Below are 91444 nucleotides of genomic sequence, written 5' to 3' on the forward strand. Positions count from 1 at the left end.
GTCGCGCCCGCTTCGGCCACCAGCTTCGCGCCCCCGTCGACCCGCTCCACCGAGTCGGCGATCAGCCCCTTGATCTCCTTGGCCGCCTGCGCGCTCCTCTGCGCAAGGTTCCTCACCTCGCTCGCGACCACCGCGAAGCCGCGACCCTGCTCGCCCGCACGTGCCGCTTCCACCGCCGCGTTCAGCGCCAGAATGTTCGTCTGGAACGCGATCGAGTCGATCACTCCGATGATGTCCGCGATCTTCCTGCTCGAATCCTGGATGTCGCTCATCGTGCTCACCACACGCTTGACCGTCTCCGCGCCGCGCATCACCGCCTCGTTGCTCTGACGTCCCAGCTCGTTCGCCTTCAGCGCACTTTCCGCGTTCTGCTTCACCGTCGCGTTCAGCTCTTCCATCGAACTGGCCGTCTCCTCCAGCGAACTCGCCTGCTCTTCGGTGCGCGCGCTCAGATCGCTGTTGCCGGCCGATATCTCCCGCGCCGCCGTGTTGATCGCCTCCGTCGAATCCTTGATCCGACCCACTACCTCGCGCAGCTTGTCCACCGTCGTATTCGTGTCTTCCTTCAGCCGACCGAACGTCCCCGCGTAATCGCGCTCGATCTTTTCGGTCAGCACTCCGCGCGAAATGGCGTTCAGCACGCGAGCGGTATCTTCGAGGCCGCCGGCCACGACCGCGACGAGTTCATTCATGCTGACGGCCAGCGACTTGAAGAAGCCCTGCTTGCCCTGGACATCGATGCGGTGGGTGAAGTCGCCGCTGACGGCTGCCGCGATCATGTCTTCCACCTCGCGCTCGACGACCAGTTCCTGCGTGCGTTCGGTCCATTCCGCGACCAGCCCGATGCGCTGTCCGGCATCGTTCAGAATGGGCGTGGTGACGACGTCGAAGGTGCGCGAACCGATGACCAGTTCGCTGTGCTGCACAGTGCCGACTTGTTCGGACTTGCGGACGAATGCGGGGTTGTTGCACAACGAGGCGACATTGCTACCGATGATGCGGTCCACCGAAAACGACGGAACGCTCAGCCTGACGTCATTCTCGATCTCGCGCAGTGTCTTCATCATGGTGCGGTTGGCGTAGATCACGTTGCCGTCCGCATCGGCGATGCGCACGTTGCGGCTCACAAAATCGAGTGCCGTACGCACGCGCAGGTTCTCGGCGGACACTGCATGATCACGATCGATACGCAGTTTCAGGTCTGCCCGCATCTTGTCGAGCGCCTTAAGCAGATGGCCGATCTCGTCCAGCGCGCCGGCGTCGATCGACCGGTCCAGCATGCCGCTCGAAATCGCGTCGGCATGGCGTCCGGCGTCACGCAAGCGCGAAGCGATGCTGCGCCCGAGCCGAATGCTCGGCACGCCGATCGCCAGTGCAACGACCATCACACCGAGGATCACCCACAAGGCCTGATCGAGAATCAGTGCATCGACCTCATCCACATAGATGCCTGAGCCGACGATCCAGCCCCACGGCGCAAAAGCGCGGACATATGAAACCTTGGCCACCGGGTCCGTCGAACCGGGCCGCGGCCACATGTAATCGACGAAGCCGGCTCCATCGGCTTTGGCGACCGCCACCATCTCAAGAAACAGGGCTTTGCCGTTCGGGTCTTTCGATCCGCCCAGATCCTTGCCTTCAAGTTCCGGCTTGGTCGGATGCATTACCATGCGCGGACCGAAGTCATTGATCCAGAAATAATCCTCGCCGTTGTAGCGCAGTGTGCGCAGCGTAGCGATGGCCTGCCGACGCGCCTCGTCCTGCGTGAGCTCGCCGGACACGGCGCGCTTTTCGAAGGATTCGATCACACCCCATGCGGACTCGACCGCAAAACGCGCGGCACTCTTGCGGTCATCCAGCATGTTGTCGCGCATCGCGAACAGCAGCACCGCGGCCAGCGCGACGAAAGCCGCAAGCGACACGGTAACCATCATCATGAGCCGGCGCTGCACGGTCAGGTTGCCGGAGCCAGACGAGACAGTAAATGTCTTTGACATGTTTTGTATTCAGTGCAGGGGGTTTTCGACAAGCGCCATGTCGGACGAAAGCATCAGCCTTTCGATATCGACCACGATGAGCATGCGGTCATCGATCGAGCCGAGTGACTGGATGTAGCGGGTATCGAGGCTGGAGGCGAACTCGGGCGGCTCGCACAGTTGCGCAGGATCGATCGACAGTACGTCGGACACGGCATCGACCACGATGCCGACGACCCGCCCCCCGACATTCAGGATGATCGTGACGGTAAAGGGTGTGTACTCGACGACACCGACACCGAACTTGATCCTCAGATCGACGATCGGAACAATGATGCCGCGCAGATTGATGACACCCTTGATGAAAGGCGGGGAGTGGGCAATGCCCGTCACCGCATCGTAGCCGCGGATCTCCTGCACCTTGAGAATGTCGATGGCGTATTCTTCACCACCGAGCGTGAAGGTCAGGAACTCCTGGGCGTAGCCGCCATCGACGGTACCGCTTTGTTTCGGGTGCGCTGATCGCGCCAGTTGGGTCATTGCATGCTCCGCAGCGTCTATCACTTTGGCTATATCGGCCGGAACCTCGCCTGCCTTGAGGACTTGCAGCGCCCGAAAGCAAACTTATTTGCAAACTAACGATCTGCATCAGACGCCGATGCGACGGGACTGCTCCGCACCGGAGGCAGCCGGACAGCAAGGGACGGGGCCGCGATCGGCGACGCCGGAAACGGAGACTGTGCAACGACTGCCTACGCAGCCACCGCCATGCCGACGCGGGCCGTTTCGACCAGCGCCTGCACGTCAAGGATCAGGCCGACGTGCCCGTCGCCCATGATGGTTGCACCGGAGATGCCCACCACCTTGCGGTAATTGGCTTCCAGGCTCTTGATGACGACCTGGTGCTGTCCGACCAGGGCGTCGACGAACAATGCGATCTTGTCGCCGTCGGATTCCAGCACCACGAGGATGCCGCGCTCCAGATCGGTCGTGCCGCCGGCCAGGCCGAAGGCATCGCGCAGCGTCAGGATGTTCAGGAATTCATTGCGCACCTGCACCAGGCGGGGCACGCCCCCGATGCTCTTGATCATGTCGGCAGCCGGCTGCAGCGACTCGACCACGTAGTTCAGAGGAATGATGTAGGTTTCATCGCCGACCGCGACCGACATACCATCGAGGATGGCGAGCGTCAGCGGCAGTCTTACCGTCATGCGCGTACCGACGCCGGTCATCGAATCAATTTCGACGCGCCCACCCATCGCCGAGATATTGCGCTTGACGACATCCATGCCGACACCGCGCCCCGACACTTCGGTCACCTGATCGGCGGTCGAGAAGCCCGGTTCGAAGATCAGTGCCCACACGTCCTGATCGGTCATCGAATCACTCACCGCCAGCCCGCGCTCGCGCGCTTTGGACAGGATTCGGTCACGACTGAGGCCGGCGCCGTCGTCACCGACTTCGATGACAATATTGCCGCCCTGATGGGAGGCCTTCAGCGTGATCGTGCCTTCTTCCGGCTTGCCGCGCGCAACCCGTACCTCGGGCGTCTCGACACCATGGTCGAGACTGTTTCGCACGAGATGGGTCAGTGGGTCAGCGATGCGTTCGATCAGTCCCTTGTCGAGCTCGGTCGATTCACCCGCCAGCACGAGCCTGACCTTCTTGCCCAGCTTCTGCGACAGGTCGCGCACGACGCGCGGAAAGCGCGAGAACACGGTGGACATCGGCAGCATGCGGATCGACATCACCGACTCCTGCAGGTCGCGCGTGTTGCGTTCGAGTTGCTGCACGCCGCTCATCAGGCGTTCGAACTCGACCGGGTCGAGTTTCGACGCAGCCGACATCAGCATGGCCTGCGTGATCACCAGTTCGCCGACCAGATTGATGATCTGGTCGACCTTGTCCACGCCGACGCGTATCGACGTCTCGGCTGCGGCGGCAGGCTTAACACTGCGCGGCGCAACGGCCTTGGGGGAGTCGCTCGATACCTCGACTGGTGCAATGACCGCGGACTCCGCCAACGTTGCGGCGACCGGCGACACGATCGACAATCCGGCAGCGGCGTCCGGCGTGTCCATGGCAGCCTGCGCGGCAGGCGGCGAATCGAAGAAGCCGTAGGAGGGATCGCCTGCCTCGTCGTTGTCGGCTGTCGGTGCAACGGGATCGGCGTCGAATAATCCGTAACTGTCATCGACCGCGTTTGCCGCGGCTGGCGCAGCCTCGTCGAACAGACCCCACGCGGCATCACCATCGACCGATGATTCGGGCAAGGCGTCGAACAGGCCATACGCATCGTCGGCATCGGTGGCCGGTACGGTCATCGCGAAGCTGTCGGATACGGCGACGAACTCGACCAGCTCGCGCAATGCCTCAGCGTCGACGCGCCCTTCGAATACGCCGTGCCAGCGCCCGTCCGCGCCCAGGGAAAGGTCGAGCAGGCGGCCACCAAGTGCGCCTGCCTCGCGAGCAAGGTTCTCGATCACGCCAGCCACGTCGGCCCGGTCGGAAGAGAGCAGAAAGCTGAAGCGGAAATTCGATTCTTCGGGCGGCGGCGTTGCCGCATCGGGTGCGTCTGCCGGCTCAACTGCATCGGAATACAAGGTCTTCAGCGCAGCGCACACCTGCGCCACCCGCTGCAGATCGGCTTCGCCGATGCCACGGTGTGCCGCCACCAGATCGCGCAGCAGATCGCCGGCTTCAAGAGACGCATTGACCATGTCGGGCGTCATGACGACTTCGTGCTTGCGCACGCGATCGAGCAGGGTTTCGAGCTCGTGGGTGACCTGCGCGAGGTCGTGGAAGCCGAAGGTGCCGGCGCTGCCCTTGATCGAGTGGGCGGCACGGAAGATCGCATTCATCTCCTCGTCATCGATGCTGCCGAGATCGATGTCCAGCAGCATCTGTTCCATGTTCGACAGGTGCTCGGCGGCCTCTTCGAAGAACACCTGGTAGAACTGGCTCAGGTCCATGGTCATGAACGGTCTCCCGATTGCGGATATCGACGCACGTCGCGTGCGCTCAGCCGATCACTTTCTTCACCACCTCGACCAGCTTCTGCGGGTCGAAGGGCTTGACCAGCCAGCCGGTCGCGCCGGCGGCACGACCCTGTGCCTTCATCGCATCGGACGATTCGGTGGTCAGCATCAGGATCGGCGTCGCCTTGTACTGCGCCAGGCTGCGCAGATTGCGGATCAGCGTCAGTCCGTCCATGCGCGGCATGTTCTGGTCGGTCAGCACGAGGTTGACCGATTTCGACTTTGCCTTGTCCAGGCCGTCCTGTCCGTCCACCGCCTCGATCACGTCGTAGCCGGAGCTTTTCAGGGTGAACGCCACCATCTGGCGGATCGACGCCGAATCGTCAATTGCGAGCACAGTCTTTGCCATTACCTATCTCCTTCAGAACAGTTCAATTTCGCCTTCCCGGAAGGCTTGCTGCGCCACCGGGTTCTTGCTGTCGGCAGCTCGAAGCTGTTCCAGCACCTCATCAACCCGTTGGGCATGACTCTCTGTCGCACGCCCCTGCGCCGCAGCCTCACTCAACTCGGATGCCGCCTTCATGACCTCGTCGACATTGCCGATGCGCAACTGAACGTGTCCGATCAGCTGCGACGTCATGTCCTGGAACTGCAGGGATGTCACCGCAGTCGCCACGGCGCTATCGACACGTTCAACCGATTCACCCAGCGTTTCGATCGAGCGCTGACGTCGCTGGTGCAGCGTTTCCAGCCCGCGCACCACGCTTTCGACACGCTGCTTCGAATCGAGCGCAAACGTCATGTCCTGCCCGGCCAGAGCGGCCAGCGCGTGCTCCGTCAATTTCACGTTGGCCTGTACGCGATCGACCAGCGTGACGATTTGCTGGCTGAATTCACTGGTCCGCGACGACAGCGTGCGCACCTCGTCGGCGACCACTGCAAAGCCTCGCCCGGCCTCGCCTGCCCGCGCAGCTTCGATGGCGGCATTCAGGGCCAGCAGATTGGTCTGTTTGGAAATGCCGCCTATTTCGCCGAGCAGCGAACGCACACTTTCGGTTTCGCGCGCAATGCCTTCGGTCAGTTCGACCAGTTCCATGCCCAGCTTGCTGTTCTGCACGACACTGTCGACGACGCGCTGCATCGTGCCCGACGTTTCCTCGACAAAGCTTTCGAAATCGAACTGCCCATCGCCATCGCCGCTGGTCAGTGCGAGCGCGGTTGTGCGTTGACCGGTGGTTTCCGCCTGCATGCTTTGAAAGCTGTCAGTCAGGCCATTGATCGCTTCGTGCAGAAGGGTCTGAACCCGGGACAACTCCTCGGCCATATGGTCGCACTGCGACCTGACCTGAAGCGCACTGCCGGACAGCACGGCGTGGCCCGAATCAGCGTCATGCATGCGCGCGGCCTGAGGCGTGTCGGCAGACGAGGGTTTCACCCGGCTACGCAGCAAGACGATGGACGTGATCGTCCAGATTGTCGCCACGAACAGCCCCAGCGAAAGCACCGGCGCAAGCGCATCGGGTCGAAGTACGACAGCCGGCACCGCACCGAGAACCGTGAGGCTCCATGCGGCGACAAGTGGTATCGAAATGCGGGTCATGGCTTCGAGCATTCGGATTCAGGGTAGGAAGTTGAACGGAGTAACGGCGGACGCGATGAAAACTTGACCCATTCCTTCTTCACGAATCGATGCGGATCAGGGAGCTGCCGGCTCCGCTTCGCCACCGACGAGATTTTCAACGTCGACCGACCTTCCATCGGCGAGGAACAGCTCTTCGGTCTGCTTGTTGAGCACGATGATGCTGATGCGACGGTTGATCGGGTTGTATGGGTCCTCCTTGTCGAATGACACGATGGAGCCCATGCCGACCACGCGCAGTACCTTGTCCGGATCCATGCCGCCGGCGATCAGCTCCCGCCGCGAGGCGTTGGCGCGGTTGGCCGACAGTTCCCAGTTCGAGAAGCCGCCGATGCCGCCGGCGAATGGCGTCGCGTCGGTGTGACCGGACAGGAAGATTCGATTCTCCACCTGGTTCAGGATCAGCCCGATTTCGCGCAGAATGACGGAGGTATAGGGTTGCAGGCGTTCGCTTGCCGAAGCGAACATCGGCCGGTTCTGTTCATCGACGATCTGGATGCGCAGGCCTTCCGAGGTCACATCGAGCACCAGTTGATTACGGAACGGCCGCAGGTCTGGATTGGCTTCGACGCGCGCTTCGATCTGGTTCTTCAGTTCGATCAGCTTGGCGCGTTCGATGCCTTCCGCCCTGGCTTTTGCGTCGTTCTCGGAATCCTTGCTGGCGGTGAGATTGAACGAACGCTTCTTTGCCTCGACCGTGCCGTACTTGACCTGGCCGGTCTGCCGCGTGAGGTCGCGACCGCCGCCCTGGATGATGCTGGAACTGTCACCCGAGCCCGACCCACCCTGCTGGGCGACCTTGAGCGGATTCTCGAAGTATTCGGCGATGCCTTCGAGGTCGCCCTGCGCTGTCGAACCGAGCAGCCACATGAGAAGGAAGAAGGCCATCATCGCCGTCACGAAGTCGGCGTAGGCGATCTTCCACGCGCCGCCGTGCGCGCCGCCGCCGCCTTTCTTGATCTTCTTGACGATGATGGGCTGCTGGGTATCGTCGGACATGGTTCAGTAATCCGGAACGGGTTTCAGGGCGGCGTTGCGCAGTCGTGACAGGGGAGACGCAAGCGGAACGGGGTCGGGCCTATTTGCCCTTGCGGTTCTTCACTTCGTCTTCCAGTTCCTTGAAGCTCGGGCGGTCCGGCGAATAGAGCACCTTGCGGCCGAACTCGATCGCCACCTGCGGCGCATAACCGTTCATGCTGGCGAGCAGAACCACCTTCATGCACTGATAGATCTTGCCGCCCTCTTCCATCTTCTGTTCGAGCTGCGCGGCGATCGGCGCAACGAAGCCGTAGGAAAGCAGAATGCCGAGGAAGGTACCGACCAGTGCGCCGCCGATCATCTTGCCGAGCACCGCCGGCGGCTGGCCGACGGAACCCATCACGTTCACCACGCCCATCACCGCGACGACGATGCCGAAGGCCGGTACGCTGTCGGCGACCTTGGAGACGCAGTGCACGGCCACGTGCTGCTCCGAGTGGTGGGTATCGATCTCGGCATCCATCAGGCTTTCGATCTCGAATGCATTCAGGTTGCCGCCCACCATCATGCGCAGGTAGTCGGTCAGGAAATCGACCGCATGGTGATCGGCGAGGAATTTGGGGTACTTCGAAAAGATCGGGCTGGCTTCGGGGTTCTCGACATCGGCCTCGATGGACATCAGGCCTTCCTTGCGCACCTTGGCAAGGATTTCGTACAGCATCGCCAGCACGTCCACATAGAAGGCCTTGTTGTACGACGATCCCTTGAACACCGACGGCAGGGCCCCCAGCGTGGCCTTGATTGCCGGCATGCCGTTGCCCGCCACGAAGCCGCCGATCATCAGACCGAAAATGGCCACGTATTCGGCCGGCACCCACAGTGCGGCCAGACTGCCATGAAGGGCGTACGTGCCGATCGAGGCGGCAAGAACGATGACGTAGCCAATGATCAGAAACATGGACTTTCCCTGTGTATGACGGATGTTCGGGGCATCAGGTACCCGGTGCCTGTTGGTGTAACGGCACCGCATTGCGAAACTTGATTGTGATTCCCCGACCACCGGCAACCACCGGAAACCCGCACCTGTGGCGACTGCACAAAAAAAAGCCGCCACGGGTTGCCCCGCGGCGGCGAGCCCCTTGCTTTCGCAAGGAGGAGGTCAGACAGGAGAGTAGAACGGGTTGTCAGGCGGCGATCAGGGCCTCGCGCGCGCGCCGCGTCTTGCCGGCGCGTGCCGGGATGTGGCACAAGCCGCAGACGTAGCTTGATTTCGGATCGTAGGCGTGCGCCACGAAATGACCGCCGCAGCAGGTGCAGGGCGTGCGCTGAAGCAGCTTGGCGTCGAAGAAGCGCACCAGTGTCCAGGCGCGGGTCAGGCTCAGCACCTCTTCCATGTCGTGCGTCTGCACATGTTCCTGATACAGGCGGAACGCCTTCACGATGCAGTCGAGCTGCGATCGCTCGGTGTTCTGCTTGAAGAAGGAGAAGAAGGACATGAACAGCGAGGCGTGAATGTTCGGTTGCCAGGTCATGAACCAGTCGGTCGAGAAGGGCAGCATGCCCTTGGGCGGCGAAACACCCTTCACTTCCTTGTACAGCTTGAGCAGACGCTCGCGCGACAGGTGGGTTTCGGCCTCCAGCAACTGCAGGCGTGCGCCGAGCTTGATCAGGTCTGCCGCCAGGGCAATTTCACGACCTTCCGAAACGATGCTTTTGTTCTTCATGACCTTGAACCCCTTGAATCAGGAAACTGCTTCGACCGGCTGGGCGCAGGCCAGAATCGTGGCATGCAGATGGGAGGTCGCTGCATCGCGACCGTGGCTCGACAGCAGGCCCAGCAGGACGCGATCGTCGAAGCGCAGGCGGCACAGCATCATGTTGGCGCTGGCCATCTTCAGGACCTGGGCCGGCGACAGCGACTCGATCATGTCGGCCACTTCTTCGCTGACACCGAGGCGGAACATGGCTGCGTCGCGATCTTCGCGGATCATCTGTTGAGCGAGCATGAGGTAGGCAAGATTCAGTTCCCTGATCTCGTTGAGCAAACCGGTTGTCTTCATCATGCATTCCCTTCAGTCGGCAGGCACCGTGTGTTTCAGCGCATGGGATGCATTCTGCCCAGCAGGGGGCCATTGCCCAATCAGGACAAGACGTAAGTTTATGTACGTGAAGACGAGCGGAATCCTGTAGGAAGTTTTCCTACATCGAGGGACCGGGGTCGGGTTGTCGCGCCGGCCGACGGGCGCGCTGAGCAGGAAATCCGGCTAGATCAAGAGGGTTCCATCCATGATCCGCTTGCTGAGCAGGTCGGCTTCCACCGGCCGCGAGAAGAAATAGCCCTGAAACCGGTCGCACTGCTCGCGCCGCAGGAAACCCAGTTGTTCGGGTGTTTCAACGCCCTCCGCCACCGTCGTGAGACGCAGGCTGCGCGCCAATGAGATGATGACGCGGATGATGGCGGCATCGTCTTCATCATCGTTGATGTCGCGCACGAAGGACTTGTCGATCTTGACGATGTCAATCGGAAAGCGCTTCAGGTATGACAGCGACGAATAGCCGGTACCGAAGTCGTCCATCGAAATGCGCACGCCCATGTTCTTGAGCGCCTTGAGCATGCCGATGGTGGTTTCCGCGTCCTTCATGAGTACCGATTCGGTGATTTCGAGCACCAGCTTCTCGGCCGGGAACCCGGTGTCTTCCAGCGTCGTGCGCACCGTTTCCAGCAGACGCGGCTGGGCGAACTGGACAGCCGACACATTGACCGACATCGACAGGTCCTGCATGCCCTGTTCATGCCACTTCCTGCCCTGCAGGCAGGCTTCGCGCATGACCCAGGCACCGATTTCTACGATCAGACCCGATTCATCGGCCAGCGGAATGAAGCGGTCCGGAGGAATGATGCCGCGCTGTGGGTGACGCCAGCGCAGCAGGGCCTCGACGCCGGACGTACGGCCGGTTACGCCATTGAGTATCGGCTGGTAATTCAGGAACAGCTCGCCGCGCTGCACGGAGTGGCGCAGATGCGTCTCGAGCACCAGCTTCTCGGCCGAACTTGCGCTCATTTCGTGGGCGTAGAAGCTCAGGCCATTGCCGCCGGCACGCTTGGCGCTCGACATCGCCGCCTCGGCATTCATGATCAGCGACTGCGCCTCGCTGCCGTCCTCGGGTGTCATCGCCACGCCAAGCGATGCGGTCAGGAACAATTCCAGTCCGTCCTTGATGACCGGTGAAGCGAACGCTTCCAGCAGCCGGTGCGCGAAGACGCGCGCGTCGTCGCGCGTGGTGCAGGACGGCGCAAATACGCAGAAGCGGTCACCACTCAGACGCGCGATCATCGCGCCCTGGCCCGCACGCTCGATCAGGCGCGACACGACTTCACGCAAGACGACATTGCCGGCGTCATATCCGAAGCTGGTGTTGATGCGAAGGAAGCGGTCGATGTCGATCACCATCAGCGTCGCATGACGCGCTTCGGTGCTGCGACGCGCGGTATCGAGCCAGTCGTCGATCTGGGCGCGCAGCAAGGTCTGGTTAGGCAGCGCCGAAAGCGTGTCGAAGAAGGCCAGCGCATGAATGCGTGCATCGGCCGTCTGCACTGCCCGGCGCGTTTCGACGCCGCGCAGCTCACGTTCGATGACCGGCACCAGACGCGCGATATTGCCCTTCTGGACGTAGTCGGCGACGCCGTTGCGCATGGCCGAAAACGCCATGTGGTCGGAAATCTTTCCGGAGTAGATGATGAACGGAATGTCGCGACCGCTGCGCCGCAGGACTTCCAGCGCGGACGCGGAATCGAAGCCCGGCATCGCATGATCGGAAATCACCAGATCCCACTCGCGCTCCTCGAGGGCGCGTGCGAGCTCGTGCGCACTGTCCACGCGCTCGGAATAGGTTTCGAGACCGCGTGCGCTCAGTTGCGCATTCAGCAGGAAGACGTCGTCTTCATTGTCCTCGACCATCAACACCTTGATGGTTCTGAACCCTCCCATCCTGTCCGAGTGGCGATCCATCAACTTCATTCCAGGTCGTGTGCACGATCAACGAACCTTAACGACGGCAGGAAAGGAGGGAACTTGAGTACCTCGAAACGCGCGGACGGTAAAAATGCCGCTTTTGCCCGGAAATCAGACTCCACTCAACCAGCTGCGCGCACCCGTCCGCGACCGGTGCTTTTGGCGCCAATGAGCGCCTGGTCAGCCAGCGCGAGCAGCGCGTCGGCGTCCGGCATCGGCGAAAGTCGTTCGGCCACGCCGATACTGATCGAGCTTTTCAGGCGCAGCTGGCCGGCCTGCAGCGGCACGGCCGCCACCCCGGCGCAGACACGCTGGGCGCACGCCATGGCCTGTTCCAGCGTGGTATCCGGGCAGATGATCAGAAATTCATCGCCGCCAGTGCGGCACACCACGTCCTGCGCGCGCATGCATTCGCGGATGGCACGTGCCGTCTGTTCCAGCACCTGATCGGCCACGTCGTGCCCATAGGTTTCGTTGATCTGCCGGAAGTAGTCGACGTCGATCAGCATGCACGACAGCGGTCGTTCGCTGCGCAGCGCGATCGCCCATTCCTGACCGATGCGCGCCATCGCGTAGCGCCGGTTCGGGAATCCGGTCAGCGCGTCGGTCAGCGCGACCTCCTGCAGGCGCCGGTTGCTGACGCCCAGTTCGGCCGCGTAGCGGCGGATTTCCTCACGCTCGGCCTCCAGATCCTTCTGCAGCCGGATCAGCCGCTGGCCCGCACGCAGCCGGGCTTCGAGTACGCGCGGCTTGAGCGGCTTCACCATGTAGTCGTCGACACCCGCTTCGAAGGCCTCGACCAGGCGTTCCTCGTCTTCGTGACTGGTCAGCACGATGATGTAGATATTGCGGCCCATGCGGGTCTGACGCAGCGTGCGCGTCAGCTCCAGGCCGTTCATCTCCGGCATCACCCAGTCGACCACCATGATCTGGGGCTGGAATTCGAGCGCGCGTTCCATGCCCACCACGCCGTTCTCGGCACACGTGACCTGATAGCCACCGCGCAGCAGCAGTGCCTGCAGCGTCATGCGGGTGGCGGCATCGTCATCGACCACCAGTGCACGCAGCGCGCCGGGGTCAGGTGCGTCGTTCGCGGCCTCCACCTCGATCGACGCGGGCGCCGGAATGGCCGGTTCGGGCAGTGCGACGTCGTTCAGGTTGGGCAATGCATAGGCATCGACCGGCAGTATCTGCGACCAGTCCTTCCATTCGCGCGCGACCTCATCGCACAGGGTGCTGACCTGATCGGGCAGCCACGACATGCGCGCCGCCAGCGCGCGGGCGATGCCCATGTGCAGCGTGCGCTCCGCCTCGTCGCACAGGCAGGCGGCCTCGACTGCGCGCGCCAGGCCGAGGGCCAGCGTCAGGCTGTATTCGCGCGATTCGGGCTCGCCCTGCACCGACAACGCCGATTCATGACCGAGCACCGCAGCGACGAAAAAGCGCGGCATGCCCCAGTCGGCAAGCATGGCGGCGCTCAATTCGACGTGGGTCATCGCGAACGCCTGCCGCTCGACATCGAGCAGCATTTCCGGCTCGCCGCCACGCACCTCGTCGAGTACGCGCGAATACTGCGCCGGAAACACGCTGGCCAGGCCGAGGGCGCCGATGCCTGACAGCAGACCGACGCTGAAGCTCTCTTCCAGTCCGGCCGAGCGCATCACGGTCATGATCTTCTGCGTGGCGATGGCGCGGATGACCGATCCGGTCCAGAAGCGCGAATACGGAAAACTTCGGCACAAGCCCTTGCCGTTGCTGGAAATCAGCGAAAAGCCCAGGGCCAGATTGCGTACCGCCGCCATGCCGAGCACGGACAGCGCGTCGCGCAGCGCCACGATGGGGCGCATGCCGGGCGCCAGCGTGCCATTGGCCGCACACACAAGGCGGCCGACCAGCGCCGGATCGCCCTGTACGAGGCGAGCCAGCTCGGCCAGCGAGGCGTCACCCCGTTGCGTCATACGCGCAATCGCCAGCGCAATGCCGCGCGGAGAAGGCAATTCGCCGGCCGCCTTGATTTCCTCGAACCGGCTTGTATCAATCAGGTCATTCATCTTTTTGCCATCGTCCAGGCCCGAACGGCGCGCCGTGCGTCCGTTGCAGAATATGCCTCATGGCATCAGCTTACGGCGCGGGAGACACGGTTCTTGAGGGCAAGTGCGCAGGCGACAGGCGGGGCGCTACACTCCGGACTCCTCATTCCGAACAGCCGGTGAACCCATGAAATTCTGCGCTGACTGCGGCAGCAAGGTTGAACAGCGCGTGCCGGCGGGCGACAACCGGCTGCGCCACGTCTGCCCGGCGTGCGGCACCATCCACTACCAGAATCCGCGCATGGTGGTGGGCACACTGCCCGTCTGGGAGGGGCAGGTGCTTCTGTGCAGGCGCGCCATCGAGCCGCGCCTGGGTTACTGGACGCTGCCCGCCGGATTTCTCGAAAACGGCGAAAGCGCAGCCGACGGTGCATTGCGCGAAACGCTTGAGGAGGCCTGCGCGCGGGTCGCATTGATTGCGCCCTACACAATGGTCAGCGTGCCGCAGATCGACCAGATGCACATCCTGTTCCGGGCCGAACTGATCGACACCGATTTTTCGCCCGGCAGCGAATCGCTCGACGTCCGGCTGTTCGACGAGGCGGACATTCCATGGAACGAACTGGCCTTTCGCAGCGTGTCACTGACCCTGCGCACCTTTTTCGACGAGCGGCGCAAGGGCGGTTTCGGCGTGCACCACTTCAGTCTGGACGTACCGGGCCGAAGCTGAAGCTGAAGGTTGCGCCCTGGCCGACCACGCCCTCGGCCGACACATGGCCGCCATGCAGACGGATCACCCGCTGCACGATCGCCAGACCGATGCCGCTGCCGTCGAATTCACGATTGTTGTGCAGGCGCTGGAAAGGCGCGAAAAGTCGACCTACATAGGCCATATCGAAGCCGACACCGTTGTCGCGCACGTAGTACGCCGCCTGGCCCTGCAGCTCTGTTTGCCCGATCTCGATGCGCGGCTGCGCCTGCAGCCGGGTGAATTTCCACGCGTTGCGCAGCAGGTTCTCGAACACGACGCGGGCCAGTCCGGAATCGGTGTCGGCCCACAGACCTTCCGGAATGACCCAGTGGACGTAGCGATCGGGTGCTTCGGCGGTCAGTTCGCGCACCACGTCGCGCGCGATGTCGGACAGATTGGTCAGTGAGCGGTGCACCTCGGCACGCGACACACGCGACAGTTCCAGCAGGTCATCGATCAGTTCGCCCATGCGCTGGCTGTTGCGGCGGATGCGCGACAGATACTCGCGCCCCTGTTCGTCAAGCAGATCGCCGTAATCCTCCACCAGCAGGCGCGAGAAGCCGTCGAGCGCGCGCAGAGGCGCCCTCAGGTCGTGCGACACCGAATAGCTGAACGCCTCCAGTTCGCGGATCGCCGCTTCAAGCGCTGCAGTGCGCGCGCCGACACGTCGCTCCAGCTCGTCGTTGAGTGACTGCACACCCTGTACATGCTCGGCCTGGATGCGCTCGGCGTCGCGTTGTGCGGTCATGTCGCGCCGCACCGAGACGATTCCGTTGAACTGGCCGTCATCGTCGGTCAGCGGAATGACGCTGACTTCGAACACCCGTTCCTCGCCGTCCGGCATGACGAGGCGCTGCTCTTCCCGGTGTGGCTTGCAGGACAGCGCCACCGCTTCGGCGATCTTGTGGTCCTGCTTCAGCACGTCGGCCATCGACGGCAGGTGCGCGGCCAGTTCCTCGCTGGTGGCGCCCAGCCAGGCCATCTTCTTCAGCCAGCGCGTATCGAGCAGCGAGCGGTTGGCCAGCCGCCAGCGCAGGTGCTTGTCCTGCAGCACGATCAGTTCCGGCAGCGCATCGACCAGCGCACGCAGTCTGAATTCCTCCTCGCGCAATGCTTCGCGTGCCTGCATCTCGGCCGTGATGTCCCGACTGACGCCGCGGTAGCCCGAAAAGACGCCCAGCGCGTCGAATACCGGCTCGCCGGATGAGGCCAGATAGCGCCAGCGCGAACCATCGCGGCGACGCGACAGGAAGTCACGGAAGGCGTCGTGGCGCTCCAGCGTCTGGCGCAGCAGGCCCCATGGCAGGGTGAGCGCCTCTTCGCCGACAATCTCCCAGGGTGCGCAACCGTCCAGCTCGGCATCGCCAAAATGCACGCCCGTCAATTGGTCGGGCAGGCGGTGGTAGCGCAGATCTGCGTCGAGTTCCCAGTGCCAGTCGGCCGACAGCAGCGTCAGCGCGCGAAAGTGCGATTCGCGTTCGCGCAGGGCGCGTCGAGCGGCCTGCTTTTCGAACATCGCGGCGCCGATGAACAGCGCGGTCGCGGCCGTCAGCGTGATCAGCCCGTGCAACACGAGAATCTGCACGCCCATCGCGTGTTCGTTCAGCAGCGAGGTACCCCGTGCGGTACCGGCCAGCGCGGTCAGCGATGCGATCAGGAACACCGTCCAGCCGACACGGGGCGGAAAGCGCAACGCGATCCAGATGACCAGCGGCAGCGAGGCATACAGCTGAAGGATCGGTTCCGCGAGCAGGGTGATGCCGAAGAAGGTTGCCGCCAGCATGCCAAGCAGCGTCAGGATGACCAGCACCTGTTCAATCAGCCGACGCGGCGACTGCACCGGCGAGCGATCGGTTGTCCAGGCCAGAAGCGGCAGCATGGACACGACGACGCCCAGCGCGTCGCCGAGCCAGATCGACGCACCAGTATCAAGCCAGCGGGCCGCGGGCAGATCATGCGCCAGCGCCATGCCTAGGGTAGTGGCTGCGGCACTGATGATGGCCACCGCATAGGCCACAGCCAGCAGCTTGAAGGCACCGTCGGTGCGTTCCAGCAGATGCGCCGGTTCGCTGATCAGATGCCGCAGCATGCGCGCCCCCGCCCAGGGCGCGAGTAGCTGTCCGGCCGCGTGCAGCAGGGCCATCGGTACGGGCAGTTGCGCCAGCGCGGTTCCGGCGATGACACCGATCAGGACGCCTGGCAGCGCACGGTTGCCGAAGTGCAGCAGGACGAACAGCGCGAGGCCGATCGGCGCCCACATCGGCGTGATGCCCGATGTGTCGCGCAACTGCAGGTTGGCCGCCACGAGCACGCAGTAACCGATTGCGATCAGGGCATTCAGCGGAAACGGGCCGAGCAGCGGCTGCAGCGAACCGGGCGGCACGACTTCGGCCGCTGGCGTGCTCGCCTGCGTATCCTGTTCGTGCATTGCGTCAACCGGCCGGTTCATGTGATGCACACACCCGCTTGACTATCGCAACAACTGTTTCTAGGTTTCAACGACCGCAGCACAAACTGTCCCTGTGGAGCATGAAAATGGAAAGACGCCACTTCATCGCGACCTGCGGCGCTGCGTGCGGCATGCTAGGGCTGAACCAGCCTGCGCATGCCCGCATCGTGCGAAGCTTTCCTCGCAGCATACTGACCGACAGTGACGGGCAACCGCTGCGTGCAGGCTCGCTTGAGCCGGGCGTCAATTATGTTTTCCAGTGGCCCTACCCGGCCACGCCGTGCTTCCTGCTCGATCTCGGTCAAAAGGTTGCGGGCCGGAAAGACATCCGCACTGCGGATGGCCGCCGCTATGACTGGCCGGGCGGCGTCGGCCGGCGCCAATCGGTTGTCGCCTACTCGGCCATATGCTCGCACAAGCTCACCCATCCCACACGCGACATCAGTTTCATCGCCTATCGCGCTGACGCGACGCCGCACAATGCTCGCACCCGGGTCATCCACTGCTGTTCCGAGCACAGCCAGTTCGATCCGGCTGCCGGCGCGCAGGTGCTCGAAGGCCCTGCCCCGCAACCGCTGGCCGCGATTGTATTGGAGTACTCCGCCGAGCGCGACGAACTGGCTGCGGTCGCCACCCTGGGCGCCGACGTATTCGATCGCTTCTTCAGCACTTTCGGCTTCCGGCTTGCACTGGAACACGGTGGCGACCGCGCCATGCAGCCGGTCGGCGACCGCACGCGCGTAGTTCCGATGGCGGAGTTCTGTCGCCAGCAGGTGCGCTGCTGAACAATCGTCCAGCGCTTCAGCCGGGTGTGCTCGATCGTTCATCCTGTGCGGGGTCGTCCGGTTCGCCGTCAAGTTCCAGTTCCACCGCGAAGCCGTGCGGCGGCAGCTCAACCGACATGATGGCGGTACTCGCCGCTGTCCTGAACGCAGCCAGCACCCGTGCATCCACCGCGTCGTGTCCGCTGCCGCGCACGAGCGAGACCGCGACGACACGACGCGCATGCAGACGCAGCGCGATGGACATGCGCACCCCCGTTGCCTGCAGCAGCGCGCTGTCGCGGGCAACGGAGCGCGCAATCGCATAGCGAAAGGCACGCAGCGAGGATTCCGCAACGACGGGTGACAGCGCGGCGCGGTCCGGCCCGGGTGGTGCTGAGCGGCCGGCAGGGGCGGACAAGGGTGGCGGACGATCGATCGACAGACGGGATTCCGGAGCGACCGACAGGTCTTGCGCAACGGTGACCGTCGCCGCTGCGGGCGCCGCCCGAACGAGCCGCAGTGCGCCGACCAGAGGAGCCGGTCTGTCGGGTATCGAACGCGGCAGTGGAAGCGGCCAGATCAGCAGTCCGTGCAGTACCAGCGAAAGCCCCGATGCGGCCAGCAGCTTCGATGATGGAACACGCCGGCGACGCGGTTGCAAATTCATCTTCCTTTGCTAGAGTACGTGCGCGCTGCGAGCGGAAGGCCGTTAAACTCATCCGGCAAACGATCGCCCGCGCGCAAGTCTGCGTTTCCGCGTTTCCTGCCTGTCAAGCTGGACACCATGGAGGTTGCCAAGGCCGTGTTCCCGTCGATGGAAGAGCACCCACTGCTGAGCTTAGCGCGGGAACACCGCCGGCCGGCACATCCGTGGATACTGACGCTGGATGCCAACGGCGTGCCGCATCGCTGGGTGAGCTGGCAGCACGCCGTGTTCTATCATTCGAAGGATCTGGTGGCCTGGGTCGCCGGCAGCCACGAATTCGAAATCCGCGGCGGCATCAACCGGATGACCGGCGAACAATCCTTCATCCGCACCAACAGCATCATCGCGATCAAGGGTCGCAGCCATGCGCACAAGCTGCAGATGGCCGTGCCGCCGCTGAACAATCGCGAGCTTTTCCACCGCGATCGCTCGATCTGTGCATACTGCGGCGGCGATTTTTCGGCCCAGAAGCTCACGCGCGACCACATCCTGCCGGTGTCGCAGGGCGGCCGGGACCTGTGGATGAATGTGGTCACCTGCTGCCGTCCGTGCAATCAGCGCAAGAGCGGTCGCACGCCCGAACAGGCGCACATGCAGTTGCTCTATGCGCCCTATGTGCCCAACAAGGCCGAGTACCTGATCCTGAGCAACCGCAACATTCTGGTCGACCAGATGGATTTCCTCTCCCAGCACGTGAATGCCAACAGTCGCTGGAAGGCGGCCTAGGGTCTGTACACATCTCATCCGTGCGTCACGCGTGCAGCCAGCGCGTCTCAGGGCGAGGTGAACAGCCCTCAGACCTGCTCGGCGGCCGGCGCACGTCGGCGCGTCTGGCGCGGCAGCAGCAACTGGAATACCGTGCCCTGACCGATCGCGCTCTTGCATGACAGCGAGCCACCGAGCGCCCGGATCTGCGCCAGCGCATGTGCCAGCGTCGGGCGCGCCTGACCTTCGCCGGCAGTCGAAGCGAACAGCGCGGCCACCCGTGCAGCGTCCATGCCGCGGCCGAAATCGCGGATGCGGATTTCCGCGTGCAGCACACCGTTCCAGTTAACCCCGTCCGCACTGCTGACGGCGATGCGCCCGCCGCTGCCGATCTGCTCGGCACTGACCGTGAGCAGCGCGGCCACGATGTCACGCATCGCCGACAGCGGCAGGTGCAGCGGCGGCAGCGCCGAATCAAGGTGAAGTTCGCTCGTGATCGAACGCGCGCGGAACGTCCGCTCGTCGGTCTCGGCCATGATCTGTTCGATCAGCTGGTTGATGTCGGTCCATTGCGCCGCCGCGGTGATGTCCGGCGGGCGGCTTTCGAACTGGTGCAGTACAGTGTCGATGCGGATCACCTGATCGTTGAACACCGAAAGCTCCGATTCCAGCATCGAATCGGCGCCCATCTTCAGGCGCATCGACTTCACCTGGTGCTTCAGCAGACCGAGCGGCGTGTTCAGGTCGGCGCGCAACTGCCGCGAGTGCGCGGCGTACTGCTCGACCATGCTGCTGCGCAGTTCGCCCAGATTGCGTGCCTGTACGCGCTGCGTACGCAGCGCGCGCGCGGTCGCGCCGGCCAGTGCGTCGAGTCCGGCAGCGCGCCTGCGCAGGCCTGAAAGCGCCGAAACAGGCATGCGATGCAGTGCCAGAGCTTCCACCCGGCCGTCGCCGAGCAGCGGCAGCATCAGGCACGCTTCGCCGCGTGCCGGGCGCAGCAGCCGCTGGACGCTGATCGGCAGGCGCGCCGCCTGCCGGGCATCCTCGCAGTACCAGGGCTGCCCGCGCAGCAATTCCTGACCGATGTCGCCCAGCCCCGAATGCGCCAGGTCGAGCTGAATGCGACCCGGTTCGCCGGCTTCGTCGAGCACGGCGAACCGGGTTTCGCCGTGCGCCGGCAGCAGCATCTGCGGCATCGGCAGATCGAGCAGCAGGGAGCCAGCGAGCCGGTAGGCACGCAGCAGGTCGTTGTCAGCTGTGGGTTCCAGCACCTGCGCGAGCAGACCGCTGCGGGCGAGATCGAGCAGCACCGACTGTTGCGGATCAGTACCGTTCGCAGGGTTGAACGAGGCGTCGGGCGAAACCTCGAAGAACGGGCGATAGGGCGCGCCGGCGATCATCGGCGCCATCGGGTCGAGCAGTTGCAGCGCATCCAGACGGGACTGCGTGCGTCGGCAGGCGGTCTGCCAGGCGTCGTTGAGCTGGTCCATCGGCAGCCCGGTCAGCGCATGCGCCAGCGCGGCGTGCTGCATCGCGTCGCCGCTGCCGCCGCCCGACAGTTCTTCGGCCGCGCGCGCGACGCGCAGCAATTCGGGCGCATCGTGGAACAGCGCCGCGTCGGCGTGATGGAAGCGCAAGGCGTCGGCCAGTTCGCCGGCCCACGCCGCCGGCAGCAGATCGGCGGCGAGTTCGGCGTGCGACACACCCAGTTCGGCGGTCTCGAGGCCTGACAGCGCGGACTCGTCATGACCTTGCGCCAGCAGGTTCAGGTACGGCGGGTTGTTCGACAGCAGCGGCATCGCCACATCGAGCAGCAGACCTGCAATGTAGGCCTCGTCGGGGTCACTGCTGCCACCGCGCAGCGAAAGTTCGCGCGCGGTTTCGGCGCTCAGCAGCGAATGTGACCAGTAGCGACGGAATCCGTCCGGCACACCGCCGAGGCGGGACGACCACTCGTGGGTGTCGAGCAAGGCCGCGCGTATCAGGGCTTGCCCGCCTGCATCGATCACCGCATCGATGCGACGCGCTGCGCTCAGGCCATTCGGGTGTTCCAGCGCTTCCGATGCACGCAGCACGCGCAGCACGAGCACCGGATCGGCACTCAGCAATGCCGACAGCGGCTGCGCCTCGCCCTGCGGCGAGCGCAAGCCGAGCGCCGTTCCGGCAATCACCGGAACGGAGGGCGCGCCAGACAGCACGGCACATTCGATCGCGCTTGCAGCGTTGGCTGACATGCTGTGCAGGAAACGGGATACGTCGGGGTGACCCCCGGCGCTGACCTTTTTTGATTGTTTATCGGCCGTTCTGACGGACGGAACCCGGTTGGATAATACCGCAGTGTTTTGCCACAGAACCCGCGCCAACACTGGGAATCATCACATCCCGACCGTTCATTGCAGGTCAGTGTCACCCGTTTCGGCCGCAATCTGAATCCCGGCCTTGAAAATGCCGGAAAGCCGCGAATCTTACAAATCGTTACTGCGGTCTCGCAGCGGGTTTACAGCAGCAGCCGACACTGGCTTCGCTGCCGGAGCATTCCGGCAAATCAGAGGAGTCAGATCATGAAACACCCGAACGCTGTCACGGCCCACCCCCTGCAGGCTGCAACATCCCGCGGCCGCTGGCTGGCTGCGCTCACTGCGGCCGGCGCACTGGCCGCGATGGTTGCCGCCGTTCCGCAGGCTTCCGCCGACGCGGGTGATCAGCGCGCACCGCACGCCATGAAGACCACAGCGCATCACGGCCACGGTCAGATGGAAAAGCGCATGGCGGACCGTGTCGAACGCGTCTTCAGCAAGGTCGGCGCGACCGACGAGCAGAAGGCACGTGCCCGCGAAATTGTCCAGGCCTCGTCAGAACAGATGAAGGCGCTGCGCCCTGCCGATGGCAGCGGTCCGAAGGATATGCTGGCGCTGTTGTCGGCCGAATCGATTGACCGCGACCGGATCGAACAGCTGCGTGCGGCCCGCCATGCGCAGATGGACGAACGTTCGAAGCTGATGACGCGCACGCTGGCCGATCTGGCCGAAGTGCTGACGCCTGAACAGCGCAAAGAGGCGGCGAAATCACTGGCCCGTCTGGGTGGCGGTCACCCGAACCATGGCAGGCACCACGGCAGGCATCATGGCGAGGGCGACGGCCCGCGCGGCGCCGACGGCGCAGTGCGCAGCTGATGACCGGACTGCCGTGGTTCAGACCACGGCAGTTCCGAACAGGCGGGCCAGTTCGGCCCCGGGATCGGTGGCGCGCATGAAGGCTTCGCCGACCAGAAAGGCATGCACGTCGCGGGCCCGCATGGTCGCGACGTGTTCTGCCGTCAGGATGCCGCTTTCGGTTATCACGATGCGCCCGGCCGGAATGCGGTCGAGCTGGGACAGAGTGAAATCGAGCGACACCTCGAAGGTACGCAGGCTGCGGTTGTTGATGCCCATCAACGGCGTATCGAGCTGCAGCGCCAGATCAAGTTCGCCCGCATCGTGACTTTCGACGAGCACCGCCATGCCCAGCTCTCCGGCCAGGGTTTCGAGTGCGCGCATGTCGGCCACCGCTTTCGCCTGCTGCGCGCCATCCGCCTCGCCGGACGACGGCAGGAAGGCGGCCACTATCAGCAGGATGCAGTCGGCACCCATCGCGCGCGCCTCGACCACCTGCCAGGGATCGATGATGAAATCCTTGCGCAGTACCGGCAGCCGGCAGGCAGCACGCGCCTCGACCAGAAACTCGGGTGCGCCCTGGAAATACTGCCGGTCGGTCAGCACCGACAGGCAGGCGGCGCCGCCCGCCTCGTACGAGCGCGCGATCTCGGCCGGCCGGAAGTCGGCGCGCAGCACACCCTTCGACGGACTGGCCTTCTTCACCTCGGCAATCACTGCGGACTGCCGGCGCGCCACGCGATCGCCCAGTGCAGCGACGAAGTTGCGCACCGGCGGCTGGGCCTCGGCCCGGGTGCACAGAGCGTCCAGCGTCTGCACGGCGCGGCCGGCGGCAATTTCTTCCCGCTTGGTGGCGAGGATCTTCTGCAGGATGTCGGACATTTCTTCTGACCCCATTCAATGTTTCGGACCCGTAGGCGCCTGCCCTGCAGGCGATCGGGAGTCACATGACGGTGTCGCGGTGATCGACAGCTCGATCGCCTGCGGGGCAGGCGCCCACGAGAACATCAGGTGGCGAACGAGCGCGTCAGCTCGACCAGCGCATCGACACGCGCCCGCGCGGCGCCGGATTCGACCGCCTCACGGGCACGGTTCACACCGTCGCGCAGGCTGTCCGCCACGCCCGCCACATAGAGGCTGGCACCGGCGTTGAGCAGCACGATGTCGCGCGCCGGGGCGAAGCGGCCCTCCAGCGCGGCCAGCAGCATGTCGCGCGAGGCCTGCACATCGGCCACGCGCAGCGTGTCGAGTGCATGCACAGGCAGACCGACGTCCGACGGATGCACCGTGTATTCGCGCACCTCGCCGTCGCGCAGCTCGCCGACGAAGGTGTCGCCGCTGATCGAAAGCTCATCCAGCCCGTCGCGGCCATGCACCACCAGCACATTGCGCGAGCCCAGTTCCTTGAGCACCCGCGCCAGGATGCCGACCAGGTCGGCGTGGAACACACCCATCACCTGATTGGCCGCACCGGCCGGATTCGTCAGCGGACCCAGGATATTGAACATCGTGCGCACGCCCAGTTCCCGGCGCACCGGTGCGGCGTGCTTCATCGCGCTGTGGTGGTTGGGGGCGAACATGAAGCCCACGCCAGCCTGTTCGATGCATGTCGCAACCTGCGCCGGCGTGAGGTTCAGCGTCATGCCGAGCGCTTCCAGTACGTCGGCCGACCCGCTCTGCGACGAACTGGCCCGCCCGCCATGCTTGGCCACGCGCGCGCCGGCGGCGGCGGCAACGAACATCGCTGCGGTGGAAATATTGAAGGTGTGCGCGCCGTCGCCACCGGTGCCGCAGGTGTCGACCAGGGTCTGGCTGTTGTCCACCGGCACCTTCATCGACAGCTCACGCATCACGAGTGCCGCAGCGGCAATTTCGCCCACGGTTTCCTTCTTCACCCGCAAACCGATCAGGATGGCGGCGATCAGGGTCGGCGACACTTCGCCGGTCATGATCTGGCGCATCAGCGCGGTCATTTCGTCGCGGAATATCTCGCGATGCTCGATCACGCGCTCGAGCGCCTGTTTCGGCGTGAAGCTCATGCGCCTGCCCTCCACTCGTCCAGGAAGTTCTTCAGCATCCGGTGACCATGCTCGGTCAGGATGGATTCCGGGTGGAACTGCACGCCCTCGACCGCCAGCGTCTTGTGCCGCATGCCCATGATTTCGCCGTCGTCGGTCCAGGCCGTCACTTCCAGGCACTCCGGCAGCGTGTCGCGCGCCACCGCCAGCGAGTGGTAGCGGATCGCAGTGAAGGGATTCGGCAGGCCGCGGAACATGCCCTTGTCGGCATGGTGGATCGCCGCCGTCTTGCCGTGCATCACCACCTTGGCATGCACCACGTCGCCGCCGAACGCCGCACCGATGCTCTGGTGGCCCAGACACACGCCCAGTATCGGGTACCTGCCGGCGAAGGCATTGATCAGCGGCACCGACACACCGGCTTCCTTCGGCGAACACGGCCCGGGCGACACCACGATGTGGTCCGGCTTGAGCGCATCGATCTGGTCGAGCGTGATTTCGTCGTTGCGGAACACCCGCACGTCCTCACCCAACTCGCCGAAGTACTGCACGAGGTTGTAGGTGAAGGAGTCGTAATTGTCGATCATCAATAACATGTCAGTTCCCCCGCCCGTCCGGGCCCGGCACCAGCCCCGCTTCCGCCAGTTCGGCCGCGCGCAGCACGGCGCGCGCCTTGTTCAGCGTTTCCTGCCATTCGCCTTCCGGCGTCGAATCCATCACCACGCCGCCGCCGGCCTGGGCATGCAGCATGCCGTCCTTGATGACCGCGGTGCGCAGCGCGATGGCCACGTCCATGCCGCCGTTGAAGCCGAGGTAGCCGACCGCGCCGGCATAGATGCCGCGCTTGACCGGCTCCAGCTCGTCGATGATTTCCATCGCCCTCACCTTGGGCGCGCCGCTGACCGTGCCGGCCGGGAAGGTGGCGCGCAGCACGTCCATCGCGGTCAGCCCCGGCTTGAGCACGCCTTCGACATTGCTGACGATGTGCATCACGTGCGAATACTTCTCGACCACCATGCGGTCGGTCACCTCCACCGAACCGATGGCGGCGACCCGGCCGAGGTCGTTGCGGCCCAGATCGACCAGCATGATGTGCTCGGCGCGTTCCTTCTCGTCCGACAGCAGGTCTTCGGCCAGCGCGCGGTCTTCGTCCGGCGTGGCACCGCGCTTGCGGGTGCCGGCGATCGGCCGCACGGTCACCTTGTCGCCTTCGAGACGGGCGAGGATTTCCGGGCTGGCGCCGACGATGTGCGTGTCGCCGAGATTGAAGAAATACATGTAGGGCGACGGGTTCAGCGCGCGCAGCGCGCGATAGACCGCCATCGGCGTCGTTGCCAGCGGCTTGCTCATGCGCTGCGACGGCACGACCTGCATGATGTCGCCGTCGAAAATGTAGCGCTTGGCGGTGTCGACCGCCGCGCAGTAGGCGTCGTGGCCGAAGCCGGACACCGCGTCCACCGACACGCCGCGCGGCGTGTCCGGTTCGCGCAGCGGCGACTTCAGCCGCGCCGACAGCGCTTCGAGCCGCAGATGCGCGTTCATCAGCGCGTCCGGCTGCGCCGGGTCGGCATAGACGATGAAGGTGAGCCGGCCCGACAGGTTGTCGAACACCGCGAGCTCGTCGGACAGCAGCAGATGGATGTCCGGCACGCCCAGCGGATCGACCTTGTTCCAGCCGGCCTCGAGCCGGTGCTCGACATAGCGCACCACGTCGTAGCCGAAGTAGCCGACCAGCCCGCCCGAAAAGCGCGGCAGACCCGGCAGGTCGGGCACCCGGTAGCGGCCGATGAAGTCCTGCACGAACGCAAGCGGGTCGGCCGATTCGCAGTGCTCGATCTCGACCTCGTCGCGCAGCACGCGGATGTCGTTGCGACGCACGACGATGCGCGTCTGCGCCGGCAGGCCGAGTATCGAATAACGCCCCCAGCGCTCGCCACCCTGCACCGATTCGAGCAGATAGGAATACGGCGCGTCGGCCAGCTTGAGATAGGCAGACAGCGGCGTGTCGAGGTCGGCCAGCGCCTGGCGCGCGACCGGAATGCGGTTGTAGCCGGCGCGTACGAGCGCCTCGAATTGATCGTGATTCATGGACAGACCGGAGTGCAGGATTTGAACGGGCGCCGCGGTGTCACCGCGCGCGCCGGACCGGAAGCGGACTCAGGCGGCTCGCCACAGGTACCCGTGCAGGGGCGCGGGCGCGCAGCTGCGGGCGGGTCTCTCCTTGGAAGTCGGGCTATCCATTTTTGTCGGTACGCTCAGGGTTGATCGACCCGATGGCCGGTCGACAGCATGACCCGATCGAGCAGGTCAGGGAGCGACGATAGTAGCCCATCGCAATCTTTTGCGTCCAGCACGCGCCCTTCGCTGTAGCCCCAGGACACACCGAATACTGCGACGCCGGCCGCGCGGGCGCATTCGATGTCGTTGTACGAGTCGCCGACATGCAACAGCGCGCCGGGTGCGCAGCCCAGTTGCGCGGCCGCATGCAACAGCGGCGCCGGATCGGGTTTCTTCTGCGGCAGCGTGTCGCCGCTGACCACGCAGTCGAAGTACGGGCTCATCTTCATCAGTTCGAGCAGCGGTTCGGTGAAGTCGGCCGCCTTGTTGGTGACACAGGCGAGCCGGAAACCGGCGACCTGCAAGGCGGCCAGCGTGTCGTGCGCGCCCGGGTAGGCGACCGACCGCTCGCCGTTGCGCGCGCGATAGCAACGCTTGAAATGCTCGATCGCCTGCGCCAGCAGCGCGGCGTCCTGCGCGCGCTCGCCCAGGCAACGCTCGACCAGATCCGGAATGCCGCGGCCGACGAACACGCGTACTTCATCTTCACGCCGGGGTGGCAGGCCGAGTTCGAGCGCCATGTCGCGCGCGGCGGCGGCGAGATCGGGCACGGTGTCGAGCAGCGTGCCATCGAGGTCGAAGCTGATGGCGGCAACCGCGAGCCGCGGGCTCATGCCGCGACTGTCTGGCGTCGCGGTCATGCCGCGACGGTGGCGAGCTGGGCGCGCAGCGCGCCGATCACGCTGTCGTAGCGGTTCGGGTCGGTGTCGAGCCCGGCGCCGAACACGGCCGAGCCGGCGACGAAGGTGTCGGCGCCGGCGCGCGCGATGTCGGCGATGTTGTCCACCTTCACGCCGCCGTCGATCTCCAGCCGGATGCGCCGGCCGGTGCGCGCTTCGTACTCGTCGAGCTTCGCGCGTGCGGCGCGCAGCTTGTTCAGCGTTTCCGGAATGAAGCTCTGGCCACCGAAGCCCGGGTTCACCGACATCAGCAGCACGAGGTCGAGCCGGTCCATCACGTGGTCGAGGTGATGCAGCGGCGTGGCCGGGTTGAACACCAGACCAGCCCGGCAACCGTGATCGCGGATCAGCGCCAGAGAACGGTCGATGTGCTCCGACGCTTCCGGATGGAAGGTGATCACGTTGGCGCCGGCCTTCGCGAAGTCCGGAATGATGCGGTCGACCGGCTTCACCATCAGATGCACGTCGATCACCGCGTCGGTATGCGGGCGCAGCGCCTGGCACACCAGCGGACCGATGGTCAGGTTGGGCACGTAGTGATTGTCCATCACGTCGAAGTGAATCCAGTCGGCGCCGGAATCGATGACGTTGCGCACTTCCTGCCCGAGCATGGCGAAATCGGCCGACAGCAGGCTGGGCGCGATCAGGAAATCGGCGGCGGATGAAGAACGTGCGGACAAGTGGCTCACGGGCGTGCTCCGGATGGCGGGAGTGCAATTGTATCGGCTCCCGTGCCCTGCCCTGCTCATTGGCCCGCGCTTCGACTGTGTGTCACGGCGGCTGCCGCTTGCCGCTCCGGTTTACTTCGGTTAAAAAGCTGCCATGGCCGAAGCTAAAAAACATGAAATCACGGTGTCGGTGCAGACACGCTACGTCGAAGAGCAGTCCGACCCCGACGAGTCGCGCTTCGTCTTCGCCTACACGGTGACGATCACCAATACGGGATCCGTGCCGGCTCAGCTGATCAGCCGTCACTGGGTCATCCGTGACGCGGCCGATTCCGAGCAGGAAGTGCGCGGCCTCGGCGTCGTCGGCCAGCAACCGCTGCTCAAGCCGGACGAAAAGTTCGAATACACCAGTGGCTGTGCGCTGACCACACCGGTCGGCACCATGGGCGGCACCTACCAGATGGTGGCCGAAGACGGCACGCAGTTCGAAGCCGTCATCCCCGAATTCACGCTGGCCATGCCGCGCGTGCTGCACTGAAGCCCGGGTCGGCGCGGTGTCACTCGACGCGTCATATACCCGTCTCGCCCCGTTGTACGACGCGGTCGTCGACCTCGCCTCGCGTGGTGCGCGGCGCGCCAGCCTCGACGCCCTGCCGCGGTCGCCATCCGACATCCTGCTGTGCGGCATCGGCACCGGCCTCGACCTGCCCTGCCTGCCGCCCGACCACCGCTACACCGGCCTCGACTTCAACAGCGCCATGCTTGCGCGCAGCCTGCCGCGTGCCGAAGGGCTCGATTACCGGCCGGTGCGTGGCGATGCGATGCGTCTGCCGTTCCGCGACGCGAGCTTCGACTGCGTCGTGCTGCACCTCATCGTCGCCGTCGTGCCCGATGGCGCCGCCTGCCTGCGCGAAGCCGCCCGCGTGCTGAAACCGGGCGGCGCGGCCTTGCTGCTCGACAAATTCCTGCCTGCCGGGCGACCGGCGCCATTGCGCCGCCTGCTGTCACCCATCGCCGGCCGCATCGCCACCCGGCTCGACCTGGTCCTCGAAGACGCGCTGAAAGATCTGCCCTTCGGCGTGGTCAGCAACGAGCCCGCCGCGTTCGGCGGCTGGTTCAGGCGCGTGCGCCTGCTGCGCGTCTAGGGTGCGACCCCCGGGAGCGGCGCGGATTTGTGGGAGCGGCGGCCTCGCCGCGATTGATGCCGCGATGATCGTTGATCAACGCGCCGATCGCGGCGAGGCCGCCGCTCCCACAGCGCCGCTGCTCTCACAGGCCGCCGCTCCTGCAGCGTAGCCCGTTCAGCGGGCGGCGCGACCAAGGCCGCGCATCTGCGCATGCCGGCGGGCACGACTGGCGTGATCCATGCTGTCCACGCTGCCGATCAGCGTCGTACGCACCGGCCGGATGCCTGCGAAATTCAGTGCATTGCGTTCGAAGCTCTTCACGCCGTGCGCAAGATAGATCCAGCGGAAGACGGCAGCCGGCATGCCCATGGTCACGACGAGCCGGGCCGAACGACCTTTCAGCAGCGGCGTGAACGGATTGAGCCCGCTACCTTCGCCAACCGCGAAACCCGGCTGGAGGAACTGTTCGAAAAAGGCCTTGAGCAACGCCGGCAGCGTACCCAGCCAGAGCGGGAAGAACACCGCGACATGCTGCGCCGCGGCCACTGCCGCCTGCGCCCGCGCGACATCGCCGTCAGCAGCGGTGGACCAGGACGCCTTGTCGCGCAGCAGCGGAAAGTCGAGCCGGGTCACGTCGAACACCTCGACTTCATGCCCGGCCTCCCGGGCACCTTCGATGTAGCTGTCGGCAAGTGCGCGCAGCAGACCCGCACGCGTTTCGGGATGTCCCTGGATGACAACGATGCGGCCCATGTGCGGAGTCCCTCGATATTGATACGCCCATCCTGATCGAAGGCAGGGGATGTTGGGCATCGCTGCGCTCACCCCAACCTACTGAAATGCTGGTGCGTCCATCCTGATCAAAGTCCGGGGCACGCACCTTGAGCGGGATCATCCGCCAGTGCATTTCGGGGGCGTTATTGCCGGTGCAACCGAGCGCACGGCGCGCCCCGTCATGGCGGCGCCGTGCGATGCCGCGGCTGCGTGGGCGCTGTGGCTCTGGCTGTGGGAGCGACGGCCTGTGGGAGCGGCGGCCTCGCCGCGATACGCACTTCGCACAGCGACCATCGCGGCACAATCGCGGCGAGGCCGCCGCTCCCACAGAGGCCGCACAGGGCGCCGCTCCACAGGCCACCGCTCCCGCAGGCCGCCGCGCCTTACCCCAGCCAGTGCGCGACGAGCGGCCGGCCGAGCGGGCTGGTGACGAACAGGAAAATCAGTACGTTCAGCGCCACGGTGACCCAGAAGCCGCGCCGGAACGACGCCTTGACCGACTTGTGGCGCAGGAACTGCTGCGCCAGCAGGCCGCCGGGCCAGCCGCCGACCAGTGCCAGCAGATGCAGCCGGGCTTCCGGCACGCGCATGCCGTCGCGGGCAGCCTGCGCCTTGTCGACCGCATACAGCCCGAAGGTGACGACGCTCAAACCGAGATAGAGCAGAAACCAGCCGGCCGGCACCTGCCACAGCCAGGCCGCGACCAGCATGACGATGAGAAAGGCCGGAATGATGAACAGCGTGGCGCCGCCCCACTGCGCCGGATGATCGTCGCGAACCTGACCGCGGGCGCGCGCGGTCTTCAGCGGCACGCCGTCGAGCAGCACCTGCCTGGCACAGCGCCGCCCCGCGCGGTCGGTCCCGACGGCAAAGCTGACGCGGTCGCCCGCCGACGGTCTGCGACCTTCGGCATTCACTTCGCTGATGTGGGCGAACAGTTCATCGCCGCCGTCGTCCGGCACGATGAAGCCGAAACCCTTGTCATCCTTCCATGTCCTGATGCGGCCTGTGCTGCGCATGTCGTCTCCCTGAAACACGGGGGCGGAAGATAGCACCGCTTCAGCCGCGGCGCCCGGCCTGCGCGACGATGTGGTCGGGCCACTCGAAGGCGTCGCAGCGTGGGCAGTCGAGCAGTGTGCCGAGATGGGCCGCACGCCCTTCTTCCGTCACCACCCAGGGCCGGTTGGTGAAAGGCGGGTGGTGGCGCAGGTGCTGGCGATGCCCGCACGCCAGCCGGGCGACCCAGTCGCCTGCGTCGTCGATCAGGTAACCGGTGATCGGCTGCTTCATCCGGCGACCGCCCCCCTGCGAGGACGCACCGCGGTGATCCACGGCTCGAAGCGGCGGCCCCACGCAACATCCATCTCGAAGGCCGCGCGCCCGCTGTCGAGCGCCGTCCGGTCGACGCCCTCCATCGCGCCGCGCAGCGCGTGCGGCACGCTGATGCGGGCGACCGACGGCTCGCCGATGTGGCCGCCGAAAGTGGTCTTCTGATCGATCACCGTCACCGACGGCGTCACCGTTGCGGCAACGATGGCATGCGTGCGCCGGTCCGGATAGCGCTGGCGCAGCGCCGCCGCGTCCAGCCCGGCGTCGACGGCGAACAGGCGCGACGCCTTGTCCTGTTCGTACTTCAGGGCCTCCTGCGCCGACGTCAGCGCGTCGGCATCCTGCTTGTCCGTGCTGCCGCGGGCGAGTGCACGGTCCAGCCGGGCTTGTGCGCGGGCCAGCGCGCGCTGCCAGGCCTCGCCGGCCAGTTCGAGCACGACGTACACCTCGCGGCTGGCGCGGTAGGCATCGCGCCCGTCCTTCAGGTCGAAGCCCAGTTCGCGCAGCTTGTCGGCATCCAGCCAGGCAGGACCACTGCCGTAACGCATGTCGAATCCGGAATCGGCGTCGTTGTCGTCGCGCATCGACGCGCGCCACAGCAGCGCCACGTCGATGCTGCCGCGCTCGCCATCCAGCCCGAAGGCATAGGGCAGGCTCAGTTCGCGTTGCGTCAGCGTGAGCGCGCTGGCGGGCGCGCCCGAACGGTTCCACGCCACGCCCGCCAGCACGAAGGCATTCACCGCGACGATCAGCGCCACGCCACCCGCCAGCAGGATTTTCTGGACGCGCCTCATTGCCCGCCCTCCGCCGGCACGACCGCGCGCAGCCGCTTCAGCACCAGGATGACCAGCAGCGCCACCAGCCCGAGCACGAGGAAGAACAGGAACTTCGGCATCACCGCCCACCACCAGTCGAACAGCTTGGTGTACAGGAAGATGACGAAGAACACGACCGCGGTATTCATCACCTCCGGCCAGCCACGGCGCGCGCCGAGCCAGGTCAGCAGGCCGCCGGCGACGAAGCCGCCCAGCTGATAGATCCCTTCGACCACATCGGCCTCGAACGGCAGATAGCTCGCGCGGCCCCAGTTCGACAGCACCAGCATGGGCAGGAACAGCGCGAGCAGCGCGACCAGCCGCCAGGTGGCGTCGAAGCCCGGATGTCGCCGGTGGTCGACGAAGAACGGTACGCAGAACATGGCCAGCGCCGCCGGAAAGAAGTGTTCCGGCCGCTCGCCCACGCTGAGCCAGTACATGCCCGACCAACTGCCGACGCGCGCGGCGATGAAGCCGGTGATGCAGACCAGCCCGGCCACCAGCAAGAGGCGCAGTTCGCACGTATAGGCGAGCAGCAGCGCAAAAGCCGCCCACGGCAGCAGCGCCTTGTCCGACGGGGTGATGTTGAAGCTCGAACCGAGCAGGCCCAGGTTCAGCACGAAGCAGGCGAAGGCCACCAGCGCCGCCAGCTTGGTGAAGTAGCCGGAGGCGTCGCGCCCGTGCAGCCAGGCGGTCAGCCCCAGCGTGCCGAGTGCGGCGCCGGCCAGCACCATGACCTGCACCGTTTCGGGAAACAGCGGCCAGTACTGGCGGAACAGGAAGAACACGCTGGCCGCCAGCGCCAGCGCGCCGAGGAAGGAGGCGATGCGCAGGCCGAGCGTGAGCTGGCGCGCGCGCTGCGTGGTGTCGACGTCAGGCCGCGCGGCGAGGCGCGTCAGCAGCACATCGTGGTGCGCCCGGATCGCCGCTGCATCGGCCGCGGCCAGCCCGTCGGCCGCGAGTCGCGCCTGTTCGCGACGGAAGGCGCGAATGTCGTCGGCGCGTTGCTGCGCGTCGGCGCGTGACAGGCTGTCGTCCATCGCATCGTTTCCGGATGTCATCGCCGCATCATGCCACGGCCGCACCGGGCTGCCGACGGCCAGCACAGCGCGGGCCGGTCAGGCACAATCGGGCGATGGATCACCCCCCCGTCCCGCTGTTGCGCGGCAGCCTGCGCGCACTCAAGATCATCCTGCTGACCTTCACCGGCATCGGACGCACGCGCATGATCAACCGCACCACCGAAGGACTCGGCCCGCAGCACTTCCTGCTCGGCGGCCTGTTTGCCGCCATCGCGGTGAATGTCGTGCTGATCGCGCTGGTGATGTGGGCAACGAGCTGAATCGCCCGGCAGCGCCGACTCACAGCACAAGAGTGTGGGCCAGAGCCCGCGTTTGAGCTGTGGTTTTGAGCTGTGGTTTTGAGCTGTGGTTTTGAGCTGTGGTTTTGAGCTGTGGTTTTGAGCTGTGGTTTTGAGCTGTGGGCTTGAGCTGTGGGCTTGAGCTGTGGGCTTGAGCTGTGGGAGCGGCGGCCTCGCCGCGATTGATGCCGCGATGATCGTTGATAAACGCGCCGATCGCGGCGAGGCCGCCGCTCCCACAAGACCGCCGCTCCCGCAGTTCCGCTCCCGCACTACCCTCAGACGCCCTCTTTCGCGCCGAGCCGCCACAGGCGGGTCACTTCATGGGAGCGCGCCGCATGAAGCGGGTCGGACTCGTCACTCGCCTTGGGGTGGCGCGGGCGGGCGTCGAGGTGGCCAAGCACCTTCAGACCCGCGTCGTCGATCCAGCCCTGCAGTTCGTCGGCGGTGCGCAGGCCAAGGTGTTCGGCCAGGTCCGACAGGATGAGCCAGCCTTCGCCGTCCGGCCCCAGATGTTCCGCCAGCCCCGACAGGAAGCCGCGCAGCATGCGGCTGTCCGGGTCGTACACCGCGTGTTCCAGCGGTGAGGCCGGGCGCGCCGGCAGCCAGGGCGGGTTGCACACGATGAGCGGCGCGCGGCCGTCGGGGAACAGGTCGGCGGCGCGCACGTCGATCTGCGCGCCCAGCCCGAGGCGGGCGACGTTGTCGCGCGCGCAGGCCAGCGCGCGCTCGTCCTGATCGGTCGCAACCACCTTCGCCACGCCGCGCTTGGCCAGCAGTGCAGCCAGCACGCCGGTACCGGTGCCGATGTCGAAAGCGCGCGACGCCTTCTTCAGCACCGCAGGCAGCGGCGCCTTCGCAATCAGATCGACATATTCGCCGCGCACCGGCGAAAACACGCCGTAGTGCGGATGGATGCGCGCTTCGAGCGCCGGCACCTCGACGCCGTTGCGCCGCCACTCGTAGGCACTGATCACGCCCAGCAGCTCGCGCAGCGAGCACACATAGCCTTCGCGCGCCTCGCCGTGCGCCTGCGTGCAGGCCTCGACCACATCGGGCGCGCGGCGCAGCGGAATGACGTGACCGGCGTCGAACGGAATCAGCAGCATGCCCAGCGTGCGGGCGCGCTGCGACTGTGCGAGCCGGTGCTGGTTGAATGCGTCGCGCATCGTGGCCGCCGGCTTGCGCGGCTTGCGGTCCACCCGCCGCACCAGCGCCTGCAGCAGTTGCCGCGCGTTCTGGAAATCGCTGCGCCACAACAGCGCCGTGCCCTCGCTCGCAAGGCGGAAGGCGCTGTCGGCGCTCAGAGTGTCGTCGGCCACCACCACGCGCTTCGGTGGCGGCAGGCCAGCTTCGGATTGCCAGCGGGCGCTGCGTTCAATCTCACCTTCGTGCCATTGCAGAACTGCTTCGCTCACTGACCATCCCGTCCGCGCTAAGGCCGCTGTCGCGGCAAGAGCGCAGCACGCTACACGATTCGTGCGCGAGCGGCGAATGCAGATTCAGCGACGGCAACGCGCCGACGCGCCACAGCGCCGAGCAGACCCAGGCCGGCCAGCATCAGGGCCCGGCTTTCGGGCTCGGGCACTGCGGCGGCGAGGGTGTGGCAGATGTTCATGGGATGGCTCCCGGATCGGTGCTCAAAGATTGCCCCTGGCCCACGGGCCGGTGATGGCCACAGTGATGCCGGGTGTCTGCACGGTCGCGAACAGCACACGGCCGGTCGGGTCGCAGCAGGCGCCGCAGAATTCGAAGCCGCGATAGTCGCCGGCGGAGGCAATCTTGCCTGCGCTCACAGTCTGGTCGGCGGACAGCGTCAAGTTTTTCTTGCAGAAGATGTAGGCCTCGCCGGCCGGGTTCAGGCCGAGCAGGCGGTTGCCGCTGCCGCAGGCGTCGGTCACATCGCCGCCGCCCTCGCACAGCAGCACACCGCCGCGCGTGCTGACGGTGACGTTGTCCGGATTGTTGCCGGCGGTCTGGTTGCCACTGACGAAGGTGGCGCGTCGCGCACACCGCCGCCACCAAGGTTGTCGACTTTTCTTACAGCAACTCTAATTTACAGTCGATAACATTCTCAACCATATGAATAAAAACAGTTTTCATTGTTTTTCTTGCATGGGCTCCAAATTTGCTTTCGTGCTCCGGGCCAAACGATTCCAGAGGAACCCATCATGAAACACGCTTTGCTGCTCATGGCCTTGCTGGCCGGCACCGCCGGTTCGGCCCAGGCCGAAAACTACGACTTCCGGACGTTTGTCGAGTCGAGCTGGGATTACGTCACCCCCCAGGCGCCCGGCGCCCTCTGGGCCGCCCATTACGGCGACCAGGATGGCTCCTTGCTGCCGCCGATGTCTGCCGCGACGTACGGTTACCCCTGCGGTACGTGTACGCAAACCGGCCAGCTGGTGAATATCGGCGATGCCGCATTTGGCGGGGCGGCCGGCCTGCCGACTTTCGACGGCGTGTTCCTGCATCCCGGGCCTTCGGATGCCAGCAGCGTCGCCATCGTGTTCACCGCACCCGAAGACATCACGCTGAACGGCGTGACCGTGCACGCGGAAATGGTGATCAACGGCCTGAGCAGCAACGGCGTCGATGTAACGGTCAGTCATACCCGCAGTGGCGTGACGACCTCGGTCGGCAGCTTCGTGGTCAGTGGCGCCGATTACACGCCGCAGGCTTTCAGCTTCGGGTCTGCACCGCTGCAGTTCCTGTCCGGCGACCGCATCACCGTGGATGTCGGCCCGAACGGCAGCTATCTCTACGACCATCTGAACATCAACGTGGTGACCATGGCCGCTGCCGTGCCCGAACCCGAAACCTGGGCGCTGATGCTGTCCGGCCTTGCCCTCGTGGGCTTCGGCAGCCGTCGAAACAAGGTCTGAGACACCACCGGCGGCCGTTGTCGGCCGCCGGCTTCCGATGGGCCGGCATCCCCCGCCCCGCGGGGCGTCACTTTGGATCAGCTGCGGTAGTCCGCGTTGATCTTCACGTAGTCGTAGCTGAAGTCGCAGGTCCAGCAGGTGGCGCGGGCGCTGCCGCGGCCGAGGGTCACGCGCAGCGCGATTTCCGACGGGGCCATGGCGGCGGCGCCCTGCTCTTCGCGGTAGGCGGGGTTGCGGCCGCCGTCTTTCGCGACCAGAAAGTCGCCGATCCACAGGCTCACCTTCGAAGTGTCGAGGTCTTCCAGCGACGGATGGTTCTGCGCGGCGTTGCCGACGGCGGCGAGGATGCGGCCGAGATTGGGGTCGGATGCGAAGAAGGCGGTCTTGACCAGCGGCGAGTGGGCGATGGCGTAGCCGACCGCCTTGCATTCGGCGACGTCACGGCCGCCTTCGATGTCGATGGTGATGAATTTGGTCGCGCCTTCACCGTCGCGCACGATGGCCTGGGCCAGTTCGGCGGCGAGCGAGGTCACGGCATCGGCAAGCGCGGCGCCGGCTTCGCTGTCGAGCGCAGTGATTTCGGCGTTACCGGCGGTGCCGGACGCGATCAGCATGAAGGAATCATTGGTCGAGGTGTCGCCGTCGACCGTGATGCAGTTGAACGAGCGGTCGGCGGCGTGCTTCACCATGGCTTCGAGCGCGGCCTGCGACACGGCGGCGTCGGTCGCCATGAAACCCAGCATGGTGGCCATATTGGGTTTGATCATGCCGGCGCCCTTGCTTATGCCGCTCAGCGTGACGGTGCGGCCGTCGATCTGCACGGTGCGCGACGCCACCTTGGCGACCGTGTCGGTGGTCATGATGGCGTGTGCGGCGGCGTGCCAGTTGCCTTCGTCGAGATCGGCCATGCAGGCAGGCAGGCCGCGTTCGATGCGGTCGACCGGCAGCGGCTCCATGATGACGCCGGTGGAAAACGGCAGCACCTGCTCCGGTGCCAGGCCGAGCACGCGCGCCACGGCGATGCAGGTGGCGTGCGCGGCGACCATGCCGGGCTCGCCGGTGCCGGCGTTGGCGATGCCGGTGTTGATGACCAGCGCCCGGATGTCGCTGCGCGACAGGTGGTCGCGGCACACCTGCACCGGCGCGGCACAGAAGCGGTTCACCGTGAAGACGCCGGCCACGCGGGCGCCCGGCACCAGCGAAATCAGACACAGGTCGCGCCGGTTGGCCTTGCGGATGCCGGCCTCGGCGATGCCGAGGCGTACGCCAGCGACCGGCAGGATGGATTCGGCGGGCGGCGTCTGGTAATTCACGGGCATGGGCGGGTCTCGCAGGGGGTAAAACCGCGAGTTTATATGCAGGCTGGCGCCGATCGCCGGATTGATGTCGCGCACCTCTTACTGCACGCCCGTCACAGGAATTCACCTTCCTTGTAACCAGCGCGAAATCACGCCTCTGCAGGGATTGTCCGGAAACGGCCCCGCTCCCGCTTTCGGCGGGCCGGCTGCCTGTTGCGAAGCCACGCTGCATGCGGCTGGCGACGCACCATGATCCGAACGGACCAGTTCACCTTCACGGCACTGCAAAGCGCCCTCCCCAGCCTTCTGCGTGATCCCGGCATCGGCCGGACCGACCACACAGGGGAGATGAACCATGAACGCTGATTTCGCACGTCTGAGCCTCGCGCTCGCGCTGACCGCGGCCTTTGCCGCACCGGCCGCGCACGCCGCCCAAAACACGCTGGCCGGCTGGGCCGTGATGCCGGCAAACACCTTCTCCGACGGCCCGACCTCGGGCCAGTTTGCCGGCGCCGGCGCCGGTGGCAACCCGCTGCCGCTGATCGACCTGCAGCCGGTGCAGGGCTTCTCCGGCGTGCTGGCCGGTGCCAACGGCAGTTTCCGCGTGATCTCCGACAACGGCTTCGGCGCGCAGGGCAATTCGGGTGACACCTTGCTGCGCAGCTATGCAGTTAATGTCGACTTCCGCACCGCGCAGGGTGGCACTGGCAGCGTGTCTGCTGCCGACTGGAACACCGGTGCCTCGCTGCCGGCGTTTTCCGCTACCAGCCGCATCACGCTGAGCGACCCGAAGAACCTGCTGAGCATCAAGGTTCAGGCCGACTACACGCACTACTACAACAACGCCGCCAACCCGCTCGTGGACGCGTCGATCAAGTCCGGGCGCCTGCTCACCGGCGCCGACCTGGACATCGAATCGGTGCGTCAGGACAAGAACGGCAACCTGTGGTTCGGCGACGAATTCGGCCCCTACCTCGTGAAGACCGATGCCAGCGGCGTGGTGCAGCGTCGCGAAATCGCACTGCCCGGCGTGTTCGCGCCGCAGAACGAGGCAGTGCTGAACGGCTCGGCGACGAGCAACCTCGGCGGCTCCGGCGGTTTCGAAGGCATGGCCATCAACGCCAGCGGCGACAGGCTCTACACGCTGCTCGAAAAGACGGTTGCCGGCGACCCCGCCAGAAGCCTGCGCATCAATGAGTTCAGCATTGACAGCGAAAGCTACACCGGCCTCGACTACCTGTACCAACTCGAGGCCGAAGGCACGGCCATCGGTGACATGACCGCCATCGATGACCACCGCTTCCTGGTGATCGAGCGCAACGGCGGCACCGCCACCCGCGGCACGCCGTTCAAGAAGATCTTCATCGCCGACACCACCGGTGTTGCCGACGGCGGCCTCGTCACCAAGACCGAACTGGTCGACCTGATGAATATCGCCGACCCGGACGACCTGAACGGCGACGGCCTCACCACCTTCACTTTCCCTTACGTGACCATCGAGGACGTGCTCATTCTCGACGCCAACACGCTACTGGTGATCAACGACAACAACTACCCGGGCACGGGCGGTCGCGACCTCGGCTCCGACCACACCGAGTTCCTGAAGATCAGCCTCGCCAACCCGGTACCGGAGCCCGAAACTTACGCAATGCTGCTGGCCGGTCTCGGCCTGATCGGCGCAGCCGCCCGCCGTCGTACGCGCTGAGTGTCGCCCGGTCCGCGGTGCAATCCGCTCGCCGACTGACGCGGCCCCTTCCGAGGGACCGCGTTCGCCGATAAATGAATGAAGACATCGTCGACGGCGAAGCCCGAACGCTCCGCCATTTCAGCGCTGCACAACGCGACACAGGCAGATTTGAATGGTCCGCACATCAAATTGGAATGGCTGAAAACACCTCTTTCAGGCGGAGGGCTCGATAGTCCATTCGGCGCAGCCACCCTTCACGTGCTTGTCACTGCCTCGGCCTAGCCTGCGCAACATCAAATCCTGTGGGGTTCGGACCTTCGTCCGTCGCCCGCAAAAATTCAGGGAGATCACATGAAATGCTCATATGACCGTCGTCCGCTCGCGCTTGCCTTTGCTTTGGCTCTGGCGAGCTTCGGCGCGCAGGCGGCAGCACCTTTCGAGTTTTCCTACATCGGTCAGCAGATCGTGCCGACCGGCACGCAGTTCGCGGGCACCACGGTAGGCGGCCTGTCGTCGATCGATTACGTGGCCGGCAGCGGCCGCTATATTGCGATCAGCGACGACCGCTCCGGTTTCAATCCCGCGCGCTTCTACGAGGTGTCGCTAGATCTGAATGCCTTCGCGCGCTCGGCCACGCCTGGCATGGCCGGCGTGGGTTTCACCGGCGTGACCACGCTGCTCGACACCTCCGGCGCGGCCTTCGCCACCAATCAGGTCGATCCGGAAGGCATGCGCTACGACGCGACGCGCAACCAGTTGTACTGGAGCAATGAAGGTCAGCGCTCGGGCGCCGGCTTCCAGAACCCCACCGTGCGCAGCGCCAGCCTTGATGGCACCTACGGTCGTGACTTCGCAGTGCCGGCACGCTACAACCCGGTAGGCAGCAACAGCGGGCTCGCCGCCGGGGACAGCGGGGTCTACAACAATCTCGCGTTTGAAAACCTCGCGATCTCGACCGACGGCAACACGCTTTACGCCGCCACCGAAAACGCCCTCGCGCAGGACAGCCTGCCGGCGACCGCAGCCAACGGCTCGCGCAGCCGCATCCTGTCGTTCGACATCGAAAGCGGCGCCGCCGGTGCGGAATACATCTACGACGTCAGCCCGGTGGTGTTCGCGCCGAACCCGGCAAACGGTTTCGCGACCAATGGACTGACCGACTTCATCGCTGTCGGCGACCGCCAGTTCATCACCATCGAGCGCTCGTTCTCGCTCGGCACGCCGGCGAACGGCATTCCGGCAACCGGCAACACGATCCGGCTGTTCTACGCCGACGCGCGCAACGCGACCGACGTGTCGTCCTTCGATTCGATCGCCGGGCAGACGATCACCGCCGTCAGCAAGACGCTGCTGCTCGACCTGTCGGACCTGAAGAATGACGACGGCTCGACGCTGTCGCTCGACAACATCGAAGGCCTCACCTTCGGACCGGCGTTCGATGGCAAGCAGACGCTGATCCTTGCGTCGGACAACAACTTCGGCGCCACGCAATTCACTCAGTTCATCGCGCTGGAAGTCACCGCCGTGCCCGAACCCGAAACGTACGCGATGCTGCTGGCCGGCCTCGCGCTGACCGGATTCATGGCACGCCGCCGCAAGGCGGGCTGAGCCCCGGGGCGCGCTGCACCCGGCGCGCCCCTCAGGAAGACCGCTGCATCCCCCGGAGAGACACTCATGAAAAATCTGGTCACGCTTCGTCCCGCCCTGCTGTGCGTCGCACTGCTGTCCGCGTTCAACGCACCGGCGGCCTTCGCCTGGAACACCCTCGATGGCGCCGCCCCCATCGTCATCGGCCACCGTGGCGCATCCGGCTACCTGCCGGAGCACACACTGGCTTCGTACGCACTCGCCATCGAGCAGGGCGCGCACTTCATCGAACCTGATCTGGTGCTGACGAAGGACGGCCACCTGATCGCCCGCCACGAGCCGATACTCGACGGCACGACAAATGTGTCCAGCGTGTTCGACGTCAGCCGCAAGTCCACGCGACTGCTCGACGGCGTATCCACGACCGCCTATTTCGCCGACACCTTCACGCTGGCCGAAATCAAGACGCTGCGCGCCATCCAGCCGCGCGCCGACCGTGACCAGAGCTTCAACGGCCTGTACGAAATCCCGACGCTGGACGAAGTGATCACGCTGGCGCAGTCGAAGGGCGTGGGCATCTATCCGGAACTGAAGCACTCGGTCTACATGAATGCGCAGGCCGCGAACAACGGCTTTGCTGCGCATTACTTCGAGGACAAGCTGGTCAGCACGCTGCATGCGGCCTACGGCAACACGTCCGCCGCGCCGGTATTCATCCAGTCCTTCGAAGTGTCGAACCTGCAGTATCTGAATGGCAAGACCGACATCCGTCTGGTGCAGTTGATGGATGCCTGGGACGTGAATGCCGACGGCAGCATGGACCTTACGGTGCCGCCGTATGACCGCCCGTTCGATTTCGCCGAAGCGGGTGATCCGCGCACCTTCGGCGACCTGCTGACCGCAGCTGGCCTCGACTTCATCGCCGGCTACGCCGACGGCATCGGTCCGTGGAAGCCCTATCTGCTGAAGACGGTGGCCGATGGCGTCGAGCGCACCGGCGACGGCGTGATCGACGCGCGCGACCGGCTGGTCGAGGGCAGCACCGGCATCGTCGAAGCCGCCCACGAACGCGGTCTGCTGGTGCACACCTGGACTTTCCGCGACGACTCGATCGGCTACCAGCTCGGCTATGGCACGCCGGAAGAGGAATACGCCGCGTTCTACGCCCTCGGCGTGGATGGCGTGTTTTCGGATCACCCGGACACCGCACTGGCTGCACTGGCCGCCGTGCCCGAGCCCGAAACCTGGGCAATGCTGCTTGCCGGTCTCGGCCTGATCGGCGCAGCTGCCCGCCGTCGCGCCTGAGCAACCGGAGACAACGAAATGAAAAAGACCTTGCTGGTGGCCCTGCTCGCCACCTTTGCCGGCCACGCGCCGGCGGCCGATTTCTCGCTGCGCGTCATCGGCGAGCAGCGCATCGCGACCGGCACGCTGTTCGAAGACGTCGAGTTCGGCGGCATTTCCGGGCTCGACCGCGCCGCCGACGGCCGCTACTGGGCGATTTCGGATGACCGCGGCGGCGAGCGCGGCACGCCGCGCTTCTACAACCTGTCGCTCGATTACGACGCTGCCGGCTTCAACGGCGTCACCGTGAACAGCCAGACCTTCATGCAGCGGCCGGACGGCTCGACCTTCCCGTCGAACGCGCGCACGGTCGATCCGGAAGGCATCCGCGTGGCGCCGAACGGCAATCTGTACTGGTCGTCGGAAGGCAACTGGAACAGCAACGCGGCCAGCCGCTACCAGCCCTTCGTGCGCGAAATGACGACCTCGGGCGTCTTCGTGCGCGAGTTCGCGACGCCGGCGATGTTCAACTACGTCGACAACGCCACCACCGGCGGTCGCAGCAACAAGCTGTTCGAGGCGCTGACGGTGGCGCCCGGCGGCACGATCTGGACCGCCAATGAAGACGCGCTGGTACAGGACGGCCCGCTCACATCGATCAGCAACGGCAGCGTGGTACGCGTGACCGCGCTTGATCCGGTCAGCGGCGTGGCCGGTGCGCAATATGTATACGCACTGCCGCCGATTCCGGTCGATGCCGTGCCCGGCGCGCCGTTCGGCCCGGACAACGGCCTGCCGGAACTGCTGGCAATTTCCGACACGCAGTTCATCGCGGTGGAACGCGCATTCGCCTTCGGCGTGGGCAACACCATCCGTCTCACATTGGCCGAAATCATGCCGGACACGACCGACGTCAGCAGCTTTGACAGTCTGGCCGGCGCGACCTACACGCCGATGCGCCGCGAGCTGCTGCTCGAAATGCCGATCACCTTCGAAGGCATCACGCTCGACAACATCGAGGCGATCAGCTGGGGCCACACGCTGGCCAATGGCAACCGCACGCTGGTGCTGGCGGCCGACAACAACTTCAGCGGCACCCAGGTCACGCAGTTCATCGCGCTCGAAGTGTCAGCCGTGCCCGAACCCACCCGCATCGTGCAGTTTCTCGCCGGCCTCGGCCTGATGACGCTGACGCTGCGCATGCGCCGTCGTTGAGACGCCACCCATAAAGGAGTTTACGACATGAAATACGCCCTCACCCCGATCGCCCTTGCACTGCTGGCCACGGCCGGCGCCGCGCAGGCGGAAACCGTCCGTTTCGCAACCTTCAACGCGTCGCTGAACCGCGACGCCGCCGGCCAGCTGCTGTCCGATCTCGCCAACCCGGGCGCAGTCGGCGTCACAGCCAGCGTCGCCAACCGCATCCAGCAGGCGCGCAACGTGGCCGAAATTGCACAGCGCGTTCAGGCTGACGTACTGCTTGTGAACGAATTCGACTTCGACCTCAATGGCATGCCAACTGCCAGCAGCGTGCCGATGGGCCTCGGTTATTCGAGCGAAGGCGCACGCCTGTTCCAGCAGAACTTCCTGTCGGTCGGTCAGGGCAATGCGGTGCGCGGCGCAACCAGCGGCATCGATTACGCATACCGCTACACGCCCAACACCAATACCGGGCTGGCGTCCGGCTTCGACCTGAACAACAACGGCGTGGTCAGCGGCGGCGACGATGCATTCGGCTTCGGCAACTACGGCGGCCAGTTCGGCTTCACGATCTACTCGAAGTACGAAATCGTCGGCGTGCGCAGCTTCCAGAACTTCCTGTGGAAGGACATGCCGGGCAATCTGCTGACCAATGACCCGACTGCCAACAAACTCGCCGATTTCTACTCGCCGGCCGAGATCGACGCGCTGCGCCTGTCGTCGAAGAACCATGTCGACGTGACGGTGCGCATCAACGGTCAGGACGTGCATTTCCTGACCGCCCATCCGACGCCGCCGACCTTCGACGGCGCGGAAGACCGCAACGGCAAGCGCAACCACGACGAAATCCGATTCTGGTCCGACTACGTCAATGGCGCCGGCTACATCTACGACGATCAGGGCGGCACAGGCGGCCTGGCTGCGGGCGCGAAATTCGTCATCGCCGGCGACTACAACGCCGACCCGTTCGACGGCGACAGCTATCAGGGTGCTATCAACCAGCTGCTGGGCGACCCGCTGGTGAATACCACGCTGACCCCGGCGTCGGCCGGCGGCACCGCCGCGGCGACCTACCCGAGCAACAACGGCACGGCCAACCAGTCGCACGCCGGCGACCCGCAGTACGACACCGCCGACTTCAGCGATTCGGCACCGGGCAATCTGCGCGTCGATTACGTGCTGCCCTCGGCCAACCTCGAAATGACCGATGCCGGCATCTTCTGGCCGGTCGATCCGGACACGTCGGTGCCGAACACCACCGGCGACCTGTTCGATCTGGTCGGCACCTTCCGCGACCCCAATCTGTACGCCAATCTGGCCAGTTCGGACCACAAGGCGGTGTGGGTCGATGTGACGGTCGTGCCGGAGCCCGAAACCTACGCAATGCTGCTGGCCGGTCTGGGTCTGATCGGCGCCGCCGCCCGCCGTCGTCGCTGACACCCCATTACCCGGATTTCAATCCAGAACCAGAGAGGTCAGATCATGAACATGCTCAAAACGCTCACCGCAGCCGTCCTGTCCGTCGCCGCCCTGTCCGCCCACGCGGCAGACGTGGAAGCCTTCCAGAACGCCACCGTGCAGCCGGGCGGCGTGCGTACCGGTGGCAGCGGCATCAACTTCTTCAACGTCGAAGGCGCAGACTTCGGCAGCTTCGCCTCCTACGGCGTGGTGCGCTTCGATATCGCCTCGCTGAAATCGCAGTTCGACGCGCAATACGGCGTCGATGGCTGGGTGGTGGACAGCATCAGCCTGTCGCTGACCCAGTCGAACGCCTCCTTCACCGCCAACGGCGCAGTCGACGTCCATTTCACCGGCAACGATTCGATCAGCATCGTCTCGCCGAGCCCGCTGCAGTATCCGTTTGCCGGCGATTTCGCGGATGCGCAGCAGATCCTGAGCTACACCTTCACCGAGATCGCCAGCGGCACACTCGAAACCTACAGCCTGTTCAACCGCAGCGCCTCGAACAACGCGGGCGCGCAGGCTCTGGCAGCGGACATCCTGTCCGATTCGCGGGTGACGCTGGCGCTGGTCGAGGGCGACAGCGGCGTCGCCGCAACCTATGCCGGCTACAACAACAACACCTATGCCGGCCCCACGCTGAGCATCGAGGTGACTGCGGTACCGGAAGCCGACGGCTGGGCGATGCTGCTGGCCGGCCTGGGCCTGATTGCTGCGATGACGCGGCGCCGCATGTGAAGTGGCCGGACCGGGCACCGCCCGGTCTGCCCGACCCTAGGCCTTGCGCGACGACGCTTCCAGCGCGATGCCGGCCAGCTGGGCGAAGGTCGCGAGGGCCTCCGTCGTGCCCGGACGCATCGCCGGGCGCACCGCAGCGCGATCGATGTACAGCAAGCCCACGACGTGACCGTGCGCGTTGATCGGCACCAGCACCTGGTGTCGCTGGCCCAACGCGGAGCGCAGGCGCGTGATGGACGGCAATCCCGGGGCGGGCACGTGTGACGCCTCGACGTCGATGACGCGTCCGTGATCGACCAGTTCGGTCAGCGCATCGCGCGCAGCGCCGGCGAGCAGGAAATTGAAGTGGCGCATCAGTTGCTGCGCGCCGCGGCCATGCGTGGCCCGGGCCGTCAGCTGCGAGCGGTTGGCGGTGACCAGTGCGAGCACGGCGCGGTCGGCGCCCAGCGAGCGGCCGGCGCCTTCGAGCGCCAGGTCGAGCACCGCGCCGGAAGCCGAGTGCGCGGCAATCAGCGCCACCATGCGGCGCGAAATGTCGAACTGCAGCGCCGGATCCGGGTCGGCCAGAATGTCCGGCGCCCCGGTTTCGTCTTCCTCGTCGGGACGCGCCGGCACCGGGATGCGCGCTGCGGCCTCTTCGCAACCGTAAAAGCCGGCCAGGCAGGCTGCTTCGCGCGCGTGCGCGGCGACCACCGGCGCAACGGCTGCCACGTCCTGCCGCAACAGTTTCGCGTAGTCGCGCACGGCTTCACGCGCCTTTTCGCTTTGCCATCCGGCTTCGGCAGCACTGGCGAGCCGGTAGCTGGCGATCACCAGCGCTTCGCGGCTGTCTGACCGCGCGGTGTCCACACAGGCGTTCGCCACCAGCCCGGGCAGCGTCCATTCGCGCGCCAGCAACTGGGTCAGCGAACGCAGCCGGAAGCCAAGCACCTCGCTTTCGACCTTTTCCGGTACGGCAGCGGGCTTGCGCAGTGCGCGATCAAGCTGCTGACCCGCTTCCCCGGAGAAGCACCAGAAGGCCAGTTCGCCGATGCGCGACAGCAGCGTCGCGATGAACACTTCTTCCGGCGAGGCGTCGCCGCGCACCGTGGCGGCATGCTTTGCATGGACGGCCGCATGAAAGCAGCGCGCCATTTCGGCGCTGACCCGGTCGCGTACGCCACCGGCCAGGAAAGCGTCGATCAGCGCGACAGAGATCGCGATGTTGCGCACGGTGTCGAAGCCGAGCAGCACGATGGCGCGCGAAATGGTGTTGATACGGCTGCCTTCACCGTGGAAGAACACGGAATTGGCCATGCGCAGCACGCGCGCGGTCATGCCGGCATCGCGCAGGATGATGCGGCCGAGTGCCGACGTCGGACTGGCGTCGTTCTCCGCGACCTCGCCGATGGCGGCCAGCGTCGCGCTGAAGATGGGCATGTCCTGATTGCGCAGCTTGTCCACCCAGACCTCGAGTGGATCGGTGGCAACGGGTGTGGCGCTCATATGCGTGTCCATTGCGGAAAAGTAGGGAACTCTTCCGGCTAACGGCGCGCAGCTGTGCTTTCTTGAGCGAAGCTGAAGCCCGGCGCAGATCGCAGCCGGGCAGACAACAGTTACCGGACCAGCAGCACCGGCCGTTTCGAGTGATGCAGCACACCGCTGGCAATCGAGCCGAGCGCGAAGCTGGCGAGTGCGCCGTGACCGCGCCGACCCATGACGATCATTTCGCAGTCGTGCTGTTCGGCATAGCGGGCGATGGTTTCCGCCGGCGGACCGACGTGCAGGTGCAGGATGGGTTCGACCTTGGCATTGCGCAGTGTTTCCAGCGCAATGCGGGTCGCGTCCTCGCCTTCTTCGCGGTAGTAGTCGTTCAGCGCTTCACGGCTCACATGTTGCTGCAACAGGCCGCTGGGCACTGGCGCATGAACGAACAGCAGGTGAATTTCGGGCACGCTGGTGAAATGGGCGGACAGGCGCAGCACTTCGGTGGTGGCGCGCACGCCGTGTTCGGAACCATCGACGGCAAGCAGGATACGCATGATGAAATCAGTCTGGTTGCAGGGACACTCAAGTATGGCAGATGAGCCCGTTCCACAGCCCGTCGCCGAGGGTGGACGCGCGCGCCAGCCCGACCAGACCGAAGCCCAGCACCATCAGGCCGGCCACCCGGCGCAGCGCCGGATTGCGGGTGAGTGCGCGCAGCCGGGTCAGCAGCATGCCGGCCAGCAGCAGGTTGGGCAGCGTGCCCAGCCCGAAAGCCAGCATGATCAGCGCGCCGCTGGCCGGCGAGCCGGACAGCAGGGCCAGCCCGAGCATGCTGTAGACCATGCCGCACGGCAGAAAACCCCACAGCAGGCCGACGCCCAGCGCCTGCGCTGGCGTGCGCGCCGGCAGGAAACGGCCGGCGACAGGCTGGATGCGCGCCCACAAAGGGCGGCCGAGCGCCTCGATGGGCGCGAGCACCCGTGTGTAGCCGGTGAGGTACAGACCGAGCGCGATCATCATCAGATTGGCCAGCACATACAGCACCGTCTGCAGCGGCAGCGCGCTGCCGGCCAGCAGGCCGACGCCGCCGATGCCGCCGGCAACCGCCCCGGCAAACGCATAGCTCGTGATACGGCCGGTGCTGTAGGCAAGGTGCAGCGAGAAAGCAGGCAAATGCGCGCGCCAGCCGGGCTTGCGGACCTGCGGCACGCCGGCGGATATCGCCGACACGATGCCGCCGCACATGCCTGCGCAGTGCACGCCACCGAGCAGGCCGACCAGAAATACCGCGGCAAGACCGAGACTCATGGGTAATCAATCACTTTTGAACGGGGACTTGGCGCGATCGTGCGCCGCGCGCCGCGCGCATGCAAGGCGCCGCAGCGCACGCATCCGCCGGGGCCAGGCTGCTCACCGCATGCGCAGGGCAGGCGCGGCCAGGAATCAAGGGAACACAGACGCTAGACGACCTTCGAGTAGCGGACTGTTTCCGAATCGAGGCGCAGATAACGGTCGAACACCATGCAGACGGCGCGCACCAGCAGGCGTCCGCGCGGCGTAATGCCGATCCAGTCCGGCTCGATGGTCAGCAGGCCGGCATCGGCCAGCTCCTGCAGTTCAGCCAGCTCCGGGGCGAAATACTTCTTGAAATCGATTGCGTAACTGCTTTCTATCGCTTCGATCGACAATTCGAAGTGGCACATCAGGGCGCCGATCACGGCGCTGCGCACACTGTCGTCGGCCGTCATGTCCAGACCGCGCATGACCGGCAGTTCACCGTCGTCAATCGATTTGGCCCAGCTTTCAAGCGTGCGGTGGTTCTGCGCGAAGCTTGCGCCGACGCGGGAAATGGCCGACACGCCGAGCCCGATCAGGTCACAGCCGGCATGCGTCGAATAGCCCTGGAAATTGCGCTGCAGCCGGCCGTGGCGTTGCGCCTGCGCGAGTTCGTCGTCGGGGCGGGCGAAGTGGTCCATGCCGACATGCACATAGCCGGCTTCGTGCAGGCGGTCGATCGCCAGCTTCAGCAGTTGCGGGCGCACGCTGACGTCCGGCAGCATGCTTTCGTCGATGCGCCGCTGCGGCATGAATTGCTTCGGCAGGTGGGCATAGTGATAGATGGCGACGCGATCCGGCGCCAGCCGTATCAGGGTGGCCAATGTGGCGTCGAAACTGTCGAGCGTCTGCCCCGGCAGACCGTAGATCAGGTCGACGCCGGATGACACGAAACCATTGGCGCGCGCCGCACGCAGCACGACTTCGGTCTCTTCCACGCTCTGCACGCGGTTCACCGCGCGCTGCACAACGGGGTCGAAGTCCTGTACGCCGATGCTGATCCGGTTGAAGCCGAGCGAACCCAGATGCGCGATGCGGGCGGCACTGACGCCGCGCGGATCCATTTCGATCGAGCACTGCGCCGAGTCGGCGATGCGGAAGTGGCTGCGCAGACCTTCGAACAGCCGGGTCATCTGCGCGTCGTTCAGGAAGGTGGGTGTGCCGCCGCCCAGGTGGAGCTGCGCCACCTCGCGACTGCCCCTGACCAGAGCTGCCTTCATCGCCAGTTCACGCAGCAGCATATCGACGTAGCTGTCGGCACGCGCGTGGTCCTTGGTGATGATCTTGTTGCAGGCGCAGTAGTAGCAGATCGTGTCGCAGAACGGGATGTGGATGTAGATCGACAGCGGCCCGGCCGCTGCATTGCGCGCCTCGAGCCGCGCCCCGTGCGCCCGGGCGTCGTGCGAAAAGTTGAAGCGATCGGCCGTCGGATAAGAGGTGTAGCGCGGGCCGGGCACATCAAAACGCCGCATCAGTTGCGGGTCGAACACGAGTTCTTTTGCGACATTCATGATTTATTGGCACACTTTGCGGTGCGTCCATCATGCAAGCGCGCCCCCCACCGCGCATTGATCAACGTCAATAATGAGCAGCGTCCCGATACCCATCACGTCACACGGTCTTCAAGTGGCCTGTTCGGCTTGCAATCTGCGCGAGCTGTGCATGCCGGTCGGCCTGTCGGAACAGGAAATCGAACGTGTCGACGAACTGGTCGGCACGCGCCGCAAGGTGGCGCGCGGCATGCCTCTCTACCTGTCCGGCGAGCCCTTCCAGTCGCTGTTCGCCATCCGCACCGGTTTTTTCAAGACCGAAGTCGTGTCGGAAGACGGCCGCGAGCAGGTAACCGGCTTCCAGATGGCGGGCGAGCTGATGGGACTGGACGGCATCGGCACCGGTCAGCACAACTGCGACGCCCGTGCGCTGGAAGACAGCGAGGTGTGCGTCATCCCGTTCAACCGTCTGTCGGAACTGTCGCGCGAAATCGACACCTTGCAGCATCACTTCCACAAGGTGATGAGCCGCGAAATCGTGCGCGACCAGAGCGTGATGATGCTGCTCGGCACGATGCGCGCCGAAGAACGCCTGGCCGCCTTCCTGGTGAATCTGTCGCAGCGTTTTGTGTCGCGCGGCTATTCGGCGACCGAATTCAACCTGCGCATGACGCGCGAGGAAATCGGCTCCTACCTCGGCCTCAAGCTCGAAACCGTCAGCCGCGGCCTGTCGCGCCTGCAGGACGAAGGGCTGCTGTCGGTCAGCAACAAGAACATCCGCATCCACAAGCTTGACGACCTGAAGAAGGCGATGAGCCCGCGGTGTTGAGGTTCAAGGTTCAAGGTTCAAGGTTCAAGGTTCAAGGTTCGGAGTGCAACGCTCTTCGGGGTTTCCTTGCACCTTTTACCTTGAACCTCATTCCATGCATTCCGGTGCTGGAGACCTTCACCCGCATGCGCGGGTGAAGGTCTCCAGCACCGCATCCGCAGCGTCGGCGCGGCAGCAGTCGATGCGCTGATCGATCTGCATCGAGCGCAGCCATGTGATCTGGCGCTTGGCGAGCTGACGGGTGGCGTAGATGCCGGTGTCGCGCATGTCGGCGGCGTCGATGTCGCCTTCGAGGTGGTTCCAGACCTGCCGGTAGCCGACGCAGCGCATCGACGGCAGGCCGGCGTCGAGCACGTACTTGTCGCGCAGCCTGCGCACTTCGTCCACCAGCCCCTGCTCCAGCATCGCGTCGAAGCGCGCCTCGATGCGCCGGTGCAGCCAGGCGCGATCCGAAGGTTCGAGTGACAGCACGGTCATCGGCGGCAGCGGCGCATCGACTTCACGCCGCGCGTAGCTTTCGGCCAGCGGCCGGCCGGTCAGCGTGACGATTTCCAGCGCGCGCTGGATGCGCTGCGCGTCGTTGGGCTTGAGACGGAAGGCGGCGTCCGGGTCGCGCGCGGCCAACTCGGCGTGCAGTGCCGGCCAGCCCTGTTGTGCGGCACGGCAATCGATATCAGCCCGCAGGGCGGCGTCGGCCTCCGGCAGGTCGGACAGGCCGTCACGCAGCGCCTTGATGTACAGCATGGTGCCACCGGCCAGCAGGGGAATGTTGCCGCGCGCCTGGATGGCGGCGATCAGCGTGCGTGCGTCGGCGGCAAAGCGCGCGGCCGAATACGCCTCCTGCGGCGACACGATGTCGATCAGATGGTGCGGGCACAGCGTCCGCTCTTCCGGCGTCGGCTTGGCGGTGCCGATATCCATGTCGCGGAACACCAGCGCCGAATCGACGCTGACCAGTTCGACCGGCAGTGCGCGCGCAATGCGGGCGACCGCCGCGGTCTTGCCGCTGGCGGTCGGACCGAGCAGCACCAACACGGGTGCGGTGGGGGCGGCGGGCACGGTCAGCGGCCGCGCATGAACAGGCGGTCCAGCTCGCCCATGGTGAGCTGGACCCAGGTCGGGCGGCCGTGATTGCACTGGTCGGCGCGCTCGCAGGCTTCCATGTCGCGCAGCAGCGCGTTCATTTCCGGCAGCGCCAGCAGACGGTTGGCACGCACCGCGCCATGGCAGGCCATCGTCGCGAGCAGTTCATTGCGCCGGCGCTCGACCACCTGGCTGGCTGGCGCCTCGCGCAACTCTTCCAGCAGCGCGCGCAACAGCGCGGCGGTATCGGCGCGCGCCAGAAGCGCCGGTACGGCACGCACCATCAATTCGTTCGGCCCGGCCTGGCCGATATCGAAGCCGAGCTTTTCGAGCACGTCGGCGTACTCGAAGGCGGTCGCCACCTCGCGCGCACTCATCGACAGCATGGCCGGAATCAGCAGCCGCTGTACGGCCGGCGCGCCCTCGAGCACCTTCTTCAACTGTTCGTACAGGATGCGTTCGTGCGCCGCGTGCATATCCACCAGCACCAGGCCGGCGCTGTTCTGGGCCAGCACATACACGCCCTGCAACTGGGCGAGCGCAAAGCCGAGCGGTGGACCGGACTCGGTCGGCAGGTCCGCCAGGCCCGCAGCCACCGCATTCGGCGCGTGGGCCAGACCGTCGGATCGAACGAAATCGAAGTAGCGCGCCAGCGGTTGCTCGACGCCCCGACCCTGCTGCATCGGCCAGCCGGATTGCAACGGCGGCGATTGGAAGGCATCCGCACCGCCCGCATGTGCAGTGACCTGCTCGGCCATCTGCGTCGACAGCGCCAGTGCGCGCTCGACCGCGTGGAACACGAACTGGTGAATGCCGCGCGCCTCGCGAAAGCGCACTTCGGTCTTGGCCGGATGCACGTTCACATCGACCGCGCGCGGATCGAGTTCGATGAACACGACGTACGCCGGGTGGCGCGCACCGTGCAGCACGTCGGCGTAGGCCTCGCGCAGCGCGTGCGCGAGCAGGCGGTCGCGCACGAAACGGCCATTGACGAAGCAGTACTGGGCGTCGCGCCCGGCGCGCGAAAACGCCGGCTGGGCGACGAAGCCCGATATCCGGAGCGTGCCGGCATCGGCCTCGACCGGGCGCGCATGCTGCATGAACTCGTCGCCGAGCAGCGCACGCACGCGGCTTGCCATGTCGGCCACCGGCAGGCGCTGCGTGACGCGACCGTTGTGCTGCAGCTGGAAGGCGACCTGCGGCACCGACAGCGCGATGCGCCGGAACACGTCGTCGCAGTGGCCGTACTCGGTCTGTTCGGTGCGCAGGAACTTGCGCCGGGCCGGAGTGTTGTAATAGAGGTCGGCGACGTCGACCACGGTGCCGGCATCGAGTGCGGCAGGTTCCGGCGCGCTGCCGGCATCGATCCGCCAGGCGTGCGGCGAACCGGTCTGCCGGCTGGTGATGACCACCCGGGCCACACTGGCGATCGACGCCAGTGCCTCGCCGCGGAAACCCATGGTGGCCACCGCTTCGAGATCGTCGAGCGAGGCGATCTTGGAGGTGGCATGCCGGGCCAGCGCCAGCGGCAGGTCTTCCGGCGGCATGCCGCAGCCGTCGTCAGCCACCCGCAGGCGCTTCACCCCACCGGCTTCAAGCTGCACGCGGATGTCGCGGCTGCCGGCGTCGAGACTGTTTTCCAGCAATTCCTTCAGCACCGACGCGGGGCGCTCGACCACCTCGCCGGCGGCAATCTGGCTGATCAGGAGGTCGGGCAGCAGCTGGATCGAAGGCATGCGCAGGCACAGAACAGGGGCGGGCGTCGATTTTACGGGCCGTCACAGGCATCCGCTATCATCCGGGCTCGAATTCAACGCGACGCACCATGGAACTGCTCACCACCTTCATCGACATCATGCTGCACCTGGACAAGCATCTGGCCATGCTGGTCGCACAGTACGGTGCCTGGGTCTACGCCATCCTTTTCCTCATCGTGTTCTGTGAAACCGGTCTGGTGGTGACGCCCTTCCTGCCCGGCGATTCGCTGCTGTTCGTCGCCGGTGCGATCGCTGCGGCCGGCGGCATGCACATCGGCCTGCTGATCGTGCTGCTGATCATCGCAGCCGTGCTGGGCGACGCGGTGAATTACGCGGTGGGCGCCTGGTGCGGCCCGCGGGTGTTCAAGTGGGAAAATTCGCGTTTCTTCAATCGCACGGCGTTCGATCGCACACATGCGTTCTACGAGAAGCACGGCGGCAAGACCATCATCATCGCGCGCTTCATGCCGCTGATCCGCACCTTTGCGCCCTTCGTGGCCGGTGTGGCGCAGATGAGCTACCCGCGCTTCGCGATGTTCAACATCACGGGCGCCATCATCTGGGTGGTGTCGCTGGCGCTGGCCGGTTACTGGTTCGGCAATCTGCCCTGGGTGAAGGAAAACCTGACGCTGGTGATTCTGGCGATCATCGCGATATCGCTCGCACCCCTGGCAGTCGCATGGGTGCGCGCGAAGTTCGGGCCGGCTTCGGGAAATCCAGTCTGATGCGCGGCCAGCAGGCTTCGAGCGCGAAACTGTAGCGTTCGGCGCCCGCCACGATGACCACCACACCGGCGCGTTGCACGTCGGCCAGCAGACGCTCGGCGCGCAGACTGGCCACTCCGCCGCCGACCCGGCCGAACGCGCCCTCGGCGCCATCCCCCAGATGAAGATAGAGCAGAGCAGCCTGGCGGCGCGCCTGCTGCAGCGACGGTCGCCACTGTTCGGCGCTGATCGGCTCGTCGTTGGCCGCCTCGAGTTCAACGCGCATCAGCGGCTGGTCACGCAACCGGGCGAGCGCCATCGCCAGCGCATCGCACTGGACGTCGCGCCCGCCGCACAGCAGCACGCCGCCGTGGTCGGCCCGCATCAGGGTGCGCAGCAGCTGGCCGAAGCGACGGCTGCCTGCCTTGACGCCCGGAGCGCGCACACGCTCGAGTTGTTCCATTTTCATGGTTGATGTACGGAGGTTCTGGGACTTGCTGGTCCGCACGCCGCGGGTGCGTCGCGCGCCCAAACCGGGCCCGGGTTGTCGTACGCTGTCGGTCATGAGTGCTATGACAGCCTGTAAAACGATTGTGCGCGTGCTGTGTTGCGCCGCGATAGCCAACTGGATCACGGGCTGCGGCAGCACCGGCCAGAAACCCGCGCCAGCGGCTGATTCCATGCATCCTAAACAGATTGTTAAAAGTGATATCGACCGCGTACTCGAAGCGCATCACCGGGAAATATTCGCCAGCCTGGAACGGCTGGCCGACAAGCTGTACCGCCGCAACCCGCGCGAGTGGCGGCGCGCCGGGCTGAACAGTCGGGAAGAAGCGCTGGCCAGACTGTTCAATGCCGACCGCGGCTGGCAGCTGGCGGAGTTCGAAGGCAAGCGCGACATCGAAGTGATGCGGCTGGCCTTTTCGGCCGATTTCGCAGGCGACCGGGTGGCAGCGCTGATCGTCGGCATGGGCGGCATGATCCAGACAGCGTGGGCCGACCGGACCGAGCTGTTCATCATGGATGAACTCGATCCACAGGCGCTGTCGAACTGCGCACGCAATGTCGAGATTTCGGCGTGGAAGCTGGCGCAATCGCGCGACGCCGCAGGCGACTTGCTGCTGCTGTCGAACGAAATCGGGGCCGATGGCGTGCGCAACCTCAGCTTCGAGCGAGAAATGGGCAAGATGATCGGCTGGCTCGACATGAGTTCGCAGATCGTGGCCGACAAGAACCGGCGCGTGGTCACGCGCATCCTGCAGTCGCTGGCGACCGCGGTGTTCCTGCCGGTCAGATAGGCAGGCGCCGCGTCGGGCGGTGATAATCCGCCCTTGAATCCTCCTACCGACAGCCCCGAATGACATCCGTCGTCATCCTGATTTCCGGACGCGGCAGCAATATGCGCTCCATCGTCGACGCCGGCCTGCCGGCGGACATCCGCGCCGTGATCAGCAACCGGCCCGACGCCGCCGGCCTAGCGTACGCGCGCGACCGCAACATCGCGACCGAGGTGGTCGATCACACCGCCTATCCCGACCGCACCGCCTTCGACGCTGCGCTTGCCACCTGCATTGATCGCCATGCCCCGGATCTGGTCGTGCTCGCCGGCTTCATGCGCATCCTGACGCCCGGCTTCGTCGAGCACTATCGCGGCCGCATGATCAACATCCACCCATCGCTGCTGCCGGCCTTCACCGGGCTGCACACGCACCGACGCGCCATCGAGGCGGGTTGCCGGGTGGCCGGCGTCACGGTGCATTTCGTGACCGGCGAACTCGACGGCGGACCGATCATCGCCCAGGCGGCGGTACCGGTGCTGGCGGGCGATACCGACACCACGCTGGCCGCACGCGTGCTGGTGCAGGAGCATGTGCTTTACCCGCAGGTGGTGCGCTGGTTCGTCGACGGCCGGCTCGCGCTGCACGAAGGCCGCGCCGTGCTGCGCGGCGACACCACGCCGGACAGCGCCACGCTGTGCGTTCCGAGCGCGGATGTCTGAACCACTGAACCGATCCCGGCTGCTTTTCGCACTGGCCGTTTCGGTGCTGCTGCACCTTCTGCTGGCCGGCGGGCTGCGCAGCTTCGATCACGAGCGCCTGCCGGACGAGCGCCGCACGATACGCGCGGCGCTGCTTGCGCCGCCGGACCCACCGTCACCGAAAACCGAGCCGACGCCCCCACCGGTCGCCGAAGCCACGCCTGTGCCGGTGCAGACGCCCAAGCGCCCGCCAAGGCCGCGCAGCCCGAAGCCGGAGCCGGTGGCGCTGCCCGAGCCTGAGCCCGAGCTGCCACCGCAGCCCACGCCGAGCGACGATCCGGTGACGGATGACGGCGAGAGCCAAGACGCCATCGGCGATCGAGAACTCCTGGACCGGGCGATCGCCGAAGGTGCAGTGCCCGATCGTGACGACACGGCCAGCCTGACACCGCAGCGTGCCCTGGTCAGCGAAGCAAGACTGGAGTTCGCGGTGTTCCGCGGCGAGCTCGAGATCGGGGAAACCCGCTATCACTGGGTGCACGATGGCAGCGACTACGAGATGGATCAGATTACCGAGACGACCGGCCTGGCCGGCCTGCTCAAGCCACTGCGCGTCGAACAGCGCAGCACCGGCGAAGTGACGACCGACGGTCTGAAACCGCTGCGCTATGTGTCGCGAGCGACGCAGGGCAGGGCGACCGAGGAAGAGGTGGTGTTCGACTGGGACGGCAATCGGGTTATGCTGCGCGCCGGCACCAAGCAGTCTGAGCATCCGCTGTCGGCCGGTGCGCAGGACATGTTGAGCCTGTGGCTGGAGATCATCTGGCGCGCGCAATACGGCGGCGACTTCGATTTCACGCTGGCGACCGGCAAGCGCTACACACCGCGCTGGTTCGTGGCCGACCCGGAACTGGGCAGCCTCGATACCGCTATCGGTCGCCAGCTGGTCAAGCGGCTGCAGGCGCGCGCGCAGCCAGGAGACAACCAGATCGAAGTCTGGCTGGCGCCGAATCTGCGCTGGCTGCCGGTACTGATCCGCTTCACCGATCGCAAGGGCGATGTGTACGACCAGCGCGTGCGCCTGATCGAGTATGAAAACCTGAGCCTGCGCGCCGGCACTGCCGCCGCCGGAACGACTGCGCCCTTCGGCGACCCGGTCGATCCGCCACCCCGATACGAGCCGGCGGAAGAACCCGCCAACCCCTACCTGCGATGAAACCGACCGAAAAACTGATAGACAGCACCGCCGACGTCCTTAGCCGGATGCTGCGTTTCGAACACACCGCCGACAGCGTGCTGTCGGCCCACTTCCGCGATCAGCGGGCGCTGCAGTCGCGCGAGCGCGCCTTCGTCGCCGAGCATGCCTACCTGGTGCTGCGCCGTCTGCGCTGGCTGCGCGCCGTGGCGGGCGAGAACGCCGGTGCGCGCAAGCTGCTGATCACCGCGCTGGCGCGCATCGAAGGTCTCGGACACAAGTTTCTCGCACCGCTGATTTCGCGCAACGAGGCGCAATGGCTGGAAACGCTGGCGCCGACCGCCGACACCGAACTGTCGCTGGGGGAACGCACCGACCTGCCCGACTGGGTGATCGAGCGCCTGCTGACGCAGATGGACGAAGCATCGCTGCTGTCGCTGGCGCGCGCGCTGAACACGCAGGCACCGCTCGACCTGCGCGTCAACCTGATGAAAAGCGACATCGAAGCGGTCACCGCGACGCTCACCAACAACGGTCTGACCGTTACACCCGGGCGCTTTTCGCCGTGGGCGCTGCGTCTGGGCGAGCGTCCGTCGCTGACCAAGAATCCGCTGTACGAGAAGGGCATCATCGAGGTGCAGGACGAAGGCAGTCAGCTGCTGGCGCTGCTGCTCGCGCCCAAGCGCGGCGAAATGGTGGTCGATTTCTGCGCCGGCGCCGGTGGCAAGACGCTGGCGCTGGGCGCGATGATGCGTTCGACCGGGCGGCTGTACGCCTTCGATGTGTCGGAAAAGCGGCTGATCAAGATGCGCCCGCGGGTCGCGCGCTCCGGTCTGTCGAACATCCATCCGGTATTGATTGACAGCGAGAACGACATCAAGGTGAAGCGACTGGCCGGCAAGATCGACCGCGTACTGGTCGATGCGCCCTGCTCCGGTCTGGGCACGCTGCGCCGCAATCCGGACCTGAAGTGGCGCCAGACGCCGACTGCGGTCGAGGAACTGGTGGTCAAGCAGGGCGCCATTCTGGCCGGCGCGGCGCGGCTGGTGAAACCGGGCGGCCGTCTGGTCTATGCGACCTGCAGCCTGCTCGACGCGGAAAACCGCTGCGTGATCGACACCTTCCTGGCCAGCCATCCGGACTTCGTGCGCCTGCCGGCAAACGAAATCCTCGCCGCCGGCCGGATCGATCTGGACACCGGCATCGATCTCGAACTGCGCCCCGACATCCATGGCACCGACGGCTTCTACGCCGCGGTGATGGAGCGGCGCGCTCCGAACAGCGCAGCCACCACCCCGGAGACGGTCGATGAAGCGTGATCTGCGTGCGCCCCTCATGGCTGCCGCCCTGCTGATCGCTGGCCTGCTGGCAGGCGGTACGGTGCAGGCGGGCCCGGCGCTGCCGGCCGAAGGCAAGGTCGAAGTCGGTTTCGCGCCGTGGGACGACGTCGAGCGGCTGGTCATGGACCAGATCGACGGCGCGAAACAGGCGGTATATGTGCAGGCCTACATGCTGACCAGCCGGCACATCGCCAAGACACTGATCGCGGCGCACGAGCGCGGCATCAAGGTCGAAGTGATCGCTGACCGCGAAAAGGTGCTGAAGGACGAATACAGCGCACTGCCCCGGGTCGCCGGTCACGGCGTGCCACTGTGGCTGGATGGTGCCTACAGCGCGGCGCACAGCAAGGTGATGATCATCGACCCGGACGGCAAGGATCCGGTGGTGGTGACCGGCTCCTACAATTTCAGCGTGGCGGGCAAGTCGAAGAATGCCGAGAACGTGCTGGTGCTGAGCGGCCAGCGTGCGCTCGCTGCTATATATATGCAGAACTGGAAGCGCCACCGCGCCCAGTCGGTCAGTTTTGCAGATGCGGTGCAGGAAACCCTGCGCGGTGAAGCAGTAACCCCCTGATCCACATGAACGACCTGTCTTTCGACGCATTGATGGCGGTGCTGGCGCTCGACAGCACGCGACTGGAGTTGGGCGTCATCTCGGCCTGCCTCGTACTGGCTGGTCTGTTTGCGCGTCACATGATCGGGCGCCAGCGTGCCGAAGTGCTGGCCAACGGCAACGAAGTATTGAGCAACGCAGCACGGCTGGGCCGGGCCGGCCTGCAGCGGCTGATGTTCCCGCTTGCCGGCATTCTGCTGCTCGCGCTGGCGCGCGGCGCATTCGCCCTGCTGCACCAGACGCCGGTACTGATGCATCTGGTGATCGCCATGCTGGTGGCGATGGGCGTCATCCGGCTCATCGTGTATGCGCTGCGCCAGGTGTTTGCGCCGGCCGGCTGGCTGAGCACCTTCGAGGTATTGATCGTGCTGGCGATCTGGACCGCCTGGGCGATGCACGCGCTGGACATCCTGCCCGAAGTGATCGACTGGCTGGACAGCCAGCAGATCACGCTGGGCAAGCAGAAGCTGACGATGTGGACGCTGCTGCAGGGCGGTGCCTGGGTGCTGATGACGCTGATCGCGTCCGTCTGGCTGTCGGGATCGGTCGAGCGCAAGCTGATGCGGGCGCCGATAGACAGCAATCTGCGCATCGTGCTGGCGCGGGTGGCGAAGGTCGCGCTGGTGCTGCTTGGGCTGATCATCACGCTGCCGCTGGTCGGCATCGACCTGACCGCACTGTCGGTGTTCGGCGGTGCGCTTGGCGTGGGTCTGGGCTTTGGTCTGCAGAAGATCATGGCCAACTACGTGTCGGGCTTCATCCTGCTGCTCGACCGCTCGATCCGCATCGGCGACCTCATTTCGGTCGGCGCCGACCGGGGCCAGGTCACCCAGATCACCACGCGCTATACGGTTGTGCGCAGCCTGTCGGGGGTCGAATCCATCATCCCGAACGAACTTCTGATCAGTTCGGTGGTGCAGAACGAAGGCCTGTCGGACCGGCAGGTGCGCATCGGCATTGCGGTACAGGTCAGTTACAGCGACGACGTACCGGCCGCTCTGGCCATCCTGCAGGACGCCGCACTGACCCAGGAGCGGGTGTTGAAATCGCCCGCCCCGGCGGCCTTTCTCCACTCCTTCGGCGACTCGGGCATCAACCTCGAGCTGGGCATCTGGATCGCCGACCCGGAAGGGGGGGCGCTCGGACTGCGCTCGGCCATCCAGCTCGAAATACTCGAACGTTTCCGTGCCGCGGGTATTGAAATACCGTTCCCGCAACGCGAACTGAGGATCATGCGCGACCGGAACCCTTCGGCCCCGCCGGCCGATGTCACGAACACTTGACGCGGCGCAAATTGACCGCGGGCCCGGCTCGCGTAGAATCCGTAGCTTGACCTTCGCTTTACCGAGAAAGACCTGAATGTTAAATGGCTTGATTGATCTGCCCTGGTGGGGTTACATCGTTGTCGCGTTCGCGTTTACGCACCTTACGATCGCGGGCGTCACGATTTACCTGCATCGCCATCAGGCGCACCGCGCGCTCGAAATGCATCCGCTGCCCAGCCACATCTTCCGCTTCTGGCTGTGGATGACGACCGGCATGGTGACCAAGGAGTGGGCGGCCATCCACCGCAAGCACCACGCCAAGTGCGAAACGCCCGAAGATCCGCATAGCCCTGTGGTTCTGGGCATCAAGAAGGTGCTGACCGAAGGTGCCGAGCTGTACCGCCTCGAAGCGAAGAACAAGGAAACCATGGCGCGCTACGGCCAGGGTACACCGGACGACTGGATCGAGCGCAACCTGTACAGCAAGCACTCCGGGCTGGGCATCCGCCTGATGCTGATCACCAACGTGATCCTGTTCGGCCCGCTCGGCCTGACGATCTGGGCCGTGCAGATGGCGTGGATCCCGATCTGGGCGGCCGGCGTCGTGAACGGTCTCGGCCATTACTGGGGCTACCGCAATTACGACTGCAGCGACGCGGCGACCAATATCTCCCCGTGGGGCATCCTGATCGGCGGTGAGGAGCTGCACAACAATCACCACGCCTTCGCCACATCAGCCAAGCTGTCGTCGAAGTGGTACGAGTTCGATATCGGCTGGATGTACATCCGCATCCTCGAAATCATGGGCCTTGCCAAGGCCAAGAAAACCATTCCGCAGCCGCGATTCCAGGCCCGCGACGTGGTGGACACCCAGACGCTCGAAGCGATCATCACGCATCGCTACGACGTGATGACCCGATACATGAAGTCGCTGCGTTCGATCTACGCCGAAGAAGTTGAAAAGCTGCGTACGTCGCATGTGGCACTTGCCGACGGCGACCGATATCAGCGCTTCAAGCGCTGGCTCAGCCGCGGTGAAAACGCGCAGCCGGCAAGCGACGACGCCGAAATGGCATCGGTTCTGGCACACAGCAGCCGACTGGAAACGGTGCACACGATGCGCCAGGAACTGATTGCACTGTGGGCGCGTTCCACCGCGTCGAGCGAACAGCTGCTGAAGCAGTTGCAGGACTGGTGTGCTCGCGCAGAGTCCAGCGGCATCAAGCAGCTGCAGGACTTTTCGAGGCGCCTGAAGACCTACGCGGTCTGACGCACTTTCCGTGAGGGCGAAAGCCGGAGGTGCTTGATTGCACGTCCGGCTTTTTCTTTGTGGTACCGCGTTCCGGTACCCGATCAGCGCGTGCGACGGAACGCAATGGCCCGCAGAGGCCATGCGTTCGAACCGGCCGGATGCCATGGCGGCAGCCGGTCAATCAATACTGAGGAGTCATACAGGATGTTTCGCCACATACTCGTGCCGGTCGATGGTTCAGACCTTTCAAAGGCTACGGTGACGCACGCCATCTGCTTTGCCAGAGATGTGTCGGGTCACGTCACCTTCCTGTACGTGATGAAGGATTACCCCGTATCGCTGCTGCACAGCGAAGCGGACGAGGAAAGCATAGATCCGATCGCGCCGAACGACTTCACGGATGCGATGCGTACGCACGCCGACCGCATCCTGCAATCGGCGCGCGCCGAGGCGGAAGCTGCCGGTGTCTCGGTCGACAGCATTGCGGTGACGCAGGACGAGCCGCACAAGGCGATCATCGAGGTCGGTCTGTCGCGCAAGGCCGACGTGATCTTCATGGGGTCGCACAGCAGGCGCGGGCTGGCCAGCCTGCTGCTGGGCAGTGTCACGCAGAAGGTGCTGTCGAATTCGAAGATACCGGTGCTTGTCTACCGCTGAGCGCAGCAGGGGCGGGCGGCGACGCCCGCCCCATACAGCACGCGATCAGCGTGCCGGCAGCTTTTCCGCCAACCAGGCCGTCATCAGGCTGGATGCGCCGGTGACTGCCCAGAAGCCGAAGAAGCCGATTGAGTAGGTCGCAACCGGCGAAAAGCCGACCGGCTCGCCGAACAGGTAAAGCTCCTGCGGATTGATGACGCTGAAGAACATCAGTTCGGCGACTGCAGCGACCAGAAAAGAGGGCCAGGACACCAGCGCGAACAATCGCGCTGCCCCCCCGGGCGTACGGTGGGTGTCGTGCGGATCTTCGTCGTTGAACGCTTCAGCCACGGCTCTTCTCCGCGTCGAGCAGCAGCGAATCCTGACGCCGCCAGTCGCGCACATCGTCTTCGATCACCAGCTTCCAGTGGGTCGGCGCAAGATCCTGCACTACACCCGAGTAGAGACCGCCAACGCCATCGAGCAAAAGTTCGCGATCGAGCTCGCTGCGCGTGGGGTGCGCGAGAAAGATCCGCAAGCGACCAGGCAGCTTCGCCGGATCGGTCATCGACAAGCGGATGTCGAGCCGCATCGTTCCGTCACCGCCACCCTCGCCCTGCGGCAGCGCGGTGATCGCCACCTTGACGCCGAGTTCGTCGGCGCGCCGTTCGCGTTCCAGCGTGCGGTTGATCGTCAGGCCCTGTTTGTAATAGTCATCTGCGACCAGCGCGGTATTGCCGGTTGCCGCCAGCCAGGTCGTGATGACGCCGGCCACGATGACGGTGACCGGACCGAGCATCAGCAGCCAGGGCCAGCGGTGGCGATACCAGGGCAGCTGCAGTATCGAATTGTCTGACATGGTCACCTCGGTTGCAGGAAGGACGACTTTTCGTGCACCCGGACGTCGGGTGCATCGACCGCCTGCAGATTGAAATACACGGTATGCGAACCCGGTGCCAGCGACTCGGCATCGACCTGCACACGCAGGCCCACATCGCGCGATCCGGCCGCCTCGACTTCGATCTCGCGCAGTCCGGGGATGGTAGCGCCCGGCAGGCCTTCGACCTCGAGCACGAAGCGACGCGCCGATTCCGACGTGTTCATCACCCGCAACTGGTACACATTCTCGATCTTGCCGCCTTCGACTTCACGCGCCAGCGAGGCACGGTCGCGCATCACGTTCATCTTGACCGGTGTGCGGGTCAGCAGTGCCCACGCAAAGCCCGACACAATGAACAGCAGCAGGCTGGTATACAGGATGACGCGCGGCCGAAGGATGTGCGCAAGCACTTCCTTCCAGCCTTCATGCGCCGGCTTGCCCTCCAGCTGGGCGCGCTCGGTCGAGTAGGCGATGAGGCCGCGCGGGCGTCCGACCTTGTCCATCACCTGATCACAGGCGTCGATGCACAGCGCGCAGCCGATGCACTCGTACTGCAGGCCATTGCGAATGTCGATGCCGGTCGGACAGACCTGCACGCACCAGTCGCAGTCGACGCAGTCGCCGACCGGCTGGCCCTCCTTCGCCTTCTTCTTGTTGCCGCGCGGCTCGCCACGGTTCGCGTCATAGCTGACGATCAACGTGTCCGGGTCGAACATGACGCCCTGAAAGCGCGCGTACGGACACATGTACTTGCAGACCTGTTCGCGCATGTGACCGGCGAACAGGTATGTGAAGGCGGCGTAGAACAGCATCCAGAAGCCTTCCCACGGGCCCAGTCCGAAGCTGCCGACTTCGGCCGCCAATTCCTGGATCGGCGAGAAGAAGCCGACGAAGGTAAAACCGGTCCACAAGGCCAGCGCGGCCCAGATGCCGTGCTTGGCGAACCGGCGGCCGAATTTCGACAGGCTCATGGACGCTGCATCCAGCTTCATCCGCGCCGATCGGTCGCCTTCGACGTGACGCTCTATCCACATGAAGATTTCGGTATAGACCGACTGCGGGCAGGCGTAGCCGCACCACACGCGCCCTGCCACGGCGGTGACGAGGAACAGCCCGAGCGCACTGATGATCAGCAGCAGCGTCAGGTACACCACGTCCTGTGGCCACAGCACCAGCCCGAAAATGTAGAACTTGCGTTCCACCAGATCGAACAGCACCGCCTGGCGACCGTTCCACGGCAACCAGGGCAGGCCGTAGAACACCAGCTGGGTGATCCACACCATGGCCCAGCGCAGCGAATTGAAGCGCCCCTTGATGCTGCGCGGCTGAATCTTCTTCCGAGCAGCATACAGATCGGATTCGTCAGCCGGCACTTCGGTGATCGGAATCACCCGTGCCGGCCGACCCGCGGCAGCAGGTCGCGGGTCCATCACTGAGTCGTACTGCTGCTGTCGGTCGTCGCGACCTTGGCAGTGTTGTTCGACAAGCCCCACACATAGGCGGTCAGCAGATGGATCTTGTGTTCGCCGAGCAATTCGCCGTGCGCCGGCATGTGGCCATTGCGGCCACGTGCGACACTCTGCGCGACGATGGCTTCGGTGCTGCCGTACAGCCAGATCCCGTCGGTCAGGTTGGGCGCACCCATGGCCTGATTGCCGCGCCCTTCGGCACCGTGGCAGGCTGCACAGTTGGTGGCAAACACCGGTTTGCCGCGCTGCACACGCAGATTGTCGGCGGTCAGGCCCGACAGAGAACGCACGTAATGCACCACGTCACGCTGCGCCTCCGAATCGAGCACGGCCGAGAAAGCCGGCATCATCGCGTTGCGGCCATTGACCAGCGTCGCCTTGATGGCTTCCGGATCGCCGCCGTAAAGCCAGTCGCTGTCGACCAGATTCGGGAAGCCGCGCGAACCGCGCGCATCGGTGCCATGACACTGCGCACAGTTGTTCAGGTACAGGCGCTCGCCCATGGCGCGCGCCTCCGGGTCGGCCGCCACCTGCATGGCGTCCATCTTCGAATAGCGCTCGAACAGCGGCGCCACTTTTGCGTCGGCCACGCTGACTTCGCGCTGGTAGGCATTGACCGAGGTCCATTCCAGCTTGCCGCCGAAACGGCCCAGGCCCGGATAGGCGATCAGATAGACGATGGCGAAGACGATGGTGATCCAGAACAGCCACACCCACCAGCGGGGCAGCGGGTTGTTCCACTCGGCCAGTGTTTCGTCCCACTGGTGACCGTGCAGCTCGACCGTGCCGGTCGGTCGCGCGCCGCGATTGGACAGGATGATGAAGGCACAGAACACCAGGCTGGCGATGACGAGCACCACCACATAGACGTTCCAGAAATCGCTGATGAAGTCGCTCACTTTGTTTCTCCGCTATCCAGGTGCACGCGATCGTCGTCGGCGAAGGGCAGCATCGCCGCCTCGTGATGGGCACGCTGTGCGCCCGGCCGCCAGGCCATGATGACGATGACGATGAAGCAGGCGAATCCGGCAACCGTCACGGCCGCCCGCAGGGTGTTGATGTCGTAGTCCATGATGAAATCCTTCAGTTGACGCGCTTGATCGCGGTACCCAGACCCTGCAGGTAGGCGATCAGCGCCTCCATTTCGGTCTTGCCCTTCAGCGATTCGGCGGCTCCCGCCATCTGTTCCTCGGTGTAAGGCACACCGACGCGGGTGAGTGCGCGCATGTGCTGCTCGATGGTCGATGCCTTGACCGGACGCTCCAGGAAGGCGAAGGCCGGCATGTTCGACTCGGGCACCACGTCGCGCGGGTTGATCAGGTGCACGCGGTGCCACTCGTCCGAGTAGCGCCCGCCGACGCGGGCCAGATCCGGACCGGTGCGCTTGGAGCCCCACTGGAACGGGCGGTCATAGACGAATTCGCCGGCTACCGAATAGTGGCCATAGCGTTCGGTCTCGGCGCGGAACGGGCGGATCATCTGCGAGTGGCAGTTGTAGCAACCTTCCCGCACGTAGATGTCGCGGCCGGCCAGTTGCAGCGGCTCGTAGGGCTTCACGCCCTCGACCGGTTCGGTCGTCGAGTGCTGGAAGAACAGCGGCACGATTTCGACCAGACCGCCGACGGCGATCACCAGCACGGTGAGTATCGCCATCAGTCCAACGTTGCGTTCAATCAGTTCGTGTTTGGATGCAGCCATGATGATTCTCCGGTGATCAGGCGTGCGCGGCGGCAGGCGCTATGACAGGGGCGTTATAGGCCTTCTGGCCGGCGATGGTTTTCCACACGTTCCAGGCCATGACGAACATGCCTGCCAGGAAGAGCGCGCCGCCAAGGAAGCGGATGAACCAGAACGGATAGGTCGCCTTCACGCTCTCGACGAAGGTATAGGTCAGCGTGCCGTCATCGTTGATGGCGCGCCACATCAGGCCCTGCATGACACCGGCGATCCACATTGCGGCGATGTAGAGGACCACGCCCAGGGTCGACATCCAGAAGTGGATGCTGATGGCCGGCACCGAGTACATCTTTTCCTGGCCGAACAGGCGCGGGATCAGGTAGTAGATCGAGCCGATCGAAATCATCGCAACCCAGCCCAGCGCGCCCGAATGCACGTGACCGATGGTCCAGTCCGTGTAGTGCGACAGCGCATTGACCGTCTTGATCGACATCATCGGGCCTTCGAAGGTCGACATGCCGTAGAAGGACAGCGAGGTGATCAGGAACTTCAGGATCGGATCGGTGCGCAGTTTGTGCCAGGCACCCGACAGCGTCATGATGCCGTTGATCATGCCGCCCCAGCTCGGTGCCAGCAGGATGAGCGAAAACACCATGCCGAGCGACTGTGTCCAGTCAGGCAGCGCGGTGTAGTGCAGATGGTGCGGACCCGCCCACATGTAGGTGAAGATCAGCGCCCAGAAGTGCACCACCGACAGGCGGTAGGAATACACCGGGCGCTCGGCCTGCTTGGGTACGAAGTAATACATCATGCCGAGGAAGCCGGCGGTCAGGAAGAAGCCCACCGCGTTGTGGCCATACCACCACTGGATCATCGCGTCCTGCACGCCGGCGTAGGCCGAGTAGGACTTCATGAAGTCGGCCGGGATGGCCGCGCTATTGACCAGATGCAGCATCGCCACCGCGAGGATGAAGGCGCCGTAGAACCAGTTCGCGACATAGATGTGCGGTGTCTTGCGCTTCACGATGGTGCCGAAGAACACGATCGCGTAGGACACCCATACCAGCGTGATCAGGATGTCGATCGGCCATTCGAGCTCGGCGTATTCCTTGCCCTGCGTGTAGCCGAGCGGCAACGTGATGGCCGCCAGCACAATGACCGTCTGCCAGCCCCAGAACACGAAACCGGCCAGCCAGGGCGCAAACAGCCTTGTGTGGCAGGTGCGTTGCACGACGAAGAACGAGGTCGCCATCAGCGCACAGCCGCCGAAGGCAAAAATCACCGCGTTCGTGTGCAGGGGCCGCAGGCGCCCGAAGTGAAACCACTCGCCGAAGTTCAGTTCGGGCCATACCAATTGGGCGGCGATGATCACGCCGACCAGCATGCCCACGATGCCCCATACCACGGTCATCAGCGAGAATTGCCTCACCACCCGGTAATCGTAGGTCTCGCCGACCCCGCCCGTTGCCGCTGTTTTCATTTTTGACCACTCCACATTGAAATTCCGCTTCGCGCCCGCCAGCCCGCACGAGCCCGCATGATCCGGAACGAAGGGTATGTGCAGGGGCTCGCGACGATCTTGACCCACGTCAAGCGCCGCCGATTTTACGGCGGTGCAGCAAACCGGCGCAGATCGCCCGCCGTGGCGCAATCCGGGTCATCCATGAGCGCACGAACCGTCCGGCATGGGCGTCCTGCGCGACGCGATATCTGCCGCACGCATCAAGAATCCATTCCGAACCGCGATTGAAATCAAGCGAATTGATTTACCTTGAATGTCGAATCGGTCTATCATTCAATTTCATTACTCAATGGAGAAGCATCGATGTCCGGTCAAAGTTACGACGAACTGATGGCGAAAATTTCGGATCTTCAACAGCAGGCCGAAGTGGTGCGTCGGGCGGAACTCGAATCAGTCATTGCCGATGTCAAGGCCAAGATCAAGAAATACAATCTTTCGGCTGCCGACGTCGGTTTGTCCGGCTCTTCGGCAAAACGTGCGGCGCGCCCGGCTAACGGTGCAAAGGTGAAGATTGCTCCCGGCAAGTACCGCAATCCGGAAAACGGTGAAATCAAGGAAGTCGGTGCGGCCGGCCGCAAGCCGGGCTGGCTCGCCAGCATGACGGCCGAACAGTTGAACGCCGCACGCGTGAATTGAACGGTTGCATGCACGACAAATGAAAAAGGCACCTGATGGTGCCTTTTTCATTCACTGGCGCAGACTCGTTCAGGGACGCGCCTTCGGGGTTTCTTCCTTGAGCGCACGGCGCAATATCTTTCCGACATTCGTTTTCGGCAGTTCGTCGCGAAACTCCACCTGACGGGGAATCTTGTACGCAGTCAATTGCGTCCGGCAATGCACGATGATCTGTTCCGTCGTGAGGGTATTGTCCTTGCGCACGACGTACGCCTTGACCACCTCGCCCGAATGCTCGTCCGCGACCCCGATCACGCAGCATTCAAGCACCCCCTCGCAATCGACGATGACTTCTTCCACCTCGTTCGGATAAACATTGAATCCGGATACAAGAATCATGTCCTTCTTTCGATCGACAATTTTCACGAACCCGTTTTCATCGACCAATGCCACATCGCCGGTACGCAGATATCCATCCGGTGTCATGACTTTCTCGGTTTCTTCCGGCCGCCGGTAATAGCCCTTCATCACCTGCGGGCCACGCACGCACAATTCGCCCGCCTCGCCCATTGGCAATTCGACGCCATCGTCATTCCTGATCGAAATTTCGGTCGACGGAACAGGCAGCCCGATTGCGCCGCTGAATTCCGCCTGGTCAGGCGGATTGATGCACACCGCAGGCGATGTCTCGGTCAATCCATAGGCTTCGATCAGTGGCCGTCCCGTCACGTTCTTCCAGCGTTCGGCAACCGCCCGCTGAACAGCCATGCCCCCCCCCAGAGACACCCTCAGCGCCGAAAAATCGACCTTCGCGAATTCGGCGTTGTTGAGCAGCGCATTGAACAGCGTATTGACGCCCGTGATCGCCGTAAAACGGTGTTTCGACAGTTCCTTGACGAAACCCGGAATGTCGCGCGGATTGGTGATCAGCACATTCCTTGCACCAAGCTTCAGGAATACGAGGCAATTCGCGGTCAGCGCGAAGATGTGATACAGCGGCAGCGCAGTGATGACGATCTGAGGCCCGGTCAGAAAGGGCTTGATCCATGCATTGGCCTGCAGCATGTTGGCAACGATGTTGCGATGCGTGAGCATCGCGCCCTTGGCGACGCCCGTCGTGCCACCGGTGTATTGCAGGAAGGCGATGTCTTCATGCACCACATTGACCGGATTGAGCGCATGGCCGCGGCCAAGTTTGAGCACATCGTTGAAGCGCACCGCATCCGGGAGTTCGAACAGCGGCACCATCTTCTTCACGTGCCGCACGACGAAATTCACCAGCCAGCCCTTGGGCGTCGGCAGCATGTCGCCCAGCGCAGTCACCACCACGTGGCGCACAGGCGTGCGAGCAAGCACCTGCTGCAGCGTCGAGGCGAAATTCTCCAGCACGACAATGACCTCGGCGCCGCTGTCGACCAGCTGGTGCTCAAGTTCGCGCGGGGTGTAGAGCGGATTGCAGTTCACCACCGTATAGCCGGCACGCAGCGCGCCGAACATGGCCACCGGATACTGCAGTACGTTGGGCATCATCAGCGCCACCCGCGAACCGGGCGCCAGACCGAGCACCGACTGCAGATAGGCGGCGAACGCCGCACTCAGCCTTTCGGTTTCGGTGAAACTGATCGCCTTGCCCATGCAGACATAGGCGTCGCGATCGGCGAACTCGCGGCAGCTGCGCTCGAACACATCGCCGATCGACGTGAACTCCGATGGATCGATTTCGGCCGGCACGCCGGCCGGATAGCTTTTCAGCCATACCTTGTCCATAGCCCTCCCCCGTGTTCGGCCTGCACCACCCTGCGTCTGCGCGCGTCCGGCGGCCGGTCGTCCGTCGTGTGGCCTAGCCCGACGCGTCGTCCATCGGCCAGTCGCGGATATAGCTCTTCAGCATGCGGTTTTCGAAACTCTGCTCTTCCAGCATGGCGCGCGCCACATCATGAAAGGACAGCACACCCATCAGTGTGTCGCCTTCCATGATCGGCAGGTAGCGACAGTGCCGCTCAAGCATCAGACGACGCAATTCGTCCACTTCCATGTCCGGGTGGGCGGTTGCCGGATCACGCTGCATCACGTCGGCGACCGTGAGTGTCTGCCAGCCGCCGCCGGCCGTTCGCAAGGCGCGCAGCACTTCGCGAAAGCTCAGCATGCCGACCATCAGACCATGTTCCATGACAACCAGCGAACCGACATCCAGATCGGCCATCGTGGCGACTGCGTTGTCCAGCGACTGCGACGGGACGACGGTGTACAGCACCGTTCCCTTGATGCGCAGGATTTCATGTACTTGCATGATGGCCACCCCTTCTTGCTGCGCATGTGCGAAACGCACACCTCGGTTGAATATCGCAGATGGTAGTCAAAACCGCCAGCGGCGCAAAGTTTCGGGCGGCGCTCAGAAGCGAACGTCGAGCGCGCCGTCCGGGCGGATCAGCGCCGCATGCACCACCTTGCCGGGCCGGATCGCTGCCACCGCCTCGGCGTAGCCGGCAAGCTGCGCGGTGTAGGACTCGGCAAAACGGTCGCCCTGCCCGCTCTTGTAATCGAGTATCCAGATGTCGTCTTCGAATTCCACCAGCCGGTCGATCCGGCCGGGTTGGCCGTCGGGCAGCACGAATTCGAGTTCGTTGGCCGACCAGCGGTGCTGCGCCGGGTCGAAGAAGCGCTGCAGCACGTCACTTGCCACGAGGCGGCGTGCGATCGCTTCCAGATCGCGCCATTGTTCGACATCGAGGCCGGCCGGCCGCGCGGGCGACGGCTCGCCGCCCGCCAGTGCCTCCAGCCAGCTGTGCAGACCCACACCCCACAGCTGAACCGGATCGAGCGTGACCAGCGCTCGCCGCTCGCCGATGGCAGGCAGTATGGGCGCATCGGTCACGACCACCCTGACAACGGGGTCGTCCGGTGTGTCGTCCACGCAGTCAGCAAGTACCCCATGGACAAGCCGCATGCCACCGCCGTCGGTGGGGACTGCATCGACGCAGCCGCCCAGCGCAGCGGTGACCCGGTCGAGCCAGCTGCCGGCGCTGCTGCCCTTGGCAGGGCTGACACCACTGACATACAGCACTTGTCGTGCGCGCGTGAGCGCAACGTACAGCAGGTTCGCGTCTTCGCGTGCCGCAGCGCGCGCTTCAGCCTCAATGAAGGCGGCGCGGGCATGGCCCTGATTGTCTTTCTTCTGCAGCAGGGAAAGATGGCCGGGCGCCGCCTCACCGGGAGGCCAGGCCAGCAGTACGCGCGCGCCGCTGTCAGTGCGCTGCCGCGCCACCGCGTCCGCCAGCCAGACGATGGGCGCCTCCAGCCCCTTGGCCGCGTGGATGGTGAGTACGCGCACCCTGCCGCGCGAAGGATCTTCACCGAGGATGAGGCCTTCGTCCGGCGCTTCGTCGTCTTCGTTGCGCAGGCGTGTCAGCTCGTCGATGAAGCGCGGCAGGCTGGGATAGCGGCCGCTGTCGACCTTGAGCGCCAATTCGATGAAGGCTTCGAGATTGGCGCGCACGCCCGGCCAGGCCATCGCGTCGATACTGGCGGCGTAACGCGGCATCAGCGCGCCCTGATCGAATACGCGATCCAGCAGATCATGCACCGGCAGGCGGGTCGCCGCGTCGAGCCAGCCCTCCAGCAGCGCGGCCGCGCGTGCATGCGCCGGATCGCTGTCGGCGCGTCGGGCGCGCAGCGTCGGCCACAGACTTGCGGCGCCGTCGCCGGTCAGATCGAGCAACTGCGCGTCGTCGAACGCGAACAACGGGCTGCGCAACACATGGGCGAGCGACAGCGCATCGGCCGGTGCGGCGAGAAAGCGCAGCAGCGCGAGCAGATCGGACGCTTCGAGCGTATCGAGCAGGCGACCGCGGCTGGCACCGAAGTAGGGAATGCCGTGGGCGCGCAGGGCCGCCTCGTACACCGCCAGCCCGGTACGCCGGCGCAGCAGGATCATCATGTCGCCGTAGCGTGCCGCACGCGTCGCACCGCTGTGCGCATCGCGCACCGCGAGCTGCCCGACCATCTGTTTCAGCCTCGCGCACAGCGCGTCGGCCTCGCGCTTGCGGCGGCTGTCCTCGATCGCCAGCCTCGGCTGGCGCAGCGGATTGCGCAGACCGCTTGCGACGGTCGGACTGTCCGCGGCTGCGGGCTCGGCGGCCGCCCCATGCCCGAACGCCGGCAGCACTTCGACCCGGCCGGGCAGATCGGTCCGGGTCGTGCTGTGCGGCGCAAAGCCTTCGAACACGTCCATGTCGCCGAACACGGCGTTGACCACGCTCACCACGGCCGGGCTGCTGCGCCGGGTTTCGTTGCGCTGCAGGCGGAGGGCGCCGAAGCGCTGTTCGAACACCGTGGCCGCATGGGTGAAGATGCGCGGATCGGCGCGCCGGAAGCGGTAGATCGACTGTTTCGGATCGCCGACCACGAACACCACCGGCTGCACCTGACCTGGCGCGTAGGCGTCGAGCCAGTGCATCAGCACCTGCCACTGCAGCGGATTGGTGTCCTGAAATTCGTCCAGCAGCAGGTGGCGGTAGCGCGCGTCCAGCCGCGCCTGCACGAAGGGGCCGGTCTGCGCGTCCGACAGCAGGCGCGCGGCATGCCATTCGAGATCACCGAAGTCGAGCACGCCGGCGTTCTGCTTGATGCGGTCGTAGGCGTCGAGCATGGCAGAGGCGACGGTCAGCGCGTGCCGGTTAAGCTCCCACGCGGCGCGATCGCTCAGGGCGCCGAGCGCTCGCAGCACGGCGGCGGAACAGCCGTCGAACAATGCCAGCGCCCGTTCCCCCTGGCCCGTTGCGGCGAGGGTCTTGTCCACGGTGCAGGCGCGAGGTTCGTTCTTGCCGGTCAGCAGGGCCGCGCGCGCGCGCTCAAAGAACTCCGGCGGCTCATCACACGAGAGCGTCTGTTCAAGCGTAGTCGCCATCTGCTGCAGCTTCTTTCCGCCTTGACCAAGGATTCTCGCCAGTTCAGACGCATCGCGGCGGAACACCGCATCTGCGGACAGCACGACTTCAGGCGCCGGTCGATCGGCACCGAAGAAGGATTCGAGATGCGCAAAGACGCCGGCCAGCCCGCCATGCGCCGCCAGCCAGGCTTCCCACTCGGCGCGGCGATCGACCAGCGCGCCGGCGAGCGTCTTCGTACCCGCCACCCCGCACTGGCCCAGCAGGCTGCGCAGCGCGAGCGCCAGTTCGCTCTGCGGCGCGCGCCCGGCGCGGCGCATCAGCGCGGCCCAGGCCTGATCGCGCAACTGCGCCGTGCGCTCCGACAGCTGCAGGCCCCGCAGACCGCTGTTCAGCGGCGCGGCGCCGAGCAGTGACGAAAACCAGCCGTGGAAGGTGTTCACCGTCAGCCCGGGTCGCGCGTCGGCAACCTGCTCGAACAGCGCCCGCGCCCGCGCGATCAGCGTCGGGTCGCGCTGCGCGTCCAGCCCGCGCTCGGCGAGAAAGGCGCTCACCCTCTCATCGTCGACCACGGCCAGTTCCGCCAGCCAGTGCTGCAGACGCTCCTCGATTTCGCGCGCCGCCTTGCGCGTGTAGGTGATGGCGAGAATGTCGCCCGGCTGCGCACCGGCCAGCAGCAGGCGGATCAGTCGCGACACCAGCGTCCACGTCTTGCCACTGCCGGCGCACGCCTCGACCACGACGCTGCGTGCCGGGTCGAGTGCGCGCAGATCGTCGTCTCGGCTCATGACAGCCAGTCCTTGCGGCACAGGCCGCGCATGTCGCAATGCCGGCAGGCCGCCTCGTCGCCGTGTGCCGGCAGGCCGGCGCCGTCGCGCAACGCCAGAAACAGTTCGGACACCAACGCCTGCAGCGCCCGCGCGGCAGCCGGGGGATCGTCCTGAAGGAACGCGACCGGCGCCTCCTCTTCCAGCGCCAGATAGGCCGCCTGGCTCACTGCGCCGCCTTCAAGCAGCGTGTAGAACGCCAGTTGCACGTCATCGGCCTGCAGGGTCTTGCGTACGCGTTCGGCGCTGCGCAGCTTGTAGTCGAGCAGCGCAATGTCTCCATCGGCCGTGCGGTCGATGCGATCGATGCGCCCTTCGAGCGACAGCGCCGCGCCATCCGGCAGGTCGAGCAGGCGCGCACGCCGGGCTTCACCGCTGTCGAACAGCCAGCCGTCGGCTTCGCGCTGCACGGCCCACGCGATGTAGGCGTCGGCGCGATCGTGCAGGCGATCGGCCCACGCATGCTCCTGGAAGTTACGCGCGATGGCGCCGTCGAAGGCAGCCGCGATCTGCGCGCGCAAGGCATCGGCCAGTGCGGGCGGCGCGACATCCCCCAGTCGCGGGTGAGCGACATGAAAGTCATGCAGCACGCGATGCACCAGCTCGCCGACGCTGCCCTTGCCCATGGCATCCTCGACCTCGTCGCCGGCACCCAGGCCAAGTACGTGGCGGGCGTAGTAACGATAGGGACAGGCGATCAGGTCGGCCAGCGCGCTCGCCGTGAGCCGCGACGGCACGCGTCCCGGGTCGAGCACCGGCGTGCTGGATACCGCCAGGGCAGGCAGCGCCGGCAGATCGGCGAGCGCAGGCGCGGCACGTACGGCCGACGGCAGACCGGCGCGCTGCAGCACCAGATCGAGGCGCTGCAGATCCACGCCGGGCAGGTTCGCTTCACCGTTGCGCTGCGTCTGCCAGCTGAACACGGTTTCGTCGCTGCAGGCGATCAGGCCGGCCAGATCGTCGCGCAGCTGCCGGGCGGCGACCTGCGCATCCGGCAGCCCGAGTTCGCGTCGCAGCCCTTCGTGGCCGAGCGCGCCGCGCAGACGCGCCGGCGCAAGGTGCCGGCTGTCGGCGCCGATCACATACACGGCGTCGAAACGGCGCAGGCGGGTCGCCGTCAGTGGCGTCAGCACCACCGGGCTGTCGATGGCGCTGTCGCGGAACAGCGCCTGCTCGAATTCGCCGTTGAGCCACTTGCGCCAGTCGGCGAAGGACAGGTCGAGTGCCACGCCGCTGCTGTCGGCACGCAACTGCTCCAGCAGGTTGACCACCTGCGCACCCGCCGCATCCAGCGCCAGCGCAGCGCGTGCGCCCAATGCATCGAGCGCTGCCAGCAGGCGTTCGACCCGGAAACTGGCCGGTGCGTTGTGGGTGGGCATGAGTGCAAAGGCCTGCGACAGCGCATCGATCAGGCGGCCGGCCGGGCGGCCGGCAAACTCGCGGCCGGCATCCGTGAGCAAGGCGTGCAAGCCATCGACATGGTTGCGCCTGACCACCCAGTCGTCGATGATGGCAATGGCCTGCGCGTGCGCATCGCGATCGAGCGTACCGGCCACATGCGGCGAGCGCAGCAGATCGAGCAGGTCGCGGTGATAGCCGTCGGACGCAAAGCACTGCAGCAGGGCGTCGACCGTGGCCGCTGCGCGCGTGGTCGACAGCTTCCAGCCGGTTTCATCGGCCAGCAGAACCTGCCGGCGTTCGAGCAGCGCGCGGGTGCGGCGCGCTGCCTCGCGGTCGAGTGCCACCAGCGCGATGTTGCGGCGGCCTTCAGACAGCCAGCCGGCGATGCAGGACGCGGCACATTGCGCCTCCTGCTCGAGCGACTGCGCACCGACGAGGCGCACGCGGGCGGCCAGTTCGAGCGCGTCATCCCGCGATGGGGTCGGCGTCGAAACGGGCAGCGAATCGGACGGCCAGGCGGCGTGCAGCACGCGGGCCACCGATGTATCGGCCAGCGCGCGCGTTGCCTGCACATGGAGCACCGGCACGCGCGCGGCATGCAATTCAAGCCATGCGGGCGGTGGCTCTTCCACTGCAGAAAGATGGATGAGCGGGCGCCGCGCCGCGTCCGCAGCGCGCATCAACGTCTGGGTGACGGCACGCGCGTGACCGGGCGTTCCGGTGCAGTCGCTGTGCCATACCGCATGCACCAGACGCGCTTCCAGCGACAGCGCGGCGCTGTCGGTCAAGCCGTGGGCGCGTTCGAAGCCCAGATGCAGGGCGTCCTCATCCGGCAGCGCCGGCAATGCGGCCAACGCGTCGGCCAGTTCGAGCAGTTCCTGCGCCGCCGACCACGGATCGGCGTCGCCCAGCCAGGCCTGCTGGCGCAGTTGCGCCACCAGACGCAGCAGACGGCGGGGGTGGGGATCGACCGGTGCATCGCCCATCCAGCGCGCCGCCAGCAGCGATGGTGTGAGCATGCGCGGCATGAACAGCGCGTGTCCGGCTTCGGCGACCAGCGCGCTGCGCAGCGCCGGCGCATGCGACATGACCGGTATCAGCAGGTCGCAGTCGGCGAGCGCATCGCCATGGCGATCGATCAGAAGGCGCGCGAGCCGGGCGAACAGCGCGCCATCGGCCGGCAAGCTCAGGGTTTCGAAGCCCGCCGCGTTCATGCGCGAGGACGCGAGCTGCGGCGGCCGGCGGGCGGCGGCGTACTCAGCGTTCCAGCATGCCGAGCTTGTCCTTCACCTTGACCCATTCGTCGGCATCGGCAGGGGCTTCCTTGCGCTCGATGATGGCAGGCCATTCGGCTGACAGCTCGGCGTTCAACTTGATGAAATGGATCTGGTCGGACGGTACGTCATCCTCGGCGAAAATGGCTTCGGCCGGACATTCGGCCACGCACAGCGTGCAGTCGATGCACTCATCGGGGTCGATCACCAGAAAATTCGGGCCTTCGCGAAAGCAATCGACCGGGCATACATCGACGCAGTCGGTGTACTTGCACTTGATACAGGATTCGGTGACGACGTAAGTCATGATTTCTCCGTGCGGTGGTCGCATTGCCCGACAGCAGGCGGACCACGGGGTGGTTTGATCGGAATCTCGGGACGATGACAGTCCGGAAAACGGCGTGGATTTTATCACCGCGGCCCACGGCAAAGCCGTTCCGTGCGTCGTGCACGGGAGGCATGCCGTCATGAATTTTTGTCGGATGTACCTCCATCAATCTGCGCAACTCGGTGTTTTTTGTATTAGCATCATGGAAACAGCGCGAAAACAGCGTAACAAACGCGATCGCGCAGGTGTGCGGTCAGCGCGCTGCCAGAGTGATTGCCCCGTGCCTGCCGCGGTGGCCTGCAACCCCCGCACACACCTGCTCAAGAATTCCCGGCCTGCGCAGTGCGCGTCAGGCATCCAGCCCGGCAAATAACAGCGCCCAGCCCACATCCGGTTTTCGACGGTATATCCGACAGATATACCTCTATCCAAGAAACGATCCGGCATTCCAGGTCTCTCCCAAGTCAAGCCCCGCGAGGAAACGATGAGCGAACACATCCACCACGTCACCGATGCCAGCTTCGAAGCCGAAGTGGTCAAAGCCGATCTGCCCGTGCTGGTCGACTACTGGGCCGAATGGTGCGGTCCGTGCAAGATGATTGCCCCCATCCTCGATGAGGTGGCGCGTGACTACGCCGGCAAGCTGCGCGTGGCCAAGGTGAATATCGACGAGAACCAGGACACCCCGGCGCGCTTTGGCATCCGCGGCATTCCGACGCTGATGCTGTTCAAGGACGGCAATGTCGAAGCCACCAAGGTCGGCGCCCTGTCGAAGTCGCAACTGACCGCATTCCTCGACAGCCACCTCTGATCATTTTTCCACGGCGACGGGTGCTTCGCGCACCCCGCCCGCCGGAGCCGGTTCCTGGCTCCGCCTCCCCACCCCCGCACGCCGCACAGACCCCGTCACCATGCATCTTTCCGAACTGAAAGCACTTCACGTCAGCCAGTTGCTCGAAATGGCCCAGTCCTTCGAGATCGAAGGCGCGAACCGGCTGCGAAAACAGGAACTGGTCTTCGCCATCCTGCGCAACCGCGCGAAAAAGGGCGAAAGCATTTTCGGTGATGGCGCGCTTGAAGTGCTGCCGGACGGCTTTGGCTTCCTGCGCTCGCCGGAAGCAAGCTACCTGGCCGGCACCGACGACATCTACGTATCGCCCAGCCAGATCCGGCGCTTCAACCTGCACACCGGCGACACCATCGAAGGCGAAATCAGGACGCCGAAGGACGGCGAACGCTACTTCGCGCTGGTCAAGGTCGATCGCGTCAACAGCGAGCCCCCGGAAGCGACCAAGCACAAGATCCTGTTCGAAAACCTGACGCCGCTGCACCCGACCGAAACGCTGGTGCTCGAGCGCGACATGCGCGGCGAAGAAAACACGACTTCGCGCGTGATCGACATGATCGCGCCGATCGGCAAGGGCCAGCGCGGCCTGCTGGTCGCACCGCCGAAGACCGGCAAGACGGTGATGATGCAGCACATCGCGCACGCCATCACCGCGAACCATCCGGAAGCCATGCTCATCGTGCTGCTGATCGACGAGCGGCCGGAAGAAGTGACCGAAATGCAGCGTTCGGTGAAGGGCGAAGTGGTTGCCTCGACCTTCGACGAACCTGCCACCCGCCACGTGCAGGTGGCCGAAATGGTGATCGAGAAGGCCAAGCGCCTGGTCGAGCACAAGAAGGACGTGATCATCCTGCTCGACTCGATCACCCGCCTCGCCCGTGCCTACAACACCGTGCAGCCGGCGTCGGGCAAGGTGCTCACCGGCGGTGTGGACGCCAATGCGCTGCAGAAGCCGAAGCGTTTCTTCGGCGCCGCGCGCAATGTCGAGGAAGGCGGCAGCCTGACCATCATCGCCACCGCGCTGATCGAAACCGGCAGCCGCATGGACGACGTGATCTACGAGGAATTCAAGGGCACCGGCAACATGGAAATCCATCTTGACCGGCGCATGGCGGAAAAGCGCGTCTATCCGGCGATCAACGTGAACCGCTCGGGCACGCGCCGCGAAGAGTTGCTGCTGAAGCCGGAAATCCTTCAGAAGATCTGGATCCTGCGCAAACTGCTGTACAACATGGACGATCTGGAAGCGATCGAATTCCTGCTCGACAAGATCAAGGCCACGAAGAGCAACGGCGAGTTCTTCGACGCCATGCGCCGGGGCTGACCCGGCGGCGGAACACCGCCACACCTTCCGACCCGCGACGGTACCGTGCCATGACGATGGACGCGATACCGTCGCTTGCGTTGGGCATCGCTGCGCTCACCCCAACCTACGAAACCCGCCGTAGGTTGGGGTGAGCCAACGGCGATGCCCAACGCCACCGCATCAGCCCGCAGCGCCCCGCGCAAACCGACAGACATCCGCCGTCTTCCGTTCATCGTCGTGCCGCCGCCACCGATGACACCGTAGGTTGGGGTGAGCGCAGCGATGCCCAACACCACCCCGGACAAACCGCGGCACGCCCTGCTCCCTCGTGATCGACCGCCATTCCGCTCGCGATCGTCCCGTCTTCGCTGATCCATTCCATCACTGCTGTTTCCGCGGGCGCCCGTCCTTCGCAACCTGACCGGGAAAGCCCGCCCCTGCCTCCGGCGCCCCCACTCGATTTTTTTCGCGGTACGTCAGTGCAACGCTTCGGCCACGGACATCACGTCGCCCGGCGCATTGAGGGCATAGCCGGGAAGGCCGGCGACCGCCACCGCGAAGTCGGGCGAACGCAGCCCGTCGAGCATGCGCTGCATCGATGGCAGCTCAAGCGTTTCGACGCGGCAGGCGAGGAAGTACTGCTCCTGCTCCTGCGCCAGCGGCACGAAATCAAGCCTGAACTGGGTGGCGGCCGCTTCGACGCCGAAACCCGTATCCGCCATGCCGCTGGCGATGTGGGCCGCCACCGCGGCATGCGTGAATTCCACCGTTTCGTAACCGCTGATCCGGTCCGGGTCCAGCGATTGTTCGGTCAACAGCAGGTCAAACAGCAGGCGGGTACCGGCACTCGCCTGGCGGTTGATGAAGCGCACGTCAGGCCGGATCAGGTCCTGCAGCGACGTGATGTTCAGCGGGTTGCCGGCAGCGACGAACAGCCCCTGAGTGCGCGTGACCAGCCGGATCACACGATGCACGCGCGGCTTCAGATATCGCCCGAGTCGTGCCGCCAGGTCCGGTGTGACCCGGCCACTCGGCAGGTGAAAGCCGCACAGGTCGCAGCTGCCGCGCGACATTGACGCCAGCGCGTCAACCGACCCGAGGTACTGCAGCTCAAGCCGCACACCGGCGACGCGCTGGATCAGCTCGGGCATCAGCGCAATGGCGTAGCCGTGGCTGGCGTGCAGGCGCAGTACCGGGTGCGTGTCCATCAGTGCGGCGTTGATTTCGCGGTCGATCTCGACCGACAGATTTTCCAGCTGCGGCGTCAGACGCGCCTGGATGCGCTGCGCCGCCCAGGTGAGCTTCTCGCCGAGCGGCGTCAGCTCGGCGCCCTTGCCCTGCGACAGCTCGACCAGCGGCGTGCCGAAGAACGCCGACCAGGTCCGGATCAGGTTCCAGCAGTGGCGATAGGAAAACCCGACATCGCGCGCCGCCTCGGTGAGCTTGCCGCTGCGCTGCACGGCGGCCAGCACGCGGAACAGCAGTGGATCGATCTCGCGTCCTTCTGCATTGCGGAAGCGCCACGCCGGTTCGATCCGGATACGGGTGTCAGGCACTGGATTTCATATCCGGTGAATCGAGGACCACTGATAAGCTCTGCGCAAAGGTCGTCATTGGACCTTCACACACCTTCATCGGCAATCATGCAATCCGTTTCCGGTAAGGCTTGTGTCCGGTCAGCACATTGCCCGGCACCGCTGCTCACCGTCTCCCGAAAGGAATCTCCCGATGACCGCGATCACCACATTGCGTGACCTCACCGGCCTTGGCCATGCACCGGGCTCGTTGCGCCATGCTGCGCTGATCATGATCGATTGCCAGAACACCTATCGCGAAGGCGTCATGCAGCTCGCCGGTGTCGAAGCCGCACTGGTCGAGGCGCGCCGCGCACTTGACCTTGCGCGCGGGCTCGGCCGCCCCATCATCCATATCCAGCACGATGCCGGTCCCGGCACGCCGTATGACGTGAATGCCCCGATCGGCCACATCGCCGACATCGTTGCGCCGCTGAACGGCGAGATCGTCATCACGAAAAATTACCCGAACAGTTTCGTGCAGACCTCGCTTGACGACGAACTCAAGAAGTTCGGCGTGAAGCAACTCGTGCTCGCGGGCTTCATGACGCACATGTGCATCAGCTCGACTGCGCGGGGCGCGTTCAACCTCGGCTACTCGCCGACAGTGATCGCATCGGCCACCGCCACGCGCGACCTGCCGCTCGCGGGAGGTAGTGAGGTCAGCGCTGCAGCGCTGCAGGCCGCAAGCCTCGCGGCGCTGGGCGACCTGTTCGCCGTCGTAGCCTGCCGAGCGGACGATCTGGTGCACTGAGACGTCGCGCGCAGAGACGCCTTCGGTCTCCTCGTGGCCTGTTCGCTGAAAAGCGCGCAGCCGGTGCATGTCCTTGACGGCATCCCGAGCGTTTGACACATTCGGATCGACCGCAATGATGCCGCACGAAGCAATCCGGCAACCGGCTCGAAAGCGGTCGCGATGCGCAGATGGCTTACCTGACTGCACTCCCAAGGCGACAACCGCGGACCATGACCCGATACCAGAACCTCAGGCTCGACCGGCAACTCTGCTTTGCGCTCTACGCCGCCACCCACGGCATCACCCGCTCGTACCGGGTGCGACTGAAGAAAGTCGGACTGACCTACCCGCAATACCTCGTCATGCTCGCGCTGTGGGAAGAAGACGGCCGTTCGGTCAGCCAGCTGGCGCAGCGCCTGCACCTCGACTCGGCCGCCATCACCCCGCTGCTCAAGCGCCTTGAGGTCGCCGGCTTTCTCGCACGGCAGCGCATGCCGACAGAAGAACGCGTGGTGCAGTCCTTCCTGACACCGGCCGGACGCGAACTGGAGCACGCGGTCGCGCGCATCCAGGGCGAAGTCGCCTGTCAGGCCGGCCTGCCGGAAGAGGCGTTCATGGCGCTGTGTTCGACGCTGCATGAACTGACGCAGCGCATGGCCGACGACCCTAAGGTGAAGCGCGTCGCGGCTTGATGCGAGGAGTCTTCGCGGCTGCGCCACCGGGAGGGCGGGACGAACGCCGTATTTGAGCAACTAGAGCAAAGCATGGTTAGCTATCGAGGATGGCTGGATGGCGTTCGAAAGCACCCAGGCGACAAGGAACACAAAGTTCGGCCGGATTTTGTCTTTTTGCTGGCCCTCAATGACGCAAACCGAATTGACTGAGACACAACAGGACAGCGATGTCATTGCCCGATGGTCTGTATGACTTGCTGTTGACGGAGGGGCTGGCTCGGTCACTCGCTGCGCTCGACCCATCACGAGCTGACGTGTCAGCGCTGAAGGGGGGAGCCGCCGAGTTGTTGGTCGATTTCATCACACGGCAGCTCGGGGCCATCCTTGAAGATTTTTCCGGTGACGATGCCGAGAAAACCAAACGACAGCTTGATCTTGTCAACGAGCTGCTCGTGATGCTGCGACATCGGCTCAGGGGTCACAACGCTGATGACATGTCTACGGCGCATGAGGCGATTGAGCTGATTGCGACACCACTGCGGGTTCTGAGAGCCGTGCAGCGCGACAAGCAGTTTCCGGTGTCGCCAGAGATTGGGCTGGCTGTGCCATGGTTGTTCACGGCCGGAAAGGGCGCGCCGTCGCTGCTGCAAGAAGTTCGGCGCGAACTCGCATCGAGCGATCAGGTGGACATCCTGGTGAGTTTTATCACTGTGTCCGGCGTACGCAAGCTGCAGGATGTTTTGCACCAGATCACAGCTAAGAGCGCACAGTCAACTGGACAGGAGCAGCCTAGGACCCGGCTGCGCATACTCACCACGACATACACGGGCGCGACGGAGGCGCGAGCGCTGGACGAACTCGCACGGCTACCTGGGTGTGAAGTCCGCGTGTCGCTGGATGGCCGACGCACTCGTCTGCATGCCAAGGCATGGCTGTTTCAGCGCAAGACCGGCTTTGGTTCGGCGTATGTCGGTAGCGCCAACCTCTCGGGAGCCGCACTGACCGGCGGGCTGGAGTGGACGGTCAAGCTCACCCAGCGCACGCAAGAAGCGCTGTTTGCCCGCGCCGTGGCCCACTTCGAGACGCTGTGGGCGGACAGTGAGTTTCAGCGCTACGACCCGGACAACGTCGAGCACCGACAGGCCCTGGCGGCGGCACTGGGTCGAGAGTCGTTTGGCGGCGAACCCGCAGGCACGATCAGCTTCTTCGACCTGCAGCCCAAGACCTACCAGCTGGAAATGCTGGAGCAGCTGACCACGGAGCGCGCCCACGGTCGAAACCGAAACCTGCTGGTGGCGGCCACCGGCACGGGAAAGACGGTGGTTGCCGCGTTCGACTACCGGAGCACCTGCCGCATAGAGGGCGGGCGCCCTCGCCTGCTGTTTGTGGCCCACCGAGAGGAAATCCTGCGGCAGGCCATGCGCACCTACCGCGAGGTGCTCCGCGATCCCGAGTTCGGTGACCTGCTCACAGGTAGCGATCAACCCGAGCGCTGGGACCACCTGTTCGCCACCATCGACAGCGTGACCAGTCGCGATCTGGTGGCCACCGTCGGCGCCGACCACTGGCACACGGTGGTGGTGGATGAATGTCACCGCCTGGCAGCCGACCGGTTCGACGCATTCGCCAAGGCCGTTCGCCCCAGTCTGTTGCTTGGGCTGACGGCGACGCCTGAGCGCAGCGACGGGCAACCCATCGCGCCGTATTTCGATTCGCGCCCAGACGGTAGCCCGGCGGTCGAGCTGCGGCTGTGGCATGCGCTGGACCTGCAGTTGCTGGCGCCTTTCGAATACTACGCCTGCGACGACGCCACCGACTTCTCGGAAGTGCCATGGAACAGGCCTGGCGAACGTGAAGCCGTGAACACCCTGGTCACCGGCAACGATATGCGTGCCAAGCTGGTCCTCAACGAATGGCGTCGCCTGGCGTCCGATGCTCGGCAGTCACGGGCGATTGTTTTCTGTGTGTCGGTCGCGCACGCCGAGTTCATGACCGATTGGCTCAACCGCACGGGTCTGCCAGCGGCCTGCGTGGTCGGCACGACAGCGCCGGAAGAACGGCGACGCGCGCCGCAACGTCTGCTCAGCGGAGAGCTGTGCGCGCTGGTCACGGTGGATCTCTACAACGAGGGCATCGACTTGCCGATGGTGGACACGCTGTTGCTGCTGCGACCCACTCAAAGTCCGGTGCTGTTCCAGCAACAGATCGGTCGTGGACTGCGTTTATCCCCCGGCAAGGAGAGCTGCCTGGTGCTCGACTTCGTGGGCCAGCACCGCGCCGAGTTCAGGTTTGACCGACTCTTGTCGAGCCTGACCGGCTTGTCGCGACGCGAACTGGTGGACGGCGTTGAGAACGGCTTCGGCAGCTTGCCGCCCGGATGCCATATTCACCTGCAGCGCCAGACACGAGAGCAGGTGCTGCAAGGTCTGCGATCCCTGACGTCCCAGAACTGGCGGCGCCTGAAGACCGAGCTGCAAACCTACGCGGCACTGCGTGGCCGATCGTCGATTCAACTGGCCGACTTCTTGCACGACCAGGCGTTGGAGCTGGAAGACATCTACCGCACCGGTACCGGACAAAGCCGCAGCGGCTGGACATCGCTCAAGCGTGATGCGGGCCTGTTCGTCGCAGAGCCCGGACCTGAAGAGGAGTACTTCAGCCGCCGCTTCGGCGATCTGCTGCATGTGGATGATCCGCGCCGACTCGATGTGATGACGGCTGTGGGTTCGCGCCGAGGGAGTTCACCAGCACTCAAGGCAGAGGACGCGCTGGGTGTGCAGATGCTGGCCTATCAGATCGATGGGCGCCATGAGCAGGCAGCGGGGCACGAAGCCTTCCTGGAGCGCTTAGAGCGTCACCCAGCCATCGCTGCCGAGCTGGTGGAGCTGTCTGCCCTTCTGCAAGCCCGCAGCACCTTGGGCGCGCATCCTGTGCCCGGTCTCGAAGACACACCTTTGTGCCTGCACGCTGGCTACGGTGCGCGCGAAATCCTCACGGCGGTGGGCTGGCTAACCGCGTCGCGCCGCGTGCCGTTCCAGGCCGGCACTTTGTCGTTGCTTAGCCGCAAGACCGAGCTGCTGTTCGTCACGCTCGACAAGAGCGAGGGTTACCACGACCGTATCGCGTACCACGACTACGCGATCAGCGCAGAGCGCTTTCACTGGCAATCGCAGAACAGCGCCGGCCCAGACACGCCTGGCGGTCAGCGCTATCTCGAAAGCGCGACGAATGGATGGCATTTCCAGCTATTCGTGAGACCTCGCAAGGGAGAGGCATACCGAGCCTGCGGCCCGGTCACGCTGGAGTCGGCCGTGGGCGACCGACCCATGAGCATCGTCTGGCGATTGCAGACGCTACTGCCAGCGAGACTGTTCAGGGAGTTCAGTGTGCTGCGCGGGGTGTAGCGCAGGTGATATCGGCCACCCGCAAATGGTTCTGCGCATTCGCCGCGGGCCGCCACCTGACCAGATATGGGAATGGGTCTGCGATCCCGATCCTGACGTCTGTTGTGAGCGAGACCCCGGCACCGGTTCTCACCCTGAGTACCCGCCACACGCGCGAATCGTGCAATGCGATTGTGGCCCGCCGCTTTGACCTGTTCGAGCAGCCCCGAATGCGCACGCGACATTTAGTAGGTGGCATCCGATACACGCGGCCAAGGCCGCATTGGCTATACGTCGCCTAGTTTGCGCTCGCGTGGTCAGAGCCGAAAAGCTGCGTACGAAGATACGCATGACGCGGTACACGTAAGTACGGGAGAGTCTGCCGGGCTCGCCCTAACGAGTAGGACGCGTTCGAGAAACCTAGATCGCTCTTCTAGGCGAACATGCCCATCGGACACTAGAACAATTCTTGTTTTCGGGCACAAGGCCCGAAAACCAAAATCGGCGCATCCCGCGCACTGGCAGGACGCGCCGTCACCATCACGTCATCCGGCCTGATCATCCACTGCGGCGCTGGCAGCACCGCTCTTCACGGCGGCGATCGCCGCTTCCATTGCGCCGGCGTTGTCGAACATCTTGCTCTGGCCGATCACCTGGCCGTTGCCTGCCTTCAGCACGTAGTAATCCTTGCCGTTCGTGGCTTTCTTGCGGTCGTAGCGGCCATCGTCGGCTGCGTTCTTCTTCACCGATTCGATGCCGTTCTCGGCGGACGCGCGCGTTTTGTACATTTCGCTCTGCAGCAGGGACTGGTCATCCGAGCCCAGCAGCGTGAAGTGGAATTCGCCGTTTGCAGCCTTCTTCAACTGAAACTTCGCCATGCTCCGCTCTCCTGTTTATTGAGTCGTGTGTGGGAACGCGCGGGTGCGCGGCGACAGTATAGCGACGAAGAAAAAGAAGGGCGCCGGCCTTGCGGCACGGCGCCCCAACCTTGCCGAAGCGTTGCGGCAAGGAAGACGGACGGTTGGACTCAGTTCATCGACGGGCCCCTGCCAGCGCACTGACCGGTTCGGGCGGACGGCCGGCGCGGCCGAACACGCCCGACACCACCTGCCAGGCCACCGCCAGCGCGCCGACGATGAACACCACATCGCCGAAGGTGCGCACCCAGCGCAGCGTTTCGAGCAGCGGCTGCTGCATGAATTCCTCGCTGCGTGCGTACCACAGGCCCTGGCTGACGCTGGCGTGGAACTGGATCAGGCCGATTGGCAGCAGGCTGGTCGCGATCATCAGCACCAGACCCGCGTTGAGCCCCCAGAAGCCGGCCTGCATCAGGCGCTCACCGAACGCGAGCTGCGGGCGCAGATAACGCAGCACCAGCAGCGTGAAGCCCAGCGCGAGGAAGCCGTACACCCCGAACAGTGCGGCATGGGCATGCACTGGTGTCGTGTTCAGACCCTGCACGTAGTACAGCGAGATCGGCGGGTTGATCATGAAGCCGAATACACCGGCGCCGAGCATGTTCCAGAAGGCCACCGCGACGAAGCACATGAGCGGCCACTTCAGCCTGGCCATCCACGCAGCGCGATCCTTGAGGCGCCAGTGCTCCCACGCTTCATGACCGAGCACGACCAGCGGCACCACTTCGAGCGCGCTGAACGACGCGCCGACCGCCATCACCGGCGTCGTCGTGCCGGCAAAGTACAGGTGGTGGAAGGTGCCGGGCACGCCGCCCAGCATGAACAGCGAAGCCGAGGCCAGACTGGCTGCCGTCGCCATGCGCGCGGACACCAGTCCCAGCGTGGAGAAGATGAAGGCCAGCGCGGTGGTCGCGAACACTTCGAAGAAGCCTTCGACCCACAGATGCACGACCCACCAGCGCCAGTACTCCATCACCGACAGGTGGGTGCGCTCGCCATAGAAGAAGCCGGCGCCGTAGAACAGGCCGATCGCCACCACGGATGCAGTGAGCAGCGCGAGCAGGTTCTTGTCGCCGCCGGGCGTGCGCAGCGCCGGCACGATGCCGCGCAGCATGAGCACCAGCCACAGCGCCACGCCGACGAACTTGCCGATCTGCCACAGGCGGCCGAGGTCGACGTATTCGTAGCCCTGGTGACCGAGCCAGAAATTCAGCTCCGGCGGCATGATCTGCGCGATCGCCAGGTAGTTGCCGACGAAGGAGCCGACCACCACCACGACCAGCGCCCAGAACAGCACGTCCACGCCCAGCTTCTGGAATTTCGGATCGCGTCCGCCGTGGATCAGTGGCGCAAGGAAGAGGCCGGCGGCCAGGAAGCCGGTGGCGATCCAGAACAGCGCGCTCTGGATGTGCCAGGTACGCACCAGCGAATACGGGAACCACTGCGACACGTCGATCCCGTAGAAGGTCTGGCCCTCGACCGTGTAGTGCGCGGTGAAGCCACCCATCATGACCTGGAACACGAACAGCGCCACCACCAGGACGAGATACTTGCCGAGCGCACGCTGCGATGGCGTCGGCGCGATGCGCGACAGCGGGTCCTGCGCCGGCGCGGCCGGGTCGCTCTCGTCCTGCCGGCGCAGGAAGGACCAGCCCCAGATCAGGAAGCCGACGCCGGCCATCATGACCACCACGCTGACGACGGACCACACGACGTTCTCCGCCGTGGGCGCATTGCCGATCAGCGGTTCGTGCGGCCAGTTGTTGGTGTAGGTGGCGCGGGTGCCCGGCCGCTCGGTCGCGGCCACCCAGGCGGTCCAGAAGAAGAAGCCGGCAAGCTGCGCGCGCCGCTGCGGGTCGGGCAGCGTGTTGTCCTTCATCGCATAGCTTTCGCGTGACCCCTGCAGCGCCGGCGCGTCGCCGAACAGCTCGACGTAGTAGTCGGCGGTGCGCTCGATCGCCCGGGCGCGCAAGGTGGATACGGTGGCCGCGCCGGTCGCCTCGTCGAAGGTGTTGCGGCGGTACTCGCGCTTCAGGCGTGCTGCAAGTTGCGCCTGCGCATCGGCATCCAGCTCCGCGTAAGGCTTGCCATGCGCGTCCTGCGCGGCGAGGTCGAGCCAGGCCAGCAGTTCGCGGTGCAGCCAGTCGGCCGTCCAGTCCGGCGCCTGGTAGGCGCCGTGCCCCCAGATCGAGCCCAGCTGCATGCCGCCGACCGACTGCCAGGCGGTCTGGCCGTCGAGGATGCCGTCATGCGTGTACAGCACGCGGCCGTCTTCGCTGACGATCTGCTGCGGTATCGGCGGCGCGTTGCGATACACCTCGACACCGTAGTAACCGAGCAGCGAAAAGGTGACGATGAGCACGCCGATCAGCGTGAACCACAGCTTGCGGTAATCACCCATGAGCGGTCTCCGCCCCGGCCGGTGCCGCGTTCAGCCCTTCGAACAGGATGTTGTTCTCCAGGTGGATGTGTTCCATCAGGTCTTCGCGCAGTGCGGCCAGACCGGTGTAGAGCGCGCGCCAAGTGTTGCAGGCGCCGCGCGGCAGCGTGATGTCGTCGGTCAGCGCTTGCAGCCGCTGCAGTGCTTCGCCGTGCTGGTCGTGCTCGCTGCGCATCACCGTGACCGGCCCCTGCAGCGCCGCCGCGTGTCCGCGGGCGAGCATCGGGAACAGCACCTGCTCTTCCTTCTGCATATGGCTTTCCAGTTCCTGCTGCATCGTTGCCAGATGATCGGCGAGGCCGTTCGGGCAGTCCGGGCGATCGCCATGCACCTGTTCGACCCGGCGCGCCAGGCGGACCAGTTCGGGCAGCTGTTCGCGATGGCGGTCGTGGAAGCGGAACAGGATGTGTTCGATCAGCACCGCGGCCGGCACCGTGCGCCAGTCACGCGCCTCTCGCGTGGCCTGCGACAGCAGCGCACCCAGTCGTTCGACGATGGGCTGTGCGTCGATGCCCCGCTCGGCCGCGGCCTCCTGCAGGCTGTGCTTGCCGCCGCAGCAGAAATCCAGCTTGTGTTCGTGGAACACCCGGGTGGCACCGGGAATGCTGCGCGCCAGCGCGCCGAGGGATTGGTCGATCAGGTTCATGGCGAAGACCTCGTTGGGAAGAAGACGCCTTCACTGCGCAAGGTCCGGGCCATGCATCCGGATCAAATAAAATCAATGATCTATGGAAAATGAGGTATTTTTCACCCTGAAAAGAAATGGTTCCTGGAACCATAAACGGGTCACTTTAACCATGATGGAATCTCTGCTGCTTGCCGACCTGGTGTCGGATCTGCCGCCCGCCGTGCGCCTGCAGCGCCTGGTCTCCAGCCTGCGCACCCACTTCGGCTGCGGCGCAGTCGCGCTGCTGAAGCTGGAAGAGGACAGCCTGCGCCCGCTGGCGGTCGACGGTCTGGTGCGCGAAACGCTGGGGCGGCGCTTCGTCGTCGGCCAGCATCCGCGGCTGGCAACCATCCTGTCGCGACGCGACATCACCGCTTTCGACCACGACAGTACGCTGCCCGACCCCTATGACGGCCTGCTCGACACCCGGGTCGGCGAACCGCTGCCGGTGCACGATTGCATGGGAACCAGCCTGCACGTCGAGGGCCAGACCTGGGGCGCGCTGACGTTCGACGCGCTGCAGACCGGCACCTTCACCGAGGCGGCGCGCGACGACCTGCGCCGCCTCACCCTGCTGGTCGAAGCCGCGGTGCGCGTGACGCGGCTCGAACAGGACCTGCACGCACTGCGCCTGTCGCGTGGCGGCGAGCGGGCCGACGCACAGGGCGCCAGCGCGGACGAGGCCGAAATCGTCGGCCACAGCGAGGTGATCCAGCGCCTGCTGCACGAAATGCAGGTGGTGGCCGATTCGGAACTGTCGGTGCTGCTGCTCGGCGAAACTGGCGTGGGCAAGGAGCTGTTTGCCCGCCACCTGCACCGTCATTCACGCCGCGCCGCGCAGCCGCTCGTACATGTCAATTGCGCGGCGCTGCCCGAATCGCTGGCCGAAAGCGAGCTGTTCGGCCATGTGAAAGGCGCGTTTTCCGGCGCCACCACCGACCGCCCCGGCCGCTTCGAAGCAGCGGATGGCGGCACGCTGTTTCTCGACGAGGTGGGCGAGTTGCCGCTGACCGTGCAGGCCAAGCTGCTGCGCGCACTGCAGAACGGCGAAATCCAGCGCCTCGGCGCCGACCAGCCGCGACGCGTCGATGTGCGCGTGATCGCCGCCACCAACCGCACGCTGCGCGACAGCGTGCGCGACGGCGCCTTCCGGGCCGACCTGTACCACCGGCTGTCGGTGTATCCGGTGCCGATACCGCCGTTGCGCGAGCGCGGCAGCGACGTGCTGCTGCTGGCCGGCCGCTTTCTCGAACTGAACCGTGCCCGTCTGGGCCTGCGCAGCCTGCGCCTGTCGCCGGAAGCGGAAGATGCCCTGTGCCGCTACCCGTGGCCGGGCAATGTGCGCGAACTCGAGCATGTGATCAGCCGTGCCGCGCTGAAGGCGGTGAGCCGTGGCGCCGCGCGCACCGACATCGTGTCGCTGCCGGCCGACCTGCTCGATCTTGATGACGTGACCACCCCCGCTGCAACGCCGGAGACCTGCGGCACGACGTCCGGCGCCATACTGCCGTCGATGCGTGAAGCGATCGATGCCACACAGCGCCGGCTGGTCCGCGCCGCGCTCGATGCCTGTGCCGGCAACTGGGCCGACGCGGCGCGACGGCTGGATGTCGACCCGAGCAATCTGCACAAGCTGGCGCGTCGCCTCGGACTCAAATGACAGGCGACGGCGGCGGCTTGGGGGCCAC

At 65.3% G+C, this 91444-nt stretch carries 82 protein-coding genes and 1 pseudogene; 31 read left to right on the forward strand and 52 right to left on the reverse strand.

Features of this window, described 5'->3' with window-relative positions:
* The 11 genes from NMQ16_RS09630 to NMQ16_RS09680 form a co-directional block, all read right to left on the reverse strand.
* On the reverse strand, positions 1-1997 hold a 1997-nt coding region (locus NMQ16_RS09630), incomplete at its 3' end, for a methyl-accepting chemotaxis protein (protein ID WP_257080358.1).
* 9 nt (positions 1998-2006) lie between these two features.
* Complete coding sequence (locus NMQ16_RS09635) at positions 2007-2516, reverse strand: chemotaxis protein CheW (RefSeq protein WP_257080359.1); 510 nt, start codon at positions 2514-2516, stop codon at positions 2007-2009.
* 212 nt (positions 2517-2728) lie between these two features.
* Positions 2729-4954, reverse strand: a complete 2226-nt coding sequence (locus tag NMQ16_RS09640; protein ID WP_257080360.1) for a chemotaxis protein CheW — start codon at positions 4952-4954, stop codon at positions 2729-2731.
* A gap of 43 nt (positions 4955-4997) precedes the next feature.
* On the reverse strand, positions 4998-5363 hold the full coding sequence (locus NMQ16_RS09645; RefSeq protein WP_069039563.1) for a response regulator: 366 nt from the start codon (positions 5361-5363) through the stop codon (positions 4998-5000).
* Between the two features lie 12 nt (positions 5364-5375).
* Positions 5376-6566 carry a methyl-accepting chemotaxis protein gene (locus tag NMQ16_RS09650; RefSeq protein WP_257080361.1) on the reverse strand — a complete coding sequence of 397 codons (1191 nt, stop codon included), beginning with the start codon at positions 6564-6566 and terminating at the stop codon, positions 5376-5378.
* Between the two features lie 84 nt (positions 6567-6650).
* Positions 6651-7592: a flagellar motor protein MotB gene (gene motB, locus NMQ16_RS09655; protein ID WP_257080362.1), complete on the reverse strand. Its 942-nt coding sequence runs from the start codon at positions 7590-7592 to the stop codon at positions 6651-6653.
* Positions 7593-7671: 79 nt separating this feature from the next.
* Positions 7672-8529 (reverse strand): flagellar motor stator protein MotA, encoded by an 858-nt coding sequence (gene motA, locus NMQ16_RS09660; RefSeq protein ID WP_069039561.1) that lies wholly within the window; start codon positions 8527-8529, stop codon positions 7672-7674.
* Between the two features lie 226 nt (positions 8530-8755).
* Positions 8756-9295, reverse strand: a complete 540-nt coding sequence (gene flhC / locus NMQ16_RS09665; RefSeq protein ID WP_257080363.1) for a flagellar transcriptional regulator FlhC — start codon at positions 9293-9295, stop codon at positions 8756-8758.
* Positions 9296-9313: 18 nt separating this feature from the next.
* Positions 9314-9631, reverse strand: a complete 318-nt coding sequence (gene flhD, locus NMQ16_RS09670) for a flagellar transcriptional regulator FlhD (protein WP_257080626.1) — start codon at positions 9629-9631, stop codon at positions 9314-9316.
* Positions 9632-9835: 204 nt separating this feature from the next.
* A complete protein-coding gene (locus NMQ16_RS09675; RefSeq protein WP_257080364.1) occupies positions 9836-11560 on the reverse strand; it encodes a bifunctional diguanylate cyclase/phosphodiesterase in 1725 nt (574 codons plus the stop codon).
* A gap of 146 nt (positions 11561-11706) precedes the next feature.
* Positions 11707-13635: a diguanylate cyclase gene (locus NMQ16_RS09680; protein ID WP_257080365.1), complete on the reverse strand. Its 1929-nt coding sequence runs from the start codon at positions 13633-13635 to the stop codon at positions 11707-11709.
* A 166-nt stretch (positions 13636-13801) separates the two neighbouring features.
* On the opposite strand from NMQ16_RS09680, the gene NMQ16_RS09685 reads away from it, so the two are divergent.
* A complete protein-coding gene (locus NMQ16_RS09685; RefSeq protein WP_257080366.1) occupies positions 13802-14344 on the forward strand; it encodes an NUDIX hydrolase in 543 nt (180 codons plus the stop codon).
* Here NMQ16_RS09685 and NMQ16_RS09690 read toward each other — a convergent pair.
* On the reverse strand, positions 14316-16793 hold the full coding sequence (locus NMQ16_RS09690) for an MASE1 domain-containing protein (RefSeq protein WP_257080367.1): 2478 nt from the start codon (positions 16791-16793) through the stop codon (positions 14316-14318). The genes NMQ16_RS09685 and NMQ16_RS09690 overlap by 29 nt on opposite strands.
* 107 nt (positions 16794-16900) lie before the next feature.
* On the opposite strand from NMQ16_RS09690, the gene NMQ16_RS09695 reads away from it, so the two are divergent.
* Positions 16901-17599 (forward strand): twin-arginine translocation signal domain-containing protein, encoded by a 699-nt coding sequence (locus NMQ16_RS09695; protein ID WP_257080368.1) that lies wholly within the window; start codon positions 16901-16903, stop codon positions 17597-17599.
* Between the two features lie 16 nt (positions 17600-17615).
* Here the strand turns inward: NMQ16_RS09695 and NMQ16_RS09700 are convergent, their stop codons facing one another.
* Positions 17616-18245: a hypothetical protein gene (locus tag NMQ16_RS09700; RefSeq protein WP_257080369.1), complete on the reverse strand. Its 630-nt coding sequence runs from the start codon at positions 18243-18245 to the stop codon at positions 17616-17618.
* A gap of 117 nt (positions 18246-18362) precedes the next feature.
* Here NMQ16_RS09700 and NMQ16_RS09705 point away from each other — a divergent pair, with 117 nt between their 5' ends.
* Positions 18363-19010 carry an HNH endonuclease gene (locus tag NMQ16_RS09705; protein ID WP_257080370.1) on the forward strand — a complete coding sequence of 216 codons (648 nt, stop codon included), beginning with the start codon at positions 18363-18365 and terminating at the stop codon, positions 19008-19010.
* Between the two features lie 68 nt (positions 19011-19078).
* On the opposite strand, the gene NMQ16_RS09710 is transcribed toward NMQ16_RS09705, so the two are convergent.
* Entirely contained in the window at positions 19079-21223 is a 2145-nt protein-coding gene (locus NMQ16_RS09710) for an HDOD domain-containing protein (protein WP_257080371.1), read from the reverse strand.
* 327 nt (positions 21224-21550) lie between these two features.
* Here NMQ16_RS09710 and NMQ16_RS09715 point away from each other — a divergent pair, with 327 nt between their 5' ends.
* The gene (locus NMQ16_RS09715; protein ID WP_257080372.1) at positions 21551-22162 is read left to right on the forward strand and encodes a Spy/CpxP family protein refolding chaperone; all 612 of its coding nucleotides are present in this window, start codon (positions 21551-21553) and stop codon (positions 22160-22162) included.
* An 18-nt stretch (positions 22163-22180) separates the two neighbouring features.
* Here the strand turns inward: NMQ16_RS09715 and trpC are convergent, their stop codons facing one another.
* The 6 genes from trpC to rpe form a co-directional block, all read right to left on the reverse strand.
* A complete protein-coding gene (gene trpC, locus NMQ16_RS09720) occupies positions 22181-23023 on the reverse strand; it encodes an indole-3-glycerol phosphate synthase TrpC (protein WP_257080373.1) in 843 nt (280 codons plus the stop codon).
* Between the two features lie 125 nt (positions 23024-23148).
* Positions 23149-24180: an anthranilate phosphoribosyltransferase gene (gene trpD / locus NMQ16_RS09725; RefSeq protein ID WP_257080374.1), complete on the reverse strand. Its 1032-nt coding sequence runs from the start codon at positions 24178-24180 to the stop codon at positions 23149-23151.
* Complete coding sequence (locus NMQ16_RS09730) at positions 24177-24755, reverse strand: aminodeoxychorismate/anthranilate synthase component II (protein ID WP_257080375.1); 579 nt, start codon at positions 24753-24755, stop codon at positions 24177-24179. Before NMQ16_RS09730 ends, trpD begins: the two co-directional genes overlap by 4 nt.
* Position 24756: 1 nt before the next feature.
* Positions 24757-26247 (reverse strand): anthranilate synthase component I, encoded by a 1491-nt coding sequence (gene trpE / locus NMQ16_RS09735; RefSeq protein ID WP_257080376.1) that lies wholly within the window; start codon positions 26245-26247, stop codon positions 24757-24759.
* A gap of 167 nt (positions 26248-26414) precedes the next feature.
* Entirely contained in the window at positions 26415-27110 is a 696-nt protein-coding gene (locus NMQ16_RS09740) for a phosphoglycolate phosphatase (RefSeq protein ID WP_257080377.1), read from the reverse strand.
* 23 nt (positions 27111-27133) lie between these two features.
* Positions 27134-27865 carry a ribulose-phosphate 3-epimerase gene (gene rpe / locus NMQ16_RS09745; RefSeq protein WP_257080378.1) on the reverse strand — a complete coding sequence of 244 codons (732 nt, stop codon included), beginning with the start codon at positions 27863-27865 and terminating at the stop codon, positions 27134-27136.
* Between the two features lie 133 nt (positions 27866-27998).
* On the opposite strand from rpe, the gene apaG reads away from it, so the two are divergent.
* Together apaG and NMQ16_RS09755 are read left to right on the forward strand one after the other, a co-directional pair.
* Positions 27999-28382: a Co2+/Mg2+ efflux protein ApaG gene (apaG, locus tag NMQ16_RS09750; protein ID WP_257080379.1), complete on the forward strand. Its 384-nt coding sequence runs from the start codon at positions 27999-28001 to the stop codon at positions 28380-28382.
* Positions 28383-28398: 16 nt separating this feature from the next.
* Complete coding sequence (locus NMQ16_RS09755) at positions 28399-28989, forward strand: methyltransferase domain-containing protein (RefSeq protein ID WP_257080380.1); 591 nt, start codon at positions 28399-28401, stop codon at positions 28987-28989.
* Between the two features lie 156 nt (positions 28990-29145).
* On the opposite strand, the gene NMQ16_RS09760 is transcribed toward NMQ16_RS09755, so the two are convergent.
* From NMQ16_RS09760 to NMQ16_RS09780, 5 genes are all read right to left on the reverse strand, one after another.
* Positions 29146-29724 (reverse strand): NAD(P)H-dependent oxidoreductase, encoded by a 579-nt coding sequence (locus NMQ16_RS09760; RefSeq protein WP_257080381.1) that lies wholly within the window; start codon positions 29722-29724, stop codon positions 29146-29148.
* Between the two features lie 404 nt (positions 29725-30128).
* Positions 30129-30764 carry a cold shock and DUF1294 domain-containing protein gene (locus tag NMQ16_RS09765; protein ID WP_257080382.1) on the reverse strand — a complete coding sequence of 212 codons (636 nt, stop codon included), beginning with the start codon at positions 30762-30764 and terminating at the stop codon, positions 30129-30131.
* 40 nt (positions 30765-30804) lie between these two features.
* The gene (locus NMQ16_RS09770) at positions 30805-31035 is read right to left on the reverse strand and encodes a DUF3565 domain-containing protein (RefSeq protein ID WP_257080383.1); all 231 of its coding nucleotides are present in this window, start codon (positions 31033-31035) and stop codon (positions 30805-30807) included.
* Positions 31032-31868: a DUF4824 family protein gene (locus NMQ16_RS09775; RefSeq protein WP_257080384.1), complete on the reverse strand. Its 837-nt coding sequence runs from the start codon at positions 31866-31868 to the stop codon at positions 31032-31034. Before NMQ16_RS09775 ends, NMQ16_RS09770 begins: the two co-directional genes overlap by 4 nt.
* Positions 31865-32950, reverse strand: a complete 1086-nt coding sequence (locus tag NMQ16_RS09780; protein WP_257080385.1) for a DUF2157 domain-containing protein — start codon at positions 32948-32950, stop codon at positions 31865-31867. Before NMQ16_RS09780 ends, NMQ16_RS09775 begins: the two co-directional genes overlap by 4 nt.
* A gap of 74 nt (positions 32951-33024) precedes the next feature.
* Between NMQ16_RS09780 and NMQ16_RS09785 the strand changes: the two genes are divergently transcribed.
* On the forward strand, positions 33025-33231 hold the full coding sequence (locus tag NMQ16_RS09785; RefSeq protein WP_257080386.1) for a DUF2970 domain-containing protein: 207 nt from the start codon (positions 33025-33027) through the stop codon (positions 33229-33231).
* Positions 33232-33527: 296 nt separating this feature from the next.
* Here the strand turns inward: NMQ16_RS09785 and NMQ16_RS09790 are convergent, their stop codons facing one another.
* From NMQ16_RS09790 to NMQ16_RS09800, 3 genes and pseudogenes are all read right to left on the reverse strand, one after another.
* Entirely contained in the window at positions 33528-34667 is a 1140-nt protein-coding gene (locus NMQ16_RS09790; protein WP_257080387.1) for a class I SAM-dependent methyltransferase, read from the reverse strand.
* Between the two features lie 50 nt (positions 34668-34717).
* Positions 34718-34867 (reverse strand): PEP-CTERM sorting domain-containing protein, encoded by a 150-nt coding sequence (locus NMQ16_RS09795; RefSeq protein WP_306441771.1) that lies wholly within the window; start codon positions 34865-34867, stop codon positions 34718-34720.
* Positions 34868-34889: 22 nt separating this feature from the next.
* Positions 34890-35222: pseudogene (locus NMQ16_RS09800) on the reverse strand (alkaline phosphatase PhoX); the annotation flags it as partial.
* 198 nt (positions 35223-35420) lie between these two features.
* Between NMQ16_RS09800 and NMQ16_RS09805 the strand changes: the two are divergent.
* Positions 35421-36134 carry a PEP-CTERM sorting domain-containing protein gene (locus NMQ16_RS09805; protein WP_257080388.1) on the forward strand — a complete coding sequence of 238 codons (714 nt, stop codon included), beginning with the start codon at positions 35421-35423 and terminating at the stop codon, positions 36132-36134.
* Positions 36135-36211: 77 nt separating this feature from the next.
* Here the strand turns inward: NMQ16_RS09805 and argJ are convergent, their stop codons facing one another.
* Positions 36212-37453 (reverse strand): bifunctional glutamate N-acetyltransferase/amino-acid acetyltransferase ArgJ, encoded by a 1242-nt coding sequence (gene argJ, locus NMQ16_RS09810; protein ID WP_257080389.1) that lies wholly within the window; start codon positions 37451-37453, stop codon positions 36212-36214.
* Between the two features lie 334 nt (positions 37454-37787).
* Here argJ and NMQ16_RS09815 point away from each other — a divergent pair, with 334 nt between their 5' ends.
* The 6 genes from NMQ16_RS09815 (at position 37788) to NMQ16_RS09840 (ending at position 45389) form a co-directional block, all read left to right on the forward strand.
* On the forward strand, positions 37788-39137 hold the full coding sequence (locus tag NMQ16_RS09815; protein ID WP_257080390.1) for an esterase-like activity of phytase family protein: 1350 nt from the start codon (positions 37788-37790) through the stop codon (positions 39135-39137).
* Positions 39138-39470: 333 nt separating this feature from the next.
* Positions 39471-40727: an esterase-like activity of phytase family protein gene (locus NMQ16_RS09820; RefSeq protein ID WP_257080391.1), complete on the forward strand. Its 1257-nt coding sequence runs from the start codon at positions 39471-39473 to the stop codon at positions 40725-40727.
* Between the two features lie 66 nt (positions 40728-40793).
* Positions 40794-42011 (forward strand): glycerophosphodiester phosphodiesterase, encoded by a 1218-nt coding sequence (locus tag NMQ16_RS09825; RefSeq protein ID WP_257080392.1) that lies wholly within the window; start codon positions 40794-40796, stop codon positions 42009-42011.
* An 18-nt stretch (positions 42012-42029) separates the two neighbouring features.
* Positions 42030-43205, forward strand: coding sequence for an esterase-like activity of phytase family protein (locus NMQ16_RS09830; RefSeq protein WP_257080393.1), 1176 nt, complete (start codon positions 42030-42032; stop codon positions 43203-43205).
* Between the two features lie 27 nt (positions 43206-43232).
* Positions 43233-44627: an endonuclease/exonuclease/phosphatase family protein gene (locus NMQ16_RS09835; RefSeq protein ID WP_257080394.1), complete on the forward strand. Its 1395-nt coding sequence runs from the start codon at positions 43233-43235 to the stop codon at positions 44625-44627.
* A gap of 45 nt (positions 44628-44672) precedes the next feature.
* A complete protein-coding gene (locus tag NMQ16_RS09840; RefSeq protein WP_257080395.1) occupies positions 44673-45389 on the forward strand; it encodes a PEP-CTERM sorting domain-containing protein in 717 nt (238 codons plus the stop codon).
* Positions 45390-45425: 36 nt separating this feature from the next.
* Here the strand turns inward: NMQ16_RS09840 and NMQ16_RS09845 are convergent, their stop codons facing one another.
* The 4 genes from NMQ16_RS09845 to hemN all read right to left on the reverse strand — a co-directional run bounded on the left by NMQ16_RS09845 (position 45426) and on the right by hemN (position 49702).
* Positions 45426-46874, reverse strand: coding sequence for an HDOD domain-containing protein (locus tag NMQ16_RS09845; RefSeq protein ID WP_257080396.1), 1449 nt, complete (start codon positions 46872-46874; stop codon positions 45426-45428).
* A gap of 110 nt (positions 46875-46984) precedes the next feature.
* The gene (locus NMQ16_RS09850) at positions 46985-47410 is read right to left on the reverse strand and encodes a universal stress protein (protein WP_257080397.1); all 426 of its coding nucleotides are present in this window, start codon (positions 47408-47410) and stop codon (positions 46985-46987) included.
* A 28-nt stretch (positions 47411-47438) separates the two neighbouring features.
* Positions 47439-48164 (reverse strand): sulfite exporter TauE/SafE family protein, encoded by a 726-nt coding sequence (locus tag NMQ16_RS09855; protein WP_257080398.1) that lies wholly within the window; start codon positions 48162-48164, stop codon positions 47439-47441.
* Between the two features lie 152 nt (positions 48165-48316).
* Positions 48317-49702, reverse strand: a complete 1386-nt coding sequence (gene hemN, locus NMQ16_RS09860; RefSeq protein WP_257080399.1) for an oxygen-independent coproporphyrinogen III oxidase — start codon at positions 49700-49702, stop codon at positions 48317-48319.
* Positions 49703-49775: 73 nt separating this feature from the next.
* Between hemN and fnr the strand changes: the two genes are divergently transcribed.
* Positions 49776-50510, forward strand: coding sequence for a fumarate/nitrate reduction transcriptional regulator Fnr (gene fnr / locus NMQ16_RS09865; RefSeq protein WP_257080400.1), 735 nt, complete (start codon positions 49776-49778; stop codon positions 50508-50510).
* A gap of 117 nt (positions 50511-50627) precedes the next feature.
* Here fnr and miaA read toward each other — a convergent pair whose 3' ends face one another.
* Both miaA and mutL read right to left on the reverse strand, forming a co-directional pair.
* Entirely contained in the window at positions 50628-51569 is a 942-nt protein-coding gene (miaA, locus tag NMQ16_RS09870) for a tRNA (adenosine(37)-N6)-dimethylallyltransferase MiaA (protein ID WP_373566772.1), read from the reverse strand.
* Between the two features lie 2 nt (positions 51570-51571).
* On the reverse strand, positions 51572-53329 hold the full coding sequence (mutL, locus tag NMQ16_RS09875; protein ID WP_257080401.1) for a DNA mismatch repair endonuclease MutL: 1758 nt from the start codon (positions 53327-53329) through the stop codon (positions 51572-51574).
* A gap of 89 nt (positions 53330-53418) precedes the next feature.
* Here mutL and NMQ16_RS09880 point away from each other — a divergent pair, with 89 nt between their 5' ends.
* Entirely contained in the window at positions 53419-54075 is a 657-nt protein-coding gene (locus tag NMQ16_RS09880; RefSeq protein WP_257080402.1) for a DedA family protein, read from the forward strand.
* Here NMQ16_RS09880 and NMQ16_RS09885 read toward each other — a convergent pair.
* Positions 53996-54523, reverse strand: coding sequence for a hypothetical protein (locus NMQ16_RS09885; protein ID WP_257080403.1), 528 nt, complete (start codon positions 54521-54523; stop codon positions 53996-53998). The genes NMQ16_RS09880 and NMQ16_RS09885 overlap by 80 nt on opposite strands.
* Before the next feature lie 211 nt (positions 54524-54734).
* Between NMQ16_RS09885 and NMQ16_RS09890 the strand changes: the two genes are divergently transcribed.
* From NMQ16_RS09890 to NMQ16_RS09925, 8 genes are all read left to right on the forward strand, one after another.
* Positions 54735-55352: a hypothetical protein gene (locus NMQ16_RS09890; protein WP_257080404.1), complete on the forward strand. Its 618-nt coding sequence runs from the start codon at positions 54735-54737 to the stop codon at positions 55350-55352.
* Positions 55353-55411: 59 nt separating this feature from the next.
* A complete protein-coding gene (gene purN, locus NMQ16_RS09895) occupies positions 55412-56053 on the forward strand; it encodes a phosphoribosylglycinamide formyltransferase (protein ID WP_257080405.1) in 642 nt (213 codons plus the stop codon).
* The gene (locus tag NMQ16_RS09900) at positions 56046-57248 is read left to right on the forward strand and encodes a DUF3108 domain-containing protein (RefSeq protein ID WP_257080406.1); all 1203 of its coding nucleotides are present in this window, start codon (positions 56046-56048) and stop codon (positions 57246-57248) included. Before purN ends, NMQ16_RS09900 begins: the two co-directional genes overlap by 8 nt.
* On the forward strand, positions 57245-58546 hold the full coding sequence (locus NMQ16_RS09905) for an RsmB/NOP family class I SAM-dependent RNA methyltransferase (protein ID WP_257080407.1): 1302 nt from the start codon (positions 57245-57247) through the stop codon (positions 58544-58546). Before NMQ16_RS09900 ends, NMQ16_RS09905 begins: the two co-directional genes overlap by 4 nt.
* A complete protein-coding gene (locus NMQ16_RS09910; RefSeq protein WP_257080408.1) occupies positions 58536-59141 on the forward strand; it encodes a phospholipase D family protein in 606 nt (201 codons plus the stop codon). The genes NMQ16_RS09905 and NMQ16_RS09910 overlap by 11 nt, the downstream gene beginning before the upstream one ends.
* 5 nt (positions 59142-59146) lie before the next feature.
* The gene (locus tag NMQ16_RS09915) at positions 59147-60463 is read left to right on the forward strand and encodes a mechanosensitive ion channel family protein (RefSeq protein WP_257080409.1); all 1317 of its coding nucleotides are present in this window, start codon (positions 59147-59149) and stop codon (positions 60461-60463) included.
* Positions 60464-60539: 76 nt separating this feature from the next.
* Positions 60540-61715, forward strand: coding sequence for a fatty acid desaturase (locus NMQ16_RS09920; protein WP_257080410.1), 1176 nt, complete (start codon positions 60540-60542; stop codon positions 61713-61715).
* Between the two features lie 186 nt (positions 61716-61901).
* Positions 61902-62354, forward strand: a complete 453-nt coding sequence (locus tag NMQ16_RS09925) for a universal stress protein (RefSeq protein ID WP_257080411.1) — start codon at positions 61902-61904, stop codon at positions 62352-62354.
* A gap of 45 nt (positions 62355-62399) precedes the next feature.
* Here NMQ16_RS09925 and NMQ16_RS09930 read toward each other — a convergent pair whose 3' ends face one another.
* The 7 genes from NMQ16_RS09930 to ccoN are packed head-to-tail and all read right to left on the reverse strand — an operon-like array spanning position 62400 to position 67839.
* Complete coding sequence (locus NMQ16_RS09930) at positions 62400-62684, reverse strand: hypothetical protein (protein WP_257080412.1); 285 nt, start codon at positions 62682-62684, stop codon at positions 62400-62402.
* Positions 62677-63192: a FixH family protein gene (locus tag NMQ16_RS09935; RefSeq protein ID WP_257080413.1), complete on the reverse strand. Its 516-nt coding sequence runs from the start codon at positions 63190-63192 to the stop codon at positions 62677-62679. Before NMQ16_RS09935 ends, NMQ16_RS09930 begins: the two co-directional genes overlap by 8 nt.
* Positions 63193-63194: 2 nt before the next feature.
* Positions 63195-64604, reverse strand: a complete 1410-nt coding sequence (gene ccoG, locus NMQ16_RS09940; protein WP_257080630.1) for a cytochrome c oxidase accessory protein CcoG — start codon at positions 64602-64604, stop codon at positions 63195-63197.
* A gap of 38 nt (positions 64605-64642) precedes the next feature.
* Complete coding sequence (gene ccoP, locus NMQ16_RS09945) at positions 64643-65581, reverse strand: cytochrome-c oxidase, cbb3-type subunit III (protein ID WP_257080414.1); 939 nt, start codon at positions 65579-65581, stop codon at positions 64643-64645.
* Positions 65578-65754 (reverse strand): CcoQ/FixQ family Cbb3-type cytochrome c oxidase assembly chaperone, encoded by a 177-nt coding sequence (locus NMQ16_RS09950; RefSeq protein WP_069039514.1) that lies wholly within the window; start codon positions 65752-65754, stop codon positions 65578-65580. The genes ccoP and NMQ16_RS09950 overlap by 4 nt, the downstream gene beginning before the upstream one ends.
* Before the next feature lie 11 nt (positions 65755-65765).
* Positions 65766-66380, reverse strand: coding sequence for a cytochrome-c oxidase, cbb3-type subunit II (ccoO, locus tag NMQ16_RS09955; RefSeq protein WP_257080415.1), 615 nt, complete (start codon positions 66378-66380; stop codon positions 65766-65768).
* A 16-nt stretch (positions 66381-66396) separates the two neighbouring features.
* Positions 66397-67839 (reverse strand): cytochrome-c oxidase, cbb3-type subunit I, encoded by a 1443-nt coding sequence (gene ccoN / locus NMQ16_RS09960; RefSeq protein WP_257080416.1) that lies wholly within the window; start codon positions 67837-67839, stop codon positions 66397-66399.
* Positions 67840-68130: 291 nt separating this feature from the next.
* Between ccoN and NMQ16_RS09965 the strand changes: the two genes are divergently transcribed.
* Positions 68131-68517: an H-NS histone family protein gene (locus tag NMQ16_RS09965; protein WP_257080417.1), complete on the forward strand. Its 387-nt coding sequence runs from the start codon at positions 68131-68133 to the stop codon at positions 68515-68517.
* Between the two features lie 69 nt (positions 68518-68586).
* Here the strand turns inward: NMQ16_RS09965 and NMQ16_RS09970 are convergent, their stop codons facing one another.
* From NMQ16_RS09970 to fdxA, 5 genes are all read right to left on the reverse strand, one after another.
* Positions 68587-70263 carry a long-chain-fatty-acid--CoA ligase gene (locus NMQ16_RS09970; RefSeq protein WP_257080418.1) on the reverse strand — a complete coding sequence of 559 codons (1677 nt, stop codon included), beginning with the start codon at positions 70261-70263 and terminating at the stop codon, positions 68587-68589.
* 73 nt (positions 70264-70336) lie between these two features.
* On the reverse strand, positions 70337-70786 hold the full coding sequence (locus tag NMQ16_RS09975; RefSeq protein ID WP_069040668.1) for a CBS domain-containing protein: 450 nt from the start codon (positions 70784-70786) through the stop codon (positions 70337-70339).
* A gap of 102 nt (positions 70787-70888) precedes the next feature.
* Positions 70889-74170 (reverse strand): exodeoxyribonuclease V subunit beta, encoded by a 3282-nt coding sequence (locus NMQ16_RS09980; protein WP_257080419.1) that lies wholly within the window; start codon positions 74168-74170, stop codon positions 70889-70891.
* Positions 74167-76824 carry a PD-(D/E)XK nuclease family protein gene (locus NMQ16_RS09985; protein WP_257080420.1) on the reverse strand — a complete coding sequence of 886 codons (2658 nt, stop codon included), beginning with the start codon at positions 76822-76824 and terminating at the stop codon, positions 74167-74169. Before NMQ16_RS09985 ends, NMQ16_RS09980 begins: the two co-directional genes overlap by 4 nt.
* 43 nt (positions 76825-76867) lie before the next feature.
* A complete protein-coding gene (gene fdxA / locus NMQ16_RS09990; protein ID WP_069040667.1) occupies positions 76868-77191 on the reverse strand; it encodes a ferredoxin FdxA in 324 nt (107 codons plus the stop codon).
* 505 nt (positions 77192-77696) lie between these two features.
* Here fdxA and trxA point away from each other — a divergent pair.
* On the forward strand, positions 77697-78023 hold the full coding sequence (trxA, locus tag NMQ16_RS09995; RefSeq protein ID WP_069039507.1) for a thioredoxin TrxA: 327 nt from the start codon (positions 77697-77699) through the stop codon (positions 78021-78023).
* 100 nt (positions 78024-78123) lie between these two features.
* Positions 78124-79383 carry a transcription termination factor Rho gene (gene rho / locus NMQ16_RS10000; protein ID WP_069039506.1) on the forward strand — a complete coding sequence of 420 codons (1260 nt, stop codon included), beginning with the start codon at positions 78124-78126 and terminating at the stop codon, positions 79381-79383.
* Positions 79384-79841: 458 nt separating this feature from the next.
* On the opposite strand, the gene NMQ16_RS10005 is transcribed toward rho, so the two are convergent.
* Positions 79842-80921 (reverse strand): helix-turn-helix transcriptional regulator, encoded by a 1080-nt coding sequence (locus NMQ16_RS10005; RefSeq protein WP_257080421.1) that lies wholly within the window; start codon positions 80919-80921, stop codon positions 79842-79844.
* A 172-nt stretch (positions 80922-81093) separates the two neighbouring features.
* On the opposite strand from NMQ16_RS10005, the gene NMQ16_RS10010 reads away from it, so the two are divergent.
* The 3 genes from NMQ16_RS10010 (at position 81094) to NMQ16_RS10020 (ending at position 85753) form a co-directional block, all read left to right on the forward strand.
* Positions 81094-81693 carry a cysteine hydrolase family protein gene (locus NMQ16_RS10010; protein ID WP_257080422.1) on the forward strand — a complete coding sequence of 200 codons (600 nt, stop codon included), beginning with the start codon at positions 81094-81096 and terminating at the stop codon, positions 81691-81693.
* A gap of 212 nt (positions 81694-81905) precedes the next feature.
* On the forward strand, positions 81906-82367 hold the full coding sequence (locus NMQ16_RS10015; protein ID WP_257080423.1) for a MarR family winged helix-turn-helix transcriptional regulator: 462 nt from the start codon (positions 81906-81908) through the stop codon (positions 82365-82367).
* A 296-nt stretch (positions 82368-82663) separates the two neighbouring features.
* On the forward strand, positions 82664-85753 hold the full coding sequence (locus NMQ16_RS10020) for a DUF3427 domain-containing protein (protein WP_257080424.1): 3090 nt from the start codon (positions 82664-82666) through the stop codon (positions 85751-85753).
* A 524-nt stretch (positions 85754-86277) separates the two neighbouring features.
* Here NMQ16_RS10020 and NMQ16_RS10025 read toward each other — a convergent pair.
* The 3 genes from NMQ16_RS10025 to ytfE form a co-directional block, all read right to left on the reverse strand.
* Positions 86278-86610 (reverse strand): YegP family protein, encoded by a 333-nt coding sequence (locus tag NMQ16_RS10025; protein WP_257080425.1) that lies wholly within the window; start codon positions 86608-86610, stop codon positions 86278-86280.
* A 154-nt stretch (positions 86611-86764) separates the two neighbouring features.
* Positions 86765-89050: a nitric-oxide reductase large subunit gene (locus tag NMQ16_RS10030; protein ID WP_257080426.1), complete on the reverse strand. Its 2286-nt coding sequence runs from the start codon at positions 89048-89050 to the stop codon at positions 86765-86767.
* Entirely contained in the window at positions 89043-89735 is a 693-nt protein-coding gene (gene ytfE, locus NMQ16_RS10035; RefSeq protein WP_257080427.1) for an iron-sulfur cluster repair protein YtfE, read from the reverse strand. Before ytfE ends, NMQ16_RS10030 begins: the two co-directional genes overlap by 8 nt.
* A gap of 154 nt (positions 89736-89889) precedes the next feature.
* Here ytfE and norR point away from each other — a divergent pair, with 154 nt between their 5' ends.
* Positions 89890-91416, forward strand: a complete 1527-nt coding sequence (gene norR / locus NMQ16_RS10040) for a nitric oxide reductase transcriptional regulator NorR (RefSeq protein ID WP_257080632.1) — start codon at positions 89890-89892, stop codon at positions 91414-91416.
* The last annotated feature ends 28 nt before the right edge of the window (positions 91417-91444 follow it).

Origin of the sequence: Methyloversatilis sp. XJ19-49, from assembly GCF_024580145.1 — a bacterium.
Classification (GTDB): domain Bacteria; phylum Pseudomonadota; class Gammaproteobacteria; order Burkholderiales; family Rhodocyclaceae; genus Methyloversatilis.

Excerpts from the sequence above, each read along its gene's own strand:
- NMQ16_RS09785 (WP_257080386.1), top strand. The coding sequence starts at position 33,025 with ATGGATCACCCCCCCGTCCCGCTGTTGCGCGGCAGCCTGCGCGCACTC.
- mutL (WP_257080401.1), bottom strand. The coding sequence starts at position 53,329 with ATGCCTTCGATCCAGCTGCTGCCCGACCTCCTGATCAGCCAGATTGCC.
- NMQ16_RS09840 (WP_257080395.1), top strand. The coding sequence starts at position 44,673 with ATGAACATGCTCAAAACGCTCACCGCAGCCGTCCTGTCCGTCGCCGCC.
- NMQ16_RS10010 (WP_257080422.1), top strand. The coding sequence starts at position 81,094 with ATGACCGCGATCACCACATTGCGTGACCTCACCGGCCTTGGCCATGCA.
- NMQ16_RS09900 (WP_257080406.1), top strand. The coding sequence starts at position 56,046 with ATGTCTGAACCACTGAACCGATCCCGGCTGCTTTTCGCACTGGCCGTT.
- NMQ16_RS09675 (WP_257080364.1), bottom strand. The coding sequence starts at position 11,560 with ATGGGAGGGTTCAGAACCATCAAGGTGTTGATGGTCGAGGACAATGAA.
- NMQ16_RS09640 (WP_257080360.1), bottom strand. The coding sequence starts at position 4,954 with ATGACCATGGACCTGAGCCAGTTCTACCAGGTGTTCTTCGAAGAGGCC.
- NMQ16_RS09695 (WP_257080368.1), top strand. The coding sequence starts at position 16,901 with ATGGAAAGACGCCACTTCATCGCGACCTGCGGCGCTGCGTGCGGCATG.
- NMQ16_RS09650 (WP_257080361.1), bottom strand. The coding sequence starts at position 6,566 with ATGCTCGAAGCCATGACCCGCATTTCGATACCACTTGTCGCCGCATGG.
- NMQ16_RS09780 (WP_257080385.1), bottom strand. The coding sequence starts at position 32,950 with ATGACATCCGGAAACGATGCGATGGACGACAGCCTGTCACGCGCCGAC.
- NMQ16_RS09705 (WP_257080370.1), top strand. The coding sequence starts at position 18,363 with ATGGAGGTTGCCAAGGCCGTGTTCCCGTCGATGGAAGAGCACCCACTG.
- NMQ16_RS10030 (WP_257080426.1), bottom strand. The coding sequence starts at position 89,050 with ATGGGTGATTACCGCAAGCTGTGGTTCACGCTGATCGGCGTGCTCATC.
- flhC (WP_257080363.1), bottom strand. The coding sequence starts at position 9,295 with ATGAAGAACAAAAGCATCGTTTCGGAAGGTCGTGAAATTGCCCTGGCG.
- NMQ16_RS09890 (WP_257080404.1), top strand. The coding sequence starts at position 54,735 with ATGCATCCTAAACAGATTGTTAAAAGTGATATCGACCGCGTACTCGAA.
- NMQ16_RS09905 (WP_257080407.1), top strand. The coding sequence starts at position 57,245 with ATGAAACCGACCGAAAAACTGATAGACAGCACCGCCGACGTCCTTAGC.
- NMQ16_RS09925 (WP_257080411.1), top strand. The coding sequence starts at position 61,902 with ATGTTTCGCCACATACTCGTGCCGGTCGATGGTTCAGACCTTTCAAAG.
- NMQ16_RS09760 (WP_257080381.1), bottom strand. The coding sequence starts at position 29,724 with ATGGGCCGCATCGTTGTCATCCAGGGACATCCCGAAACGCGTGCGGGT.
- trpC (WP_257080373.1), bottom strand. The coding sequence starts at position 23,023 with ATGTCCGACATCCTGCAGAAGATCCTCGCCACCAAGCGGGAAGAAATT.
- NMQ16_RS09775 (WP_257080384.1), bottom strand. The coding sequence starts at position 31,868 with ATGAGGCGCGTCCAGAAAATCCTGCTGGCGGGTGGCGTGGCGCTGATC.
- NMQ16_RS09715 (WP_257080372.1), top strand. The coding sequence starts at position 21,551 with ATGAAACACCCGAACGCTGTCACGGCCCACCCCCTGCAGGCTGCAACA.
- trxA (WP_069039507.1), top strand. The coding sequence starts at position 77,697 with ATGAGCGAACACATCCACCACGTCACCGATGCCAGCTTCGAAGCCGAA.
- fdxA (WP_069040667.1), bottom strand. The coding sequence starts at position 77,191 with ATGACTTACGTCGTCACCGAATCCTGTATCAAGTGCAAGTACACCGAC.
- NMQ16_RS09850 (WP_257080397.1), bottom strand. The coding sequence starts at position 47,410 with ATGCGTATCCTGCTTGCCGTCGATGGTTCCGAACACGGCGTGCGCGCC.
- argJ (WP_257080389.1), bottom strand. The coding sequence starts at position 37,453 with ATGCCCGTGAATTACCAGACGCCGCCCGCCGAATCCATCCTGCCGGTC.
- NMQ16_RS09950 (WP_069039514.1), bottom strand. The coding sequence starts at position 65,754 with ATGGACTACGACATCAACACCCTGCGGGCGGCCGTGACGGTTGCCGGA.
- apaG (WP_257080379.1), top strand. The coding sequence starts at position 27,999 with ATGGCCGAAGCTAAAAAACATGAAATCACGGTGTCGGTGCAGACACGC.
- NMQ16_RS09815 (WP_257080390.1), top strand. The coding sequence starts at position 37,788 with ATGAACGCTGATTTCGCACGTCTGAGCCTCGCGCTCGCGCTGACCGCG.
- trpE (WP_257080376.1), bottom strand. The coding sequence starts at position 26,247 with ATGAATCACGATCAATTCGAGGCGCTCGTACGCGCCGGCTACAACCGC.
- ytfE (WP_257080427.1), bottom strand. The coding sequence starts at position 89,735 with ATGAACCTGATCGACCAATCCCTCGGCGCGCTGGCGCGCAGCATTCCC.
- NMQ16_RS09935 (WP_257080413.1), bottom strand. The coding sequence starts at position 63,192 with ATGTCAGACAATTCGATACTGCAGCTGCCCTGGTATCGCCACCGCTGG.
- purN (WP_257080405.1), top strand. The coding sequence starts at position 55,412 with ATGACATCCGTCGTCATCCTGATTTCCGGACGCGGCAGCAATATGCGC.
- NMQ16_RS09975 (WP_069040668.1), bottom strand. The coding sequence starts at position 70,786 with ATGCAAGTACATGAAATCCTGCGCATCAAGGGAACGGTGCTGTACACC.
- NMQ16_RS10025 (WP_257080425.1), bottom strand. The coding sequence starts at position 86,610 with ATGGCGAAGTTTCAGTTGAAGAAGGCTGCAAACGGCGAATTCCACTTC.
- hemN (WP_257080399.1), bottom strand. The coding sequence starts at position 49,702 with ATGAATGTCGCAAAAGAACTCGTGTTCGACCCGCAACTGATGCGGCGT.
- NMQ16_RS09635 (WP_257080359.1), bottom strand. The coding sequence starts at position 2,516 with ATGACCCAACTGGCGCGATCAGCGCACCCGAAACAAAGCGGTACCGTC.
- NMQ16_RS09690 (WP_257080367.1), bottom strand. The coding sequence starts at position 16,793 with ATGCACGAACAGGATACGCAGGCGAGCACGCCAGCGGCCGAAGTCGTG.
- NMQ16_RS09910 (WP_257080408.1), top strand. The coding sequence starts at position 58,536 with ATGAAGCGTGATCTGCGTGCGCCCCTCATGGCTGCCGCCCTGCTGATC.
- motA (WP_069039561.1), bottom strand. The coding sequence starts at position 8,529 with ATGTTTCTGATCATTGGCTACGTCATCGTTCTTGCCGCCTCGATCGGC.
- motB (WP_257080362.1), bottom strand. The coding sequence starts at position 7,592 with ATGTCCGACGATACCCAGCAGCCCATCATCGTCAAGAAGATCAAGAAA.
- NMQ16_RS09765 (WP_257080382.1), bottom strand. The coding sequence starts at position 30,764 with ATGCGCAGCACAGGCCGCATCAGGACATGGAAGGATGACAAGGGTTTC.
- NMQ16_RS09645 (WP_069039563.1), bottom strand. The coding sequence starts at position 5,363 with ATGGCAAAGACTGTGCTCGCAATTGACGATTCGGCGTCGATCCGCCAG.
- NMQ16_RS09700 (WP_257080369.1), bottom strand. The coding sequence starts at position 18,245 with ATGAATTTGCAACCGCGTCGCCGGCGTGTTCCATCATCGAAGCTGCTG.
- NMQ16_RS09985 (WP_257080420.1), bottom strand. The coding sequence starts at position 76,824 with ATGAACGCGGCGGGCTTCGAAACCCTGAGCTTGCCGGCCGATGGCGCG.
- NMQ16_RS09845 (WP_257080396.1), bottom strand. The coding sequence starts at position 46,874 with ATGAGCGCCACACCCGTTGCCACCGATCCACTCGAGGTCTGGGTGGAC.
- ccoO (WP_257080415.1), bottom strand. The coding sequence starts at position 66,380 with ATGGCTGCATCCAAACACGAACTGATTGAACGCAACGTTGGACTGATG.
- fnr (WP_257080400.1), top strand. The coding sequence starts at position 49,776 with ATGAGCAGCGTCCCGATACCCATCACGTCACACGGTCTTCAAGTGGCC.
- trpD (WP_257080374.1), bottom strand. The coding sequence starts at position 24,180 with ATGAGCTTCACGCCGAAACAGGCGCTCGAGCGCGTGATCGAGCATCGC.
- NMQ16_RS09740 (WP_257080377.1), bottom strand. The coding sequence starts at position 27,110 with ATGAGCCCGCGGCTCGCGGTTGCCGCCATCAGCTTCGACCTCGATGGC.
- NMQ16_RS09880 (WP_257080402.1), top strand. The coding sequence starts at position 53,419 with ATGGAACTGCTCACCACCTTCATCGACATCATGCTGCACCTGGACAAG.
- NMQ16_RS09795 (WP_306441771.1), bottom strand. The coding sequence starts at position 34,867 with ATGAACATCTGCCACACCCTCGCCGCCGCAGTGCCCGAGCCCGAAAGC.
- NMQ16_RS09680 (WP_257080365.1), bottom strand. The coding sequence starts at position 13,635 with ATGAATGACCTGATTGATACAAGCCGGTTCGAGGAAATCAAGGCGGCC.
- NMQ16_RS09980 (WP_257080419.1), bottom strand. The coding sequence starts at position 74,170 with ATGAGCCGAGACGACGATCTGCGCGCACTCGACCCGGCACGCAGCGTC.
- NMQ16_RS09685 (WP_257080366.1), top strand. The coding sequence starts at position 13,802 with ATGAAATTCTGCGCTGACTGCGGCAGCAAGGTTGAACAGCGCGTGCCG.
- NMQ16_RS09820 (WP_257080391.1), top strand. The coding sequence starts at position 39,471 with ATGAAATGCTCATATGACCGTCGTCCGCTCGCGCTTGCCTTTGCTTTG.
- NMQ16_RS09835 (WP_257080394.1), top strand. The coding sequence starts at position 43,233 with ATGAAATACGCCCTCACCCCGATCGCCCTTGCACTGCTGGCCACGGCC.
- NMQ16_RS09730 (WP_257080375.1), bottom strand. The coding sequence starts at position 24,755 with ATGTTATTGATGATCGACAATTACGACTCCTTCACCTACAACCTCGTG.
- NMQ16_RS09885 (WP_257080403.1), bottom strand. The coding sequence starts at position 54,523 with ATGAAAATGGAACAACTCGAGCGTGTGCGCGCTCCGGGCGTCAAGGCA.
- flhD (WP_257080626.1), bottom strand. The coding sequence starts at position 9,631 with ATGAAGACAACCGGTTTGCTCAACGAGATCAGGGAACTGAATCTTGCC.
- ccoN (WP_257080416.1), bottom strand. The coding sequence starts at position 67,839 with ATGAAAACAGCGGCAACGGGCGGGGTCGGCGAGACCTACGATTACCGG.
- NMQ16_RS10015 (WP_257080423.1), top strand. The coding sequence starts at position 81,906 with ATGACCCGATACCAGAACCTCAGGCTCGACCGGCAACTCTGCTTTGCG.
- NMQ16_RS09970 (WP_257080418.1), bottom strand. The coding sequence starts at position 70,263 with ATGGACAAGGTATGGCTGAAAAGCTATCCGGCCGGCGTGCCGGCCGAA.
- NMQ16_RS09805 (WP_257080388.1), top strand. The coding sequence starts at position 35,421 with ATGAAACACGCTTTGCTGCTCATGGCCTTGCTGGCCGGCACCGCCGGT.
- NMQ16_RS09825 (WP_257080392.1), top strand. The coding sequence starts at position 40,794 with ATGAAAAATCTGGTCACGCTTCGTCCCGCCCTGCTGTGCGTCGCACTG.
- NMQ16_RS09855 (WP_257080398.1), bottom strand. The coding sequence starts at position 48,164 with ATGAGTCTCGGTCTTGCCGCGGTATTTCTGGTCGGCCTGCTCGGTGGC.
- rho (WP_069039506.1), top strand. The coding sequence starts at position 78,124 with ATGCATCTTTCCGAACTGAAAGCACTTCACGTCAGCCAGTTGCTCGAA.
- NMQ16_RS09915 (WP_257080409.1), top strand. The coding sequence starts at position 59,147 with ATGAACGACCTGTCTTTCGACGCATTGATGGCGGTGCTGGCGCTCGAC.
- NMQ16_RS09770 (WP_257080383.1), bottom strand. The coding sequence starts at position 31,035 with ATGAAGCAGCCGATCACCGGTTACCTGATCGACGACGCAGGCGACTGG.
- NMQ16_RS09920 (WP_257080410.1), top strand. The coding sequence starts at position 60,540 with ATGTTAAATGGCTTGATTGATCTGCCCTGGTGGGGTTACATCGTTGTC.
- NMQ16_RS09830 (WP_257080393.1), top strand. The coding sequence starts at position 42,030 with ATGAAAAAGACCTTGCTGGTGGCCCTGCTCGCCACCTTTGCCGGCCAC.
- norR (WP_257080632.1), top strand. The coding sequence starts at position 89,890 with ATGGAATCTCTGCTGCTTGCCGACCTGGTGTCGGATCTGCCGCCCGCC.
- NMQ16_RS09710 (WP_257080371.1), bottom strand. The coding sequence starts at position 21,223 with ATGTCAGCCAACGCTGCAAGCGCGATCGAATGTGCCGTGCTGTCTGGC.